This window comes from Candidatus Amarobacter glycogenicus (assembly GCF_016704105.1).
Taxonomy (GTDB): Bacteria; Chloroflexota; Dehalococcoidia; order Tepidiformales; family Tepidiformaceae; genus Amarobacter; species Amarobacter glycogenicus.
Genome location: NZ_JADJAT010000019.1, coordinates 507250 through 618166 on the forward strand (window position 1 = coordinate 507250; position 110917 = coordinate 618166).

General features: G+C 66.1%; 113 protein-coding genes and 4 pseudogenes (1 of these 117 cut by a window edge). 55 read left to right on the forward strand and 62 right to left on the reverse strand.

Annotated elements, in window-relative coordinates:
* A protein-coding gene (locus IPG14_RS13745) for a hypothetical protein (RefSeq protein WP_343392187.1) crosses the window boundary here: on the reverse strand, positions 1 to 89 show its 5' portion. Its footprint begins 712 nt before the window's first position; 89 of the gene's 801 nt are visible here — the first part of the coding sequence; the start codon lies at positions 87 to 89; its stop codon lies off the left edge, out of view.
* Positions 90 to 192: 103 nt separating this feature from the next.
* On the opposite strand from IPG14_RS13745, the gene IPG14_RS13750 reads away from it, so the two are divergent.
* The gene (locus IPG14_RS13750; RefSeq protein ID WP_343386118.1) at positions 193 to 513 is read left to right on the forward strand and encodes a hypothetical protein; all 321 of its coding nucleotides are present in this window, start codon (positions 193 to 195) and stop codon (positions 511 to 513) included.
* 6 nt (positions 514 to 519) lie between these two features.
* The gene (locus tag IPG14_RS13755) at positions 520 to 1686 is read left to right on the forward strand and encodes an acyl-CoA dehydrogenase family protein (protein WP_343386119.1); all 1167 of its coding nucleotides are present in this window, start codon (positions 520 to 522) and stop codon (positions 1684 to 1686) included.
* Between the two features lie 136 nt (positions 1687 to 1822).
* On the opposite strand, the gene IPG14_RS13760 is transcribed toward IPG14_RS13755, so the two are convergent.
* From IPG14_RS13760 to IPG14_RS13775, 4 genes are all read right to left on the reverse strand, one after another.
* On the reverse strand, positions 1823 to 3052 hold the full coding sequence (locus IPG14_RS13760; protein ID WP_343392188.1) for an FAD/NAD(P)-binding oxidoreductase: 1230 nt from the start codon (positions 3050 to 3052) through the stop codon (positions 1823 to 1825).
* 128 nt (positions 3053 to 3180) lie between these two features.
* Entirely contained in the window at positions 3181 to 3777 is a 597-nt protein-coding gene (locus IPG14_RS13765; protein WP_343392189.1) for a response regulator transcription factor, read from the reverse strand.
* Positions 3778 to 3872: 95 nt separating this feature from the next.
* Positions 3873 to 4781, reverse strand: a complete 909-nt coding sequence (locus IPG14_RS13770; RefSeq protein ID WP_343392190.1) for a trypsin-like peptidase domain-containing protein — start codon at positions 4779 to 4781, stop codon at positions 3873 to 3875.
* A gap of 122 nt (positions 4782 to 4903) precedes the next feature.
* On the reverse strand, positions 4904 to 5626 hold the full coding sequence (locus IPG14_RS13775; protein WP_343386123.1) for a glycosyltransferase: 723 nt from the start codon (positions 5624 to 5626) through the stop codon (positions 4904 to 4906).
* Positions 5627 to 5775: 149 nt separating this feature from the next.
* Between IPG14_RS13775 and IPG14_RS13780 the strand changes: the two genes are divergently transcribed.
* Complete coding sequence (locus IPG14_RS13780) at positions 5776 to 6567, forward strand: enoyl-CoA hydratase-related protein (RefSeq protein WP_343386124.1); 792 nt, start codon at positions 5776 to 5778, stop codon at positions 6565 to 6567.
* 16 nt (positions 6568 to 6583) lie between these two features.
* On the opposite strand, the gene IPG14_RS13785 is transcribed toward IPG14_RS13780, so the two are convergent.
* Both IPG14_RS13785 and IPG14_RS13790 read right to left on the reverse strand, forming a co-directional pair.
* The gene (locus tag IPG14_RS13785; RefSeq protein ID WP_343392191.1) at positions 6584 to 7216 is read right to left on the reverse strand and encodes a CDP-alcohol phosphatidyltransferase family protein; all 633 of its coding nucleotides are present in this window, start codon (positions 7214 to 7216) and stop codon (positions 6584 to 6586) included.
* Complete coding sequence (locus IPG14_RS13790; protein ID WP_343386126.1) at positions 7213 to 7980, reverse strand: NTP transferase domain-containing protein; 768 nt, start codon at positions 7978 to 7980, stop codon at positions 7213 to 7215. Before IPG14_RS13790 ends, IPG14_RS13785 begins: the two co-directional genes overlap by 4 nt.
* Positions 7981 to 8093: 113 nt before the next feature.
* Here IPG14_RS13790 and thrB point away from each other — a divergent pair, with 113 nt between their 5' ends.
* The 4 genes from thrB to IPG14_RS13810 all read left to right on the forward strand — a co-directional run bounded on the left by thrB (position 8094) and on the right by IPG14_RS13810 (position 11907).
* On the forward strand, positions 8094 to 8996 hold the full coding sequence (gene thrB, locus IPG14_RS13795) for a homoserine kinase (RefSeq protein ID WP_343392192.1): 903 nt from the start codon (positions 8094 to 8096) through the stop codon (positions 8994 to 8996).
* 5 nt (positions 8997 to 9001) lie between these two features.
* Positions 9002 to 9478 carry a GNAT family N-acetyltransferase gene (locus IPG14_RS13800; RefSeq protein ID WP_343392193.1) on the forward strand — a complete coding sequence of 159 codons (477 nt, stop codon included), beginning with the start codon at positions 9002 to 9004 and terminating at the stop codon, positions 9476 to 9478.
* Positions 9479 to 9655: 177 nt separating this feature from the next.
* Positions 9656 to 10489 (forward strand): universal stress protein, encoded by an 834-nt coding sequence (locus IPG14_RS13805; protein ID WP_343392194.1) that lies wholly within the window; start codon positions 9656 to 9658, stop codon positions 10487 to 10489.
* 143 nt (positions 10490 to 10632) lie between these two features.
* Positions 10633 to 11907: a CoA transferase gene (locus IPG14_RS13810; RefSeq protein WP_343386129.1), complete on the forward strand. Its 1275-nt coding sequence runs from the start codon at positions 10633 to 10635 to the stop codon at positions 11905 to 11907.
* Positions 11908 to 12029: 122 nt separating this feature from the next.
* On the opposite strand, the gene rpsT is transcribed toward IPG14_RS13810, so the two are convergent.
* Complete coding sequence (rpsT, locus tag IPG14_RS13815; RefSeq protein WP_343386130.1) at positions 12030 to 12296, reverse strand: 30S ribosomal protein S20; 267 nt, start codon at positions 12294 to 12296, stop codon at positions 12030 to 12032.
* A gap of 188 nt (positions 12297 to 12484) precedes the next feature.
* Between rpsT and IPG14_RS13820 the strand changes: the two genes are divergently transcribed.
* Positions 12485 to 12811 (forward strand): DUF805 domain-containing protein, encoded by a 327-nt coding sequence (locus IPG14_RS13820; protein WP_343386131.1) that lies wholly within the window; start codon positions 12485 to 12487, stop codon positions 12809 to 12811.
* Positions 12812 to 12889: 78 nt separating this feature from the next.
* Here IPG14_RS13820 and IPG14_RS13825 read toward each other — a convergent pair whose 3' ends face one another.
* Positions 12890 to 13648: a hypothetical protein gene (locus IPG14_RS13825; protein ID WP_343392195.1), complete on the reverse strand. Its 759-nt coding sequence runs from the start codon at positions 13646 to 13648 to the stop codon at positions 12890 to 12892.
* A 77-nt stretch (positions 13649 to 13725) separates the two neighbouring features.
* Entirely contained in the window at positions 13726 to 14835 is a 1110-nt protein-coding gene (gene proB, locus IPG14_RS13830; RefSeq protein WP_343392196.1) for a glutamate 5-kinase, read from the reverse strand.
* Positions 14836 to 14961: 126 nt separating this feature from the next.
* Here proB and IPG14_RS13835 point away from each other — a divergent pair, with 126 nt between their 5' ends.
* Together IPG14_RS13835 and IPG14_RS13840 are read left to right on the forward strand one after the other, a co-directional pair.
* Positions 14962 to 16140 (forward strand): acyl-CoA dehydrogenase family protein, encoded by a 1179-nt coding sequence (locus IPG14_RS13835; RefSeq protein WP_343392197.1) that lies wholly within the window; start codon positions 14962 to 14964, stop codon positions 16138 to 16140.
* 2 nt (positions 16141 to 16142) lie between these two features.
* On the forward strand, positions 16143 to 16886 hold the full coding sequence (locus IPG14_RS13840) for a hypothetical protein (protein ID WP_343392198.1): 744 nt from the start codon (positions 16143 to 16145) through the stop codon (positions 16884 to 16886).
* An 89-nt stretch (positions 16887 to 16975) separates the two neighbouring features.
* Here IPG14_RS13840 and fabF read toward each other — a convergent pair whose 3' ends face one another.
* Genes fabF through IPG14_RS13855 form a run of 3 tightly spaced genes read right to left on the reverse strand, consistent with a single transcriptional unit; the run spans position 16976 to position 19334 of the window.
* Positions 16976 to 18235, reverse strand: a complete 1260-nt coding sequence (gene fabF, locus IPG14_RS13845; protein WP_343392199.1) for a beta-ketoacyl-ACP synthase II — start codon at positions 18233 to 18235, stop codon at positions 16976 to 16978.
* Positions 18236 to 18283: 48 nt separating this feature from the next.
* A complete protein-coding gene (locus IPG14_RS13850) occupies positions 18284 to 18661 on the reverse strand; it encodes a hypothetical protein (RefSeq protein WP_343386137.1) in 378 nt (125 codons plus the stop codon).
* Positions 18662 to 18683: 22 nt separating this feature from the next.
* Positions 18684 to 19334: a hypothetical protein gene (locus tag IPG14_RS13855; RefSeq protein WP_343392200.1), complete on the reverse strand. Its 651-nt coding sequence runs from the start codon at positions 19332 to 19334 to the stop codon at positions 18684 to 18686.
* Between the two features lie 110 nt (positions 19335 to 19444).
* Between IPG14_RS13855 and IPG14_RS13860 the strand changes: the two genes are divergently transcribed.
* Positions 19445 to 20323 (forward strand): 3-keto-5-aminohexanoate cleavage protein, encoded by an 879-nt coding sequence (locus IPG14_RS13860; protein WP_343386139.1) that lies wholly within the window; start codon positions 19445 to 19447, stop codon positions 20321 to 20323.
* Positions 20324 to 20330: 7 nt separating this feature from the next.
* On the opposite strand, the gene IPG14_RS13865 is transcribed toward IPG14_RS13860, so the two are convergent.
* Positions 20331 to 20804: a pyridoxamine 5'-phosphate oxidase family protein gene (locus IPG14_RS13865; protein ID WP_343392201.1), complete on the reverse strand. Its 474-nt coding sequence runs from the start codon at positions 20802 to 20804 to the stop codon at positions 20331 to 20333.
* On the reverse strand, positions 20801 to 21271 hold the full coding sequence (locus IPG14_RS13870; protein WP_343392202.1) for a pyridoxamine 5'-phosphate oxidase: 471 nt from the start codon (positions 21269 to 21271) through the stop codon (positions 20801 to 20803). The genes IPG14_RS13865 and IPG14_RS13870 overlap by 4 nt, the downstream gene beginning before the upstream one ends.
* Before the next feature lie 178 nt (positions 21272 to 21449).
* Between IPG14_RS13870 and IPG14_RS13875 the strand changes: the two genes are divergently transcribed.
* Positions 21450 to 22250 carry an SDR family oxidoreductase gene (locus IPG14_RS13875; protein ID WP_343392203.1) on the forward strand — a complete coding sequence of 267 codons (801 nt, stop codon included), beginning with the start codon at positions 21450 to 21452 and terminating at the stop codon, positions 22248 to 22250.
* Between the two features lie 18 nt (positions 22251 to 22268).
* Here the strand turns inward: IPG14_RS13875 and IPG14_RS13880 are convergent, their stop codons facing one another.
* The 5 genes from IPG14_RS13880 to IPG14_RS13900 form a co-directional block, all read right to left on the reverse strand.
* The gene (locus tag IPG14_RS13880) at positions 22269 to 23471 is read right to left on the reverse strand and encodes a hypothetical protein (protein WP_343392204.1); all 1203 of its coding nucleotides are present in this window, start codon (positions 23469 to 23471) and stop codon (positions 22269 to 22271) included.
* A gap of 79 nt (positions 23472 to 23550) precedes the next feature.
* Positions 23551 to 24018, reverse strand: a complete 468-nt coding sequence (locus IPG14_RS13885; protein ID WP_343392205.1) for a hypothetical protein — start codon at positions 24016 to 24018, stop codon at positions 23551 to 23553.
* Between the two features lie 100 nt (positions 24019 to 24118).
* Positions 24119 to 24679 (reverse strand): hypothetical protein, encoded by a 561-nt coding sequence (locus IPG14_RS13890; protein ID WP_343392206.1) that lies wholly within the window; start codon positions 24677 to 24679, stop codon positions 24119 to 24121.
* 58 nt (positions 24680 to 24737) lie between these two features.
* Positions 24738 to 25889, reverse strand: a complete 1152-nt coding sequence (locus tag IPG14_RS13895; protein ID WP_343386146.1) for a DegT/DnrJ/EryC1/StrS family aminotransferase — start codon at positions 25887 to 25889, stop codon at positions 24738 to 24740.
* Between the two features lie 32 nt (positions 25890 to 25921).
* Positions 25922 to 26938 (reverse strand): hypothetical protein, encoded by a 1017-nt coding sequence (locus IPG14_RS13900; protein ID WP_343392207.1) that lies wholly within the window; start codon positions 26936 to 26938, stop codon positions 25922 to 25924.
* A 105-nt stretch (positions 26939 to 27043) separates the two neighbouring features.
* Here IPG14_RS13900 and IPG14_RS13905 point away from each other — a divergent pair, with 105 nt between their 5' ends.
* The 5 genes from IPG14_RS13905 to IPG14_RS13925 all read left to right on the forward strand — a co-directional run bounded on the left by IPG14_RS13905 (position 27044) and on the right by IPG14_RS13925 (position 35250).
* A complete protein-coding gene (locus IPG14_RS13905) occupies positions 27044 to 27661 on the forward strand; it encodes a histidine phosphatase family protein (protein WP_343387385.1) in 618 nt (205 codons plus the stop codon).
* Positions 27662 to 27667: 6 nt separating this feature from the next.
* Positions 27668 to 28471 (forward strand): rhomboid family intramembrane serine protease, encoded by an 804-nt coding sequence (locus IPG14_RS13910; protein WP_343386149.1) that lies wholly within the window; start codon positions 27668 to 27670, stop codon positions 28469 to 28471.
* A gap of 125 nt (positions 28472 to 28596) precedes the next feature.
* On the forward strand, positions 28597 to 29253 hold the full coding sequence (locus IPG14_RS13915; protein ID WP_343387384.1) for a CAP domain-containing protein: 657 nt from the start codon (positions 28597 to 28599) through the stop codon (positions 29251 to 29253).
* 92 nt (positions 29254 to 29345) lie between these two features.
* Entirely contained in the window at positions 29346 to 29981 is a 636-nt protein-coding gene (locus tag IPG14_RS13920; protein WP_343392208.1) for a CAP domain-containing protein, read from the forward strand.
* A gap of 181 nt (positions 29982 to 30162) precedes the next feature.
* The gene (locus IPG14_RS13925) at positions 30163 to 35250 is read left to right on the forward strand and encodes a GAF domain-containing protein (RefSeq protein ID WP_343392209.1); all 5088 of its coding nucleotides are present in this window, start codon (positions 30163 to 30165) and stop codon (positions 35248 to 35250) included.
* Between the two features lie 135 nt (positions 35251 to 35385).
* Here IPG14_RS13925 and IPG14_RS13930 read toward each other — a convergent pair whose 3' ends face one another.
* The 4 genes from IPG14_RS13930 to IPG14_RS13945 all read right to left on the reverse strand — a co-directional run bounded on the left by IPG14_RS13930 (position 35386) and on the right by IPG14_RS13945 (position 42511).
* Positions 35386 to 35946: a hypothetical protein gene (locus IPG14_RS13930; protein ID WP_343386153.1), complete on the reverse strand. Its 561-nt coding sequence runs from the start codon at positions 35944 to 35946 to the stop codon at positions 35386 to 35388.
* Between the two features lie 100 nt (positions 35947 to 36046).
* Positions 36047 to 40153 carry a hypothetical protein gene (locus tag IPG14_RS13935; RefSeq protein WP_343392210.1) on the reverse strand — a complete coding sequence of 1369 codons (4107 nt, stop codon included), beginning with the start codon at positions 40151 to 40153 and terminating at the stop codon, positions 36047 to 36049.
* 60 nt (positions 40154 to 40213) lie between these two features.
* Positions 40214 to 40387 (reverse strand): hypothetical protein, encoded by a 174-nt coding sequence (locus IPG14_RS13940; RefSeq protein ID WP_343392211.1) that lies wholly within the window; start codon positions 40385 to 40387, stop codon positions 40214 to 40216.
* A gap of 1080 nt (positions 40388 to 41467) precedes the next feature.
* Positions 41468 to 42511, reverse strand: a complete 1044-nt coding sequence (locus tag IPG14_RS13945; protein WP_343392212.1) for a hypothetical protein — start codon at positions 42509 to 42511, stop codon at positions 41468 to 41470.
* A 134-nt stretch (positions 42512 to 42645) separates the two neighbouring features.
* Here IPG14_RS13945 and IPG14_RS13950 point away from each other — a divergent pair, with 134 nt between their 5' ends.
* The 3 genes from IPG14_RS13950 to IPG14_RS13960 all read left to right on the forward strand — a co-directional run bounded on the left by IPG14_RS13950 (position 42646) and on the right by IPG14_RS13960 (position 45489).
* Positions 42646 to 43221: a hypothetical protein gene (locus tag IPG14_RS13950; RefSeq protein ID WP_343392213.1), complete on the forward strand. Its 576-nt coding sequence runs from the start codon at positions 42646 to 42648 to the stop codon at positions 43219 to 43221.
* 235 nt (positions 43222 to 43456) lie between these two features.
* Positions 43457 to 45028, forward strand: coding sequence for an ABC-F family ATP-binding cassette domain-containing protein (locus IPG14_RS13955; protein ID WP_343387377.1), 1572 nt, complete (start codon positions 43457 to 43459; stop codon positions 45026 to 45028).
* Positions 45029 to 45276: 248 nt separating this feature from the next.
* Positions 45277 to 45489, forward strand: a complete 213-nt coding sequence (locus IPG14_RS13960; protein WP_343386158.1) for a DUF2283 domain-containing protein — start codon at positions 45277 to 45279, stop codon at positions 45487 to 45489.
* A 3-nt stretch (positions 45490 to 45492) separates the two neighbouring features.
* Here the strand turns inward: IPG14_RS13960 and IPG14_RS13965 are convergent, their stop codons facing one another.
* The 3 genes from IPG14_RS13965 to IPG14_RS13975 form a co-directional block, all read right to left on the reverse strand.
* Entirely contained in the window at positions 45493 to 45954 is a 462-nt protein-coding gene (locus IPG14_RS13965; protein WP_343392214.1) for a DinB family protein, read from the reverse strand.
* A gap of 120 nt (positions 45955 to 46074) precedes the next feature.
* Positions 46075 to 47421, reverse strand: a complete 1347-nt coding sequence (locus IPG14_RS13970) for an ATP-binding protein (RefSeq protein ID WP_343386160.1) — start codon at positions 47419 to 47421, stop codon at positions 46075 to 46077.
* A gap of 45 nt (positions 47422 to 47466) precedes the next feature.
* On the reverse strand, positions 47467 to 48171 hold the full coding sequence (locus IPG14_RS13975; RefSeq protein WP_343387374.1) for a response regulator transcription factor: 705 nt from the start codon (positions 48169 to 48171) through the stop codon (positions 47467 to 47469).
* A 66-nt stretch (positions 48172 to 48237) separates the two neighbouring features.
* Here IPG14_RS13975 and IPG14_RS13980 point away from each other — a divergent pair, with 66 nt between their 5' ends.
* From IPG14_RS13980 to IPG14_RS13990, 3 genes are all read left to right on the forward strand, one after another.
* A complete protein-coding gene (locus IPG14_RS13980) occupies positions 48238 to 48891 on the forward strand; it encodes a TlpA disulfide reductase family protein (protein ID WP_343392215.1) in 654 nt (217 codons plus the stop codon).
* Between the two features lie 151 nt (positions 48892 to 49042).
* A complete protein-coding gene (locus IPG14_RS13985; protein ID WP_343392216.1) occupies positions 49043 to 49582 on the forward strand; it encodes an adenylate/guanylate cyclase domain-containing protein in 540 nt (179 codons plus the stop codon).
* A gap of 191 nt (positions 49583 to 49773) precedes the next feature.
* The gene (locus IPG14_RS13990; RefSeq protein ID WP_343392217.1) at positions 49774 to 50856 is read left to right on the forward strand and encodes a hypothetical protein; all 1083 of its coding nucleotides are present in this window, start codon (positions 49774 to 49776) and stop codon (positions 50854 to 50856) included.
* Positions 50857 to 50877: 21 nt separating this feature from the next.
* On the opposite strand, the gene IPG14_RS13995 is transcribed toward IPG14_RS13990, so the two are convergent.
* The gene (locus IPG14_RS13995; RefSeq protein ID WP_343386165.1) at positions 50878 to 51366 is read right to left on the reverse strand and encodes an NUDIX domain-containing protein; all 489 of its coding nucleotides are present in this window, start codon (positions 51364 to 51366) and stop codon (positions 50878 to 50880) included.
* A gap of 25 nt (positions 51367 to 51391) precedes the next feature.
* On the reverse strand, positions 51392 to 52159 hold the full coding sequence (locus IPG14_RS14000) for a methyltransferase domain-containing protein (RefSeq protein ID WP_343392218.1): 768 nt from the start codon (positions 52157 to 52159) through the stop codon (positions 51392 to 51394).
* Between the two features lie 143 nt (positions 52160 to 52302).
* Here IPG14_RS14000 and IPG14_RS14005 point away from each other — a divergent pair, with 143 nt between their 5' ends.
* Positions 52303 to 53193, forward strand: coding sequence for a LysR family transcriptional regulator (locus IPG14_RS14005; RefSeq protein ID WP_343392219.1), 891 nt, complete (start codon positions 52303 to 52305; stop codon positions 53191 to 53193).
* Here the strand turns inward: IPG14_RS14005 and IPG14_RS14010 are convergent.
* Genes IPG14_RS14010 through lgt form a run of 4 tightly spaced genes read right to left on the reverse strand, consistent with a single transcriptional unit; the run spans position 53190 to position 56336 of the window.
* Positions 53190 to 54416: a hypothetical protein gene (locus IPG14_RS14010; RefSeq protein WP_343392220.1), complete on the reverse strand. Its 1227-nt coding sequence runs from the start codon at positions 54414 to 54416 to the stop codon at positions 53190 to 53192. The genes IPG14_RS14005 and IPG14_RS14010 overlap by 4 nt on opposite strands.
* The gene (locus IPG14_RS14015; RefSeq protein ID WP_343392221.1) at positions 54416 to 55075 is read right to left on the reverse strand and encodes a zinc ribbon domain-containing protein; all 660 of its coding nucleotides are present in this window, start codon (positions 55073 to 55075) and stop codon (positions 54416 to 54418) included. Before IPG14_RS14015 ends, IPG14_RS14010 begins: the two co-directional genes overlap by 1 nt.
* Positions 55076 to 55134: 59 nt before the next feature.
* The gene (locus tag IPG14_RS14020; RefSeq protein WP_343392222.1) at positions 55135 to 55389 is read right to left on the reverse strand and encodes a glutaredoxin family protein; all 255 of its coding nucleotides are present in this window, start codon (positions 55387 to 55389) and stop codon (positions 55135 to 55137) included.
* 2 nt (positions 55390 to 55391) lie between these two features.
* Complete coding sequence (gene lgt / locus IPG14_RS14025) at positions 55392 to 56336, reverse strand: prolipoprotein diacylglyceryl transferase (RefSeq protein WP_343386171.1); 945 nt, start codon at positions 56334 to 56336, stop codon at positions 55392 to 55394.
* Between the two features lie 111 nt (positions 56337 to 56447).
* Between lgt and IPG14_RS14030 the strand changes: the two genes are divergently transcribed.
* The 4 genes and pseudogenes from IPG14_RS14030 (at position 56448) to IPG14_RS14045 (ending at position 60439) form a co-directional block, all read left to right on the forward strand.
* A complete protein-coding gene (locus IPG14_RS14030) occupies positions 56448 to 56660 on the forward strand; it encodes a hypothetical protein (protein ID WP_343386172.1) in 213 nt (70 codons plus the stop codon).
* A pseudogene (moaC, locus tag IPG14_RS14035) lies at positions 56650 to 57123 on the forward strand (cyclic pyranopterin monophosphate synthase MoaC); the annotation flags it as partial. The gene IPG14_RS14030 and the pseudogene moaC, both read left to right, overlap by 11 nt.
* Before the next feature lie 221 nt (positions 57124 to 57344).
* A complete protein-coding gene (locus IPG14_RS14040) occupies positions 57345 to 59570 on the forward strand; it encodes a CoA transferase (protein WP_343392223.1) in 2226 nt (741 codons plus the stop codon).
* Complete coding sequence (locus IPG14_RS14045) at positions 59567 to 60439, forward strand: alpha/beta fold hydrolase (protein ID WP_343392224.1); 873 nt, start codon at positions 59567 to 59569, stop codon at positions 60437 to 60439. The genes IPG14_RS14040 and IPG14_RS14045 overlap by 4 nt, the downstream gene beginning before the upstream one ends.
* On the opposite strand, the gene IPG14_RS14050 is transcribed toward IPG14_RS14045, so the two are convergent.
* Both IPG14_RS14050 and IPG14_RS14055 read right to left on the reverse strand, forming a co-directional pair.
* Positions 60440 to 61324 carry a hypothetical protein gene (locus tag IPG14_RS14050; RefSeq protein ID WP_343392225.1) on the reverse strand — a complete coding sequence of 295 codons (885 nt, stop codon included), beginning with the start codon at positions 61322 to 61324 and terminating at the stop codon, positions 60440 to 60442.
* Positions 61325 to 61434: 110 nt separating this feature from the next.
* On the reverse strand, positions 61435 to 62259 hold the full coding sequence (locus IPG14_RS14055) for an MBL fold metallo-hydrolase (protein ID WP_343392226.1): 825 nt from the start codon (positions 62257 to 62259) through the stop codon (positions 61435 to 61437).
* Between the two features lie 95 nt (positions 62260 to 62354).
* On the opposite strand from IPG14_RS14055, the gene IPG14_RS14060 reads away from it, so the two are divergent.
* The 5 genes from IPG14_RS14060 to IPG14_RS14080 all read left to right on the forward strand — a co-directional run bounded on the left by IPG14_RS14060 (position 62355) and on the right by IPG14_RS14080 (position 65959).
* On the forward strand, positions 62355 to 62786 hold the full coding sequence (locus IPG14_RS14060) for a PaaI family thioesterase (RefSeq protein ID WP_343392227.1): 432 nt from the start codon (positions 62355 to 62357) through the stop codon (positions 62784 to 62786).
* Between the two features lie 27 nt (positions 62787 to 62813).
* Complete coding sequence (locus tag IPG14_RS14065) at positions 62814 to 64115, forward strand: M20/M25/M40 family metallo-hydrolase (RefSeq protein WP_343392228.1); 1302 nt, start codon at positions 62814 to 62816, stop codon at positions 64113 to 64115.
* Positions 64116 to 64290: 175 nt separating this feature from the next.
* Positions 64291 to 65262: an SDR family NAD(P)-dependent oxidoreductase gene (locus IPG14_RS14070; protein ID WP_343386179.1), complete on the forward strand. Its 972-nt coding sequence runs from the start codon at positions 64291 to 64293 to the stop codon at positions 65260 to 65262.
* A gap of 118 nt (positions 65263 to 65380) precedes the next feature.
* A complete protein-coding gene (locus tag IPG14_RS14075) occupies positions 65381 to 65659 on the forward strand; it encodes a hypothetical protein (protein ID WP_343392229.1) in 279 nt (92 codons plus the stop codon).
* Positions 65660 to 65959, forward strand: coding sequence for a hypothetical protein (locus tag IPG14_RS14080; protein ID WP_343386181.1), 300 nt, complete (start codon positions 65660 to 65662; stop codon positions 65957 to 65959).
* An 885-nt stretch (positions 65960 to 66844) separates the two neighbouring features.
* Here the strand turns inward: IPG14_RS14080 and IPG14_RS14085 are convergent.
* From IPG14_RS14085 to IPG14_RS14100, 4 genes are read right to left on the reverse strand one after another with little or no spacing between them, the layout of a single operon-like run.
* Complete coding sequence (locus tag IPG14_RS14085; protein ID WP_343392230.1) at positions 66845 to 67126, reverse strand: CotH kinase family protein; 282 nt, start codon at positions 67124 to 67126, stop codon at positions 66845 to 66847.
* Positions 67113 to 68435: a CotH kinase family protein gene (locus IPG14_RS14090; protein WP_343392231.1), complete on the reverse strand. Its 1323-nt coding sequence runs from the start codon at positions 68433 to 68435 to the stop codon at positions 67113 to 67115. The genes IPG14_RS14085 and IPG14_RS14090 overlap by 14 nt, the downstream gene beginning before the upstream one ends.
* A gap of 41 nt (positions 68436 to 68476) precedes the next feature.
* Positions 68477 to 69127, reverse strand: coding sequence for a DUF4956 domain-containing protein (locus IPG14_RS14095; RefSeq protein WP_343386183.1), 651 nt, complete (start codon positions 69125 to 69127; stop codon positions 68477 to 68479).
* A complete protein-coding gene (locus IPG14_RS14100) occupies positions 69117 to 69941 on the reverse strand; it encodes a polyphosphate polymerase domain-containing protein (protein WP_343392232.1) in 825 nt (274 codons plus the stop codon). Before IPG14_RS14100 ends, IPG14_RS14095 begins: the two co-directional genes overlap by 11 nt.
* A 409-nt stretch (positions 69942 to 70350) precedes the next feature.
* On the opposite strand from IPG14_RS14100, the gene IPG14_RS14105 reads away from it, so the two are divergent.
* The gene (locus IPG14_RS14105; protein WP_343387359.1) at positions 70351 to 70887 is read left to right on the forward strand and encodes a hypothetical protein; all 537 of its coding nucleotides are present in this window, start codon (positions 70351 to 70353) and stop codon (positions 70885 to 70887) included.
* A 54-nt stretch (positions 70888 to 70941) separates the two neighbouring features.
* On the opposite strand, the gene IPG14_RS14110 is transcribed toward IPG14_RS14105, so the two are convergent.
* The 5 genes from IPG14_RS14110 to IPG14_RS14130 all read right to left on the reverse strand — a co-directional run bounded on the left by IPG14_RS14110 (position 70942) and on the right by IPG14_RS14130 (position 75266).
* Positions 70942 to 71631 carry a methyltransferase domain-containing protein gene (locus IPG14_RS14110; RefSeq protein WP_343386186.1) on the reverse strand — a complete coding sequence of 230 codons (690 nt, stop codon included), beginning with the start codon at positions 71629 to 71631 and terminating at the stop codon, positions 70942 to 70944.
* On the reverse strand, positions 71631 to 72059 hold the full coding sequence (locus IPG14_RS14115; RefSeq protein ID WP_343392233.1) for a hypothetical protein: 429 nt from the start codon (positions 72057 to 72059) through the stop codon (positions 71631 to 71633). Before IPG14_RS14115 ends, IPG14_RS14110 begins: the two co-directional genes overlap by 1 nt.
* Before the next feature lie 3 nt (positions 72060 to 72062).
* Positions 72063 to 72692 carry a hypothetical protein gene (locus IPG14_RS14120; RefSeq protein WP_343386188.1) on the reverse strand — a complete coding sequence of 210 codons (630 nt, stop codon included), beginning with the start codon at positions 72690 to 72692 and terminating at the stop codon, positions 72063 to 72065.
* A gap of 73 nt (positions 72693 to 72765) precedes the next feature.
* Positions 72766 to 73752 (reverse strand): M23 family metallopeptidase, encoded by a 987-nt coding sequence (locus tag IPG14_RS14125; RefSeq protein ID WP_343386189.1) that lies wholly within the window; start codon positions 73750 to 73752, stop codon positions 72766 to 72768.
* Between the two features lie 269 nt (positions 73753 to 74021).
* On the reverse strand, positions 74022 to 75266 hold the full coding sequence (locus IPG14_RS14130) for an AAA family ATPase (protein ID WP_343392234.1): 1245 nt from the start codon (positions 75264 to 75266) through the stop codon (positions 74022 to 74024).
* A gap of 217 nt (positions 75267 to 75483) precedes the next feature.
* On the opposite strand from IPG14_RS14130, the gene IPG14_RS14135 reads away from it, so the two are divergent.
* Together IPG14_RS14135 and IPG14_RS14140 are read left to right on the forward strand one after the other, a co-directional pair.
* Entirely contained in the window at positions 75484 to 76569 is a 1086-nt protein-coding gene (locus IPG14_RS14135) for an acyltransferase (RefSeq protein WP_343392235.1), read from the forward strand.
* 60 nt (positions 76570 to 76629) lie between these two features.
* The gene (locus IPG14_RS14140) at positions 76630 to 77544 is read left to right on the forward strand and encodes an MBL fold metallo-hydrolase (protein ID WP_343392236.1); all 915 of its coding nucleotides are present in this window, start codon (positions 76630 to 76632) and stop codon (positions 77542 to 77544) included.
* Positions 77545 to 77589: 45 nt separating this feature from the next.
* Here the strand turns inward: IPG14_RS14140 and IPG14_RS14145 are convergent, their stop codons facing one another.
* A complete protein-coding gene (locus IPG14_RS14145; RefSeq protein ID WP_343392237.1) occupies positions 77590 to 78543 on the reverse strand; it encodes an LLM class F420-dependent oxidoreductase in 954 nt (317 codons plus the stop codon).
* Positions 78544 to 78887: 344 nt separating this feature from the next.
* On the opposite strand from IPG14_RS14145, the gene IPG14_RS14150 reads away from it, so the two are divergent.
* Positions 78888 to 79595, forward strand: a complete 708-nt coding sequence (locus IPG14_RS14150; protein ID WP_343392238.1) for a hypothetical protein — start codon at positions 78888 to 78890, stop codon at positions 79593 to 79595.
* A gap of 72 nt (positions 79596 to 79667) precedes the next feature.
* On the opposite strand, the gene IPG14_RS14155 is transcribed toward IPG14_RS14150, so the two are convergent.
* Complete coding sequence (locus IPG14_RS14155) at positions 79668 to 80147, reverse strand: glutathione peroxidase (protein ID WP_343392239.1); 480 nt, start codon at positions 80145 to 80147, stop codon at positions 79668 to 79670.
* Between the two features lie 106 nt (positions 80148 to 80253).
* Here IPG14_RS14155 and IPG14_RS14160 point away from each other — a divergent pair, with 106 nt between their 5' ends.
* Both IPG14_RS14160 and IPG14_RS14165 read left to right on the forward strand, forming a co-directional pair.
* The gene (locus tag IPG14_RS14160; protein ID WP_343392240.1) at positions 80254 to 81486 is read left to right on the forward strand and encodes an FAD-dependent monooxygenase; all 1233 of its coding nucleotides are present in this window, start codon (positions 80254 to 80256) and stop codon (positions 81484 to 81486) included.
* A gap of 40 nt (positions 81487 to 81526) precedes the next feature.
* The gene (locus IPG14_RS14165; RefSeq protein WP_343392241.1) at positions 81527 to 82171 is read left to right on the forward strand and encodes a methyltransferase domain-containing protein; all 645 of its coding nucleotides are present in this window, start codon (positions 81527 to 81529) and stop codon (positions 82169 to 82171) included.
* A 96-nt stretch (positions 82172 to 82267) separates the two neighbouring features.
* On the opposite strand, the gene IPG14_RS14170 is transcribed toward IPG14_RS14165, so the two are convergent.
* The gene (locus IPG14_RS14170) at positions 82268 to 82654 is read right to left on the reverse strand and encodes a hypothetical protein (RefSeq protein ID WP_343392242.1); all 387 of its coding nucleotides are present in this window, start codon (positions 82652 to 82654) and stop codon (positions 82268 to 82270) included.
* A gap of 44 nt (positions 82655 to 82698) precedes the next feature.
* Complete coding sequence (locus tag IPG14_RS14175) at positions 82699 to 83085, reverse strand: hypothetical protein (protein ID WP_343392243.1); 387 nt, start codon at positions 83083 to 83085, stop codon at positions 82699 to 82701.
* A gap of 236 nt (positions 83086 to 83321) precedes the next feature.
* Here IPG14_RS14175 and nhaA point away from each other — a divergent pair, with 236 nt between their 5' ends.
* Genes nhaA through IPG14_RS14190 form a run of 3 tightly spaced genes read left to right on the forward strand, consistent with a single transcriptional unit; the run spans position 83322 to position 86392 of the window.
* On the forward strand, positions 83322 to 84674 hold the full coding sequence (gene nhaA / locus IPG14_RS14180; RefSeq protein ID WP_343386200.1) for a Na+/H+ antiporter NhaA: 1353 nt from the start codon (positions 83322 to 83324) through the stop codon (positions 84672 to 84674).
* 55 nt (positions 84675 to 84729) lie between these two features.
* The gene (menA, locus tag IPG14_RS14185; protein ID WP_343392244.1) at positions 84730 to 85626 is read left to right on the forward strand and encodes a 1,4-dihydroxy-2-naphthoate octaprenyltransferase; all 897 of its coding nucleotides are present in this window, start codon (positions 84730 to 84732) and stop codon (positions 85624 to 85626) included.
* Between the two features lie 37 nt (positions 85627 to 85663).
* On the forward strand, positions 85664 to 86392 hold the full coding sequence (locus tag IPG14_RS14190) for a hypothetical protein (RefSeq protein WP_343392245.1): 729 nt from the start codon (positions 85664 to 85666) through the stop codon (positions 86390 to 86392).
* Between the two features lie 36 nt (positions 86393 to 86428).
* Here IPG14_RS14190 and IPG14_RS14195 read toward each other — a convergent pair whose 3' ends face one another.
* The 3 genes from IPG14_RS14195 to IPG14_RS14205 are packed head-to-tail and all read right to left on the reverse strand — an operon-like array spanning position 86429 to position 89763.
* The gene (locus IPG14_RS14195) at positions 86429 to 88792 is read right to left on the reverse strand and encodes a CoA transferase (protein ID WP_343392246.1); all 2364 of its coding nucleotides are present in this window, start codon (positions 88790 to 88792) and stop codon (positions 86429 to 86431) included.
* Between the two features lie 24 nt (positions 88793 to 88816).
* Positions 88817 to 89143: a contact-dependent growth inhibition system immunity protein gene (locus tag IPG14_RS14200; RefSeq protein WP_343392247.1), complete on the reverse strand. Its 327-nt coding sequence runs from the start codon at positions 89141 to 89143 to the stop codon at positions 88817 to 88819.
* Positions 89140 to 89763, reverse strand: coding sequence for an RNase A-like domain-containing protein (locus IPG14_RS14205; protein ID WP_343392248.1), 624 nt, complete (start codon positions 89761 to 89763; stop codon positions 89140 to 89142). Before IPG14_RS14205 ends, IPG14_RS14200 begins: the two co-directional genes overlap by 4 nt.
* A 282-nt stretch (positions 89764 to 90045) precedes the next feature.
* Here IPG14_RS14205 and IPG14_RS14210 point away from each other — a divergent pair, with 282 nt between their 5' ends.
* Both IPG14_RS14210 and IPG14_RS14215 read left to right on the forward strand, forming a co-directional pair.
* Positions 90046 to 90846 carry an electron transfer flavoprotein subunit beta/FixA family protein gene (locus tag IPG14_RS14210; protein WP_343392249.1) on the forward strand — a complete coding sequence of 267 codons (801 nt, stop codon included), beginning with the start codon at positions 90046 to 90048 and terminating at the stop codon, positions 90844 to 90846.
* Positions 90847 to 90858: 12 nt separating this feature from the next.
* Positions 90859 to 91806, forward strand: coding sequence for an electron transfer flavoprotein subunit alpha/FixB family protein (locus IPG14_RS14215; protein WP_343386206.1), 948 nt, complete (start codon positions 90859 to 90861; stop codon positions 91804 to 91806).
* Positions 91807 to 91884: 78 nt separating this feature from the next.
* On the opposite strand, the gene IPG14_RS14220 is transcribed toward IPG14_RS14215, so the two are convergent.
* The 3 genes from IPG14_RS14220 to IPG14_RS14230 form a co-directional block, all read right to left on the reverse strand.
* Positions 91885 to 92685: an alpha/beta hydrolase gene (locus IPG14_RS14220; protein WP_343392250.1), complete on the reverse strand. Its 801-nt coding sequence runs from the start codon at positions 92683 to 92685 to the stop codon at positions 91885 to 91887.
* 87 nt (positions 92686 to 92772) lie between these two features.
* Positions 92773 to 94614 (reverse strand): ABC transporter ATP-binding protein, encoded by a 1842-nt coding sequence (locus tag IPG14_RS14225; protein WP_343392251.1) that lies wholly within the window; start codon positions 94612 to 94614, stop codon positions 92773 to 92775.
* A gap of 51 nt (positions 94615 to 94665) precedes the next feature.
* Positions 94666 to 95277: a molybdenum cofactor guanylyltransferase gene (locus IPG14_RS14230; RefSeq protein ID WP_343392252.1), complete on the reverse strand. Its 612-nt coding sequence runs from the start codon at positions 95275 to 95277 to the stop codon at positions 94666 to 94668.
* Between the two features lie 113 nt (positions 95278 to 95390).
* Between IPG14_RS14230 and IPG14_RS14235 the strand changes: the two genes are divergently transcribed.
* From IPG14_RS14235 to IPG14_RS14245, 3 genes are all read left to right on the forward strand, one after another.
* A complete protein-coding gene (locus IPG14_RS14235; RefSeq protein WP_343386210.1) occupies positions 95391 to 95819 on the forward strand; it encodes a DUF3237 domain-containing protein in 429 nt (142 codons plus the stop codon).
* Positions 95820 to 95910: 91 nt separating this feature from the next.
* Positions 95911 to 97086 (forward strand): thiolase family protein, encoded by a 1176-nt coding sequence (locus IPG14_RS14240; protein WP_343392253.1) that lies wholly within the window; start codon positions 95911 to 95913, stop codon positions 97084 to 97086.
* A gap of 97 nt (positions 97087 to 97183) precedes the next feature.
* Positions 97184 to 98938: an HD domain-containing phosphohydrolase gene (locus IPG14_RS14245; protein ID WP_343392254.1), complete on the forward strand. Its 1755-nt coding sequence runs from the start codon at positions 97184 to 97186 to the stop codon at positions 98936 to 98938.
* 126 nt (positions 98939 to 99064) lie between these two features.
* Here IPG14_RS14245 and IPG14_RS14250 read toward each other — a convergent pair whose 3' ends face one another.
* On the reverse strand, positions 99065 to 99454 hold the full coding sequence (locus IPG14_RS14250) for a hypothetical protein (protein ID WP_343392255.1): 390 nt from the start codon (positions 99452 to 99454) through the stop codon (positions 99065 to 99067).
* Between the two features lie 212 nt (positions 99455 to 99666).
* Complete coding sequence (locus tag IPG14_RS14255; RefSeq protein ID WP_343392256.1) at positions 99667 to 100152, reverse strand: GNAT family N-acetyltransferase; 486 nt, start codon at positions 100150 to 100152, stop codon at positions 99667 to 99669.
* A gap of 156 nt (positions 100153 to 100308) precedes the next feature.
* On the opposite strand from IPG14_RS14255, the pseudogene murJ reads away from it, so the two are divergent.
* A pseudogene (gene murJ / locus IPG14_RS14260) lies at positions 100309 to 101795 on the forward strand (murein biosynthesis integral membrane protein MurJ); the annotation flags it as partial.
* A 103-nt stretch (positions 101796 to 101898) separates the two neighbouring features.
* Here murJ and IPG14_RS14265 read toward each other — a convergent pair.
* Positions 101899 to 102552, reverse strand: coding sequence for a phosphoribosyltransferase family protein (locus IPG14_RS14265; RefSeq protein WP_343392257.1), 654 nt, complete (start codon positions 102550 to 102552; stop codon positions 101899 to 101901).
* A gap of 107 nt (positions 102553 to 102659) precedes the next feature.
* Between IPG14_RS14265 and IPG14_RS14270 the strand changes: the two genes are divergently transcribed.
* Together IPG14_RS14270 and IPG14_RS14275 are read left to right on the forward strand one after the other, a co-directional pair.
* The gene (locus IPG14_RS14270) at positions 102660 to 102791 is read left to right on the forward strand and encodes a hypothetical protein (protein WP_343386216.1); all 132 of its coding nucleotides are present in this window, start codon (positions 102660 to 102662) and stop codon (positions 102789 to 102791) included.
* Position 102792: 1 nt separating this feature from the next.
* Entirely contained in the window at positions 102793 to 103335 is a 543-nt protein-coding gene (locus IPG14_RS14275) for a hypothetical protein (protein ID WP_343392258.1), read from the forward strand.
* Here the strand turns inward: IPG14_RS14275 and IPG14_RS14280 are convergent.
* A complete protein-coding gene (locus IPG14_RS14280) occupies positions 103332 to 104492 on the reverse strand; it encodes an MFS transporter (protein ID WP_343392259.1) in 1161 nt (386 codons plus the stop codon). The genes IPG14_RS14275 and IPG14_RS14280 overlap by 4 nt on opposite strands.
* A 7-nt stretch (positions 104493 to 104499) precedes the next feature.
* Positions 104500 to 105858 carry a serine hydrolase domain-containing protein gene (locus tag IPG14_RS14285; protein WP_343392260.1) on the reverse strand — a complete coding sequence of 453 codons (1359 nt, stop codon included), beginning with the start codon at positions 105856 to 105858 and terminating at the stop codon, positions 104500 to 104502.
* A gap of 186 nt (positions 105859 to 106044) precedes the next feature.
* Here IPG14_RS14285 and IPG14_RS14290 point away from each other — a divergent pair, with 186 nt between their 5' ends.
* The 5 genes and pseudogenes from IPG14_RS14290 (at position 106045) to IPG14_RS14310 (ending at position 108458) form a co-directional block, all read left to right on the forward strand.
* On the forward strand, positions 106045 to 106431 hold the full coding sequence (locus IPG14_RS14290) for an enoyl-CoA hydratase-related protein (RefSeq protein ID WP_343392261.1): 387 nt from the start codon (positions 106045 to 106047) through the stop codon (positions 106429 to 106431).
* Between the two features lie 40 nt (positions 106432 to 106471).
* Positions 106472 to 106612, forward strand: a pseudogene (locus tag IPG14_RS14295) (SDR family NAD(P)-dependent oxidoreductase); the annotation flags it as partial.
* A gap of 28 nt (positions 106613 to 106640) precedes the next feature.
* Entirely contained in the window at positions 106641 to 107294 is a 654-nt protein-coding gene (locus IPG14_RS14300; RefSeq protein WP_343392262.1) for an SDR family oxidoreductase, read from the forward strand.
* A gap of 85 nt (positions 107295 to 107379) precedes the next feature.
* The gene (locus tag IPG14_RS14305; protein WP_343392263.1) at positions 107380 to 108069 is read left to right on the forward strand and encodes a methyltransferase domain-containing protein; all 690 of its coding nucleotides are present in this window, start codon (positions 107380 to 107382) and stop codon (positions 108067 to 108069) included.
* Between the two features lie 26 nt (positions 108070 to 108095).
* Entirely contained in the window at positions 108096 to 108458 is a 363-nt protein-coding gene (locus IPG14_RS14310) for a hypothetical protein (protein ID WP_343392264.1), read from the forward strand.
* A 17-nt stretch (positions 108459 to 108475) separates the two neighbouring features.
* Here IPG14_RS14310 and IPG14_RS14315 read toward each other — a convergent pair whose 3' ends face one another.
* The 3 genes and pseudogenes from IPG14_RS14315 to IPG14_RS14325 all read right to left on the reverse strand — a co-directional run bounded on the left by IPG14_RS14315 (position 108476) and on the right by IPG14_RS14325 (position 110850).
* Positions 108476 to 108673 (reverse strand): hypothetical protein, encoded by a 198-nt coding sequence (locus IPG14_RS14315; protein ID WP_343392265.1) that lies wholly within the window; start codon positions 108671 to 108673, stop codon positions 108476 to 108478.
* Positions 108670 to 109796, reverse strand: a pseudogene (locus IPG14_RS14320) (MFS transporter). The gene IPG14_RS14315 and the pseudogene IPG14_RS14320 overlap by 4 nt, the downstream one beginning before the upstream one ends.
* The gene (locus IPG14_RS14325; RefSeq protein ID WP_343392266.1) at positions 109774 to 110850 is read right to left on the reverse strand and encodes a PrsW family glutamic-type intramembrane protease; all 1077 of its coding nucleotides are present in this window, start codon (positions 110848 to 110850) and stop codon (positions 109774 to 109776) included. The pseudogene IPG14_RS14320 and the gene IPG14_RS14325 overlap by 23 nt, the downstream one beginning before the upstream one ends.
* Positions 110851 to 110917 lie beyond the last annotated feature (67 nt).

The window sequence follows — 110917 nt, forward strand, 5'->3', positions numbered from 1 at the left end:
AGGATTCGCCCCGCCAGACTGGCGGCTCGCTCCTCGGAGGGGGTCTCTCCTTCCGAGTCGATACTGCTGCCCAGGCGAAGGATGCGCATCGGTGAAACGATACGTTGTCCCCGCCCCCTGCGCCGCTGGCGAGGTGACCGCGAGGCCGTGGATTTCCCTTCGGAAGGGTGCGGAAGCGTAGACTGCGACCCGATGAAGTTGCACCTGGAAAAGCCGTGGTTGGAGTTTTCCGCCGAACGCGTGGCGAGGTTGCCGGGCCAGATGGGCGTGTTTCAACTCGCCGACGACGCGGGACGAGTGGTCTACATCGGGTTCGCAGGCGGTAAGAGCCTCTTCGGCCTTCGCAGCGAGCTCGAGAAGCGGCTCGGATCGGCGCCGCAGTTCCGGTACGAGGTGAACAACCAGTACCAGACGCGCTGGCGGGAACTCCTGATGTTGCACGTGGGCGCGCATGGCGCTGTCCCAGAGATGAACGGGCACGAAGCGGTGCCGAAGCTCGGAAGGTTGGGGTAGATCGCGATGGACCTGGAACTCTCTGATGAGCAGAAGCTCATCGTCGATACCGTGCGCAAGTTCGTGCGCAATGAAATCGTCCCGCTCGAGGCCGACCTGGACCCCGACGGCAGTGAACTCGACCCGGCCGACCACGACCGTCTCGTCGCCCAGGTCAAGAAGATGGGCTTCTACGGCCTCGATATCCCGGTCGCCTACGGTGGACCGGATGTCGACATCGTCACGCGCACGCTCATGGCGATCGAAATGGCCCAGCACCGGGCCGGGCTCTACACGCCCTGCTACGGAGTGTTCGGCGGCGCTGGCCTGGCACAGCTCTTCGAGGCAAACGAAGACCAGAAACAGCGATACCTCTATCCGACCCTGCGGGGCGAGAAGCACGGCTTCTTCGGGCTAACCGAGCCCTCGGGTGGGAGCGACCCCGCCCGGGCGATCAAGACCTCTGCCGTGAAGGACGGGGACGACTGGGTGATCAACGGCGGCAAGATCTTCATCAGCGGCGCCGACAAGGCTGACTACGGGATCGTGTTCGCGCGGACGGACAGCTCCAAAGGCCGCGAAGGCATCACCTGCTTCCTCGTCGATGCCGATGCACCCGGATTCCATGTGCGCCGCGTGGTGCACACCCTGCGCTCAACGAGTTACGCGACTGAGCTGCAATTCGACAACCTGCGCGTCTCGGCGGCGAACGTGCTCGGCGAGGTGAACCGCGGGTTCGGCATCGCCAACGACCGGCTGAGCCGCCAGCGCATTCCCTACGCGGCCGGCTGCATCGGAGTCGCGGTGAAGGCCCAGGAGATGGCGATCAGTTACGCCAACCAGCGCGAGACCTTCGGCGACATCCTGGCTTCCCGCCAGGCGATCCAGTGGATGATCGTGGACAACGAAATCGACATCCGCACGAGCACCTGGCTCACGCTGGCCGCGGCGCACAAGGCGAACCGCAACGAGTCGTTCCGGACCGAGGCGGCGATGGCGAAGCTCGTCGCCAGCGAAGCCGGGGGCCGCGTCGTCGACCGGGCGATGCAGATCCACGGCGGCTACGGGATGACGAAGGACCTTCCGCTGGAACGCTGGTACCGCGAGATCCGCATCCGGCGTGTCGGCGAAGGGCCGAGCGAAGTGCAGCGGCTCATCATGGCAAGGGACCTGCTTGGGGGAAGCTTCCACTAGTACCGGCTGTCACTCGCCGCTGATCCGCAGCGAGTTCCACCGGCACAGCAGCGAAGGTCTCCTTCGGCAGGCGGAGGCGTGGAGCGATGGGCCCGGCTCCCAACGGCCGGGCTGCGAGCGATTCGCTGCGGAGACCCTACGCCCGGCCTTTGAGGATGCCCCACCAGTAGAGCTTCGGAAGGAGGCGGGCCTTCACCTGGTACATCGTCCAGCGTTCCTTCGATTGGTCGAATGGGAAGGTTTCCCGGGGCTCGTTGTTGTAGTCGAATTCCGCCATGACGAGTTTGCCGTAACCGGTAACGAGCGGGCAGGCGGTGTAGCCGTCGTACTTGCCTTCGAGCGGGCGCCCGAGGATCGCAGCGACCAGGTTCTTCACCAGCACCGGCGCCTGCTTACGGATGGCGGCGCCAGTCTTGCTCGTCGGCAGGCTGCTGGCATCGCCGAGTGAAAAGACATTGGGGTAGCGGACATGCTGCAGGGTGTCACGGTCGACATCCACCCAGCCGTCGGCGTTGGCGAGGGGCCCGCTGCGGATGAAGTCGGGTGCGCTCATCGGCGGGACCACGTGGAGCAGGTCGTAGTGGATAACAGTGCGCTCCTTCGTATCCAGGTTCTCGAAGGTCGCTTCTTGCGCCTCGCCGTCCACGGCGACCAGGCTTTCGCGGAACTTCGCATCGATGCCCTTGCGCTCAACCACAGCACGAAGCGTCTTCGCGTACTTTTCGACCGCGAAGATGCTGGGCTGCCCCGAACGGAAGAGGATTGTGGCCTTGTCGCGCAGGCCCTTCTTCCGGAACGTGTCATCGGCGAGGTAGGCGATTTTCTGTGGTGCGCCGCCGCACTTGATCGGCGTCGCCGGGTGGGTGAACAGGGCTGTGCCGCCCTGGAAGCCATTGATGAACTCCCACGTCTTGTCGACCAGGTCGTAGCTGTAGTTGCTGCAGACGCCGTTCTTGCCGAGCGCCTGTTCCAGACCCTCAACCTTGCCCCAGTTCACCTGGATGCCGGGCGCGACGACGAGGTAGTCGTAGCCGATACGCTTGCGGCTACCCGTCAGGACCGCGTTCTCTTCGGGGCAGATTTCGGCGACGGAATCGCGGATCCAGGCCACGCCTTTGGGAATGACCGAGGCCTCGGACCTTTCGGTCGCTTGCTTCTTGACCACGCCGCCGCCGACCAGCGTCCAGAGCGGCTGATAGTAGTGCTTGTCGGAAGGATCGATGACCGCGACATCGAGCCCCTTGAGCTTGCGCATGAGCCTGGCGGCGACGCTGATGCCGGCGTTCCCGCCTCCGATGATGACCACCTTGTGGTGCTCATCCGTGCCTTCTTGGGCCGGACTGGCCATCGCTTGTGCTGCAGTCATGACGGAAACCCCCGGGGTCAGCTGATAAAGTTGACCGAATTAGTCAAGTTAACCGCCACCGTACCCACAGATCAAGCAATGGAACTATGACAAAAGTCATATTTCCCCCGTTCGTGGAAGCGGGGCGCCTAGAGCGGCAGGATGCCGCCGCGGACCGCCAGCGTGACCGCTTCCGTCCGCGATGCCGCGCCGAGCTTGCCGAGGATTGTGCCGACGTGGAACTTGACGGTGTGCTCGCTGATGCTCAGTTCGCGGGCAATCCCTTTGTTTGGCAGGCCGGCGGCCACATGCCGCAGGACCTCGATCTCCCGGTCGGAGAGGTTCGCGCCTTCGAGCAGGAGTGGAGCCTCATGGGGACGGTTCGATATCAAAGCGGCGATCGCCGGGTCGAACACGACCAGCCCCTGCGCCACGGCGTTGACGGCGGCGGCAAGCTCGGAAGCGGTCGCCTCTTTGAGGAGGTACGCGCGTGGGGTGTCACCGGAGATCACTGCGGTGGCGAGCTCGCCGGGGGAGGCCGCGAGGAGCACGGCCGGGCCATGTGGCCAGTCCTCGTTCGAGCTGTCTTCTTCAAGGTCCGCCACGGTGACATCGGCAGCTTCGTTCGCCAGCTCGAATGCCGGGTTCGCGGCGAGCATCGCGCGGAGCCCGGCACGGACCGAAGGGTAGGCCGCCTGGACGGCTACGCGAAGAATGGCGAATGGTTCTGGGGCCGGTTCGTTCATCGATACCTGTTCACTGAGCTTAGCATTCCGGGGCCGGGGCTTCGTGCTCCTTTCGGAGGAGGGCCCGCGATGCCGCAAGCCCTCCCGCAGGAGCGTCAAGAACGTTCGCCGATGGTAACGGTGAGGTCCTTCCGTTCTCCGCCCCGCAAGACCGAAGCCGGGGTCGCCTGGCCAATGTGCGATGGGCCGAGCTGAGCCTGCAGCGAATCCGTGTCGTCGACGGGTTGACCGCCGAGTTCGATGAGGATATCGCCGATGAGGACGCCTGCGGCGTCGGCCGGGCTGTCGGGCTCCACGGAGATGATCAGGAGGCCGGTCTCGCGGCCGCCGGCCAGGGCGGCGAGTGCCACGGGGAGCCTGGCCACCTGGCTGCTGATGCCCAGGTAGGCACGGCGGACTTGTCCGCCGGCGAGCAAGTCCGCCGCGATGCGCTCGACTGCCGCAACGGGGACTGTTAGCCCGGCGCCGCGGCCGAGGCGTGCGCTGTTGATGCCGACGACCCGGCCCTCGGCATCGACCAGCGGTCCGCCGGAGAAGCCGGGAAAGAAAGTGGTGTCCGTGCGGATGTAGCCTTCGACCTCGCCTCCGCGGAAGGTACGCCATGGACCGCCGATCGCCCCCACGACGCCGAGCGACGCCATCGGGCCTTCCAGGGACGGCCGGCCGACGGCGAGAACCAGGTTGCCGACTTTCGCGGAGCCGGCGGGCGCCCGAAGTGCCGGGGTGAGCCCCGCCGGCCCTATCTTCAGGACGGCGATATCGGAGCCTGGGTCACGGCCGGCAACCGTGGCCTGGTGCTTCGAGCCATCGGCCAGGACGACCTCGACTTCATCACGTTCGATGACGTGATGGGCAGTGACGATCGTGCCGTCCGCCGACCAGACGACGCCGCTGGCGGGAATGCGCCGCCGGGCATTGACCAGGACCGTGGACGCGCCGGCAGTTTCGACGGCCGCCGCAAAGCCCGCGGAGACCTGGACGAGGGTGGTGGATTCGGTGGACATGGGGCTAAACCTCCAGCGAGCCGGTCCCGGCTCGGTGTGCTGGGACGAGATTCGCACCCGTAGGCGGCGGCGTGACCGCCCGGGAGAGCGGTTCCAGCGCTAGTCAAATGGGGAGGGCAGCGTCAGGAGGGCCGGGTCTTCCGCCGGAACCGCATGCGCAGCAGGCCGCGGATGTCTTCCGTGGCGGTGCTGATGATCTTGACCTTCGTGTCTGTATCTTCCACCCAGCGGACTGGCAACTCGCAGATCTTGAGCCCAGCCTGGTGCGCAAGGATGAGGAGCTCCGTATCGAAGAACCACATTCGGTTTTCGATTTGGGGCACGACTGCGAGGACAGCCTTGCGGTTGAGCGCCTTAAAGCCGCACTGGGCATCGGAGATCTTGAGCCTCGGGAACGTCATCCGGATGAGCGCCACATATCCGCGGGACGTGATCTCTCGCTTGAGCTGCCGGTCGGTCTTCGAGCCCTTTGCCAACCGGGAGCCGATAGCGACATCGCAACCCCGTTCGGCGACCATGGTGACAAGTTCCGGCAGATGGTTGATGTCGGTGCTGAGGTCGACATCCATATAGCTGACGATATCCGCGTCACTCGTGAGCCAGGCTTCGCGGAGGGCGAGGCCGCGCCCTTTCACGGTCAGGACCAGGGCCTTCACCCGTTCGAACCGCGCATCGAGGTCGCGAGCGAGTTCCGATGTGCCGTCGTTCGACCCGTTGTCGGCGATGACCAGGCGCCAGTCGTACTGGGTGTTCTGCTCAAACAGTGCGAGCGTGGTGAGGACGCTCTGTTCGAGGACCGTCACCTCGTTGTAGCAGGGGATGACAACATCGACTCGGGTGGCCATTCGCCAGATTGTCGGGCTGAGGCGGTAAAGGCGCCATCAGGGAGGTTGTGCGATCACACGCGGGCGAGGCCCCACTACCGGCGCTTTCGTTTCCTTGCGCGAGACGCCACAATCGCGGCACCAAAACTCGCCTCGAAGGAGCCACACCAATGGGCGACTGTATCGTCGACACCACCGATGGCGTCATGGTCATCAGATTCAACCGCCCCGAACGCATGAACTCGCTCGGCGGAACCTTGCTCGCCGAATTCAACGCCGCGCTCCTCGAAGGCCGCGCGGATGACCGGGTCCGCGCCTTCGTGGTGACCGGCGAAGGCCGCGCGTGGAATGCCGGCGCCGACCTCCAGGCCGTCGGCAGCGGAGGGGCCAACGAAAACAGCAAGCGTTGGAACGCCGTCGACCCTATCGGCGAGGTGGGCCGCACTATCCTGAACCTGCGCGGCTGCGATAAACCGACGATCGCAGCCGTCAACGGCGTTGCCGTCGGAGGCGGTCTGGGTTTCTGCTCCGCTTTCGACATCCGTATCGCGAGCGAGCAGGCGCGCTTCAGCACCGTATTCATCAAGCGTGCGCTCGCGCCCGATTGCGGGCTCTCGTGGTTCCTCCCGCGCCTCATCGGCCCGGAGCGCGCCTCCGAGATGTTCTTCACGGGGCGAATGGTCGATGCCACGGAAGCACTCAACATGGGGCTCGTCTCCAGGGTGGTGCCTCACGAAGAACTGATGGACGCGGCCCTCTCCCTGGCACGTGGCATCGCGAACTCGCCGCCTTCGGCCATGATCTACACCCGCCGGGCGCTCCACAATTCTCAGACGGCGACGCTCGAGCAACAGCTGGAATTCGAATGGGTGAACCAGAAGGCCTGCCTGCGGGCGCCGGAATTCCAGGAGGGTGTCCGCTCATTCCTGGAGAAGCGCGACCCGGACTGGTCACAGTTCTAGGCGCGACCCCGCCGACCTAGGTTTCCGTGGGGAACCGGCGACTACCGACCGTGACACGCAGGTAGACCAGCCGCCAGGCGACAGTCAGGGCGGAGACGGCTGCCAACACGATGAGCGTCCAGTAGCACTGCCCCATGACGGTGCCGATGGCCGCGATCAGCGACCGCACGTCGCGGCTGGCGAGGCCAAAGACCGAATCGAGTCGGCCGGATTCGATGACGTCGGGCAGATCGGCTTCTATTCGCGCACGGCTGTAACTGACTATGAGCGCCGCCGAAAGCGCGAGCATGCCCACGAATTCCGGGTGGGGGTGGCCTTCGAAGCGGACGGCGAACACGGTCATTCCGGCGAGGATGGCGGCATCGGCGTAGCGGTCCGTCACAGCGTCGAAAACGCCGCCGAACCGCGTCGCCATGTTCTTCAAACGCGCCAGTTCGCCGTCCACGCCATCGATCACGCTGACGGCCTGGATGGCAATCCCACCGGCGATGTTCCATCCGGCAGCCATCGCCCCGCCGCTGGCCAGGGCAAGCAGGAGGGTGAATGAAGTCACGGTGTTCGGGGTGAGCGGAGTCCGCCTGAGCGCCCGCGCCAGGGGCCGGCTCAAGGGGCGGTTGAGGTACCGCGAGACGATGCCGTCATAGGTCATCGGCTGGCGCCAGCCGCGATCAACCTGCTCGCGGCCTCCAGGTCCTCGACCGTGTCTACGTCGTACCAGCTGGCCCCGGAAACATCCACGGCGTGAAGCATATCCCGCTTCGCGAGCTCGCCGAAGATCACGGATAGTTCGCAGTCCTCCGGGGAGTCCTCGACTGCGGACCAGGCCTCCGGGGCGAGGAGGAAGGCGCCGGTGTCGAGCGCGTCCCAGGGGGACACGTGTTTGCCGATGGCGGCAACGGTCATTCCATCGGCGCCGAACCTCAGCCGCGTGGCTTCGTCGACGTAGTCGTGGGGCCAGGGCTCCGCGTCAGCCGCGACGAGCGACACGCCCGGGGGGCGTGGAGCAGCGATGAGCGGCTCCACGATGGCAGCGGATAGCAGATGGTCGGCCATCAGGAGCAGGAACGGTTCCTCTCCGCACGATTCGCGTGCCGCGCGGAGGGAGAGCGAAGCTCCGGAATGGAACCGGGCATTCGTCACGAACGTGAGGCGGAGGCGCCCTCGACCGATTGCCTCCACGCCGTCGCGGAGCTGTGCCTCCCGGTACCCGGTAACCACTACGACCTCCGAAACCCCGGTTTCCGCCAGGGCATCGAGGGTGAACTCGATCAAGGGGCGGCCGCAGATCGGGATGAGCGGTTTCGGGAGTGCTGAGGTGTGAGGTTCGAGCCTTCCGCCATCACCGGCGGCGAGGATCACGGCACGCATCGAGCGGCGGAGGGAGTCAGCTTCACGCGCCCATAGTAGCGCCACCGGCCGGCGCCGAGTCACCGGTGTTGGCGCGATGCCGGCCGGGCGAACCGGTGGCTCGTTCCCGGTTGGGCAGGGGCAGGTATCATGGCGGCTTCGAAACCTGGGAGCGCTCCATGGAATCTACCGCCATCACTGTCCGTGTCCCGGCCACCAGCGCCAACCTCGGCGCCGGATTCGACTGCCTCGGTCTGGCACTGGACATGTTCGCATCGATCACCGTCACTTTCGGAGATGCCGAGGAGCCGCCGACCGACGATGTCGGCGAGAAGATGGTGCTCACGGCGATCCGGCAGACGTACCAGCACATCGGCCGTGCAGCGCCGAACGGCGTCCGAGCGCGGTATCACGTTTCGATCCCGCTCGGGCGAGGACTCGGCGCGAGTGCGGTCGCGCGGGTGGCCGGAGTTGTTGCAGTGAACGAGTTTGAGCGCGGGGCGATGGACGAGGGACAGATGCTGGACATCGCCAGCGAACTCGAAGGCCATGGCGACAATGCCTGTCCGGCGCTGTTCGGCGGCATGCAGGTGTGCGTCCAGGCAGCCGACGGACACTACCTGCGAGCCGACTGCAAGTACCCCCAGGATGCGGCGATGGCCATCCTGATCCCGGACCACTCCATGCCCACGAAAGAAGCACGGAAGGCCCTGCCGGAGCAATACTCGAAGGCCGACACCGTGCATAACACCGGGCGCGCCGCGCTCTTCGTCGCTGCGATGGCATCTGGCCGAATGGAACTGCTGGCGGAAGCGACAGACGACCGCATCCACCAGCGGCAGCGCGCGGGCCTCTTCCCGCCGCTGTTCGATGTCTTCGCTGCGGCGCGTGGCGCCGGCGCGCACGCGGCCTGGCTGAGTGGAGCAGGGAGCTCGGTGGCGGCCATCTGCCCCGAAGGCCAGTCCCGCGAGATCGCTGCCGCGATGCTCGCCACAGCCGAAGCACAGGGGTACTCGGGACGTTCACTGGTGACAAGGGTCGCGCGCGAAGGCGCCACCATTTCGAAAGTCGAGCTCGTCTGAGAGCGATGGCACTCCGCCCGGCGACCGAGGCAGACCTGGATACCATCATCGAGCTGATCCACGGCCTCGCGGAGTACGAGCGGGAACCCGAGGCCGTCCGGCTGGACCGGGAGACCCTGGGCGGGCACCTCTTCGGCCCAAGGCCCTACGCCGAAGTGATCCTCGCGGAGACCGACTCCGGCGCCAGTGCCGGTTTCGCGCTGTTCTTCCACAACTTCAGCACGTGGGAGGGCAAACCGGGCATCTACCTGGAGGACCTGTTCGTCCGGCCGGAGTTGCGCGGCCAGGGGTACGGGAAAGCGCTCCTTTCGGCGCTCGCCCGGCTAGCGGTCGAACGCGACTGCGCCCGCCTCGAATGGGCGGTACTGGATTGGAACGAGCCCTCGATTGCCTTCTACCGGGCGCTCGGCGCCGTCTCGATGGACGAGTGGACTACCTACCGGGTGACGGGGGAGGCCCTCTCGAACCTCGCCAGGGAGTGACAGGCGGAGCCGGAACCCGGGGCCACCGGCTCACGCCCGCCACGTTCGTGGCCTGCCGGTGGCCATTGGTACACCACTGAACGCCCGATAGGCCGGGGGGCAGGGGCCTGGTGGCGCTCGCCTGCGGCGCTCGAATGATTCATGCTTGCGCAACCAGCAAAGATGCGAGGTGCCCCCGTGCCCGATCCCAAGCCTATCCTTGTCCCGCTCGACGGTTCGAAAGTTGCCGAGCATGCGCTTCCAGCCGCGACCTGGTACTCAAAGTTGACCGGTGCGCCTCTGAAGTTCGTCCACGTCATCGACTCCGAAACCAGGCCGGAAGCGCGGGCGAAGGCAGCGGAGTTGTTCCAGAGCTACGCCGCTGAACTGGCCGCGCGGCACGGGCTCGGCAAGGTTGATTGCCAGGTCCTCGCGGGTCCCGCTGCCGAAGAAGTGCTTTCGGCTTCGGTTACGGCGGCCGGGATCGTCATCGGCTCCCACGGCCGCGGAGGCTTCCGGGCGATGATCATCGGCAGCGTCGCGGACAAGATCGTGCGTGGCGCCGGCGTCCCAGTCCTCATCGAGCCCGGGGCCGACGAGCCCCACGCACCGCGTGCCGGCCAGCCCATCCTCGTCGGCCTTGATGGCTCTGAAGAGGCGGAACGGGGGCTTGCCGCGGCGCGGGCACTCGCAGCGAAGGAAGGCCGCCCCCTCGTGATGCTGCGCACTTACAGCATTCCTCCCGCGGTCGGCGTCGAGTTCGCGACGTACCCGGCGGACCTCGCCACCACGATGGAAGAGGCAGCCAAGAGCTACCTGGCCAGCGTGGCGAAGGCGGGAGAGAAGACGCTCCTGCGCATGGGAGATGCGACAAACGCGTTGCTCGAAGCAAGCGAAGAGATCGACGCCGCGCTCATCGTGCTCACGTCTTCCGGGAAGGGGCTTGGTAAACGCCTCGCCCTCGGGAGCACCACGGACCGCGTGGTGCACGGCGCGAAGCGGCCCGTTCTGGTGGTCCCGCGGGCGAGTTGACACTCGCGAACACTCTCAAACGAAGGAAGAGGGCGCCCCTTCGGGCGCCCTCTTCGGCTCTGCGCACGATGCGAACTGGCGCACCCTCACGTTCACGTTAGAATACGGCGGCTTACTACTCTGCAGTTGGGAGGGGGTTGTTCATGGCTTCTGGTCCACTCTCGGGCGTCAAGGTGCTCGAGTTCTCTCAGGTCATCGCCGGGCCGTTCTGCGGCATGCATCTCGCCGATATGGGCGCCGAGGTCACGAAGTTCGAACCGATCGCTGGCGAACCGTGGCGCCTGATGGTCGAACTCGTGCCGAAGGAATCGCGCGTTTTCGCGAGCCTGAACCGGGGAAAACGGGGCGTGGCCATGGACATGGCGCAACCCGAGGCCCAGGCCGTCATCCACTCGCTGGTGAAGGACAGCGACGTGGTCATCATCAACTATCGTCCGGGGGTTGCCGAACAACTCGGCATTGACTACCCGACGCTGAGCGCGATCAACCCGAACATCGTCTACTGCGAGAACACGGCCTTCGGTAAGAAGGGTCCGCTCGCCAAGCGCGGCGGCTACGACATCGTCGTCCAGGCGCTGACCGGCCTGATGGCAGGAGAGGCGAAGCTCGATGGGGACGTCCCCACGTACGTGTACCCGGCGATTGGCGACTACGCCACCGGAATCCAGATGTCCAACGCCATTTGCGCGGCGCTCTACCACCGGGAGAAGACCGGCAAGGGCCAGCGGATCGACTGCACCCTGATGGGGACGGCCATGGCGATGCAGACGAGCCAGTTCACCTGGCTCGAGATGTTCGATGACGAGGTCATCCCGCCGATGCTCGAGAGCCTGAAGCAGGCACGCAGCGAGATGAAGACCTTTACCCAGCAGGTAGGGGTACACAAGATGTTCAGGCCCGCGGCCGCGGGGAACATCTACTACCGCGTCTACCAGACGAAGGACGGATTCATCGCCGTTGGCGCGCTGAGCATGGCGCTGCGGATCAAGGTGATGGCGGCAACGGGGATAAAGGACCCGCGGTTCCAGCCGGACGGCACCTTTGTGATGGCCCCGGAGGGCTGGGAGACCCGCGGGCCGGAGCTGGTAGCCGAAGCCGAAGCGCTCTTCCGGACGAAGACCACGGACGAGTGGGGCCAGCGGTTCGAGCAGCACGGAGTCCCGGCCGGTCCGGTCTTCTTCATCGAAGAACTCTTCGACCATCCACAAACGATCGCCAATGGCCTCCAGGTCCACGTGGAGCACCCGATGCTGGGCGGGATGAAGATGGTCGGCCCGCCATTCCAGATGTCGGAAACGCCGCTTGAAGCCCAGTCGCCGAGTCCGATGCTCGGCGAGCACACCGATGAGGTCCTCGCCGAAGCGGGCCTTTCCAGCGCGAGGATCGAACAACTCCGGGCGGCCGGAATCGTCCTTTAGCAGGGGCCCACGACGTGTGCCCGCCGACCGCCTGGCGGGTGTCGGAAACGAACCACCCAAAACGAAACGCCCATTGCGATCGCAATGGGCGTCTTGGTCCTGAGAGCCCGGACGGGGAGTGCCTAGGCAGCGCCCTTGCTGATGAAGGCAGCGAGGCGCGCCTTGGTGCGGTCGGCCTTGCCGGTGTGGATGGCGCCCATCTTGGCGGCGCGGTCGAGCGCGCTGTAGGCGGCGCTGAGGGCTTCCCGGGTAGCGGTGTCATCGCCCGCGGCGACGGCTTCGCGGACGCGGCGGACGGTACCGCGAGCAATGGTGCGGCGTGTGCGGTTGCGCTCACGTTCGCGAAGAGACTGGTGCCAGCGCTTAATAGCGGACTTATGGTGTGCCATGTGTTTCGGTATCCGGGCCTAGTGTTGAGAGTGTCGAACGAAAAGAGTACCGCGACGCAGGTCTCCCGGCAACGCGACACTCCCTGCTGTCGGCCCGCAGCAGGGTTCCGCCCGAAAGAATGACGCTATTCAGGTCATGAGACTCGCTGTATGCTCCGCCTGATCACCGGGGAGAAGGATCACCTGCTATGACATATCAACAGTTATTGTTCTCGTTCGAGGGACGGATCACGCGCCAGATCTTCTGGGCGGCGTGGGGAGTCGGCGTTGCACTCTCGTTCCTCATCGTGTTTGTTCACCCACTGTTCGGCATCCTGAGCCTTGCGCTCATCTGGCCGCAGATCGCCATTGGCTGCAAGCGCTTTCACGACTTCGGGAAGACGGGCTGGCTCCAGCTCATCGGTCTCATCCCGATCGTCGGCGGACTCATCGTCCTCGTCTGGGCCGGAATCACGCCGAGCGACCCCGGGGACAACGCCTACGGGCCGCCTTTCGCGGGGCTGAAGAGCGAGTAAGCACGGCTCCGGTTCGGGGCACAACGAGGCCGTGAGCGCGTTTGGGAGACGCGCCCATGGCCTGCGATTTGCCGTCGCTTAGTCTGCGCGGACCGAGCCGCCAGACGCCTTCCAGGCGTCGATGAGGGCGAGGCCCTCCTGGCGGCCCATCCAGTAGTGCCCCGTGGCGCCGGGATGGATGCGATCTCCCTTCGCCAGGTCCCGCTGCTCCTCCGGCTTCCGGAGGCCGGTGCCGACATAGGGGACGTGAAGTTCGTCGCAGAGCTTTTCGACGTTTCCTTCAACGTAGGCCCGGCGCTTCGCGAAGCGTTCGAACTGCCCCTTCAGCGGGCCCTCGTTGCGGCGCCCGCCGCCGGTACCCTTCACCAGTAACGCGACGTTCTCGCGCGCGACAACCTTCCGGATAGTGGCCTCCATGGTTTCCAGGACGGCATCCGAGTGCCACTGCGTATCCCCACCGATCACGCGGTGGGCGGCGCGGCGTCCCGTCCTGAACCACCATGTGTGTGCGAGCCTCGGACGCTTCGCCGCCCTCAACCCCGCCCGCGCCACGGGCTTGCCCGCCCGGCCGAAGATTCGCTCGATACGCCGCGGAACGGACTCGTAGCCGTACCACACCCATGTCACCTTCAGGAACACCATGTCTGGCCGGTACTCGTCGATCCACTCCGAGACCTTGCGAGGCAGTTCCTCGCCCGGCCAGATCGCCTTGACCACCGTCTCGACTGGCTCGCCGATGGCTTCCTCCAGCACTTTGCCCGCGACGTACCAATTCTTCTGGTCGTCGGGCACAGACGGATCGATGTCGTCGCTGTTGCCGAGCCGAAGGAGTTTCACGGCGCGATTCTGGATCATCGGTCTCGCCAGAAACAGCGCGAGCCTGTGTCCGGCGAGCGTGCGCGCACTCTGACCTGTTAGAACAGCACCATATTGTCGCGGTGAATCACTTCGTCGCCGTAGCTGTAACCGAGCGTCTCGGCGATCCGATCGCTCTTCATCCCGCGGATCTTCGCGAGTTCGTCACTGGCGTAGTTGGTGGTCCCGGCTGCAACCCGGTTTCCTTCGGAGTCGCGGATCTCGACAGCGTCGCCGCGGGCGAACGGGCCGACAACCAGGGCCACTCCCGCAGGCAGGAGGCTTCGGCCCTGCGCCCGAAGGGCGGCCGCCGCCCCGGCATCCACTACGACATGACCTTCGCGGGAGATGTGGGAGATGATCCAGCGTTTGCGGCTCTCGATGCGGTCTCCCGGAGCCGGGAAGTAGGTGCCATGGGCTTCGCCGTGGACGACCGCAACGAGGACATCCGGCTGACGGCCGCTCGCGACGACGACATCCACGCCCGCCTGTGTCGCGATCTGGGCGGCGCGGAGCTTCGTCGCCATGCCGCCGGTGCCGGCCCCGTGTGAGCCGCCGCCGAGCGCCTCGATGGTCCCGTCGATGCGTTCGACACGGTCGAGCAGTTTCGCGCCCGGGTTGAGCCGGGGGTCGCCGTCGTACAGACCTTCCACGTCCGTGAGCATCACGAGGAGGTCGGCATCGATGAGATTGGCCACGTAGGCGGAAAGGCTATCGTTTTCGCCGATGCGGGTGGCGAGCACCTGGTCCAGGGCGACGGCATCGTTTTCGTTCACGATCGGGACTGCGCCGGCTTCGATGAGGTCGCGCAGCGTGTTTCGCGCGTTCAGGTAGCCGAGACGGTCGGTCAGGTCCCGGCGGGTAAGGAGCACCTGGGCAACGACGGTGTCGTGCCAATCGAAGAGTTCGTCCCAGCTTTGCATGAGGTGGCTCTGCCCCACGGAGGCGACAGCCTGGCGGCTCGGAGTATGTCCGGCCTGGAGCCTTCCGCGCAGGCGGTGGCGGCCCGCGGCCTGTGCTCCACTGGAGACGACGACCACCTCGCAGCCCTGGGCACGCAGGCGGACGACCTGCCCGACGAGCTGTGCCATCGCCTCCAGGTTGAGCCGATCGGAGCCGGCCGTGAGCAGGCTTGTGCCGAATTTGGCGACCACCCGCCGGTACTTCATGCGTTAAGTAGAAAGAGGAAAGTCGAAACGGGAAAGTCGGCCTCCTCCTGGGGAGTGAGGCTGCCCGATAGCCGCGCCGGAATTGGGCGGATGTGGTTCAATCATCCGGCACCCTGGAGGCTGGCCATGGAGTTCAAATTCCCCGCCGAGACTGAACAGTGGCGCAGCGAACTGCGCGCGTTCCTGAAGCAGGAGATCCCTCCCGGGTTCGAAGGCGACGACGACTTTTTCGATAACGAAGACCAGATGGCGTTCGCCCGCCAGTTCACGAAGAAACTCGGCGCCAGGGGCTGGTTCGCGCCCGCCTGGCCGGAGAAGTACGGCGGGCTGGGGAAGTCCCAGATTGAACAAATGATCCTGAACGAAGAGCTCGCCTATCACCGCGCACCCTCCGGTGGGCGGCTCTTCACGATCGGTATCACCGGGCCGACGATGCTTGTCCACGCCAACGACGAGCAGAAGGGGCGCTATCTGCCGGGGATGGCGGCCGGCGACACCTGGTACTGCCAGGGCTTCAGCGAGCCCGGGTCCGGCTCGGACCTCGCGAGCATGGAGACCAAGGCGGTCCGCGACGGCGACGACTACGTCATCAACGGACAGAAGATCTGGACGTCGAACGGCCACGTTGCCGACAAGATGCTGCTCCTGGCCCGGACGAACCAGGAGGTCCCGAAACACAAGGGCATCAGCGCTTTCATCCTGGACATGAAGACACCGGGCATTTCGGTCCAGGGGATCCCGAACATCGCCTACCGGCACGACTTCAACCAGGTGTTCTTCGAAGACGTTCGCGTGCCTGCCAAGGACCTCATGGGCGGTCTCGACAACGGCTGGTATGTGGCGACGACGACACTGGACTTCGAGCGCTCGAACATTGCGGCGATCAGCGGGGCACGCCGGACCATCCACGACCTGATCCGCTGGGCGAAGGAGACGCATGCGGGTGGGCGTCCGTGGGACAAGGACAGCGTGCGGACGAAGCTCGCCGACCTGGCCGTGGAGGTGGAGGTTGGGCGTCTATGCGCCTACCGGACGGCCTGGCTGCAAGCCAAAGGCGATGTGCCGAACTACGAGGCGAGCATCGGAAAGGTCTGGATGGCGCTCCTCGGCATCAAAGTGGGGAACGCCGGCGTGAACCTGATGGGCGCCTACGGTCAGCTCCAGCCGGGGAGCAAGTGGGCGCAACTCCATGGCCGCGTGCTGACCGGCTACCTGCTTTCGATGTCCGGCCCGATTGGCGGCGGGACGAGCGAGATCCAGCGGAACATCATTGCCCAGCGCGGGCTTGGGCTTCCCCGGGGGTAGAGATGCTGGTGCTCCGAATCGGGACGAGCAACGACGTCGCCGGCGGCTTGCCAGAGGAGCAGCGAGCCTGGCACATCGCTTCCCGGATGCTCGGGGAGGCGTCGGGCGAGCCCGTCGAAACGATCCTCAAGCGAGCATGGCCGACCGCGGAGATCCCGGAACACGTTGGGCGCTGGATGGACGAATACCATCCGGATGTCGTCGTGCTGCAGGTCAGCAACTTCTGGTACGGGCACGAGTCCGTGCCGTTGTGGCTGGAGCGGAAGTTCGGACGCGCCGGCAGCTATCTTGCGGATGCGGGACTCAAGCTTGGGAAGCATCGATGGTTCGCGGACAACCGGCTGGCGATCACGACGAGCCGCGCTCTGGTTCGCGTGCTGCCTTCGGCAACCCACTTCACCGTGGAGCAAGTCGCGGTTGCCATGGAAGCGACGATGCAGAAGGTTCTCTCCCGCGAAGGCCCGCTCCTTGTCGTCCGCGGAAACGACCACTGGGCGAAGCTCCCGTTGTCGACCAGGCGCTCGAATAATCGGAACATCGCGCGGAACGCCGCCATGTCCCGGACGATGCGCGTGATCTGCGAACGCCACCACACACCCTACGTGGAGCGCCCGGTCGTTTCGGAGGCCGAGATGCGGTCGATGCTGAACGGGGCGCGCTGGCACAACAGCACTGCGGGCGAGCGGATTTCGGGGGAGGTCGACGGTCGCGCGATGGTGGCGGCCTGGAACGCGGCACGAGGGTAGGTGATCCACCGATTCGGCGCGCAGCCCGCGGGACGTTCCGAGTATGCGCGGCACGCGAGGCATAACTGCCTCGCCTCGATGGTGGGGACCTACTTCTCGTACTTCACGATGACGAGGCAGCTGTTCTGGCCGCCAAAGCCAAAACTGTTCTTGAGCGCGACCTTCACGTCGGCTCGGCGGGCGACGTTGGGGACGTAGTCGAGGTCGCAGGACGGATCCGGGGTGTGGAGGTTGATGGTGGGGTGAATTATGCCGGTCTCGATGGTCTTCACCGTCGCGACCGTTTCCATGCCTCCACTGGCGCCGAGACCGTGGCCAATGAGCGACTTGGTCGCGCTGATCGCCACTTTGTAGGCATGCTCGCCGAGCGCACGCTTGACGGCGTTGGTCTCTGCGGTGTCGCCCAGGGGGGTGCTTGTGGCGTGGGCGTTCACGTAGTCGACCTGTTCCGCGGTAATGCCGGCGTCCTTCATGGCGAGGGCCATCGCTCGGCCGGCGCCTTCTCCGTCTTCCGGGGGGGCCGCGACGTGGTAGGCGTCGTTCGTGCACCCGAATCCGGCGACCTCGGCATAGATCCGGGCGCCCCGGGCAAGCGCGTGCTCTTCACTTTCGAGGAGCAAGGCGCCTGCGCCCTCGCAGGGCACGAACCCGTCGCGAGTGAGGTCGAAGGGACGGCTGGCGGCGCCGGGGGGTTCGTTGTTGCTGGTAAGGGCGCGCATGACCGAGAAGCCGGCCAGGCCAAGTTCGCTGATGCCGGCTTCGCAACCACCGGTGAGGACGATCTCGGCGCGGCCGCTGCGGATGATCATCGACGCTTCGCCGATGCCCTGGGTGCCCGCCGCGCAAGCGGTGACGATCGTGCCGTTGTAGCCGCGCAGGTTGTACTGCAGCGCAACCTGCGCCGCGGCCATGTTGCCGAGGCTCTTCGCCAGGTACAGGGGGTCGAGTTTCATCCCGCCGCGGTTGAAGAGCGTTTCGGCGCCTTCCTGGATGTCGGGGTAGCCGCCGCCGCCGTTGCCGATGAGGACGCCAACGCGGTCGCGGTCCTCCTTGTCGAAGTCGATGCCCGCGTCTTCGAAAGCCTGTCCGGCGGCGGCGACCATGAACTGGGAGAAGCGGGCCATGCGCCGAGCAGCCTTGTGCTCGATGAACTTTTTCGGTTCCCATGCTTTGACCTCGCCCGCGACCTTGCAGGCGAAGTCGACCGGGTCGATGAGTTGCATGTAGTCGATGCCGGAACGGCCGTTGACCAGGTTGTCCCAGAATTCAGCGACGGTCTGACCGGCCGGGGTGATAGCACCGAGACCGGTGACGACAACACGCGTCCGCGCGCGAAGCGTTTCGTTCATGAGGGGTAGCGTAGCCCGAACGGGCAGACGGGAACAGTGAACCCGGCACTACGTCGAAGCCGAGGTGTCGCGGCGGCCATCCGACGCAACGCCAAGGAAGAGCGCGACGCCGAGAGGGACCAGGGGGACGAGCGCCAGGGCCCATGCGTCCACGCGTGCGAACGCCCACACCATCCCGGCGATGTCGAACGCCAGGAGGATGACGGCGGGCTTCTTGGAGGGGAGGAAGAACAGCACCGCGATGAGGACGGCGCCGAGCCCAAACAGGATGGCGAGCACGCCGCTCACCCCGGCGGAGTTGCCGTTCGTGCCATAGACAGCCTCGAGCGCACCGCCGACAAGTGCGAGCAACAGCCCGAGCACAAGGGCTATGGCCCCTCCGACGATGGTCAGGACTCCCGCGCCGAGGCGCGCACCTGGCGACATGCCCGGATTGTACCGCACGCCCCTACCGGGCGAAGTCGATCACCAGCCGCGGCGGGTTTGCCAGGGTGCTGACTGTGAATGGTTTCATCCCGCTTACGGCGACGGCGTAGGTGACCACGCCTTCAAAATCGCAAGTACCGAAGACGTTCTTGAGCGAGGAGAGCGCCGGCCGAAGCGTGCGCACGGCGGTCAACTGCCCCGCTTCGTTGTGGGCGGACGCCGGGCGCATCGTGATGAGCAGCAGGCCCGCCGGGACTGTGCCTTCGCCAACGAACGCCGTCACATCCTGGCCGCTGCCGCAGGCCACCGCTTTCGTTTCGTAGCTCACCCTGTAGCCCGGCAGCTGGGCGCCGGCGACCTCGAAGACCAGGCGGTCGTAGCCTTCGTGTGCCGCGGCCCGAACTTCGACGAGGGAGGCTTGCTGGAGGCCGGCAGGCGGGGCGACTTCGACCGCCGTCGTGCTCCCCTGGAAGGCCCCGGGGGCCGTAGGCGAGGCCGGCGCAGGAGTGCCAGAAGGTGCGGTGACGGTCGGGGCAGCGGTCTGGGAAGCCGCGGAAGTGGCGGCCGGAGCCGTGGCGGTCGCCGAAGCGGTGTTGTCGTCATCGTCGCCACAGGCTGATAGCAGGAGCGCCGGGACAAAGGCGGCGAGGGGAAGGAAGTTCTTGATGCGCATGCCTCTAGGATGGACTAACCCACCGTCCAGGTGACGAAACAGAAAGAAATACGACTTCTTTCGCGCCGGCAGTCGTCACGGCGCCGGGGATTCTGCTTAACTACGGCGCCATGAGTGCTGCCGTCATCATCGAAGCCGCCATCAATGGGGGGACGCCGAAGGCCCGCAATCCAAACGTCCCCCGGACACCCGCCGAGGTCGCCGAAGACGGACTGCGCTGTTTCGCCGCGGGCGCCGCTATCGTCCACAACCACAACGATGAGCCGGTTGTCGGCGGGGCGAGCGGCGTCCACCGGCCCGAGCCGTACATCGAGGCGTGGAGGGCCATCCTCCGGGAGAAGCCGGATGCACTGCTCTACCCAACCATGGCCAGTGGCGGCCCCCACACGACGATCGAGGAGCGGTATGCACACATCCCGGCGCTCGCGCGGGCCGCGGTTTGCCGCATCGGACTCGTCGATCCCGGATCGGTGAACGTCGGCCCGATGGACGCGGCGGGGCTTCCGGCGGGGGCAGGCACGTACCTCAACACCTTCTCCGATGCGAACCACATGTTCGAAACCTGCGCCGAACTCGGTCTCGCCCCGAGCGTCTCCATCTTCGAACCGGGCTTCCTGCGAGTGGCGCTCGCCTACGAGCGCGCCGGGCGCATGCCGGAAGGAGCACTCATCAAGCTCTATTTTGGAGCGTACAACTGGGGACTACCGCCGACCCGGCCCTCGCTCGACGCCTACGTCGCCATGCTGGAAGGCACCCACCTCCCGTGGTCCGTGGCGGTCCTCGGCGGGGACCTGCTCGCCACGCCGCTGGCGGAGTACGCCCTCGAACTCGGTGGCCACCTGCGCGTCGGCCTGGAAGACTACGGCGGGCCGATGCAGCCCTCGAACGTCGAGCTGATCGAACGGGCGGTGGCGCTGTGCCAGCGGAAGGGCCGGACTGTGGCGACGGCAGCCGAGGCAGCCGTCCTTCTCGCCATGCCGGGAGCATGATGGGATCTCAGCCGGAGAGGTCGCCCGGCCACTTCAGGTAGTGCGGCCAGGCATCCCTGGTGCCCCAGTTGGCCCAACGTGTGTGCAGCACGCGATCCACTCCGAGCTCGAATAACGCCTCAAAGTCGTGGGCACCGAGCTGCTGGTCACAGGCGGCGCGCACCATCTCGCGGGTCTCGCTCACGGCCACCTGGCGGGCTGGTCCGGTGATGTAGAACTCTTCGGCGTCGCCGATCGACGGTGAGGAATGGAGGGCGTACCTTCCGTCGCGCAGGAGATCCTGGTACTTCCACGACATCGTTACCACGAAGACGTACAGGTTGCCGGCTGCGACCACGGGCATCACGGGGTGGACGCGGGGGCCACCGTCGTTGCGGACCGTCGCCAGGTAGGCGGTGGTGGCGCCATCTCCCCGCAAGAGGCGCAGGCACGCATCCGCGAGCTCAGGCGCCTGTTCAGCCACTTCGCCCCAACTGGTCATCGTCGCCTCCACGACAGGTACCTCGGCGGCCAGAGCGGCAGCCCGCTGTCCCGAGGGTTGTACACCGAAAGCAGTGCTCGTTCGATCGAGAATTCGAACGTCCACTCATCCTCACCGGAGGTTGCTCCCGCTTCGTCGTAGGCTTTCTTCACGGCGATGACTTCGGCGGGGTCAGTCACTCGCTTCGCGATCCCGGCGAGCATGAACTCGTCGTCCCGGTCTTCAAGCGGGAACGAGTGGATGGCATAGCGGCCGTTGGCGGTGAGGTCACGGCGCTTCGGTGAGTTATTGATGAGCCCGTAGATGCCGCCCCCGGTGATGACGGGGCAGAACGGGTGGATGCGCAGGCCGTCATCGGCGCGCACGGTGGCGAGGTAGGCCAGACCCGGCCCGTGCTGGTAGATGATCTTCCGGCCGCCTCCTGCAATCTCCGGTGCGGCCGCTTCGAGGTCTGCCCATCGTGCCATTCTCTGCAATCCTCCGGACACGCGGATGTTCTGCGAAATTCGCGACACGGCGTGTCGCGACGCCAGTGGATTGTCGCGGTTCCGGGGCGTTCTTCACGACACTGATACCACTTCATGACAACGGTGGCGGTGACCGGCCAGTAACAGGACTTCGCTGGGCCGACGTAGAATCCCGCGCATGGACCTCCAACTCGCGAACAAGACCGCCATCGTGACCGGCGGCAGCAAGGGCATTGGCAAGGCCATCGCCAGGGTGCTCGCCAATGAAGGCGTACATCTCGCCATCCTCGCCCGCAACCCCGAGACACTGGCTGCAGCGGCAACTGAGATCGCCGCGGCGAGCGGCCGGCGGGTGATCGCCATCCCGGCCGATACGGGCAACACACCATCGGTCGACGCGGCGGTTGCCCGGGCGGCGGCGGAACTCGGGCGGATCGACATCCTCGTGAACTGCGCGGCTCAACCGGGCGGCGCCCCTGCGCGCCCGGGCATCGAGCACCTGCCGGACGAGAACTTCCTCGAACAGATGAACGTCAAAGTGCTCGGCTACACCCGATGTGCCCGGGCAGTGGTCCCGCACATGAAGGCGAACGGGTGGGGCCGGATCATCAATATCAGCGGTCTCGCCGCTCGCCAGACGGGCAATCCGATCGGCTCAATGCGGAACGTCGCCGTCCAGGCGCTCACCAAGAACCTTGCCGACGAGCTCGGCCCGTTCGGGATCAATGTCACCTGCGTCCATCCAGGGCTGACGTGGACGGAGTTCATGGAAGAAACCATGACGCGCCAGGCCGCCAGCCGTGGGGAGACATTGGAGCACGCGCGGGAGCGGATGGCCCAGGGAAACGCTGTCCACCGGATCATCGAAGCGGAAGACATCGCCAACATCACGGCGTTCCTGGCGTCTCCGCTTTCGGTTGCCATCACCGGCGAATCGATCGCGGCCGGAGGCGGCGCCCCGCGCGCGATCTACTACTAAGGCCCGGGGGGCGTGCCCTTAGAACCCGGAGCACTCCGGGCGGCTGCTGAAGATCGACTCGATCTGGGGGGCGTTGAAGTCGTCGAGCTTATCAAAGCCCGCGCTTGCTTCGTCAAATGCATCGGCGATGCCCGCCGAGAGGCGTTCGACATCGGCCAGCGTCTGTGACGGGTTCGTTGTGCTGATCTTGTTGGCATCGGCGACAAGCGTGTCGAACACCTTCACGAGTTCAGTCGAGACATCGACGAAAACCTTGTGGATCTTCGCGCCATCGGTGACGTCTGGGGCCTTCAGCGCCGACACCTCCTTCTGGAGGTTCTTGGTTTCGGTTTGCCCTGTCTTCAGGAAGTCGACGAGCAGCCGTTTAATCGAAGCACCGTCGCCTGTGGACTTGTCGAGGGCCGTTTGGAACTCACCGTTCGCCTTGTCGATGTCGTTCACCCAGCCGGTGAATGAGACACAGATCCCGCTCACCCATTTTTCGTTGGTGGTGGTGGCCGGGGCGACGGTCTTCGTCGCGGCGGGGGTCTTGCTGGTGGTAGTGGCGGTGCGGCCGGCCTGGGTCGACTTCGTGGGCGTCGGTGTCGCAGTGTTGCTGGTGCTGTCGGCGGAGTCGTCGTCGAAGATGGCTTCGGAGCATGCCTCGTCGTCGTCTATCTCGTCGATCAGGTCCTGGACGTCGTCGCTGTCCTCTGCGAGGTCATCCAGCTTCTCGCGGAAGTCCGGGGTATCGAACTCGTCCGCGACTTTGAGGAACTCCTCGAGGAAGTCGTCGTCGTCGTCGATGGCCTTGATGGCCTTTTCGATGTCCTTGGTGAGCTTGTCGTTCTCGTCGAACTGCTCCTTGAAAGCAGCGATCACCTTGTCGCCGTCTTCGATGTCCGGCTGGCCGATCTTGCCGAACGCACTGCGGAAGTCGCTCTGCGCTTCCTTCTGGTCCTTCAGGCTTTCGGCGAACGCTTCTTTCGCCTTCTTGGTGTCTTCGAAGTCTGCCTCGAGGAAGCCCTCACCGGCCTTGTCGCTTGCCTCCTGGTAGTCGGCTGCTGCATCACAGAGGTCAGCCACCCAGTCGTCGAGGGCGACCTTCTTGTCGCCTCCGCCGCAGGCGAAGAGCAGCGAGCCAAGCGGCAGCAGAGCAACGAGGAGCGTAAGGCGACTGAACTGTCCGGGACGCATCAAGGCGAGGACCTCCGAAGGTGTGGCGTCATTCTGGGGGCGCATCGAGTACCGAGACAGTGCGGGGATTCACGGAGTTCGGGGCGGTGAACCCCTCGGTGAGGCCCATCTACGCCGTGGCGCCTCACTCGTCGAAGAGGAAATCCGAACAGCCTTCGTCGTACAACAAGTCGATGATGTCTTCGGCATCGCGGCTGTCCGTGTCGTCGATCAACTCGGAGAGATCGGTGAACTCGACATCCCAGACGACTGCGTCAACTGCCTCGGTCAGGTCATCGCCGGTCTGCTTGAGCGCCTTCACTTCACGCGAGACGCGTTCGAAGGCACGCTGTTCCTTCTTTACGTAGTCCTGGACGGCGGCGGCTATCTCTTCGCCACCTTCGACGTCCGGCTCCCCGGCGTCCTCGGCATCGCGGGCGAAGCGGTCAAGGGCCTTGCCGTAGTCCCGCGTGTACTTGATGACGGCATCGCGGTAGAGGTCTCCGTCTTCCTCGTAGTAGGTAGGCCTCCTCGAGGTCTGCCATGCCGGCGTTTTCGACCTCGTTAAGGTCGTCGACGGCGTCGCAGATGTCTGCGACCCAGTCGTCGGCATCCACCTTTTCGACGTCCTCGCCGCCGCCGCAGGCGGACGCTGTGAGGATGACGACGGCCACGATCGACACGGACAGGCGGCGCAGCATGGGAGCTACCTCTCAGGAGCTGAAGAGCACGGACGCGCAGTCCTCATCCTCATCGATCAGGTCGATGAGGTCGTCTACATCGTTCTCGTCGATGTCTTCGAGGCGATCCCGGAGGTCGTGCTCTTCGACATCCTGGAGGATATCGAAGAGCTGATCGGCGAAGTCGTCATCGTCCTCGTCCAGCTTGTCGACGTCGGCCTTGAAGTCCTTGAGGGCTTTCTTTTCGTCCTTGGCGTGGTCGCGGATCGCGGCGATGACCTTGTCGCCACCGTCGATATCCGGCTGGCCGACATCCTCGATGTCTTCGACGAAGACATCGATCGCCTTGGTCATGTCTTTCACGAGGTCGTCAATGGCATCCTTGAGTTCGCCGGCATCATCTTCGTCGGCTTCCGCGAGGGGCTGGATGGCATCGGACGAGGCTTCATCGAAGTCGATAGCCTTATCGCAGACGTCCGCCACCCAGTCTTCGGCGTCAACCTTTTCGAGGCTGCCCCCGCCTCCGCAGGCGAAGCCCAGGGCAGAGACAGCGGCAATCGCGACGAACGCGCCGGAACGGACGGTAAAGAGCACGGTGATTCCCCACGGAGCCCTTCGTTCGGGAAAGGCCAGCGGGATTATGCCACAGCATCTATGTGCCGTGGAGGGTTTCCCGCAGGGCCTGGCACACTTCGTCTACTTCGGCGTTGGTGAGCCCGGGATACATCGGCAACGTCACTTCGCCCGCGAAGAATCGCTCGGCAACCGGGAAGTCGCCCTCCTGCCAACGGCCGAGCTTCTTGTAGGCCGTGTGGTAGTGGAGGGGAATGAAGTGGACGGATGTTCCGATGCCCCGCTCCGTCAGGCCAGCAATAACGTCGTCACGCGAGGCTTGCGCGCCATCGCGGACGCGGATCATGAAGATGTGCCAGGGGTGACGGTTCTCTTCGCTGAACGAAGGGAGGAGGATATCCGGCTCATCGCGCAGGTTGGCGATGTAGCGCTGGGCGACGCGCGTCCGGTCTTCGATGAACTGTTCCAGCCGCGCGAGCTGGCTGCGTCCAAGGGCCGCAGCGATGTCGGTGAGGTTGTCCTTGAAGCCGAACTCCTCGATGTCGTACCGCCAGGTCCCGCCGGCTCCGTAGCGGTTGTACGCATCCTTCGACATTCCGTGTAGCGTCAGCTTGCGGACCCGTGTTGAGAGTCCTTCGTCGGCAGTCGCGAGGGCGCCGCCTTCGCCTGTGGTCATCGTCTTGTTCGCGTAGAAGCTGAAGGCGGCGGCATCGCCAAGGCTGCCGCAGGGCCGCCCGCGGTAGATCGTCCCGATCGCGTGGGCCGCATCTTCGAGCACTTTCAGGCCGTGCCGCCGGGCGATATCCATGATCGCGTCCATGTCGCACGGCTCACCGGAGATGTGGACCGGGAGGATCACTTTCGTGTTCGGGGTAATTGCCTGCTCTATGAGTTCCGGGTCGATGTTGGCGTCGGACTCGCGCACATCGACGAGCACGGGGCTGGCACCGGTGTGGACGATGACGTTGGCGGTCGCGGTGAACGTGTAGGGCGTCGTGATGACTTCGTCGCCGGGGCCCAGGTCCCAGGCTGCGAGACAGAGGTGCATGGCAGCGGTCGCCGAGTTCACCGCGTTGACGTAGGGGGCGCCGGTGTAAGCCGCGAGCTCCGCTTCGAGCGCTTTCACCTGGCTGGCGGTAGTCAGCCAGCCGCTGCGCAGCACACGCTCGACAGCGGCGATGTCGGCTTCATCGAGTTCGACCTTGACGAAAGGGATCCGTTGTTCAACCACGCGGAAAGCGTAAACCGAGGGACGGCCACGGGTCACTCCGGCCGGGCGAGGGGGGCAAGCGGGAGGCCTTCGGCCCGGGGGACCGGGAAGAACGTGTGGTGGTGCGCACCGGTCACTTCATAGGCGGCGGCGCCCTCACGTCCATCGCCGGTGCGGACGCGCATGTTCACCTGGCCGCCGCCGAGCTGGCCGTAACGCGCATGCCAGCGGCCCGTGCCTTCCACGCGCAGGACCCGGCCATCGGCGAGCGAAGCCGAAACGACGCCTTCCAGGCCGGCGACATCCTCGCCGTCCTTGCCGTAGTCCACGCGCCGGCCGCCGCCGTCGATCCAGTAGAGGTCATGCTCAAAGTTCAGCACCTGGACCGGATCGCTCATGTCGGCAGGGGCCCAGTATCCGTCGGTGTAGATGTGGCGGCCGTCGGCGTATTCCCAGTGCCAAACGCCAAGCATCCCATCGGGCAGCTGGATCGCCAGCCACATCCACATGGGGCAGCGATGGTGATCGCGGACTCCCCACGAGTGGTCTCGCTGGCCCCACCAGTCCCGCACCTCGAAGGTCTTCCCCTCATGGGTGTAGGTCCCGTTGTACCAGCCGGACTGGAGCATGTGGCTCTGGTCCCAGAAGGTCTCGGCCCCGGCCTTCAACGTCCCGCGCCGGAGGACGCACTCCTGCGTGCGGGCGGTGAACGTGATGTCCATACCGATGGGCGAGGCCGCCGGGTCGACGAAGAGGCGCACGCGCCGGTAGGGCTCGAGGATTTCGACTCGCATCGGCCCTACGGCCATGGTGTGCGGGTCGCCGGCGTAGGGCCGAGTGTGGCGGGCGAACACCGTCTGTCCGGCGATCCTTCCGAACTGGAGTGACTCCATTTCCTGCCGCACCGGGTAGTGGGCGAGCGTCAGGACGAGCGCGTCGCCATCACCGGCGCGGGGGTGGAGGACAAAGAAGAGGCTTTCCCGCCAATGCTCGCTGGGGGCGAGGACGGCCGGCAGCGGCTCGGGGATCTGGTGGTAGAAGTACTCGTCGGCGGGCGTAAGCCTGGACATCAGTCTCTCTCGCGGGAATCAGTGGGTGGCCCATATTCCTCCCGCGGCGCCCGGAGTGCAAAAGAGAACGGGAACAACCCGGAAGGCTCCGGTAGGATGTCCCACATGAAGGTGACGCGGCTGTTCCTTACCCGCCACGGCCAGACGGTGACGAACACCGAGGGACGCTTCTGCGGACACTCGGAAACCGACCTGACAGCGAAGGGCGAAGACCAGGCGCGCGCGCTGGGGAAGCGCCTGGCGAAGGAGAAGTTCGAGGCGATCTACACCAGCGACTTCTCGCGGGCGATCAAGACAGCGGCTTTCATCGCCGGAAACCGGGAACTGACGCCTCGCGCGGAACCCGCGCTGCGTGAACTGCACTACGGCGAATGGGAACTGGAGAAGGGCGGCGATGTGGCACGCAAGTGGCGCACCCAGTACCGGTTGATGCGGCACGAAGACCCCGCTTGGAGGCCCCCGGGGGGCGAGACAGTCGCCGAGGTGCGGGCGCGCACGCGGCAGGCCTTCGACCACATTGTCGAGGCCCATACGGGCAAGCGGGTGCTGGTCGTCTCGCACGGCACCGCCCTCAACTGCCTCATCTCGACGCTCCTCGAGATGCCGGAGACGCACGTTTTCCGGATCGACATCGCCAACTGTGGCCTTACCGAAGTCGAAGTGCGGGAAGGCCGCCCCTATGTGGTCCGCCTGAACGACACTGCCCACCTGGCCGGGATCTGACCACCGGTGATACCGATCGGGGATAGCAACCGGAGGTACACCACACCCTGGGTTACCTACGCACTGATCGTCCTCAACTTCGTTGCCTTCCTCTACACGGTCAGCCTGCCATCGACCCCTGAGGTCGTCGGACAGAACCGGCGCGGCGAGGACCTGGTCGAGGTGCATACCGACCTGCCGGATTGCTACGGGCTGGAGACGGTCGACACCGAGGCTGACCGCTTCCTCTGCAGGTGGGCATTTCAGCCGGCCGAGTTCTTCGACAGCGTGACGGGGGCGACACCGGCCACCGGCAGCGAACGGTGGTTCGCGGTTGCCGCCATAGTCACCGCCATCTTCCTGCACGGAGGGTGGCTCCACATCCTCGGGAACATGCTGTTTCTCTGGGTATTCGGCGACAACATCGAGGACCGGCTGGGGCATGCCACCTACCTGCTCTTCTTCCTGATGGCGGGGGTGGTGGCCTCGTTCATCCAGGGCGCGCTCGCCCCGGACAGCGTCGTCCCGGTGCTCGGCGCCAGCGGAGCCGTGGCAGGCGTCCTGGGGGCCTACCTGGTCTGGTTCCCCGGAGCGACCGTCCGGGTGGTCATCCCAATCTTCGTCCTGATCTTCATTCCCATCCCGATCCCGGCCTGGATCATGATCGGCCTGTGGTTCGCACAGAACCTCCTTTCGGGATACGCGACCGTCGCTTCCACGGCGGCGGAGGCGGAACAAGGAGTCGCCTGGTTCGCCCACATCGGCGGGTTCCTCTTCGGCATGGCGGCGGCATGGCTCGTCGGCCGGCGGCCCCGCCGGGGCTATCGGTAAGGCTGCAGTCACCGGGCGGTAACTTCTCCGTAAATCCTCCTCTGAAGCCCCGCGGCGCGGTTCCGGTAACGAAGACGCGACAGTAGCGTGACGGGGATGCCCCCATTCGAGGCATCCGGAGAACTATGTATCGACGATTCGTGCTGGCCGGACTGGGGACGTTCGCACTGGCAGCCACGCTGGCCCTGGGTGTCAACGCATCCCGGTGGGAGACTGCGGCAGCACTGACGAACTGCACGACGACGACCGCAGGGCTCGACGGCGAGGAAACCACCGTCATCCAGCTGATCAACCAGGAACGAGCAAACGCCGGCCTCCAGGCCCTCCTTGTCGCGCCGAGCCTCGCGCGCGCCGCAGCGTGGAAATCAGCGGACCCCAGCAACACCGGCAGTGGCGGTATTCCTTTCAGCCACACCGATTCGCTCGGGCGCGGACCATCCCAACGCGCCGCCGATTGCGGCTATCCGGGACAGGCCGCGGAGAACATCGCTTACGGCTACTCTGCGAGTGGAGTCGTCGTCGCCTGGATGAACTCCGCCGGACACCGGGCGAACATCCTCAGCCCCTACTACACGGTCATCGGAGCCGGGCACACGGGTTCGTCCTGGGTTGTCGATTTCGGCATCGTGGTCGAGCCGGGCTCCTATTCGCTCGGCGGCGTCCAGAGCGCTACCGCGACTCCGACAATGGCTAGCCCGACGGCGACGCCGATCCCACAGAAGACGCTGCCGACGAACTACCTGATCCCGCGCGCGATGATGCAGATGATCGCGTCTGAGTGACGCCGTCATCTCTTCGCCTCTGAACCTGCGACTTTCCGTAACGAGCGCCGCGGGGTACGTTGGCTGGCGGTGGGGTAAAGCGGGCGAAGCATATGGCTCGACGAACGATCCTGGCCGGCTCGGGGGCCGCCCTTCTTGTGGGCGCCATGCTCATGGTCTTCGCCGGGGCACGCTGGCAGACGGCCCACGCGCTCGCGAATTGCGAAACCAGCACCGCGGCGTTCAGCACTCCTGAACAGAACGTCTTCGATCAACTGAATGCCTACCGGCAGCAGAACGGGCAGCCGGCGCTCAAGGTCTCGCCGAACCTTTCGCGGGCGGCGGCGTTCATGGCCGAGGACCTGCTGGCCAAGGGCTACTGGTCGCATTACGAACCGAGCGGCAGGTCGCCATTCCAGCGCGCCCTGGAATGCGGCTACCCGTCGCAGAACATCGGCGAGAACCTGGCGATCTCGGGGAGCGCGGCAGGGGCAATGACGCTCTGGAAGAGTTCTCCTACGCACAACGCGAACATGCTCAACAGCCGCTGGGTCGTCGTCGGGATCGGCTACGCAGGGGGTTACTGGGCGATGGACCTCGGCGCCGTCGACGACTCCGGCACGGCCGCGACAACGACGGTGACAGCCACAGCCAGTCCGACCCCAACTCCGACTCCGACTCCCGGGCCGGGGCAGCCCTCACAAATACCGATCAAACGCGCCACGCTCCAGATGATCGCCGCGGAATAGCGCCGATTTCACGGGTATCCGCAGGAATGCCACGGATACTCCTCTGGGGCATTTCTTGGGGAACTCCCTGATACTTCACGGGTAAAGACCGGATTAGGATGCGGGGAACTTCCGGATCCCGGCGGGGAGGACGTCACCCGCGACGCTGCCAGGATCCCAGGGGGATTGCATGGGGGATGGTGTGCCAGGCGGCAGACAGGCCGCCGGCGTACTCGATACCGAGGCTGCGAGAGCGGCCCTGGTAGAGGTCAGCGCGTCTCGCGACTTAGAAGCCACCCTGGCCCGCAGCGCAGAGATCCTCCTCCAGCGTTTCGGCGCCGACATGGCGATCACCTATGTATCGCGGAGTGGTCGGCGAATGTTCTGGGCGCCGGCGACGGGGCCCCTCTCAGCCGATTCGATCTTCCCTTCGCCCCAGACCTTTCGCGACTTCGCCTTCGCTGAGCGAGTCAACGCCAAAGGATCGAGCCTCGTGCCAGACCTTGGCCAGATCGAGGCGCGCGACAAGTCACGGGAAGCCGTTTACGCGCGTGGCATCCGCAGCACCATGTGGACGCAGTTGAAGGATGAACGCGGCGCAGACCTGGGGTTCGTCTTCGCCGGCTCACTCGCCGCCAGCGCGTTTTCGCCGCACGACCTGGTGGAGCTGGAAGCATTCGCCGCGGAGCTGGCACTGTTCGCCAGGCCGTCGATCCTCCTGGAAGAACGGGAGGCGGAGCGCGGAATCCTCGAAGAAGAGGCCAATCTGCTGGCAGTTATGGCCGAGGCAGAAACCGAAGAGGAGCTCATGGCACGCGCCGCCGACGGGGTGCGACGGGCTGTAGGGGCCGACCTGGCGATCCTGATGGTCGAGGACCGGCCCAACCGTGAACCCGCCATGCGCTGCTCCCCGCCGGAAGCGCTCGACGCCGCCCAGTGGAAGGCGGCCCAGGCCGCTCTCTCTTCCAGCGAAAACGCATCGATGTCGGAACGCTCCCGTGAATTCGGCGCGTTCACGGTCCGGGACCTCGCGGAAGAGGCCCGGACGCCGATCGAGCGGTTCATGCGGGAGAACCTGCGAATGCGGTCCTTACTCGCTGCCAACCGGTCGCACAATTGGGGCGGGCTCGGCCTCGGTGTCGCTGCGTTGCGGGAGGGCCCCGGCTCCTGGACAGAGAGCGAGAGAACCTTCATCGCCCGCACCGCTCGTGTACTTGAGATCAGCATCGAACGGCTCAGGCGCGGAGTGATTGCCGTCGATCACGCCGTCAAGCTCGAACGGCAGGCGGACCTCGTCGCGACCGGTGCGGAGCTAGTGGAGGCGCTCTCGGCGGCGGGAAACCTCGAACAGGCGTGCGACGTCATCAGCGCCCGCCTCAGGGAGTTTTTCCGTGCCGACCACGTCGCCCTCGGTATCGTCGACCTGAGGCTCAGGACGCGGACCGTCCTCGGGTGCAGTTCGAGCGTCCTCACCAGGGACGAGTTCTCGCCGCGGATCTCCGAAAGCGACGCTGCGAGCTACGCCAGGATGGATTCGGAAGGAGTCGCCGAATGCATCGGCGATCTCGCGGAGCGACCTGAGCTGAACGATGCCTCTGCCAGGGTGTTCCAGCGCGGGATTCGCAGCCTGATGCGTACGCCTTTCCGACTCAGCGACGGGACGCTGAGCACAGTCACCGTGGGCAGCACGGGTGCCGGCCAGTACGGGCCCACAGACGCCGAGGCGTTGCTGGACCTGTGCCGGCCTGTCGGTGTGGCGATCGACCGGGTCCGGCTGCTGTCCACGATCACGTCCACATCCGCGGTGCTGGATTCCAAGACTCGCGTGCTCGCCGCACTCGTCCCGGGAGCGACGGTCGAATCGGTTGGCGCAGTGTTTGTTGAAGAGGCCCTGCATCTCCTGGGCGCGGTACACGCGGTGGCGGTGCTGTTCGACGGAGCTTCGAGCCGGATTGCGGGGATGGCGAGCCACCTCCTCGACGGCGAACGCGCGCCGATGTTCTTCGCGGAAGGCCCCGACGGCGCCGGATGGCCCAAGGGAATGGCCGATGTGCAGGCGCAGGTCATCCCGGACCTCGCGCTGGCCGAACGTTCGCCCGCGGAAGATTACATGCTCGCGGCAGGCGTCCGCAGTGTGATGCGTGCGCCAATCGTCGACTCCGGCGGAAAGGTGCGCGGCATGGTCGCCGCAGGCGCCCTGGCGGCGTTCGCGTGGGACGAGGGTCACCTCGCGACCTTCACCGAACTCGCGCAGTCGCTGGGCCTCGTGTTCGAGCGGACGCAACTGTACGAGGCTGCCGAAGAGCGGGCCGCCAAAGTCCAATCCCTGACCAGGCTGCTCAGCACGCTGAACCTTCAATCGCCGCCGGAAGAGGTTGCGCGACTCTTCGCCAGGCGGGTGCGGGAATACCTGGGCGCCGACGGCGTCATGGTGCATAGCTTCGACAGCGCCGCCGGTCAACGGGTTCGCGTCGCATTCGATGCCCGGGCGGGCCAGCCGCAGACACCGGACCGCATTCCCCTCCAGGATTCGACCGGGTTTCCCGGGACGCTGGAGCAACCACACTCCCGGTTCAGCGCGGTGGAGCCCCAGCACGGCCCCGCCTGGCTCCGCGACGCCGCGACGGCGATGGGATATGGAAGCGCCGTGTGCGTGCGGCTGGATGCCGCGGGCGAGTCGATCGGCATGATCGCTGCGGCGAGCGTCGACCCCGCCGGCATGGGCGAAGACGAACTGGAAATCCTCGCGGCAGTCGCACCCCCTCTCGGGATGGTGCTCGAACGCGCGAGGGCGGTCACGAGCCTTCGCCTCCAAACCCAGCGCACCCAGGCCGTGCTTGATATTCTCGCCGCGCTTGGTCCTGCGGAATCGACCGACCTCATCGCCGGACCTGTCGCCAACGCCCTCCGCGTGATGTACGGCGCGGATCACTGCGCGATCGGCACGATCGAAGCCGGTGCGGTGACCCTGGCCGCGATGGACTCGAACGTCATGAGCACCGCTCCGGGACAGGTCACATCCTTCGAAGCGCTCTGGGGAAAGCTCGAAGCGGGCCCGCCAGACATCCAGGTCGTCACGGATCTCGCGGACATGGACCCGGCGCCGGAGAACTGCGGCGACGACTGCGAGGACCGGATGCGCTCGTCCATGCGGGTCCTCATCGGGACGGAGAGCGACCCTCTCGGTGTCGTCACGGTAGGCTCGCGACAGCCCGGCCGTTTCAGTGAGGTCGACGCCCGCCAGCTCGCCCAGATTGTCCAACCGCTCGCAGTCACTGCCCGCTACTTCCGGAGCCGGCGCGAAACCGCCCAACGGACGGAACGCCTGGAAACCACCAACCGGATCCTCACGCGGCTGAGCGCCGGTGGCACGCCCGAGCACCTTGCCCGCGGCTTCCTGGCCGAATGCCGCCAGCTCTTCGGTTCTCGCCACGCGCTCGCAGTCCAGTTCGATGAGGAAGTCAACACCGGGCGGCTGCTTGCCATCGATACCGACTTTCCTGCCTCGGAAGCGCTCCCCAGCGAATTCGCGCTGGAGGAGATGCACACGGCCCGAATGCTTCGCCAGCCGACCCCACAACTCGTCATCGACTCTCGCAACGAGCCTGCGCCAAACGTCCGCCACTTGCACCTCATCGATGCGGGCGTGTACTCAGCCGTCCGGGCGCCCCTCGTGGTTCACGACCGGGTCCGCGGAGCTGTCTCGCTCTGGGGCGAAGGCGCCGGTCGCTTCACGGATGAGGACGCCGAACTGCTCGGCACGCTCACCAAACCCCTCGCGCTGGCGCTGGAAAAAGCCTCCGCGCTCGAATCGCTCGGCGAAAGCGAGCTGAAGTACCGGTCGCTCGTCGCCCAGGCAGACGAGATGATCTTCGTGTTCGACCCGGTCTCGCTGCGCATCCTCGATGCGAATTCGTTCACGTCGCGCGCGTTGCGTTACGAACCGGCGGAACTCGCCCTCCTCACGCTGGACCGGATCATCCACGCAAGCGTGGAAGGAATCGCCAGGAGCATCGCGACGGCCGTCGCCGACGGCCAGTATCACCTGACCGATGCGAAATTCCTGCGAAACGATGGCTCGACTTTCGACGTCGATGCCGTGGCTTCGATGGTCGCGTTCGGTGGACGCCAGGCGGTCCTCGTCCTCGCCCGCGACATTTCGGAACGAAAAGCGCTCCTCCAGCAGCTGATGCAGAGCCAGAAAATGGATTCGCTCGGGGCGATGGCGGGCGCCGTCTCGCACGACTTCAACAACCTCCTCACGACGATCCTCGGGTTCGCCGGGCTGCTGAAGCGCTCGCGAAACATGGACGCGGAAGAGCGCGAGAACCTGGCGCTCATCGAAGACGCGGCCCGGCGCGCCGCCGACCTCACCGGCCGGCTCCTTTCCTTCTCGCGCGGCGGACTTGTCCGCTTCGGGCGGGTGGACCTCCGCACGGTCGCGGAAGACACGCTCCAACTTGCCGAGCCGACCCTGCACGCAAAACTGGTCGTCACGCGCTCGCTGCCGGACGTTCCAGTGCTCGTGGAAGGCGACGCCGGACAGCTTCAGCAGGCCCTGACGAACATCGTCCTCAACGCGCGCGATGCGATGCCCGAAGGCGGAAGCATTGAGCTCTCGCTCGAGGTCGAAGGGCCGCTCGCTGTGCTCCGCATCACTGATTCGGGCCCGGGCATGGACGCCGAGACGCGCATGCGCATCTTCGAACCCTTCTACACGACCAAGCCGTCCGGTTCCGGCACCGGGCTCGGGATGGCTATCACGTACGGCATCATCCAGGGGCACCACGGCGACATCGCCGTCCAGAGCGCGCCCGGTGAAGGCACCCAGTTCACCATCAGTCTGCCGCTCCTGGAAAACGCCGGAGAGCTGCCGCCCGCCGACGCCTTCAACGCCGGAGAAGGAAACCTCGTCCTCGTCGTCGATGACGACGCGATGGTCCGGCGGGCGACAACCGCGACCCTGACCGAGCTCGGCTACAACGTCGTCGAAGCCCCCGGGGGAACCACCGCTGTCGAGATCCTTCGCGCCCGGCCTGACCGCTTCTCGGCGGTCTTGCTCGACCTGGTGATGCCGGGAATGACCGGCAGCGAGACCTTCCGAGTGCTCACGGCAATCCGGCCGGACCTCCCGGTAGTCGTCTGCACGGGCTACGCCGCGGAGTCGCACATCGATACGGACGTGAAGCGCCGCATCGCCGGCCTCGTCCAGAAGCCCTTCACCGCCGACCGCCTGGCACGCGCGCTGACCGCCGCCGGGGCCATGCCCACACGCGAATCCCGAATTTAGCCCCTAAACCACGCGGACCACGATGTCTCGCGCCGTGGTGTCTCTCCCAACCCGATCCCCACCAGCATCCGAACGGGACAACAAAAAGCCCCGCCGAAGCGGGGCTCTTTGCTTTTCGTTTTGCCGGGTGCCGGGTTAGCGGCTGCGGCGAGCGACGGTCGCGCCACCCACGCCGAAGGCGAGGGCGCCGAGGCCGAGCGCTGCATACAGCCAGCTGGCCGAGCTGCTGCCGGTTGAGGCAACGTTGTTACCGGTAGTCGGCGGCTTCGGAGTCGCGGTCTGCGTCGGCGTGGTGTAGGTCAAATTGACGGTATTGAGCTGATAGTTCGCCCAGGTACCGGTCTCATTGGCCTTCTTGCCACCGATGTAGAACGAGACGACGGCGCCATCGACACCGCAGTTCGGGCTGGCGCCGGGATCCAGGGCCGGGGAGTCGACCGCGTAGCGGGCCTCACCACCAGCCATGAACACCGTCGTCGCGCCACAGGTGGCGCTCCCGATGCGAGCCTCGATAAGCGTCCCGGCTGCCGGGGCGGCTCCATCGACTTTTACCGAGCCGACGAAGCGGGCCGGCGGGTTGGGCGGCGATTCTGCCGAGACGGTGGTAGCGCCAAGCGCACCACTCGCCGCGAACAGGACAACGCCCAAAACCGCAGCAAGCCAACCGCCACCGAGCAACTTGAGAACTTTCGTCATTGTTTGCTCCATTCCTGTCTCACGGCCAATTCAGCTAGCCAACCCCCTCCCACTTCCCCCTCCCCGATGAAGGGGAGGGAGAAGCGAAGAGAGAGCGGTGCTAGTTGACGTTGGACGCGATAGTCCAGGTGACGGACGACGGTCCGGTGATGGCGATCCAGAAGGCGGAGCCGGTCTTCAGCGAGACCAGGTCGTTCGCGCCAGGGACGTTAACCCCGGACGGGAAGTACCCGAGCCACTGCTGCGCCGCGGCGTCCCAGCCATAGATGGCCGTCACGCTCGCCGAGATGTCGTTTCCACCAGGGTTCTTCCCGGAGGTTCCGGTGCCCTTGATGGCGTCGCTGACGCTGATGGCGTCCGCTCCGGCCCAGGTCACCAGGCTCCAGCGGAAGTTCAGCGTGTAGGACGTCGTGTTCGTCAGATCGATGATCTTGTCGAACCCGATGTTGCCTTCGTCGTCGTTCGCGATCGCAAGGACGTTGAGGATGCCGAGGAGGCTGTTCGAGACCTTGATCCAGGCCTGGCATTCATCCGTAGCACCAGTGGCCGCCAGCGAGCTGAGCGGGAATTCCTTGATGCCGGTGGTTGCCGGGTCGTTCTGGAGGGTCGAGAACGTCCAGACATCTGTAGCGAACTGCTTGCCGTCGCTGATGATGGCGTACGGGTCGCTGCTGCCGATGATGATCCCTTCGCCGCTGTCGATCAGGAAGTCGACATTCTCGACGGGGTCGTTGTTGTGGCGGGCGTTGCTCGGAGCAGAACCCGTCATGTTGGCGATGGTGAACGCCGTGCTCTGGTCAGTCATGCCCAGGTAGTTGGTGAAGTTCGCTGCGAGGACGCTGTGCAGGAGCACTGCGTCGAGGCCGGTCGTGTCCGCGCAGAAGCCGTCGCGGTCCATGGCATGGAACACGATGTACTTGTACTGGTCGGTCTCGCCGTTCTCAACGGTGACGTCCTTGTAGCCGCCCCACAGCCAGGTGACCGTGGCAGCGTTGGAGAGGACCGGGAAGTGCTTGCCGCGGAAGTCAGGGTAGTCAACGGTCGCCGTGATGGTGCCCGTGCCGACCTTGTCACCGGTCTTGCAGTGCTTCCCACCCGCAAGCACGTTGGTCGTGCAGGCGGTCAGGTCCGTCTTGAAGTCGCCGTTGGCGCTGACCATGAACTCGCCATGGTTGTCGCTGAAGACGACGAGGTCGCGGGCGATGCTGGGATCGCCGTAGTAGCTGCGGATGAGGCCAAGTTCCTTGACGTCAGTCGAGCCCAGGGACTCGCCGATGCCTTCGGAGTTGGTGCCGATGTAGACGGCATCCCAGTACCAGTAGACACCCTGGCCATCTCCGCCAGGACCGTCGTTTGCCCACGAGTTCCACAGGTAACCGCCACCAGCCACGACGGCCGGGATGAACGGGCTACCAGGGATGTTCTCGATGTAGTACGGGTTCGGGTACACCTGCGAAGAGGTGTTCGCTACGCCGTTGTAGTAGACGTCGGCCTTGTAGACTTCCTTGATGAAGCCGGTGCCGCGGATGGCAACGCTGACCGGTGCCGGCGGCATCGGGGCGTCCCACATGTCGACATCGCCGTCGTCATTCGCGGTGTCGCGGATGAACGGCGGGTTGAGGTTGCTGAGGGCCGCACCGCCCCTACCCTCGGCCGCGAGACCGACGATGTCGAGGAGGCTGAACGGGCCTTCGAACGGCACGTAGCCGGTCGCGTAGAAGATCGGCGTACCGACCGCCGGGGCGGCAGGCAGGCCAGCGGCCGTCGCCGAAGGCGAGCTGCTCGTGTGGACGAACAGGAAGCCGCTGGCGCAGGCCCAGACGTAGTACGGCGTCGTCGAGGCGCCGAAGAAGATCTGCCGGCCGGCCGGGAGGTCGGAGCAGGATGCGACACGGATCGGCGAGTTCACCGTGCTGTTCAGGTACGAGCCCTTGCCCGTGCTGCCCGTGATGACAACCGTGACTTCGATGCCGCCGAGACCAGTCGGGGTGGCAAGCGCGAGGCCGCGGGTGTTGTTCGGGGCGAAGAAGATGTCGTAGTACGGGCGGAACTGCTCAGCGGTACCCGTCGCGTCCGTGCCATCGGCAGGGTCGCCAGGGCCACCGGCCAGCAGCGGCCAGTCCTGCGGCATCACCCAGCGGTTGGCGGGAAGGACGTTGAGCGGGTTGCTCGTGTCGGCCGCGCGGCCCGAAGGGTTGCTGTTCGTGAACCAACCGGTCACGCGGCCGCGGACCAGGAGGTCCTTGGAAACGTTCCAGTCGGTTGCGTTGTCGGCGTCGTCCTTGCTGGCGTCCCACGGGTTACCCGGGGCGTAGTCAGCGTAGTACGAGCTGTTGTGCGAAGGCTTCGAGACCTGCGTCACCAGCGACACGTTGATCGTGTTGATCTTCATGTAGTAGACGACGAAGGCGACCTTCGTGTAGTTCTCGGCGCCGCAGCTGCCCGGGCCTTCGACGACGCAAGAGTAGGCGAAGGCTTCGATGTCGACCTCGCCCGGGTCTTCCGACTCGTAGAGGACGCGGCTGATGCAGTTGTCCTGCGGGTCGTTGTTGATGTCGTCGTCATCGGCGACGCCAATCGACTCGAGCGACTGGCTGTTGTCGCTGGTGCCAACGAGGACGCGAGCCTCATCGTTGCCGTAAATGGCAGCACTCAGGCCGGCGACGAAGTTGCCGGGGCCGGTGCCCTTGATGTACTGGACGCCGAACGTGCCCTGGCCGGTGAACGGGCAGGTGCCGTTCGGTGTCGGGTAGTCGGAGCCGACGGACTGGCCGGTGCTGCCACCGTCGCCGGCGGCGATGCGCCAGTCGTGCTCGAGGATGATGCGCTGGCCAGCCCACGCCAGGAAGACTTGCTTCTCGGCAATGTTCTGGGTCCAGGTGATGCGGACGGTCTCGGTGACCACGACACCACTGCCGCTACCGAGCGGGCCCGGCTCCCAGCCCTGGATCGTGATCAGGACCGACTGGCCGGGAAGGCAGTCGCCAGGCATGACCGCGACGGCCGGCGTGTTACCGACGGATCCGTCAGGGAGGAGCGTGGTGATGCCCGTGTAGGCGGACAGGTTCCAGGTGCCGTTGGAAGTCACGGCCGCGTCGCAGCCGGACTCGCTAACGGTCCAGACGACGCCGGCGAGCGACATCGGTCCCTCTTTGACGCCTGCGCTGTTGATGTGGCTGCCGAGGAAGGCATCGAGGATGTCGACGTCGCCATCGGAGCTGACGTACCGGTACAGGCCGGTGGCCGGGTCGAGGACGACGCCGTAGGACTTCGAAACGTCCTGGAGTGCGCCCTGGCTCACGCCTTCGATCGTCAGGAGGCTGCTCTCGAGACGGTTCCATTCCTTGATGAGGGACGTGTTCGGGAGGTCGTTGTCGTTGATGAACCCGTCGTTGTCGTTCTCATCGCGGTCGGTGTCCCAGCTCGCGTTGTACTGGACGCCGTTGAGGCCAACGTAGACAACGTTGATCTGCTGGTCGCCAGCGTCGGTGCTCACCCAGCTAATGCAGGTGGCATTGAGGAGGCCGGCGGTCGCCGTCGGGTAGGTGGTGAGGCCGTAGCCGCCGGACGAAGTCGCGGTGCTGTCACCGGTGAAGATGCGGACGTCGGTGAAATCCGGGTCCGTATCAATGGTGCTGGCATAGCCGCCGCCGTTGGTGACGACGATGTTCGCGAGCGTGATGCCCGGGAGCAGGACCGCCACAGGGGCGACTTCCAGAGCGTCGGTGTAGTCGCCGTCGCCGTTGAAGTCGAGGCCCGTGTTCTGGGCGACCATGCAGACGGTGTGGCGCGAGCCACGCACGTTGTTGTTGACTTCCTGCTTGGTCACGACGATGTTCGCGGTATCCGACATGTGGCGGAGTTCCGGAACGGCGAAGACAGAGGCCGCAACGGTGATGACCTGCGCGGTGCAGTCGTTGGTCACGGTGGAGTCCGCGAGGTGCGTGTACACCGTGACGGAGCCGCCGGCGGTCGCGTCATCGCTAACGACAACCGTGTGGGTTCCGTTGGCAGTGTCGAGGGCCGTCGTCGGGGTGTTGGTAACCACGGTCAGGCCGCTAACAGCGAAGTCCGTCGCAGTGGTGCCACCCGTGCGGGCGTTGCCGCTGCCGGCGCTAACGTCGGTGCAGTAGGTGAGGCCGGCCGGGATCGTGATGGTCACGGTCGCGTTCTGGCCGGCAGCCACCGTCGGGGTGGTGGCCGTCACGCCGTTAACCGCGAAGGTCGCGGCAGTGGTCTGGCCGGTCTCGGCGCGCTGTGCGGGCCGTTAGCGTCGTTGAAGGCAATGGTGACCTGGAAGGTGCCAGTCGATGTAGCCAGGAATGACGCGCTGGTCGGGACCGGTCCCGGCGGTCGTGGCAACGCCGTCGCCGGTGACCGTCACGGTCGCGGTGCCGGTGGTGCCCCAGTCGATGCCACCGGTGACAGGATCGACTGTCACGGCCTAGCAGTAAACCGCATCGCCGACGGGGAATCAGCCTCCGGATGGCCACCAGATGCGGGTCTGCGTTAACGATACCGCAGGATGAGCCGCGTCTGCACGCGCCTCGTTGCTCCTGCAGGGAAACCGTCGCAAAGACCGCGAAGGCGGCGACAATCGCGATGAGCCACGCGATGCGCTTTCCGCCTACCGTCTGAGCAATTTCCTTACTCAAAATTGTTTACCTCTCCAGTCATTTTGGCCTTAGGCAACGATGCCGTAGCCGTTGTGCTGGTCTGGGGCTTTCGGCCCCTCGCTAATGGGTGTACCGGTGCTTCCGAAGAAGTGGCCGGTTCCGGACTCGCCCGGAGTTGCGGGCAAACGCTTTGTGGGAGCGCCAGGGAGACGCGGAGACGCGGAGTCTCGCGAGTGCTCGGTGGAGCGATTCCACGTTTGGCGAGGTTGCCCACTCGTCTGCCGCCTTGGCCCTGGCGCTATGCCGGGCGGGTCCGGGCTTTCCCTCTAGTTCGTCGAATCGGGTATCAGGTCGTTCTTCGTGGGATGTCTGCCCCTGTCCTTCGCTGGGAAGGACGCGCCGGGCGTCAGGCCACGATGGCACGCCCTCCTTTCGTGGAATGAAGATTCGATTCGAAAGCCCGCTCAACATAAAGCGGGTTCCTCCCGAACGAGGGGAGGAACCCGGTTGAACGGGCGGTTTCGCCGTTTGCATCCTTCACAAGGAAGGAGGGGCCGGAATGGCTACAGGCCAATTCGCCTCCAGAGATGACGCGTACGCCATGCTCCCGCCCGGGCCAGAAGCCCCGGCGTTGGTAAAGTCTTGCGAAAGGTACCGATCGATCCGGCAAGGGTCAATCTCCGCAAACGCGTAGATCGAGACGTCAAACCCCGAGGGGCAGACTCCCGTACGAGGTTTAGAACGCGTGAAGGTGGGCTGGGGTTAACGGGGAATTTCGCGAGATCGATCACGGCGCCGGGAGTGTCTGGGTCGGGGCGGACGTGCGCCCTCATCCCCCGGCCCCTTCTCCCAGGCTTGGGAGAAGGGGAGTGTTGTGCGGCGGTGGGAGATTGTGTGGACTTGGGTCAGGAGACGATGTAGAGGCTCGCCGAGCCGTCTGTCGGCAGTCCGGGGCAGTTGGGTTGGACGCGGGCCTTGCCGATCGCCGTGGTCGGGGGGAGGGCGACCTGCCAGCTGACCTGGCCATCGGCGCCCGTCGCCTTCAGCGGAGCCGAGGCGACGGTGACGTACGCGGCGTCGGTGATGCTGAAACCACAGAGCTTTCCGGCGACGGCGGGGACGGTGTAGATCGTCACGGTCACGGTCGTCCCCGGCTGCGTTGTCTGGGGAAGGACGCCGGTCAGGATCTCCTGGACGACGGGCGTCGGTGTGCTGGTGGGGTACGGGGTCTTCGAGGCATCCGCATCGCAGGAGGTGGCGGGGTTGAAGACGAAGGAGAGCGCGGGCCCGAGTTCGACCCCGGAGGCGGCGCCCGTGGTGTTCGTATGCTGCCGGCCCCAGAAGGGGACACCGGAGATCGTGGCGCTACCGCCGAGCGGCTTGAACAGCCCCGAATCGGGGGGGTTTCCGCAGGCGAGCTGCAAGGCGGTGCGCGCCGACCCGGCCGCGGCGAGGCTCTCGACAGGGGTCTTCGAAAGGCAACTGCTCGATGGGAAGTAGGCGAGCATCGCTTCGCCGTTGGGGGCCTGCGAGATCGCCAGCTCGATCCCGCCGCTCGCCGTGCGCTGGAAGCCGAGCAGGTAGACGGTCATCTCGACGACCCGGTCCTCGAAGGGGCTCAGGCGAGCGGTCGCGTCGGTGACGCCGGCGGGCCGTGACGCGAGGAGGAGCTGGTTAACGGAAGAGGCTTCAGGGGTGCGATCGAAGCCGGCGAGTGCATCGGCAAGCACGCGGACCTCGGTGCGGAGCCCGGCGCATCCGGTGGGAGGCTGGGGTGTCGACGTCGCCTGCCCGGGAGTCGAAGCCCCGCTGTCTCCGGCGATGGCCGGCATGAAGGCGCGCCGGACCAGGGTGGGCGCGGGCGAATCGGCCGCGGCGGCGAAGCCAAACGAACCGGCGGCGAGGATGAGGCCCAGCAACGCCAGCCCGAAAGTGTGAATTTTTCGCATGAAGGCCAGTGTCGGCGTGCCAGGCGAAACAGGGAACCGGGTTTTCCCCGAGTTACGTAAAACACAGCCGTTCCGGAAAGGCCCGTGAACGATGTGTTTTGCCGGTAGCGCACGCCTCCCCGGAAACTGGGGAGATGCATGGCGTTGGGCTGAGGGAACTGGTCGCACTCGGGATCCTCGGCCTCGCGCTTGGCTTCGGCTTCATGTTCTTCGACCCAACCTCGACCGGGAACGACGGAAAGTGGCCGGCGACCGTCTCGCTGGGCGAACCCGTGCCCACGCGAGACCCCTCGACGCCGGCCGCGACCGCGACCCCTGTCCCGGTGCGGGAGCTCAAGGAACCGGGCGGGAGCTGGTTCCTCAGCTATTACGCGCGTTCCTCGACCGGGAGCGAGTTTCGGGCCGCGCAGGGATTCGTCGAACGGCTCGCGATCGATGAAGCGGGCAAACCGTTCCCTGATTTCACGGACGATGCGTGGCGCGTGGAAGCGAGCCAGCAACTGACACTCGAACCGGGCCGCTACCGCTTCGGCCTGGAGACAGACGGGGTCGTGACCGTGATGGCCGGCGACAAAGTGGTGCTGGAGGCACAGGACAGTGCGACTGCCCAACGGCGCGAAGTTATCTTCGATCACGCCGGTGGAAGTGTTGTCGTCCTTATTAATGCAAGGGACATGGGCGGGCCTCTGCGCCTCAAGTGGGCCGAGTGAAGGACCCTGCCCGGCTCCTGCGGCGAGGTTCTGGTACGCTTGTTGTTATGGATACCCAGCGCACGAAGGTCCGGACCGAGAGACCACAGCCGGCGTGAGCCGGCCCGGCGGCGCGTAAGCCCTGGGGCCTCGAACCTCGCACCGCGGCGGACGTATGCCAGGCGCACCGACACATCCGGATTCGTCCTCCTCGCGCCATCGAGCCGAGGCCACGCTGGGAAGTAGCTACTGTTTCATGCTGTACGCCGAAAACGTCACCAAGTCTTTTGGTCCCGTCGATGTCATTCGCGACCTGAACTTCATCGTTGGAGACGGCGAGCACGCGGGGCTCGTTGGCCCGAACGGTGGTGGAAAGTCCACCATCCTCCGGTTGATCGCCGGCGAGCACAAGGCGGATTCCGGGGCGGCCGGATACCGTGGGGCCTCGCTCGGCTACCTGCGCCAGGAAGCGGGCCTGAAGGACGAGAACACGCTGTTGCAGGAGCTCTGGGAGGCGTTCCCCGAGGCGCGCGCGATTGAACTCCAGCTGGAGGACATCGCCGCGAAGATCGAGCGGGGGGACGACGGCCTGGACACGCTGATCGAGCAGCAGGCGCGTCTCTTCGAGCAGTTCGACGCGATGGATGGATACCGCATCGAGGCGCGCATCGGCCGCGTCATCAGCGGCCTCGGCTTCAAGCCATCGGACCGGGACAAGCGTTGCGGCGACTTTTCCGGAGGGTGGCAGATGCGCATCGCGCTCGCGAAGGTGCTCGTCCGCCGACCGGAGAACGCCCTCCTGGACGAGCCGACGAACCACCTGGACGCGAAGACCCGCGACTGGCTCGCCGAAGAGCTGCAGGACTGGGATGCGGCCCTGCTCATCGTCACGCATGACGGCGCGTTCCTGGACAAGGTAGCGACGCGTATCTTCGACCTGCGCGACGGCAAGGTGGACCCTTACCCGGGCAACTACACGGCCTATCAGAAGCAGAAGGCCGCGAGGCTCCAGGCGCAGGACCAGGCGGCGGCCCGCCAGGAACGCGAGATGGGGAAGCAGGAGCGCTTCATCGAACGGTTCCGCGCGAAGGCGACGAAGACGACGCAGGTGCAATCCCGCGAGAAGCTGATCGCGAAGGTGGACCGCATCGAGCGGACCCGCAAGGACGCCGAGGTGAACTTCGTGCTCACCTCCCACGGGCGCACCGAACGGGATGTGCTGATGGTGAAGCACCTGGGCCACGCGTATGGCGACCACCTTGTGCTTGTCGACGTGAACATGCACATCGAACGCGGCCAGAAAGTCGTCTTCATCGGGCCGAATGGGAGCGGCAAGAGCACCTTGCTGCGGATCGCTGCCGGGCTCATCGCACCGACCGAGGGAGCGATCGAGTGGGCCGAACGTGCCCGCCCCGGTTACTACGACCAGCACCAGGACGAAGCCCTCGATTACGACCGGACCGTACTCGAGGAAGTGCGCTCAGTCGCCGGCGGCGCTCCCGATGTGAAACTGCGGACGGTGCTTGGCCAGTTCCTTTTCACCGGCGACGACGCTTTCAAGCCAGTCCGCGTGCTTTCGGGTGGCGAACGCAGCCGGGTCGCGCTGGCGAAATTCCTCATCCAGCCGACAAACGTCCTCCTCCTGGACGAGCCGACGAACCACCTTGACAAAACCACGCGGCGAAAGCTGATCGAGGCCCTCCAGGGCTACGACGGGACGATCATTTGCGCGAGCCACGACCCGGGCATCGTCGATGGCATCGCGACTCACGTTTACGAAGTGAAGGATCTCGGCGTCCGGGAGCTGCTGCAGATGCGAAAGGGGTAGATGTGGAGACCACTCGCTACTTCGAGGAGCAGGTGCTGCCCCCCAGACCTTACCTTCCCCAGAAAAGGGGGAAAAAAAAAGTTGGGGGGGCCCCCCAATTTTTGGGGGGAAAGGGGGGGGGGGGGGGGCTGGAGGCGAATAGAGGAGCTTGGGGGCCGATGGTTGCGGGTCGTGACGCTGGAAGACGGAAAGACGATCCACAACGCGTTTCCGGACCGGGGGTTCAAACTCGACCGCGGTGAGTCCAAATGAAGCTGCACTACTATCCAGAAACGAAGTCACTCTATATCGAACTCGCGCCCGGCGCGGCAGTTGACGCAGTCGAGCTGGGGGAGGGCCTTGTGGCGGATATCGACTCAAAGGGCCGAGTCGTAGGCCTCGATATAGACAACTCATCTAGCTACGTCGACCTGTCCAGCTTGGAAACAGTCGAGATTCCGGTGCTGCCCACCGCCTCCTGACACCTACGCCCGCGCCTGCCGAATCTGGGCAGCGTGTTCGTGCCCGTGGGCAGCGTAAATCTCCAGCCAACGGTCGATCGAATAGCGGCCGCTTTCCGTGTGCCAGCCCTCTCTCGCCCAATCCGCCTCGCTCAGCCGATCGAGGATGTTCGCGGTGGTTTCGCGAGCGGCCCGGAAGGCCAGGAGCGAGGGCTCGATTGGCCGCTCCCCGTACCACAGCGTTTTCGCGTACCGGTCTTCGTCGTATCCCCAGATCACCGGGTTGGACTCGGCGACGAGCTTGCGCAGGCGAAGGGCCGAAGTCATCTCGCTGTCGGCAAGGTGGTGGACGACCTGTCGCGGCGTCCAGCCATCGGCGTCGGCATGGTCGAGTGCTTCGGGGGCGATGCCGGAGAGCGCCTCTTCGACGGCCGAGTAACCGAGGCGGTAGCGGGCGATGAGTTCGAGCCGGGCTTGCGTTTCCATCGCCAGACGATACCCGGCCGGCAGGCGCCTGTGGCGCGCCACTCCGAGACGTTCCGCACCTCCATGTGGCTGCGGCGAAGGCTGCCGGTATCGCACCGGTCCCACCCGGGCACGCGCGGGTCAGCGCTTGCCCACGAAGACCTTCGGCAGGCGGACCGTGAAGAGGGCGCCTTCGCCCGGGGGGCTTTCGACTGTGGCCGTGCCACCGTGGGCGCGCACCAGGTGCTTCACGATGGCGAGCCCGAGCCCGACGCCCGCGGCGGAACGCGACGCCTCCCCCTTGTAGAACCGTTCGAAAACGCGTGCCAGGTCCTGGTCGGGGATGCCGGGGCCTTCGTCCTGCACGCAGAGAGCCACGACCTCGCCCTCATCCCGCATCCAGACGCGCACCGTCGAACCGCGCGGACTCCACTTGGTCGCATTGTCCAGCAGATTGCTGACGACCCGGAGCAATGACGCGCGGTCTGCCTCCACGGCGATGGGATCGCTTTCGCAAGCGATACGAACCTCTGCTGGCTCAGTGCGGGTGCGCAGGAGAGAAGCCGATTCGGCCACGAGGGCAGAAAGCTCGACCATCTCCGGGTTGAGGGTGATCGCACCGGATTCGATGCGCGAAAGGTCGAGCAGTTCATTCACCAGTGACGTGAGCCGCTCCACCTGCTGCCGTATGCGGCGCAGGAACTCCGGGGCGTCTTCGGCGTCGACACCATCCTCCATCGTCTCGACGAGGGCGCGGATCGCGGCCAGGGGCGTGCGAAGCTCATGCGAAACGTTGCTAAGGAAGTCCCGACGGACCTGGTCGACGCGCTGCACTTCGGTGAGATCGGTGAGCATGAGCAAGACCGACCAGTCGCCGCCGTCGGGAATCGGAAGGGCGGCGGCGCGCAGGGAGACCCGGTCCGGCCCAAAGGCCACAACCGAAGCCTCACCCGTCCGGCTCGCGATAACGCGCCGGACGAGTTCGTCAAGTTCGTAGTCCCGGGCAGACTCGATGAACGGGCGTCCGACGGTTTCGGCCATTCCACTGCGGAACAACTCGACCGCCGCGGTGTTGAGGAAGCGCACGGACGTGTCGGGGGCGAGCGCGACCATCGCGTCGCTCGATGCATCGAAGACCGCCTCGAGCCGGGCATGTTCGGCGGCGACGCTCTCGAAGAGTTGCTCGATACGGCCGGCCATCAGGTTGAAGGCACGCGTCAGCTGTCCGGGGGAGCCGTTCGCGTCGGGAACCCGCAGTGCGAGCTCACCCTCGCCAATATGCCCGGCCGCTTCGGCGACGTTTCGGACCGCCTGGGCGGGGCCACGAAACGCGAAGTAGCCGGTCAGGGCGCCAGCCAGGGCCAGGCCGGCGACGGTGGCAGCAGCGAACGAAAGGCTTCCGTTGTCTTCGATGAACCCGGCGACGCCGGCTATGGCCGCAGCGAGCAGTCCCACGGCGGCGCCGCGAAGGGCGAGGTCACGCCTCACGAAGGAACTCCAGGAGATGCAGACCGGGCGCCGCCGGCCGTTGGGCTAGCCTTCGAAGAGGTACCCGCTACCGCGGACCGTCTTGAGGCGAGTTGGATTAGCCGGATCGGCCTCAATCTTTTGCCGTAGCCAGCGAATGTGGACGTCCACCGTCCGGGGACCGCCAAAGAAATCGTAGCCCCAGACTTCATCGAGGATTTGCTCCCGGGAAAAGACCCGCCCCGGATGTTGGAGAAAGAATAGCAGGAGTTCGAACTCCTTCGGCTTCAACCGCAGTATGGCTCCGCGATAGGTGACCTCGTGGCGCTCGCGGTCGACCTGGATGTCGCCTGAGACGAGGAGAGAGGGCCCTGTGTCCGGAGCTGCGCGCGGCCCGGAGCGGCGAAGTAGCGCCCGCACCCGCGCCATCAACTCGCGCATGCCGAAAGGTTTCGGCATGTAGTCATCCGCGCCCGTATCGAGTCCGGCGACACGGTCGCCTTCGCCACCGAGGGCTGTGAGCATGATGATCGGGACATCGGAATCGCGCCGCAGGAGGCGGCAAACCTGGATCCCGTCGAGCCCTGGGAGCATCACATCCAGGAGGATGAGGTCGGGGTGCTGTTCGCGGGCGACTTTCAAGCCGTCGTCACCGCGGTTGGCGGTGATGACCGTGTAGCCCTCGCGCTTGAGGCTGTGAGCGAGCGTGAACAGCAGGGACTCTTCATCTTCGACTACGAGCACTCGCGACTTCGCCGGGGCAGTAACCATCACACCCTATGGTAGCGCCCGCCGTTAACAGTGAATGAACGCAACGTCCTGCTACCATCGAAGACAGTGGAACCAGATACCGAAACGAGCCCATCGCCCCCCAGGCCGGCTGCGCCGGCGCGCACGCTGCTCGGGTATTTTGCCCTGGTGCTGGCCGTCGCGCTGGCGGTCGGCGCGGCGACCTACCTGTTCGCGTCCGGCGGCGAAGACGACGACTCGGGCACGGGCGGGCTGGGGCTGGAGAACCCCTATCCCAACACCGGCCCTATCGACCCGAACCGGCCCAGGGAAGGTGAGAAAGCGCCCGATTTCGCCCTCGCGGACGCGCGGGACACCTCGAAGGTGATCAAGCTTTCGGACTTCCGCGGCAAGGCCGTGATCGTGAACTGGTACGCGAGCTGGTGCGGCCCTTGCAAGAACGAAATCCCGGCCCTGATCAGAGCCCAGGAGGCACTCGAGGGGCAACTCGTGGTTCTCGGTGTGGACTTCCTCGAGTCGAGCGGCCCGGCGACTTCGATCCTCGATTCGTTCGGAGCGACGTACCCGGCCGTGCTCGATGCCTCTGGCTCGGTGGCGGAGCACTACCGCACCAGCGGCGGGGTGCCCGTGAGCTTCTTCATCGACAAGGATGGAGTGCTGCGCGCGACGCGTCGGGGCGAGCTGTATGAGAAGGACCTGCCCGGCTTCCTCGCCCAGGTCGGCCTCGAGTATTCCCCCTAGCGCCCAGGCGGGCTCGATCGAATTCCCAGGATGACCGGCAGCCGGCCGCACTGTGAAAGCGATCACTGTGCAGCGTGGCGTTTCTGCCTAGATTGGGTGTGCAGTCCGTCCGGGAGACTCTCCCGAGGACCGGCACGGGAGACGAACCGCCTTGAACACACCAACCCTCGCTGCGGAAGGGTCCTGGGAACTCCGGCCGACCGGCTGTGCGATCCTGTTCATCGACATCGCCGGGTCGCTTCGCATCACCCGCCAGCTGGGCGACGCGCGTGCCTACCATGTCCTGAAGTTCCTCTCCAACGCCATCCGCCCCGCCGAAACCAACACGGGCCGGGTCGTCCGGTCGCTCGGCGACGGGGTCCTGCTCACCTTCCGGACCGTCGATGAAGCCCTGGTGCATGCGGCGACGGCCCAGAGAGAGGTGGCCCGGTGCAGCCCATCGGATATCACACTGAAGATCCGCTGCGGAATCCACTGGGGGAATGTCATCCAGGCCGACGGGGATATCTTCGGCGTCGCGGTCTACCTCGCCAGCCGCGTGACCAATCATGCCAACGGCGGCGAGATCCTGCTCACGGATGCGGCCCATGAGGCGAGCGGGCGGGGGCCAGACGTCTTCATTGACTTCGGGCCGACGCTGCTGCCCGGCTTCGATGAGCCGGTCCGGGTGTTCGAATACCTCTGGGACTAGGCTGTGGCGGGGCCGAAGGGGTGCGCCGCGCCCAATTGACATGCTTCGGACACGAAGCATAATGCCGCCCACTACAGCGTGAGGCGTGCGCGAAGTGCCATCGTCCCGGAATCCCTTCCGGCGGCAGTTCGAGGCGGGACGCGTCCACGCGCGAGCCAGAATGTCCAGTACACCAGGCCCGGGTGGTGCGAATGAGCGGTGAACGCTTCTGTACGCAGTGCGGTGCGGCTGCAGGTGAAGGCCTGAGGTACTGCACACAGTGCGGCAACGCCATCGACCAGGCGGCCCCCGTCACCGCCGATGAACATCGTCTCGCCGCTCCCGCCTCTCCAAGTCCTGGCCCGCCCGGCACAGAGCAGGCCTCGCCCCTCCCATGGAAACGGCTTCTCTGGTTCGGGGTGTTGCCGCTGGCCGCGCTCGCGGGCTCACTTGTCATCGTGCTCTGGTTGACTGGTTCGAACGACAACACGGAGGAGCCGGCCGGCTCCCGACCTGCCGGTGCGAACGTGCAGCAACGGACGCCGACCCGAAGCTCCGCGAGCGCCGCGCCATCCGCGGGGGCAACGCTACCCCCGGCGACATCGCAAGCGGGATCGGCCAGCCCGACATCGCCCGCCGGAGCGACGGTCATCGGCGCAAGCCCGACTTCCGGCGCGACGGCGGCGGCGGGGTCAAACCCTACCCAGGCCCCGGCGGCTGCGACAGCCACGCCAGCGCCCACGAACACCCCGCCACCCACTGCGACGAACACGGCCGTGCCGCCCCCAAACCTCATCACGGGAGGGGGATTTGAATCGGGCGCCCTCGGAGCGCCATGGGGCACCGGAATCTATGAGCCGAACGCAGGTGGCATCTTCTGGGGTTCGGCGGATGCCACCGCTGAGGTGGTCCAGGGCGACACTCGAGGCGCATATTCGCTCCGCATCACCAACCGCACGGCCGCGGCCCCGCACGTCTACCGTACGCTCGCCCGCAAAGTGGGTGTGAGCGGAGGTCAGCAGCACTGCTTCACCGCCTGGGTGAGGACGGAAAACGGCACCTCCGGGATGCTCTCCTTCCGGTTCAACGACTCGTGGTCCCAGGCCCTGGGTATCGGGACCGGGTCGGCCGCGTGGCGGCAGCACGCCTACACGTTCGTCGCCGAGGACAGCAACATCGATGTCCGCATTGTCTCTGAGAACACCGGAATCGCGTGGGTTGATGACCTGGAACTGACGCTAGGGGCCTGCAAGGTCTCGAACGGCGCCGTCGCTCCGGGGGCGAATCCCCGGTAGCCCGGCCCGGATCGCGAGCGGTCAGATCCCAACGGTGACGGGGTTCGCCGGGTACTCGCCGCGCAGAAGCGGCGCGAGAAGTTCGGCGAAATTCCCTGGTACGAGCGTCTCGTCATGAGACCGCAACTCTTCGAGCGTGAACCAGCGATGCGTATCGAGGAACTCACGTTCCGCCTCTTCGTGGTTCTCGGTCGAAATCTCGAACACGGCCGTGTGGACGACGAAGTACGACTCGACCTGGCGAAGCATGCCGGTTCCCCAGCGAAAGGTATGGTCCCGCTGCCAGACGCAGGGGCCCACCTCCGGATCCAACAGTCCTGTCTCTTCAAACAGCTCCCGGCGGACGCAGGCGAGTTCGTCCTCACCCTCCTGGATACCGCCACCCGGCGCGATCCAGATGAACCGGCCAACACGGCCCGGTACCTTCGCACGGAACAACAGCGTCCGGCGAGCATCGTCGATGACGACAGCCCGGGCGGCATAGCGTGCGGCGGGAACGGGTTCGCTCACGGTCGCAGCATAACCTCGGCTGGTTTTAGGCGGGCTTCACCGCCCGCATCACGCCTATCGGGATAGTGAAGCCCCACGGGTCCGTCCGGACCTCGAAGGCGGCGCGGATAGCAGGGTTCGCTTCTGCGAAAAGCATCTTCAGCATTGCGACTTTCTCCGGCGGCGTCTGCATCCGCTTCACCCAGTCGGCTCCATCGAGCACGAGCGGGAAGCGTTCAAGCATTTCGGGAGCGAAGCCCGCGGCCGCCAACATGCGCATCCACTCGGAACCCTTGTAGTCACGCACGTGGGAGGAGTCACGAAGGAACTCGACGGCGTTGAAGAATGTGTCGAAGGCGGGGTCCTCGGGAGCGACGGTGTCGGAGATGAGCATCAACCCGCCTGGCTTCAGCACGCGAAATGCCTCGGAGAGGGCGCGGCCCGGGTCGCTGTAGTGGTGGGCACTGACACGGCTCGTGACGACATCGACGCTCGCCGACGCGAACGGCAGTTGTTCTACATTGCCGACCCGGAACTCCGCGTTGGAAAGCGACCGTTGAGCCGCGAGCGCGCTGGCGGCCGCGACCATTTCGGGGGTGACATCGATGCCGATGACCTGTGCGGCGTGGCGGGCGCAGGCGAGTGCGGTGTGTCCCGGCCCACAGCCCAGGTCGACCACCAGTTCCGTCCCTTCGAACCCGCAAGAACTCACGAGGAGGGCGAGATCCGGCCCGGAGGCATGGAAGGAACTGTTGATGTAGGCCTCGGCTGTCGGGCCGAATTGCTGCTTCACCCGTTCGGTCACACTCGACATTTCGATCTCCGGTCTCCGAGCGCGCGGCTCGCTGACAAATCTTTCACCACTGCGGCGTTTGGTTGCCAGCCAGCGGCGCCGTCACTGGTGCATGCCAGCATCACTGTTGCCGCCGCCGCGATCCAAGATATGCTTCTCATCGATTGGATAGCCAGAAGGCATACGTGGAACTGCACCATCTCCGCTACCTTCGTGCCGTGGTCCGCACCGGCTCGGTGACGGCCGCCGCGGAAGCCGAATTCGTCGCCCAACCGTCGGTGTCAAAACAGCTCCGGGCCCTGGAACAGGAGCTTGGCGTCCCGCTCTTCCACCGGGTTGGCCGGAGAGTCGTGCCCACCGGGGCGGCGCTCGCATTGGCCGATTGCGCGGACCGCGTCTTCGACGAGATAGCGACGACGATCGCGGCAGTTTCCGGGCCTGAGTCACCCCTCGGGGAGTCGCTCCGCATGTGTGCGACGGAGACGGTGAGCGACAACCTCCTGCCGCGAGCGCTGGCCGAACTGGGGCGACGCCACAGCCGCTGCCACATCCTCGTCGAGATGCTGGGCACCGACGACGCCATCGAGCGCGTGCTGGCCGACGAATTCGACCTGGCGATCGTGGTCCTCCCGCTGGCCGATTCGCGGCTGGACATCCACTCTCTGCTGACCGAAGAGGTGCTCCTGGCGGTTGGCCCGGGACACCGCTGGGCCTCCTTCGCCAGTATCGCCTTGCGGGAGGTCCTGGAGGAGCCGGACTTGCTGCTCTCGATGCCCGGCCTCGGGTTACGCTCGATGGTCGACGAGGCGGCGCGCGACGCGGGTGTGGAGCTTCGGACAACGTTCGAACTCCGTTCCCAGCAGGCCATCCTCGCGCTCGTAGCCTCGGGCGGCGGGATCGCGCTCTCGCCCCGCATGAGCGTAGCTGGCCGGGACGACGTTACCGCGCTCAGGATCGTGCCCGAGCTAAACCGGCAAATCGGGTGGATTCGCCGCAAGGGGCGCCACCTGCCCCGCATCGCGGAGGAGCTACTGGGACTTCTCGTCTCGCCTTAGCGAGCAGCAGCCCCATTGGCCACGACACCGTTCGGGACCTTGCACCTCCCAGGCGTGAGGACGAGGTCGTCAATGTGGGCGGTCCCGGTGTTCTCTGAAACGATGCGGACATCGATGTTGTTGTCTTCGGTGACGAAGCTGTGCGCGTACTGGCGCCACTCCGGCGAACCTGCCTGCGTCCCCAACACCTCTCCCCAGGAGTCGTTCAGGCGGAATGTGAGCATGCCGCCGGTCCCGTTCTCCGTCCGAACCCAGACCGTGAAGCAATGGTCGGCTTTCCCCGCGACCGGCACTTTCTGCGAGAGCGTCCGGTAGATGTTTCCTTTGACCGGCGAGCGGTTGACGATCTGGAGGTGACGCCCACCGGAGTGTCCCCCGCCGACGACGGCAGCTTCCGCCTCGGCGGCGCCCCAGAAAATCCCTTGCGGGCGAGGTTCGTAAATGCCGGTCCCCCATGGTGCACTCAATCCATCTTCGAACCCGCCGTTGACGACCAGGTTCGTAAAGACGGTGACGGTCGCCGTTGCACTCCCGGACTTCGCCTTCAGCGAAGCCACGCCGTTCTCGCTCATCGTCAGCGTGATGCCGCAGACCGCCTCACGCCCGTTCACGTCGCACTCGGCAGTCGACCTCCCGCCCTGGACCTGGAGCTCCTGAAGGGAGATGTTCGCCGGGCCAGACACCTCGAACACCACACCGAACGCCCCCGACTCGATGCCTCGCACAACCAGCGTCAAAGGAAACGGCCGGCCGGCGACGGCGAAACCCTCGACCGGTTCGAACGCGACCGAAGGGTCCGAACTCCCTGCCGGCTCGATGCCCGGCGTCGTCCACGGGACCGTGAGTGTGTCGATCGGGTCCGTGATGACATCCCGGTCTTCCATGGCTGTCCCGGACGCTCCACCTGCGCGCCGGGAAATGTCCGTGATCCCGCTGACCAGCTGGGGGACCTGCTTCACGGCGTCGGCGATGCCTTTGTGCTGGTTGAGTTGTCCCTCGGTGTGCTGGCGTTGCAGCTCTTCGAGTTCCGCGGGTGATGCGTCTTCAACGGTCCGCGCAGCCCGCGATGCGTCCCTGGCGCCGCCTGCGGCATCGGCAATCCCTTTGCCGACGGCTACTCCTGCGTAGATCGTGAGTCCGACCCCCAGCACGAGGGGACCGTAAACCAGTATCCCACCGGCCGCGATCATCGCCTTTCCAATCAGCCATCCGATGACCGGCATCAGTTTGTCTCCCCCGGGTGGTACATCTGAGCGGTGAAGAACCTGTCCCCGAGGTACGTGACCAGGAGGGCAGACTTGCGATAGAAGAACGCGGAAGAATCGGCATAGTCCGAATCCATATCCAGGGCGACGCCGGCCTCACCGAGGAGTGCCTCGGTCTCGGTTCGCGAGAGGTCACGGTGAAGCTGCCCGGGCGACACCGAGAGCCGGCGCCCGGGAACAAACCCGATTTCGCCGCTCACGTGGCCGGTCTCCACACCGTCAACGAACCTGAGCCCGATCGCCTCATCCGGGTAGTACCAGAGCTCAACCCGGTGGACCTCCTCGCCGGGACTGATGGGGCCATCGGCCAGCACCCAGAACGCGGGCTCGCCGCGACTCGCGATTGCCGACGCCTGCGCGGCCGAGGTGAATCCGTCTGTCTCGTCGCCGGCAGTGAAGAACCCGAAGGCGATGCTCAGCAACGCGGCCGCACCGGCGAGGGCGACCAGCACCCACGGGCGAAGCGGAAGGCGGGCCAGCTTGAGGCTCGCGCGGGAGGCGACCACAGGCGCGGGCGCGGGCGCGGCGGCGGGCGTCCCGCCGACGCGGTTCCCACACTGGCCACAGAAGACGGCTGCAGCCGCCAACCGGGCACCACAGAACACGCAGAACGCCATCGTCAGAATCCCTCGCCGATTCTACGCGCCGATTTTACGCATCGGGGAGCAAGAACACGCTACTGGCGGCAGGCCTCGAGGGCATCCTGGAGCCGCCGTTCGGAAATCGGCGCCCGCGCTATCTCCTCGCCGTCGACGGCAACAACCGGTATCTCCATGAAGTACCGCTCTTCCAGTCGCGGGTCCGAGGCGATGTCGACGAGCGCCACACTGAGCGGAAGGCGCTTTCCGATCCGGGCGAGGTAGTACTCGGCCTGATCGCAGAGCCCACAGCCGGCCTTCCGGTAGAGCGTCACCTGGATCGGGCCGGGCACGGTCAGGCCGGCGTCGGGGCGGGCTCGGAATTCTCGTCTTCGCCCGGGAGTGGGAGGTCGCCCCAGACACGTTCGGCGTATTCGCGGGTAATCGGCCCCGGCTTCCGGTAGAGGATGCCGGCCGCGATGACTGCGACGCCGAGGAGGATGCCGCTGGTGAGCTGTGGCACCGGCACTCCACCGAGGGTCTGTTCATCGAACCGGAAGTAACTGAGGCAGAAGCGGAGGATGCCGTACATCGCCACATAGCTGCAGAAGACCCAGCCGGGCACCCGGATGAAGCGCCGCGAGACGAAAAGCAGGATTGCCAGGATGACGAAGTCTCCGAGGAGTTCGTAACCGCCTGCGACGGGGTGGACGGCGTAAGTATCAAGCGGTTTCAGAGGATGGTCCGGGTCCGGGTGGTTCACCCACCAGACGTACTGCGGGCTATCCGGATGGAGGTACTTCACGCCCCAGGGGAGGCTGGTCTTGTCGGCGAGGTGTTCGCCATTGATGAGGTCGCCGATGCGGCCGAGTCCCTGGCCGAGGATGAGCCCCGGGGCTGCCGCATCGAGGCCGATGCCGATGGGCCAGCGGTGCCAGAGCGAGTAGATCAATCCGCCCAACACGCCCCCCAGCAGACCGCCGTAGAGGGTGATGCCCCCTTCGGTGATGCCGGTGACGATCTTCAGCGGGTCATCGCCGAAACGGTCCCAGTGTTCGAAGACAAAGAACAAGCGGGCGCCGACGATCGCGGAGGGCACGCCGACGAGGGCGATTTCCTGGGCCACCTCGGCAGGGATGCCGTCCTTCTTCGCGAGCCAGACGGAGAGCGAAACACCGCCGAGGATGCCGACGGCCGTGAAGAGGCCGTGCCAGGTGAGCGTGAAGGGGCCGAATTCGGCCATCACGGGGTCGAGCGTGATCTTGATGACGAGCAGGGGGATGAAGGTGAAGGCGCCCATTACGAGGCATGGTAGTGGGGCGAAGGAAGAGGGAGAAGCGAGAATCGGGAAGAGACCTGAAAGACGCGCTTCCGCTCGCACCACGGGGGCAGGCCCGGCCATACTGAGAGCATGCGCCATCCACTGCGCGAAAAGTTCGAAAGCGAACGGCGAAGGGCTGCCTTCCTCACGTTCCTCCCGGCCGCGGGGATCGGGATCATCGCGAGTGACACGTGGGTCGCGCCGTGGGCGGGCGTGCCCGGCGGGCTCGCGATCGGCGCGGCCGCATACGGACTCGTCTGGACGTACGAAACGGTCATGTGGCGGAGGCACCATGGACAATAGCCAACACCCCGGCGGGCTCTCTCATCTCGATGCAAGCGGCGCTGCCCGCATGGTCGACGTTTCGGAGAAGACCGAGACCGCCCGCGTGGCGACCGCCGAAGCAACCGTGCGGATGGCTCCCGAGACCCTTGCCCTCATCCAGTCGGGTGGTGTACCGAAGGGCGACGTGATCGCCACGGCACGGCTCGCCGGCATTATGGCGGCGAAGCGCACCCCGGACCTGATCCCGCTCTGTCACCCACTCGCGATCACTGGTGTGACCGTGGACCTGACCGCTTCCGGCGACGACGCATTGCGCATCGAAGCGACTGTGAAGACCACCGGCAAGACCGGCGTCGAGATGGAGGCGCTGACCGCGGCGGCAGTGGCGGCGCTCACGGTCTACGACATGTGCAAAGCAGTGGAGAAGGGCATGCGGATCGAAAACATCCAGCTCCTGGAAAAGCGCGGCGGTAAGTCCGGGGACTGGATGGCGCGTGTGCGCGAAATCCGCGACGACGTGCAGCAACGTTCCGAACAAACGGAAGACCTGCCATCGGGCGCCGCCAAACCGGCGGGACCGCGATCCGGCGGCGGGTGGTCGCTGGACCGCCCACAATAGGGACCAGGTCAGGCCGGTCGACACCCCCGGCTCCCGCCGAATACACTCCTGTCCGCCCCTCACCCCTCATTTTCGGAGGTCCCATGGCGGGAGCGCTCGCGGGTATCCGCGTCATCGACTTTGGTCAGTACGTCTCAGGCCCGATGGCGGCGATGCTCCTGGCGGACCAGGGCGCGGACGTCATTCGCATTGATCCGCCCGGCGGACCGCGCTTGGAAGGCCCGGCGAACGCAACGTATAACCGGGGCAAGCGGAGCATCGTCCTCGACTTGAAGTCGCCGGGCGACTTCGAAACGGCGCGGAAGCTCGTCGCTTCGGCGGACGTGGTCATCGAGAACTTCCGGCCGGGTACGATGGACCGCCTTGGCCTCGGCGCCGAGGCGATGACGCGCGAGCACGCACGCCTGATCTATTGTTCGATGCCCGGCTTCGCGGCGACCGACCCACGCGCCGGTATCGCGGCATGGGAAGGCACGATCGCCGCGGCCACCGTCACCTACCCGGCAAACGCCCAGACCGGGCGACCGACGTTCACGCCGCTGCCATTCTCGTCGTCGTATGCCGCGTTCCTCGCGGCGGTTTCAGTGGCGATGGCGTTGAACGCGCGGGAACGCGACGGCCTCGGCCAGAGCGTGGAAATCGCACTCTTCGATGCGACCTTCGCCGCCATCGGCTATCGCGCTCAGCGCATCCACAACCAGTCCGCAGAACAGGATCTGCGGAACCTTACGCGTCTCATGGGCGGCACGCGCCAGTTCGAATGCAAGGACGGCCGCTGGTTCATGTACCACGCCGGCAACAAGCACGCCTCGGACTTCGCCAACCAGACGGGGGTGAGTTCACTCCTCTCCCAGGGCTCCACCGCCTCCCTCGAGGAGTTGAGCCGGGGACTTGAGGCACTCTTCAAGACGAGGACCGCGGCCGAGTGGGAAGCCTTTTGCGAACAGGTCGAAACCGAGGGCGCGATCTGCCGGACGAGCGCCGAATGGCTCGAAAACGAGCAGGCGCTGGGTTCGAAGATCGTCGTCGACTCGACCGACCCGGTGCTGGGCGCGTTCCGCGGGCCTGGAATCAACGTCCGGATGTCCGAGACTCCGGGCGAGGTTCGTCGCCCTCGTGTCCTTCCGGATGCCGACCGTGCCAGCATCCTCGCTGACGCGGCGAAAGCCACCGCACCCTCCACGGCGGCCGCGCCGGAAGCGATCCGGACGGCCCTGGATGGGGTGAAGGTCATCGATCTCTGCATCGTCCTCGCCGGACCGACGTGCGGGCGCACACTCGCCGAGTTCGGAGCCGACGTCGTCCGGATCGACAGCCCTCATCGCGCGGCCGTGGCCTTCCACGTCGATATCAACCGCGGCAAGCGGAGCCTCCTCCTGGACCTCAAGAAGCCCGCAGGCCTCGATGTCTTCTGGAGACTCTTGGAAGATGCCGATGTCGTCGTCCAGAACTTCCGCAAGGGCGTCGCGGAGCGGCTGGGCATCGGCTACGAGGCCGTCCGGGCCCGCAAACCGGACATCGTCTATGCATCGCTCAACACCTACGGGCGAGTCGGCCCGTGGGCGGACCGCCCCGGCCACGAACAGATCGCCCAGGCCGCGACCGGGATGCAAGAGCGCTACGGCGGTAACGGCCGCCCAACCCTCGCGCCGTTCGCCGTGAACGACTACGGCACGGGGTTCATGGGGGCGTACGGCGTGGCGTTGGCCCTGCTTCACCGGAGGAACACCGGAAAGGGGCAGCATGTCGACACATCGCTCGCGTACACCGCGACGATGCTGCAATCGCTCTATCTCCAGGACTACGCCGGGAAGCGGTGGGACGAGCCTCGGGGCCTCGACCTGACCGGGACAGGGCCGCTCTACCGGGCCTACAAGGCGAGCGACGGGTGGTTCTTCCTCGCTGCCCGGCCGGAAGACCTGAAGGGAGAGCTCTCCGAGCTGGCATCGAAGTCTGAAGCCGAGCTCGAAGCGGCATTTGCCGGCGGCACGGTAGTCGATTGGGTGGCGAGACTCCAGGCGGCCGGCGCCGGCGCCCACGCCGTCGTCCAGGACTTCCGGGCGCTCATGGAAGACCCCTGGGCGGTGGCACGCGGTCTCAGCATCACGCGGGAACACGACGGCCTCGGACCTGTCACCCACATCGCCCCATCGCCGAAGCTTTCACGCACCCCGGCCGTCCCCGGCCGGCCAACGCCGCAGCCGGGCGCCGACGCAGCCAGCATCCTGGCCGGCATCGGCATGCTCGGCGACCTCGACCGGCTCGTCGAAGCCGGTGTAATCGTTACGGAAGGAATGGCAGCACGATGAATCTCGGGTATATCGAAGCGGACCGGACGCCGTCTTTCACCTCTGACGTCGATGGGTTCACGATCCAGGGTTACGTCTGGGAAACCCCGGCGCCGAAGGCCGTAGTCGTCATCGCCCACGGAGCCGCGGAGCACTCACTGCGGTACGGCCGTTTCGCCCGCGCGCTGAATGCGGCGGGCTACGAAGTCTGGTCGCTGGACCATCGGGGCCATGGACGCTCGCCCGGCGCCGAGGGCCTGGGCGACTTCGGCGAAGGCGGCTGGGACGCCCTCGTAGCGGATATCGGGCAGTTCATCGCGCTTGCGAAGGCGGCACGGCCGAGTCTGCCGGCGGTGCTCTTCGGACACAGCATGGGTTCGGCCGCCGCGCAGCAGTTCGCCCCTGATGGGTCCGATACGATCGATGGGCTCGTGCTTTCAGGTTCGAGTTCGCGCATGGGCCGGCGCGAGGGCGAGGAAGCACCCGCCGCGTTTTCGCCGAACTCCGCGTTTGAGCCTGCGCGGACTCCCTACGAGTGGCTCAGCCGCGACCCGGACGAGGTCGACAAGTACATTGCCGACCCGATGTGCGGGTTCGAAACCCAGACTTCGCAGCGCCGTGGCCGGGCGAGCGCGCGCCGCCTGACTGACCCGGGTGTCCTGGCGCGGATCCGCTACGACTTGCCGTGCCTGTTCGTAGCCGGGACGAAAGACCCCGTGAACCGGAACATGGAAGGCCTCTACGAACTGCAGCGCCTCTGGAACGAGGCCGGCCTGAAACGCATCGACACGCTCTACTACAAGGACGGGCGGCACGAGATGCTGAACGAGACGAACCGTGACGAAGTGACGGCGGATATCATCGGCTGGCTCGACTCCGTGGCTGGCTGATCAGGTCACGAGGTAGGCGACCACACCGCCGATCGGGATAACGATCCAGACCACGGCGGAGAGGAGGATGGCGATGGCGGCGAAGAGCCGCGAGTCATCCTCGGGGGGGTTTCCGCAGTTCCCGACTGTCTCCCAGAGGGCGGCGAGCGGCTGGCGCATGATCAGCTTGCTGCGTCGGTGCGCCACAGCGGCGCCGCTCAGCAGGACGGAGCTGAGCAGCCCGAAAAGGACGAACAGCCCCGCGAACAGCCCCACCAGGACCGGCTTCGTGAGGAAATCGACGGCGCCGAGGTACTGCGAGGCTGAAGCCAGGAGCGGCACGGCGGCGCCGCCGGCGACCAGTGCCGGCACGCCGATGCCACCACCTCTGAACCCGGGAGCGACACGCTCGATTTCGACCCTGGCCTGCGAGAGATGCGCGCGTTCGGTTGAACCACGCGGCGCCTGGGGCTCCCGGCGCGTGTAAAGGCGCTGCATCGCCGAAACCACGTTCTCGGCGTATGTCTTCACGATGTATTCGGCGACGAACTCCACGCCGCGCCGCACCAGCCCGCGGAGCGGACCAAACCGGCGCGACACCGTAGGGTCACGGGAACCGTCGCGGTCGAGGACTTCGAGGGCGCGGATTGCGAGCCGGTGGGCTTCGAGGAAGCGGCCCGGGTTCGCCAGCGGTCCAGCGGCGGCGAAATCCGCCGCGATCCGGGCTTCCACCTCCGCTTCGCCGGCGAAACGGGAAAGCGCCTCATCGGCGGCGGTTTCCGGGTTGCTGGTGAGCAGCCTGCGGGTGCGGTCGAGCTGCTCCGTCAGGTCATCGAGAATGGATTCGCCCGGGAGGCGGTCCTTGAGGGCTTCGATGGGTGAGGGGCGCTCGGGCTTGGCGGCCATGGGCGGAGTGTACATTGGCGGCACTGACCGTTCCTGCCGCCGCGAAGCCGGGTCGGGAGACCACGGATTCACACCATCCCTCGACCGGCGCGGTGACCGGCCAAAAGCGGTTAGATCCTCTCCCAGCGCTGCTTCCCTCCTGCCCGAACGAACCGGCCGAGGCCCGGCGCCGGTAGATGGCTGGCGGCGACCAGCGCACGGTCTGCGATCAGCCGCTCGATTGTCGCCTTGCGAGTCCGCACCGCCAGCTTCCTGTCCCAGTCGAACATCGACTCCAGATCGGGCTCCTCAGCGTCCACACACGTGATCACCACATCGCCGAGGACGAACCCGTTCGCCCCGCCCGAAGTGACCGCCACACTCGTGTGCCCCGGCGTGTGCCCAGGCGTCGGGATTGCGGTCAGCCCCGGCGAGATGGTCCGTTCGCCGGAAACCAGGTCGAGCAGCCCGAAGCCTTCAAGCGGCTGAACGTCCCGGTCGAACGAGCCCAGCCAGGGCCTGTTGCCGGTTGCCTTCTTGCGTGCCTCCTCCGCCTCCCTGGCGTAGTGCTCCCAGTCCGCCTGCGGCACGAGGTGGCGGGCATTGGCGAAGATCGGCAGTCCGGACTGGCGGTCGATGTTCCAGCCGGTGTGGTCGCCGTGGAGGTGGGTGAACAGCACGTGCGTCACCTGCGCGGGCTTCACTCCGGCCTCGGCGAGTTCGACCAGCAGCTTCCCGTCGTGTTCGGGGCCCCAGCCCGTATCCACCAGCAGCAAGGTAGCGCCGTCGCGCACGAGGTACGAGGCGAACCCGAGCGCGACCTTGCCCTCCGCGTCGAGATAGCCGGAGAAGCGGGCCCCATCCCCGAGTTCGAGATACACCGTGGCGGCGGGATACGCCTGTACGAGGTCCACGAGGGCGGTAATTTCGATGGATCCGACCGTTGTCTTTTGCATGCATGGCAGTCTACCGGGGCCTGCGGCGAGGCGCAGTCAGTTGTATTCTGCAACGCACTCGGGATAGCCTTCTCTCATAGGACGGGAGGTACCGAATGTTCAACGCCAACGCGGATCGTGCGCAGCCGGAGTGGTGGCTGGAGCGCCAGAAGGACCGCCTTCCGGGGCTCATCGGCGTGACGCCAACGGAGTTCGGAGAAGGGTTCGCGGTTGGGCGGCTCGAGTTACGCCCCGAACTGCGTGCACCAAACGGGTTTCTCCACGCGGCGACGGTCATCGCGTTGGCCGATACGCTTTGCGGCTACGGTTGCGTCGCGAACCTGCCCGATGGGGCCACCGGCTTTACGACAGTCGAAGTGAAGAGCAACTTCCTCGGCACGGCGACGGAGGGCACGCTGGTCGCCCGGGCGACGATGGTCCACAGTGGCCGCAACACGCAAGTGTGGGACGCGCCGGTTGTCCATGAGCAAACCGGCAAGACCATCGCCCTGTTCCGCTGCACGCAGATGGTGCTCTGGCCGCGGTAGGCGCCGTTCGCCGTTAGGATATCGGCCATGCTTAACTGGCCCGCCGTCCACCGCGAAGCGCTCGACATCTTCGTCCGCTACCTCCAGATCGATACCTCGAACCCGCCCGGGAACGAAAAGCCCGCGGCCCGCTTCCTCGGCGCCCTCTGCGAGGCCGAAGGAATCGAGACCGAGTACATCGAGACGGCCCCCAACCGCGAGATCCTCGTCGCCCGTCTCCGCGGCGATGGCTCCAAGCGGCCCCTGATGCTCTGTAACCATACCGACGTCGTGCCCGTAGAGGCGCAGTACTGGGACATGCCCGCGTTCGAGGGCATCGTCCAGGACGGCAAGGTCTACGGACGCGGGGCGGTGGACATGAAGGGCTGCGGCGTGATGCAGCTGATCGCCTTCCTCCTCCTGAAACGCGAGGGCGCCCCCTTCAAGCGGGACATCGTCTTCTGCGCCGTCCCGGATGAAGAGGCCGGCAGCGATTGGGGCATGGTCTGGCTCTGCGAACACCGGCCCGATGTCGTCGACGTGGAGTTCGAGCTGAGCGAGGGCGGCGGGGGGACGACCCGGTTCGGCCGCGAGGAAGCGAAGCTCTTCAGCGTCGCGACGAACGAGAAGGACATCTGCTGGCTGCGGCTGACTGCCGTCGGGCGGCCCGGCCACGGCAGCGTCCCGCACGCGGAGAACTCGGCCGTCTACCTCGTCCAGGCGCTCAACCGCCTCATCGATTGGGAACGCGGCCTGACTTTCACGCCGGACACGGAGGCATACATCACGCGCCTGGCGGAGGCGGGATTGATGCCGCCGCTGAGCGACCGGGCAGCCGTCGAAGAGCGGGTCAAGAACTCGCCCGAGCTGCTGGCGATGTTCATCAACACGCTCAACCTGACCATGCTCGATGCGGGCATCAAGGCCAACGTGATTCCCGCGAAGAGCGAGGCAGTGATCGACTGCCGTTTGCTCCCGGGCCAGAGCAAGGCGGACTGGATGGAACGTGTGCGCGAACGGATCGCGGATGACCGTATCAGCGTCGAATTGTACTCGCCCGACCAGGGTGAACCGGCCCGCGTCGATTGGGACACCGAGCTCTTTCGCACCATCAGCGCGGTCGTCAAAGAAGCGATGGAGGATGCCATCGTGGTGCCCGGCATGACGATCGGTGGGACCGACAACCGGTTCCTGCGGGAACTCGGCATCCCCGCTTACGGATTCATCCCCTGCCTGCTCAGCCCGGAGGAGCGCCGCGGCTTCCACGGGAACAACGAGTTCCTCACGATCGAGAACCTCAACATGGGTTGCGAGTTGATGTACGAAATCGTGAGACGAATGGTGGTGTAGACATCCGGCCTCGGGGGCCTGCGCGTCCCCGAGGCGTCGCGCGTCCTGCGCGCGGGTAGGAGTTGGAGGCGCCCCGGTGTTCCGGGGGTGCACCGAGCAAGGCATCCCGCTACCATTCCGTCGCTATACGTCGCCACGCTCCTATAATGCGGGCCAATACCTCCCGGAGTTTCTCATGGCATTCACCGTCGACTCTTCCAAGTTCAAGTTCTCGTCTGACCTCGCCGCGGGGGTGAAGGGCAAGCGCGTCCTCATCTCCGGAGCCGGCAAGGATGGGGGCCTCGGCCAGTCATTCGCCCTGGCTGCCGGCCTCAATGGCGCCGAAAGCGTCGCCGTCCACTTCCACAGCTCCTACGACGACGGCCTCGACCTCGTCGACTTCCTCAAGGGCCAGGGAGTGAACGCCTTCCCGCTCCAGGCCGACGTCACCAACATGGGCGACCTCTGGGCCACGCGCACCTACGTCATCGACAAGATGGGCGGTATCCCGAACCTCGTCATCTGCAACTCCGGCCTCTCGGAGAAGGGTTACTCCTTCGGCCGCTCGCTTCGCGAAGTCGAGGGTGAATCGGTTGCGATGCGCCGGGCCCGTGTGCGCCAGGCATTCATCGGCAACCTGGCCGAAACCCGTGCGGTGCTGGACACGAAGATCGACGGGTTCATGGCCATGACCCACCTCTGGTCCGGCGAGGCCGTTTACGCGAACGAGCCGCTGCAGATCGTCTACATCTCATCCCGCCAGTCGATCGACCCGGGAGCGAGCGTACCGGGCTACGCCGTGGCCAACTGGGCCGTGCTCCAGCTCCCCCAGGTGCTCGCGGTGAACCTCGGAAAGGCCGCCAGCCTGGTGACGGCCTATTCGGTCATGTATCCCTTCGTCCGGACGGGGATGACGAATGAGTACGCCGAGAACCCGAAGGTGTTCGGCCGCTGGCAGCCGCGCATGCTCGAAACCTTCGAGGCGGCGGAAGCCTTCATGCAACTCCTCGCCCAGCCCCACGATGTGACCAGCGGCGGGATGTTCGAAGTCATGGTCGAATCCGAGCCGGCGAAGGGCGAGAAGGGCGTCAAGGTCACCTGGCAGCAGGTGAAGATGAACGTATCCGAAGAGCCCCTTGGCACCGTTTCTCCGCTGACGTTCGGCTAGACGCCGCCAGAATACTCCTGAGAGGCCCGCATTACTGCGGGCCTTTTTCGTTGTCCCGGAGGACCGACAGGAGCGGCTTTCCCATCTGCCCACTTGTTGCAAGTGGTACACTGTGGCAATGAAATCGTTCAAACACGTCGCTGAGATCGTCGTCGATTCCCGCCGCCGCGTGAGCCTGGTGAAAGTCGGTGTCGCGGAGGACTCGCGTTACGAAGTGAGCGTATCGGAGGACGGAGACATCCTTCTCACCCCCGTCGTGAGCATTCCTGCGCGGGAGCGGATAATCTGGGAGCGCCCGGAGATCATGGCTTCACTCGATCGGGGCATCGCTGATGTCGAAGCCGGCCGTGTGGTCCGCCGTTCGTACACTCACCTGCTCGATCTGGGTGATGAGTAGGTGCCGTTCGACCTCGACCTTTCGTTCGAGGCGGAGTCGCTGCTCGCCACACTCGCCGGAGAAACCGGCGACGCAGTTCGGCTGCGGAAGATCGAACACGCGCTCGCCCGGCTACAATCGAATCCGCGGCACCCAGGGCTGAACACGCATCGCTACCGGACCAAAGCTGGCCCAAATGGAGAGGCCGTTTGGGAAGCCTACGTCGAGAATCGTGCGCCTGGAGCGTGGCGAATCTGGTTTTGCTACGGTCCCGGGCGCAACGTCATCTCCGTCCTGGCCATCGGGCCACATCCGGATTGAGCGAGTTTCAGCCCGCCGGTATCTCCGAGATGCTGTACCAGACAGGCTTTCCCGCAGCGCGAAGCACCGCCACCTCCTCATCCCCCGGGAGCCTGGTCGCGTCGCACCGCTCCGGGGCGAGCCCCACAGATCTCGGCGGGCGGGCGTGCACGGGGGTTCGCAGCCTTCTCTTCCTCGCTGCGTGTTCCAAGGCCCCAGGGCCCGGCAACCATGATCCACATGGGCCGGATGATAGCCTCCCGACGCCTCATGGCGGGCTGAGCTGAACGGTCTTTACCGAGCGCGCCACATAAGCCCAAGAGCCGGGCCATCGACGTTCTGTCACTCTCGAATTCGGTTCGAGACGATAATCACACCCCTTCTTCAAGGGTTCGTGAAGCCCGTCGCCAGACGTCATAAGTCACTTGGAAGTGGCCATCAGGACCACTACATTTCGCGGCGTTGGAGGCGGGGTGGTCGAGGGCCACACCGCAGGCGGGGAAAGGCCTACCGGCCTGGAATCGCCGAAGGTCTTCCGACTTCCGGGGTCACGGCTTCGGAGAGAGGAAGGCCACCACCAGCGGGGCCGAAGGCGGGTAACCGTCCCGAGGCAGGGTGGTACTGGTTGTGAGGCGCCGCAAGGCAGCCCGGCCGGGAAGCCCCCGGTGCTGAGAAGCCCGGCAGCGCGCAGTGGTGCGAGCCTGCAGGTTTGTTCCCGGTGTAGGGCGCAAGTCCGAACCGGGGGCCGCTCCCGGGGAACGAAGCGCAAGCTGAGCCCCCGGTGACAAGGATGGGCAGGCAGGGTTCATCGATAGACGACCTCCACACGCCAAAAGGGCCGTTTCCCACCCTCCAGGGGGCAGGAACGGCCCTTCGGCATTTCCCGGGATCTTCGGGGGCCGTGATTCAGAGCGCGTCCACGTATGTCTTCAGTGCAGCTGCGCGATCCCTCGTAATTGCGGTCAGCGCCTGGACTGCGGAAGCGAAGGCTGCTTCGGTCACTTCCGAGCCGAGGTGGGGCCGCCGGACGGCCGCCAGCGACTGGTACTTCGCCGCCAGCTTCGTGGAATCGAAGAGCGACAGCGTCTGCTTCAGCATTCCGTTGTATCGCGCCAGGTACTCCGGCTGGTCGAGGACATACCGGATCAGGGGCCAGGCAGTGCCGATGCTCGACTTATCGAAGCTCACGCTGCGGTTCATCCCGCCGCCCGCCCGGCTGGTTCCCGGCGGGCGCACCCTGAGCGACGCCGCCGGGCGCCACCTGCCCCACCCCGCCCGCACCGGCGAGACCGTTTGCGAGGACCTCGTTGTGGTCCCACGAGATCCAGGTGAGCCGGCCATCCGCCGGGTTGTTGTAGAGGAAGTAGTTGTGGGACATCTGCCCGTAGGTGTCCCAGTGCTGGAGAGTCGCGGCGATAGCCAGCCACTCCAGGAAGCCGTCGATATCGAAGACCTTTTCGAGGCCCTTCCGCCATGCCGCCGCATCCGAGGTCCGGGTCGTCGCATGGATGGCGTCGTAGAGCGCGCGGATGTCGGACCAATCAGGATTCTCTCCGCCCTCCGCCTGGAAGCTCGCCTCGATCTGTGACTGGGTGCCGGCCGCGAAGCTGGCGGCGCGGCCGTCCCCTTCGTAGATGTTGCCGCTTCCATCGCTGAAGCAGCGCGAGACCACCGTATCGTCGACGACCTCAACAGCGGTGTAGATCCCGAGCACTTTGGCGCCGTCGCCATGGTCGAAGGTGATCTGCCAGGGTGCGGTCTTCGAAGCCGGCAAGCCCGCCTCTTCGAGAAGGCTGTAGGCGACAGTCTCTCGCATGAAGGTCTGGTCGTTCTGGTTGTTCGAAAGGGAAAACTGCTTGAAGCCGTAGAACCGCTGGCCATCGATCTCGGGGTAGTCCTCTTCAAACTCGTCGAAGTCGAGCTTGAGCGGGAGCTTGTCGGTGCCATTGCGCCAGCCATTCGAAAGCGTCGAGTTGCCTTTGAAGCGGACGCCGACATTCGTCCACGTCCGGCCGTTGAACGCCACAGTGGCGGGCACCCAGATCGGGTTGGTGGAGGTGAAGTCGCCGCCGCCGCCGGCCACCGGTCCACCCTGTTGGCCGCCTCCGGGAGGGACATCGCCCTGGCCCCCGGGGACGCGGCCGCCGCCCCGGGTCCCGCCGGTTCCGCGAGCGCCGAAGAGGCCCGTCATGTCGTCCAGCATCTTCTGCCAGTTCTCCGCGGAGACCGTGATGGCGACCTGATTGACCTTGTCCGTGGGGAAGACCATGCCGTAATCCGGGTCCGCCTCGGCCCCATGGGAGTCGTCGTGCCAACCGGCGGGGCGGACCGGCGCCGGTGTCGCAGGAGCCTGGGAGGCCCCGCTGTCAGCGGAGGTCGAGCTCTTGCCGCCGCAGCCCGCGAGGATGGCCGCCGCGCCTGCGCCCCCCGCAAAGATGAGCATTTGCCGGCGGGCGAACCGCCGCTGGAGAAAACGGAAGTAGACCGGGTCGTTCATTGGAGGACTCCTCTTGAGCACCGGGCCGGAGCGAGACGGGATCAGTCTTCGGTGCGGCCAACGAGCGGGTGGTATTCGGCGGCAAGTCCCGCCTTGCGGGCCGCCCGGCCGTTAATCGCCCGCTCGTCGTAGTAGATGGTGACTTCGGCCGTGTCCCTCAGGAAGTCAATCCGGCCGACCTCGGCACGAGTGACGGGCAGGCCTGTACGTTCGGTGAGGTCGGCGATGAGCTCGCCGCGCCGTGCTGGAGTGATGAGTTCGATCTTCTCGTAGGTGACCTTCTTGTGGTGCTCGAACTTGAAGCCCCACTCGTGTTCGAGGATGAACAGCAAGGCGATAATCACGATGTTGGCGACGATGATCTTGTCGGCCTCATCACCATCACCGATTACGGAGTTCATCACCGGCAAGGCGATGATGATGAAGAGGTAGGTCATCTCGCGGATCGGCATCTCTTCGGTTCGATAGCGGATGACCGAGAAGATGGCGAACAGCCCGAAGCCGACACCGACGCTCAGTTCGATGCTCGTAAGCAGAGCCATGACGAAGTAAATCGTTGGGTTGAACGCCAGGAACGTGAAGACGTAGCTGCGGTTCTGCGTCCACGGGTAGTAGATGAACCGGACGATGATGATAGCGCTGAGAAGGTTCAGCCCTGCACCGATCGCGAAGTCAGAGAAGTCAGCGGACATCGGTCGCTCCAGTGATGCGCCGGGCGAGGCGGAGTTCGGGGTTGAAGGCGTTGTGTTTGATACCGGGATAGAGCAAGGACACGCCAATGCAGTACTTGCTGAAACCGGACGGGTGGAGGTTCGTCTCGCGGGCGAGCGCCAGGAATGGTGAATCATGGGCCGCGCGGGGCTGCTTGAGTTCGGCCACGACGAGCCCGGGCAGACCGGCGACCTCTCCGTTGGCGGCGAACGTCAGCCCGAGGTCCAGCGTCAGCCGCTCTCCGCGCTCCATGTCCACCAGGGTGATACGGGAAAACGAATTCAGCAGGCGTGGTGCCAGCTCGCCCAACGGGTAAGGCGCGTGCGTTTCGATGAACGTCGACTCAACGGGAGAGACGGCCGTGACCATCCGCTGCGTACGGGTGCGCGACTTAACCGTGTTCTCGCGGCCGTCTTTCGCTTTAATCTCGAAGTACGACGCGTGGGAGTCCACGTACATCCGGCTGCGGACCTTGAAGCGCCGTGCACGGGCGTTGTGATGGTCATAGAACAGGCCGAGACCGGGAGTATCGAAGTACACGGTACGGTAGCCGTGGACCCGAGTGTCGTCGATCTCGAGCACGCGGTATCTGCCGGCGAGCGCCTCCAGAAACGCTGCGAGGCGAGTTTCGCTGAGGACGAACTTGGTGTCGCGTCGTTCGAACAGCGCGACCGAATCCATTTCGGCAAGCGAGACCGGCTCAAACGGCGCGAGTTGCCCGCCCAAATCGTCCCGAAGGGGAGCCTGGGGCAATGCCTCCAGGAGGGCGGGCCCTGGCGCGAATTGGGGGAGCATCGGGATACCTCCGAACCTGGGAGCCCCGGGGAGCGCCCTGCGTATGGTAGATGGTGTTATCAGATGATTAGGTGACGGTGAGAGAAAGCTGGGAATCGGCTGTGAAGGTTAAGCCTCTTGTTCAACCGCTCGCCCCCATCCCGAGTTCGAATTGCCAGAAAAACCGACCGATAAGGGATTTCGGGGGTTGTCACGGCTGACTTCTCCCACAACAATCCGCTACAGAAGTTCGAAGGCTTCTTCCCTGGCGCCCTCCGGCGCCCAAGGGCCGAACGGTCCCGCGACGTTCACCGAAGGGGGCGGGCGTACTGGAAGACCAGAAGCAGCGCTAGCCCGTTGACCTGACCAGTCCTGGCGGACCAAGCCTTCCGAGGAGGACACAGTGAGCAGAGTAGGTCGAGCAATACGAATGGCGACGGCGGCGGCCATGGCGGCCGCCCTCGCAGGAGCACTGGTGGCGGGTACGGCACTCGGTCAATCGCCACCCAATCCACCTTCGCGGTTCGTCGGCAACGTCACGGTGAACGGAACGCAGCCGCCTCCCGGCACACTCATCGAGGCGCGCATCGGGAGTTCAACCTGCGGCGTCTCGACCGTGTTCTATGCCAACGGTGAAGCGCGCTACGCGCTCGATTCCCCCGCGCTCGACCCCAATTCCAGTCCCGGCTGCGGCGCCGACGGTTCGGCTGTCTCCTTCTTCATCGGCGGCCAGAAGGCGAACGAGACCGGCAGCTGGGCGAACTACCGCCTGAATACCATCAACCTCACGGTGACGCAGGCGGTGCCAACCGCGGCGCCCCCGGCCAAGACACCGGCCGCGCCCGTGGCTGGTTCCACCGTTAGTTCCGGTCCCGGGACTTCGTTGCCGCTGATCGAGTTCATGCTCGTCGCCGCCGCCCTGGGGCTTGCGGGCGTGGGCGTGGCCTCGCGGGTACGAAACTCCTAATTCCCGGGCACCCCATCGTCCAAGAGGCCCGTCTTGCCGGCGGGCCTCTTTCGTTTATCCGGGGTCGCCGGAGTCCCGGATGGGTTCCTGGTTTCCGGCGGGGGGCGCTTCGGCTTTACGCACCAGCACTCCCACTCGCGGGAGCGGGGGCACGAGAAACGGCCCGACGTTCACGAGGTTGATCGCATCGAATCCCACCTCGGTATAGAGCGCGGCCAGCCGCCCCCAGCCGCGGAGGTCGACTTCGGCGCAGCCGAAGCCGAGAAGACGCGTGTGCAGGCGGTTGAGGAGGTCGCTCCGGACCGGCGCGAATTCGAGGAACAACGCCGACCCGCCAGGAGCGAGGACCCGGCTGATCTCCTCGGCGAATGCCCGGCAGACGTCGTCATCGAATCGCCGAAGGAAGTAGAAACTGGTGATGCAGTCGAACGACTCATCGCGGAACGGCAGCTTCTCGGGCCACCCGGTGATATCCACCGGCCCCGAACCACCGTTGATGTCGAGCGTGATCGGCGGCTCGTCCATGCCCGCCTTGCTGGCGATGAGGTCCGCGAACGCGCCCGTACCACAGCCAATGTCCAGGTAGCGACGACCGGGGCGCAGTTCCAGCAGGTCGATGATTCGCCCGACTCGCGGTGTCGCAAGGGCCATGAAGCCCTGCGAGTTGAGGGCATCGGCGCAGTAGGCGGAAAGCCCGGAGGTCCAGCGTTCGCGGGCGCTGATGGCTGCCCGGCGGCGCCGCATCACAGGGCGTACACCAGGCGGACGCGTTGGCCATCGGCCGCGGGACCGGCGAGCAGACCGGCGAGCGCGCGGGCTTCGAGAGGGATCGATTCCCCGTCCCCACGCCGTGCCAGGGTGGCACACATGCCGTCGGACTCGATGGCTGCGGCCAACTTCTCCAGATCCCGGGCGAGCGGCGCCGGATCCTGCCAGGCGAGTTCCAGCTTCTCGCGATCCTCGGCGTCTTCAGCCTCGGCTTCGTAGAAAGTCGTCAGGGGGCCGAACCGGAGCCGGTGCTCATCGTGCAGGCGGTCGGCCAGCGCGATGAGCGGGTGGGTGGCGCCAAACCCGCGCGAGACTGCAAAGGACATGAACGCAACCAGGGCGGAGCCTCCCCCGGGCAGCTCAAGACGGGCGGGGATGCCTTCGACTTCGAGCCAGAGCTGCACGAGTTACGAGGGTACCGGCAACGGCGAACAGGGAGAAGCGAAGTACCGAATGGAAGCTAGCGGTGCGGGCGCGGGCGCCCATTCGGGGAGGAAGCGGAGCTGTGCCCCTCCTTCGGGACAGAGCACTCGCCACGGCAGATCGTCGAACGCCAGATGGGGCGTGTAGGGAGTCAGGCGCGGCGGAGTTCGATCCCGCCAATCGCGAAGGACGGAAGTCCCCCAGCGTGTTCGGCGAATGGGGCTGGCGAAGTTCGTGTGGAGCCAGCTCCAGACCGCGAACCGCTCGGGCCCGACGCGGAGCTCATCCTCCCAGAAACACGGCGGGTGGCCCGGCGCCGGGTGGAGGACGTGCGTGAGCTCGTGCTTGGCGATGAAGCGGACGACCTCGATCGGCATATCGGGCCGGTTCAGGATTGGGTGAAAGACGATGACATGGTTGTCCCGCCCCATCCGGTGGAACCAGATGGACGCGAGCGCGCTGGTGACCGCGAAGCGGACTTCGATATAGACATCCATCCCGGGAAACCAGACCGCGCGAGTCTCATCGACGATTCGGGCAAAGGAGAACGGCGTGGCGGCCTCCACCGGCTGGAAGAGCAAGGGCTGGCGCGGGGGTACGGGGTCGCTGCGCATTGGCGGAGCATGGTAGCGGTTGTAGGACGACAGCTGGTGTCGAGCTCCGGTCCCTGCGCACCCACTTTCGAACTCAGAACCCGTTCGTACCGTCGGTGAAGCGGAGCGCATCGAGAAGGATGCCCTGTGACGCCATCTCCCAGTGCAGGTGCGCGCCAGTCGAGAGTCCGGTGTTCCCCACTTCGGCGATGGGGTCGCCGCTGGCCACGAGCTGGCCCTCGGTCACGAGCGTCTTGCTCAGGTGGGCATATCCGGAGAAGAGCCCCCCGCCGTGGTCAATGATGACCATCGTGCCGCGTACCTTCAGCTGCCGGGCAAGCACGACGCGTCCGCTGTTGGTTGCCACGACCGGAGTCCCCTCCGCGGCGCCGAAGTCGGTCCCGCCGTGATGGCCGGATGGGACGCTGCCATTGATCGACCGTTGTTCGCCGTAGCGAGCGGTGAGGGCTCCCATCACCGGGACCTGCCAGGCTCCCGTCCAGAGCTTTTCGGGGGTGACCCCCCCGTAAATGGTCTTCAGCATCGCCAGCTCGTCGGCCACCACTTTCGGGTCCAGCAACGCCTGCGTCTGTTCGTCCGTGAACTCGAGAGAGTCGACGGTCCAGTCGGTGCGGACGACGTGGACGGTGTCCTGGAGCGTGACCTTCGACGAATTCTTCAGGGTCACGTCGACCCGGAGGGGCTGCGGTCCAACCGGGTCTTCGGTATCAACCGCGACGAAGGCGAACATGCTCTGCGAACCTTTCGCGAGCTTGTAGTTGCGGCCAAGGAAGCTCGCTGTCCCGCCCGTGATGTCGCCGGTGACCGAGACGAGCACTGCACCGGCCTGGTGCACCTCGAAGGTCGAGATGACGAGTTCCGGCGGGACGATGGGGGTGGGCGTGGTGCCCGGGATCACTGTGGGCGTGGGATTCGAAACGATCGGGGTCACGAGCGTCACCCGGATCCCATCGTCGGAGTCGGCGCTGGCTCCCCCGCAGGCGGTGAGAAGCAGCGACAGCCCGGCGGCGAAGCCAGGCAGGAACCACCACCGGACTCCAGGAACTCGCGCCGGCGACATGGGCCTAGGGTGCCGGATCCGGCGGTAAGGCGTAAGCAGGTTCCGCTCAACGGTGTTGGTGTTCAGGAAAAACACCGGGGCGCAGTGTTCCGTGCTCTGCCGGTCGATGGGGAGATGGACTGAAGTTGAACAAGCAAGCGGCGAGTGGGCACGGCGTTGGCGCAGCGGGCTGCGTACGGCCCGCCCCGGACGGGAGACCCAACGAGGCCCCCGGTGCTCAGTTCCGGGGGCCTTGCTGGAGAGGTAACCAGGAGAGGAGAGTCCCTCGCTTAGACCGCCACGTCTTCGCGAGTGGAATTTGCGACTGCAGGCTTACGCGAGCCGAACACCTTGAAGAAACGGCCGCGGACCGGGTCCATCTGGACGGGGGCGAAGGTGAACCCGCCAAGGTCGCCGGCGAGTTGGCCGAGGGCCAGCGCCGCCGGCGTCCGCGGTGTGTACCGCACGACCGGGATGCCGGCCTGGGAAGCCTTGCGAACATTCCGGTCAAACGGGACCTCGTAATCGACCGGGTGGCTGATGGCGTACTCGACGTCGGCCTTGGAGGGAGCACCTGCGACATCGTGGCCGTGAATCAGCGTGACCACGACCTCACTGGCGGAGCGCCCTTTCAGGCCGAGGTGCTCGATCAGGAGCGAAGTGTTTTTCAGGCTGGTCAGGTCGGTACTGGTGACCACCACGACGCGGTCGGCGAGTTCGGTGGCAGCACCAACGACATCATTGAAAGTGCCCGGCGTATCCAGGATCACGACATCGAACATACCCGCGGCGAAGCGGACCATCTCCTGCAGTTGCTCGGTCGAGCAGTTCAGCCAGCTCCGGTAGTCCCGCGGCGCGGGCAGGACGAAGGCGCCTGATTCGTGCCGAAGAAGGATGGAGCGGAAGGCATCCCGGTCCAGGTAGGTCGCGTCGCGCGCAATCTCCGAAACGGTGTAGTCGGGCTTAACGTCCATCATCACGGCGACATCGCCGAAGCGCGTGTCGAGGTCGATGAGCAGTACGGTGTTGCTCCCCTCGGCGGCGATGGCGGCGGCGAGGTTCGTGCTCGTCGTGGTCTTGCCGATCCCGCCCTTCTGGCCGACGACGGCGATGACGCGGCCGCTATCTTGGGCGTCGGATGCGGGCGCATACACGACCGCCCCCTTGCGCCGGGCGCGTTCGGCGATGTTGTTCATCTGTTCGCGGCTGATCTTGCCGTGGAGAAAGTCGTTTACGCCCGACTGCATGAGGCGGCGCTCTACGGTTGGCGACCACGAACCGGAGTAGGCGACGATCATCGCACCCGGCACCTGGGCCCGGGCGAAATCGACGACCTGCATCGCGCGCTGTATCGGCTGTTCGATGGCGACGAAGATCAGTTGGGGTTGCATTTCCTGGATCGCCTGCTGGGCAGCGATGCCGTGAGGCCGCTCCGCGGTCACCGAAATCCCGGAAGCAGCGAGTTTCGCCCGCATCAGATCACGTACGTGAGAGTCACTCTCGATAAGCATTGCAGAGGGTGCTGCGGCACTCATTGGTCACCTTCCGTATCCCGTTGTTCACCCGCTCGTCCATCGCATGTTCACCGCCGGTACACGGCTTGGGAACCCCTTTTGGGCCCCGTGAATGAGTTCTGATGAAGTTCCAATCGGGCGGTCACCGGGTGTCCACGTGATGTCCACCAGCCCCCTGGCAAGTGCGAGCCAGCCTCGGCCCGCGACGCAGAACACCGCCCCGGCCATACTCGAATCAGTGGAACGAGCACGCGGGCGGGCCTACCTCGCCGAATTCGACCTGCTGAGGGGCGCCGCGATCACCGCGGTGGTGTACCTGCACGCCTACTTCACACCGTGGCCGGAAGCCTCCGGCGGCGGAATCGCTGGCCTCCGGGCCGCTCACCTGGTGGCACATGGCGCCGTCCCGCTCTTCCTCTTCATTGCCGCATACCTCCAGGGAACGGGGCCTCGCGAAGGGGTCTCCGGGCACCTTCGCCATCGCTGGCGGACGATATGGCTCCCGGTGATCGCCTGGTCCGGAGCGACTTTTGCGTACCGGGTCGTGGACGAGGGGCTCAGCGCGGCGCTCTGGCGCGACCTTGCACTCGCCGACATCTCTGGCCAGTTCTATTTCGCCTGGCTGCTCCTGGCCTTCGGCGTGCTGCTCAGCCAGGGCTGGCGAGTCCCTGACCGCTGGTTATGGCCGCTCGCCGGGATCGCCTTCGCCGTCAACTTCGCAACCATCGGCTGGTACGAACAGCACGGCGCCATCTCCGGGCTCTTCGCTACACTCGCCTACCGCAACCCACTGGCGTGGGCCTTCTTCCCGGTGGTTGGCTACGCCCTGGGCCGAAAACGCATGCCCGAACCCCCCGTTACGTGGACCATCGCGGCGCTCGCCGTCATGAGCGGGGCGGCTGCGGTCCATCTGATTCGCGGCGTCGCGGCGGGGACCTGGCCCGTGAGCTACTTCGGCGTCACGGTGTTCCTCTTCTCGGCAGCCTCGCTCTTTGTCTACCCGCGGGCGGCCAGAGCCCTACTCAGCCTGCGCCCGATCGCCAATCCACTCGTGTGGCTCTCTGCCTATGCGTTCCCCATCTACCTGGTCCACCTTCCGTTCGTGATCGGCTTCGGGACGCGCGAGGTGCTGGGGAAGGGCGAGGACTGGACCAATTACTGGCTCCTCCTCCACGCCAACGCGGCCGTCGGCCTATTCGGCTCGCTGGCGTTCGTCCTCGCGGTCGAGCGGACAAGTCCGTGGCTCGCGAGGCGCGTCCTCGGGCTGCGCCGCCTGCGCCCCGCCAGGCCCGAGGCGACCGGCGAGCGACTCGCACCGCGGTAGCTCAGCGCGCGTGCGGGCCGCGACAGGTTGCCGTACCATCCCGCCGGCGGGGGTGCCGGTATGGAAATCAGGCTCGATTGGCTCGGTTGCGCAACGTTCAGGCTGACCCTGGGCGAGACGGTGGTCTTCCTCGACGCCTACATGGACCGCGTACCGACGGCGCCGAAGATCGGGCTCTCCGCGAAGGACGTGAGACGGGCGGACTTCGTCCTGGTGGGCCACGCGCACTTTGACCACATCGCAGGGGCCGAGCTCATTGCGAAGAACACGGGCGCACGGATCATCGGTTCCCACGAAAGCTGCCGTGTCATGCGGGAGCAAGACGTGGCGGCCAATCAGCTCCTCCCCTCACAAGGAGGCGAGCGCCACCGCCTCGCAGCGGATGTGACCGTCCGGGTGTTCCCTTCCCTGCATTCCTGTACGTGGACTACGGGTTCGCTTTCCGCCATGGAAGCCTCGACCGGTGACCTCGGCCTCTGCGAGGACGAACGGGCCGGAGTGGCGGCCCGCCAGGGACTCGGCTCGACCATCGGCCGCCGCGCCGAAACGGGCGACAGCGCCGCGAACGACCTGAGGGCCCACCTGGCAACGGCTGTCGGGAGCGGCCAGACGGGTGGACCCCTGGCTTACCTGATCGAGACGCCGCAGGGTTCGATCTTCTGGCAGGACACCTCTGGCTGCTGGACCGGCGTGCTGCGAGAACTCCGGCCCGACGTGGCGATCCTGGCGGCGGCCGGCCGGGGGAACCTCGACGGCGAACCGATCCAGGGTTCCCTTGCCGATTTCATCCGGATCGAAGCGGAACTGCTGCAGCCACGGACGATCGTGCTGGGCCACCACGACAACTGGATGCCCCCGGTTACACCCGAGGGTGGCACGGACGTTTCGCCCATTCGGACCGCGCTGGCCGGGTCTTTGCCGGCGGCGAAGCTGCTCGAGCCGGGCTACATGGACGGGACGCTGCTCCTCGGCTGAAGTCAGCAGTCCGAACGCCACGCCTGCCCGCCTCGGTCCTGGTTCTTACAGGTTCGCGACTGCCGGAACAACCTCCGCCGCCAGGAACTCCGGCACCGCGTCGTCATCGAAGTTGAAGTGTTGGAACTGGATTTCCTGCATACCGAGCGCGGCGTACCTGGCGCAGGCGTCGACCACTTCCGCCTTCCCGCCGACGATCATGCCGCGCCTCTTGAGTGTCTCGCGGTAGTCCGCGGGGGCCGTCCCCGCGGGCGCGCCCCACATGCCCATCATCCGCTCGGTGGCGCGGTCCAGTGCCGCCGGGTCTGGACCGATGACGGCGAAGGTCATCATCGAGCGGGCGATGGTCGCGGGGTCCCGCCCAACGGCCGCGCAATGCCCCTCAAGCACCTTCACTTTGGCGCCGTACGCTTCGGGCGGGACGTTCACTGCGTTCCACTCATCCGCGTACTTCGCCACCAACCGCAACGTGCGCTTTTCTCCGCTACCCCCGATCAGGATCGGCGGCCTGCCGCTGGCCGGCTTCGGGATGCAGTCGGCGCCGTTCAGCTGGTAGTGCTTCCCCGAGAAAGTCGCGGGACCGGGCGCCCAGAGCGCCTTGATGACCTGGATCGCCTCATCCAGCCGGTCAAAACGTTCTCTTACGGCGGGGAACGGAATGCCATAGGCCAGGTGTTCGGCCTCGTTCCAGCCTGCACCCAGGCCCATCACGAAGCGTCCGCCGCTGAGATGGTCGAGCTGCGCCGCCATCCGTCCGACATCGACCGGGGAACGAAAGGTCACCGGCGAAACCAGCGGACCAAACCGAATCCGTGAGGTCTCCCGAGCGGCAACGGCGAACGACAGGTATGCCTCGAGTGAATCTTGCTGGGGGCCGATGAAGTAATGATCCGAGCGCATGACCGTGGGAAAGCCAAGTCGCTCGGCCAGCTTCAGGATGTGGATCCAACGCTCCCAGGTCAGCCCGTTCTGGCCTTCTACCATCAGTCCGATACGCATGGCATCCCTCCGGCGCGCAATTGCGCGGTCGTGGAGTGTACCGAATCATGCGCCGTGCCGCAGTGAATAACGACATCGAAGCCGTCGATTCAATCCGGCCGAAATTGCCCGTCCGGACGCCGATGACAGGCCCACATGGGCCGTTGCGGAGTGCTCCGGATGCCCTTTACTGCGGAAGACACAACGAAAGAGTCCGGAGGAGAATCTCTATTGCAGGTAACGACTCACCTCTGAAGCGGACCACCCTTTCGACCACCGTGCTGTCCAAGACGATCAGCCTTTCCGGCAGACATGCCGGACAAAAAAACAGCACCACACAAAGAGCTCATTTCGAGGGAAACAGAATGACTCGCAAGCAACTCGATCTCGTATTTTCCGGCGGAGCGGCAGTCCTCGCCGTCATCATGCTGATTCTCGGGTTCGTTCTCGCCGACCAGAACGCCTTCGCGAAAGACTATGTGAAAGGCGAACTCGCGGCTCAGAGGATCACCTTCGCAACGGAGGAAGACCTCGCCGCGGATGCGAAGGCCAACCCGGACAACCCGGTCGGAACCTGGAAGGAAGGCTCCAAATGCCTGACTGAATACGCGGGCAAGGCCCTGGAGACGGGCAAGCAGGCCGAGTGCTACGGCAAGTACTACATCGGCATGCACATGGCTCGCTCGGCCAAGAACCAGAAGTTCAGCGCTCCGATTGAGGTCACCCTCGCCGGGACCAAGCAGACGCTCACCACCATGGAGGGCCAGACCTACGCCACCATCGGCACGATCCGGACGGCCCTCGCCGCCGACCAGAAGGCCCTTGCCGACAAGGGCGACAAGACTGCAGCCGACGCCCGCCAGAAGGACGTGGATGCAGCGGCCAGCCTCCGCACCACGATGCAGACCGGGGAAACCCTCAAGGGCCTGCTTCTGACCACCTACGGGTTCAGCATCTTCGGAGAGAAGGCCGGCCTGGCGGCGGGCGTCGCCTACGCTGCTGCCGCAGTCGTCTTCGTCGTCGCCGCTGCTGGCTTCGTCCACGCATTCGCCTGGTCGAAGAAGACCGCCTGACCACCGCCCCAGCTCAATCACATCGAAGGGCCGGCCCGAAAGGACCGGCCCTTCTCTTTCTCTTCGCCGCTTCTATTCCTCGAGAAGAGCCTCGATGGCGGCGCTGACCTCCGGATCTTCTGGCTTCGTCTGCGGGCCGATCTTCCTCACCACATCGCCGCTCTTGTTCAGCAGGTACTTCTGGAAGTTCCAGAGCACGTCGCCGCCGATCGGCTCGGGCATGGTGGTGATCTCCCGGTAGAGCGGGTGCATCGCCTCGCCCTTGACCGAGATCTTGGAGAAGAGCGGGAACGTCACGCCGAAGTTCAGTTCGCAGAACTGGCCGATCTCTTCGTCGGTGCCCGGTTCCTGGCCCATGAAGTCGTTCGCGGGAAAGCCGAGGATCACGAGGCCCTTCTGTCCGTACCGGTCGTAGAGGGCCTGGAGGCCCTTGTACTGCGGCGTCAGGCCGCACTTGCTCGCCACGTTCACGAGCATGACGACTTTCCCCTTGTAGAGGGATAGGTCCTCTTCTGAACCGTCCAGCCGAGTCATCGTTCGTTCCAGGACCATCCCATCACCCCTGAGGTTTCGCCGGATCCTAAAGCATTGGGGGCGGGCCCCGCCGGTTGCACCGCATGTGTTCCGTCTGCGTTGCCCTGCCGCTACCATCCGCGCCATGGCCGAACAGTACGACGCAGTCATCGTTGGCGGCGGTATCGCCGGGAGCGGGCTGGGAACCGTCCTCGCCCGTGCCGGCAAGTCCGTCCTGACACTCGAAAAGACACTCGCTTTCGAGGACATCGTCCGGGGCGAATGGATCGCCCCCTGGGGAGTGGTCGAGGCGATGCGCACAGGGCTCTACGACGTGCTCCGCGGCGCGAACGACTACCACATTCCCCGCCACATCGAGTACGGGGACGGCCTGGACCCTGCTACCGGTGAATCGCGGGCACTCCTGCTCGCGCTCCTCCCCGGAGTGGCCGGCCCGCTCTCGGTCGGCCACCCGCAGGCCTGCCAGGCCCTTTTCGACGCTGCGACCGCCGCAGGCGTCTCCGCACGGCGGGGCGTCTCCGGCATCACCGTCGCGGGCGGGCCGGCGCCAAGCGTCCGGTACACGATGGACGGGACCACGCACGAAGCTCAGGCCAGGCTCATTATCGGCGCGGACGGCCGCGGGTCAGTCGTCCGCAGGCAGGCCGGCATCGCACTTCACCAGGAGAAGACTCACCACTACTTCGCCGGCATGCTCGTCGAAGGCGCCGACGGCTGGCCCATCGATGTCGAGACGATGGGGACGGAAGGCGATGTCCAGTTCTTCGTGTTCCCCCAGGCGCCCGGGCGGTTGCGGCTCTATCTCAGCTTCGCGCTCGAACAGAAGAGCCGCTTCGCCGGACACGACAAAGAGCAGCGATTCCTCGATTCCTTCCGGCTCTCGACGGTGCCAAACAGCGAGGCGATCGCCGGGGCGCGTATCGCCGGACCGTGCCACGCAGTCCCGAACCAGAGCAGCTGGACCGATTCGCCAACCGCCCCGGGGATCGTCCTCCTCGGCGACGCTGCCGGATACAACGACCCGATTACCGGGCAGGGCCTCGCCGTCACGCTGCGCGACGTCCGGATCGTCAGCGAGCTGCTCCTCGGGGCCGCGGAGTGGAACGCGGAGCTGTTCGCACCGTACGCCGAAGAGCGAAGAGAACGCATGCGCCGCCTCCGGATGGCCGCAGCGATGGACTCCATTGTCCATGCGGAGTTCGGCCCGGAGGCGACGGCCCGCAAGATGCGCGTCATCACCCAGGCCGCGGGCGATCCCGCCATCGGCATGGCGAGGGTGTCGGCCATGGTCGGGCCTGAGCTGCTTCCCGCCGAAGCCTTCAGTGATGATGCCCTCGAGGCGGTACGAAACGCCTGACCTGTGCCGCCCCGCCCAACCGGGAGATAATGGCCGGACGATGCAGGACAGCTCGATGCGGCCCGCAAGCCTCACCCATGTCGTTGTCGACCTCGGCTGCGGCCTGCGCAAGCGACCCGGGGCCATCGGTCTCGACATCGCACGCGTGCCGGGAGTCGATGTCATCGCCAACGTCATGCGGCCGCTTCCGCTGCGCGACAACTCTGCCGACGAGGTCCAGGCCTCGCACATCGTCGAGCACGTGGATGACCTGATGGCCTTCATGGGCGAAATCTGGCGCATCTGCAAGCCGGGCGCACTCGTCTACCTGCGATTTCCCCATGGCACTTCGAAGTACGTCACGTGGAAGGACCCGACCCACAAGCGCGGCGTCTTCCTTGGGACGTTCGAGTATTTCGACCCCAACACCTTCGATGGCGCGTTCTGGGGTTACTACCACCCGGCGAGGTTCGAGACCGTGAAACGCCGGATCAACTTCAACATGAACGCCGATACCTGGCAGCCGAAGCGCGGCCGCCGCATCCTCGGCTCCATCTTCGACCGGATCGCGAACCGGAATGAGCGCTGGCAGTACTACTGCGAGCGCTTTTGGGGCCACTGGGTGGGCATGGAGGAAGGCCACCTCTGGCTGCGTGCGCTGAAGCCAGGACCGGCATCCGCCGCCGACCAGAAGGGGACCGCATAGGCTTCCGCCGACCGGGTCTCTGCGCCAGTGCGACCTCACTTACGACGCGCCCGACCTCGCAGTTCTCACGCCGCTTCCGTACCAACTACCCGGCGACTACCCGGCGACCGCGAGGCCCAGGAAGAGCAACGAAAACCCTGCCGCGAGCATGGTGAGGCCCGTGCGCAGCGTCCTGCGTGAGTCTCGCGCGAAGTGCTCGTCGCCAAGCGACTGGCGCAGCAGCATCTCCTGGTGACGGGTGTGGATGTAAGTCAGGCCCGTGTCGCCGCCGAACCCGTGTCCTGTGATTGGCAGCACCCCGATGAGGATGGGGCCGGCAACCATGCAGATTGCCCCGGCGATGAGCGTGAGCATTGCGACTGCCGTCCGCGTGAATTCGCCAAGAAGCGCCGCGAGAAGGACGGCCGCCAACAGAGCTGCCGCATCGACCAGGAGGACGGTGACAAAAAAACGCCGGATTGCTGCGATGGAGCTTCCGCCCATGGGATCGAGTATAGGGCGCGTTGGAACTGCAAGGTGGCGACAGGTCAGGCCGCGCGCGTGAACCAGCCCCATGTCGAGGAGGCGTCGCCGCCGCTGCCCGTGTCGCGGAGGGGGAGCCAGAGAGGCGAGAGCACGTTGTCGAGCCGGGTTGGCGCTTTGGCATCCGGGCGGGTCGTCTGCCACGTCGCCTCGGCCGGCGCGGCTGCGGGTGCTTCGGTCACTACCGGGAGTGTCGCCGGCGCGGGCGCCGGGCTGTCTGCCCTTTCGGCGCGGACGCGCAGGCCCCAGGCCTTGAGCGCCTCGGTGATGATTTCGAGTGATGCCGGCTGGTCCAGGTACACCACATTGCGCGAATCGCGGGACACAAAGGTCACCGCCCGCTGGGACGGTTCCAGGTCGCTCGAACGTGGGACGGCTTTCAAATGGCTCATCTTCGTACTTGGGAATTCGTCGGCCTTTGGCGCCGGAACAGCGGGCAATCCCTCGAATTTGGTAACCGCTCCGTAAACTCTGCGGCAGACGACGCTCCAGATTCGAATTCGCAGGCCTGCGATGGCAAAGACGCCGCAATCGAGTACCAGTTTGGGGCCTGAAAGTGGACAAGTGGGACAGGCCCGCGCGAGGAGGGAATGACGCACACTCTGGCCCCGCGTGGTTGAATAGGCGGGTGAGTTCCAACGCTCGCCGGCCCGTGGCCGAAGCCGGCCGCAAATTCGTCCGCGAACGCTTCATCCGGCCGGTCGCCGTGTTCGTCGATACCGAGGCGTCGGGCGGCATCGTCTTGCTTGCCGCTGCCTTTGCCGCGCTCATCTGGGCCAACTCCCCCTGGGATGAGCGCTATTTCGATCTCTGGCACGCCCACCTTTCGCTGGACCTCAACCTGGTTCGGTTCGATCAGAGCCTTGGCCATGCGGTGAACGACGGCCTGATGGCCGTTTTCTTCTTCGTGGTCGGGCTCGAGATCAAGCGCGAACTCGTGCACGGCGAACTCGCCACGGTCCGCAAGGCCGCGCTCCCGGCGGCCGCGGCCTTCGGCGGAATGCTCGTGCCTGCCCTCTTCTATACCGCCTTCAACTTTGGCGGGGATGGGGCGAAGGGTTGGGGAATCCCGGTGGCGACGGACATCGCGTTTGCCATGGGTGTCCTGGCCCTCCTCGGCCGGCGGGCGCCATTCTCCCTGAAGGTCTTCCTCCTCGCCCTCGCGATCGTCGATGACCTCGGCGCGATCGTGGTTATCGCCCTCTTCTACACGGAGAGCATCTCTTTCGAAGCCGTCGCCTGGGCGATCGCAATCGGCGGACTCATTTTCGCGCTGGGCAAGGCCGGCGTGCGTTCGGTCGATGTCTATGTCGCGCTGGGTATCGTCTTCTGGGCGGCCGTCTTCAAGACCGGCGTCCACGCGACGATCGCGGGTGTCCTCCTCGCAATGATGACGCCCTCGCGGCCGTACCTGACCCCCGAAGCGTTCGATGCCAGCGCCGAGGAGTTGCTCACGGCCTACCGCCAGGCGCGGGCGCACGGTGACACCGAGGCGCAGCAACAGATCCTTCGGCAGGTCGAGGCGCTGAGCCGTGACACCGAGTCGCCGCTCGACCGGCTCGAGCACACCCTTCACCCATGGGTCAGCTACCTCATCGTCCCGGTGTTCGCCCTGGCGAACGCGGGAGTCGCCCTCTCCGGCGACCTCCTTGGCGATGCAGCCGCAAGCTCCGTTAGCCTGGGGATCCTCCTCGGGCTCGTGGTCGGGAAACCGATCGGGATCCTCATCGCTTGCTTCCTCGCCATCCGCTTCGGTATCGCCGAACTCCCATCGAACACCGGCTACCGGCATATGGCCGGGGCCGGTCTGCTGGCCGGCATCGGCTTCACCGTTTCGCTCTTCATCACCGGGCTGGCTTTCGATTCTCCGGTACTCGTCGACGAAGCGAAGGTCGGCATCCTGGCCGCCTCGACCGTTGCGGGTATCATCGGCTTCGTCTACCTCTGGGTCCTCCCGGGGGAACCGCCCGAACGCGCTTAATCGCGCCTGCGGCGCTCACTTCCGCAGCGCGCCGGCACGCTCTACGCTTCGGCGCGTGACTTCCGCGAAGACGTGGTTCCAGGCTTCACGGCCTTTCTCATTTACCGCTGCCGTCGTCCCATCGCTCGTGGGGTCGTTGCTCAGCGCCGACCAGACGTTTTCATTATGGAAAGCAGTCCTGGCGATCCTCGGCTCGGTCTTCTTCCTCGCAGGCACGAACTTCGTCAACGACTTCTATGACCACCGGAAAGGCGCCGATGGCCCCGAGTCTCTTGGTATGGCCGGGTTCATCCAACGGGGACTGCTTTCGCCGAAGTCGGTCCTGGTGGCCGGGTTCGCCTGTTTCGCTGCAGGCGCCGGGATCGGCATTGTCCTTTGCCTTGCCTCAGGATGGGAGTTGTTCTTCATCGGCGTGGCCAGTGCCCTCGCAGGCTTCCTCTACACCGGCTGGCCGCTGCACCTGGCCTACATCGGCCTGGGCGAGATCGTGGTCTTCTTTTTCATGGGGCCGATCATCGTGATGGGCGCTTCCTTCGTCCAGGTCGAGGAGTTCACGTGGCAGGCTTTCGCGGCCTCGCTGCCGATCGCCTTCCTCGTCGCAGCGATCCTCCATGCCAACAACCTGCGGGATATCGAGGTCGACCGGAAAGCGCAGAAGCGGACGGTCGCTACCGTCATCGGCCGAAAGTGGGCGAACCGCGAGATGTACCTCCTTCTCGGGCTGACGTACGTTGCGCTGGTCGGCGCGTGGGCCGTGGGGGCGCTCCCCTGGCCTGCGCTCGTCGCTCTCGCGAGTCTGCCCCTGGTGCGGCCCATAGCGGCCATCGTGCACGCCGGCGGAAACCCGAAGAAGCTCAACCTCGTCCTCTACAAGACGGCCCAACTCCACATGCGCTTTGGGGCCCTCATGGCCGCCGGCCTCGGGCTCAACTGGCTCATCGAGAGTCTCTGAGTCTCCGTGGTTGGTGTTTCCTGCCGATGATCACGGTGTGATTAGCAAAGGCCTCTGGGCGCTCGTACTGGTGGCCTTCCTCGGGACGGCGCGTTGCTACAACGCCGACCTCGCCGGGGCGGTGGGCGGCCTGCCGATCGTCGGGGCAATCGTGCAACCACCGCAGGCGCCGCCCGAATACGTGAAGGCGATCGGCACCCCCGCGCCGGCGGTCCTGCCTGAAACCGACTACGCGACGTGGTTCCCGGCCGAAGCGCCCACCGATCCCTACAGCACTACCGTCTGGAAAGCCGTCCTGCAGTTCGTCAGCGCGACCGGGACACGTGCCGGCTGGGCCGAGGCCTGCAAGGCGGTCTCGACTGTCGCCGGGACTGACCGCGCGGCGAATCCCCGCCTCGGCGCCATCGCCTGCAGCGGCGACGCCACCGTAACCGAGATGCAGCAGTTCGCACTCCATCTCCTGGGCGCGCAGGCCAGTGTGGCGCTCTGGATCGAAGGCGAACCGAACGGCAGCACCGGTGCTATCCAGGCACGCCAGGCCGAGGTCCGCGTCCTCTGTGCCACCGGCGTCGTTTCCCGCCAGGGCGCTGCCACGCCGTGGGCAGAGGCCTGCGCGAAAGCGATGGACGCCGCCTACCTGGCCGGTGACGGCCCGGCGACCTTCGACGCACTGGCCAGCGCATACCTGCTCGCTGCCAGCGAGATCGCCCGGCTCGACCCCGAGATCGACGCCGAACCCGGGACGTTCGTCACCCCGGCGCCGTAATTCGTCGCACCGCCGGATGCCGGACCCTGGTCGCGACTACAGCCCCACGCCGCCGGCGGCGAGTAACTCTCCCGCCTCGCCCTCTTCGATCCCCAGGAGTTCGGTGAGCACCTCCCAGGTGTGCTCGCCGAGGCAGGGAGCCGCGAACCGCGGGCCGTTGTCGTACCCGGCGATGCGGAACTGGTGGCCTTCGTAAGGGACCATCCCCATCTCCGGGTGTTCGAGCATGCGGAAGTACCTGCGGTGGGCGAGTTGCGGGTCGGCCAGCAGGTCGCTCGACCGCTGGACCGGTCCTGCCGGCACGCCAGCGGACTGCAAGCGGGCCATGAGTTGGTAGCGATCCTGGGCCGCGGACCACGCCGCAACAGCCGCATGGATCTCGTCCTTCCGCCGTTGCCTGCCCGCAAACGTCGCGAGGTCGGCGCCTGCAGGCGCCGCCGACGCCATCTCGCGCGCCAGGGCCGCCCACTGCGCATCGGTCTCGCAGGCGATGGCAATCCACTGATCCTCCCCGGCGGAGGGGAAGATCGCATGCGGGCACATCGTAGGGTCGTCGTTGCCGGCGCGCCGGGGGATGGCGCCCGAAAGCTGGTACTCGACGAGTTCCGGCGCGAGGAAGTGGAGGGCAGCCTCCATTTGCGATTGCTCGATGTACTGGCCCTCTCCTGTCCGCCGATGGTGGTCGAGAGCAGCGGCGACGGTCGCCACGAGGAAGTGCGGGGCGATGACGTCGGTGTAGGCCGTGAACGGCCCGGCAGGTGACCTGTCCGGCCAGCCGGTGATCTCGTAGAAACCGGCGATGGCGGCCGCGTGGTAACCGAAACCGGCGAGGCTCCGCGCCGGACCCGTCTGGCCCATCAGGCAGGTGCTCACCATGATGATCTCCGGGTTCAGCGCTTTCGCGACGTCGTAGCCGAGGCCGAGGTCGGCCATGGTCCCGGGTGTGAACGACTCGAATGCGACATCGCACCACGCCAGGAGCTGTTTCGCGACCTTCTTTCCGGCCGCGCTCTTCAGGTCCAGCACAACGCCCTTCTTCGAAGAGTTCGCCATCCCGAAGAACTGCGACCGGTTCACTCCCGCCACTCCGTCCTTGAAAGGGCCTGCGTTGCGCAGGCGGTCAGGCGGATTTGTGGTCTCTACCCGCACCACCGTCGCGCCGTGGTCCGCGAAGTACTTCGCCGAGATCGGGCCCACACCGATCCACGAAAAGTCAGCGACCTTCAATCCTTCGAACGGGAGCCGCCCCGGCTTCGCCCCGGGCAACGGGCCGACGGCCGGCCGCGCGGCTGGAGCGGGGTCAGCATCCATCGGGGCGGGGCCGGGAGCATGCAGGGGAGTGCGCCCGGGCCGGGCGAACACCCCCGGAATGCGCACTTTCCGGCCACCCGGCAGTTCGTAGTCGTACCAGTAGTTCCGCGCTTCGAGGTGATCAAACCCGAGTACGTCTTCCAGCGTCGCAACGGGGGCGATGGTTACCCCGTCTCGCAGCCCGCGGTTGAAGAGCTCCTGCTTCGGGTACTTGGCGAAGAACTCCGCAGCCTTCGCCAGGAGCTCTTCCATCGGGTGCTTCACCGGCGCGCCGGTCAGCACCATGATGTCGTACTGCGCCCAGTTGTCGTCGTCGATCCAGGATCCGGGAACGGTCCCGTCGGCGATCATCCAGTTGATGATGCTGGCGACCGCGCCGCCGAAGGCCGCGAACACGACCTCGCCATCGCGCGCCGGGTAGACCAGCGGCATCGTCAGCACCCCGAGTTGGAGAAGCGTGCCGGCTCGCTCCATGTTCTTGCCCTGGACGCCGTAGGAAGTCATCGCCTGGATGGCTGTCCACGTCACAGCCGCCTGTACCGAGACATCCACGAATTGCGGTTCGCCCGTCTGGAGGCGCCGGTGATGGGCGACGAGCGCGGCAGCGGCGGACTCGGCTGCGCCGTGGTGCCAGCATTGCGGCACCGTCACGCGGACGGGCGGACGGTCACCCTCACCGTTCAGCGCCGCCATTCCGCCCATCGCCGCCAGTGTGAGGTCGGTGTTCGCATGGTTCGCGTAGGGCCCATCCTGGCCGAACGGCGAGATGCCCACGTACACGAGGGTTGGGTTCGCCTGAATGAGGTCGGCGTAGCCAAGGCCCCTGGCAGCCATGGCCCCCGGACCGGCATCCTCGAACAGGAAGTCCGCGCTTTTCACGAGCTCGAGTAGCTGAGCCTTGCCCTCCGGGGTGTCGATGTCGCACTGGGTGAGCTTCTTCCCGCGGTTGTAGACGTGGTAGAGCCCACTGTGGCGGTCGCTACCCCGTGGTTCGATGCGGATCACTTCCGCGCCGAGATCGGCGAGGATCATCGGCCCGAGCTGGGCATGGCTATCGGTGAGGTCCAGGACGCGGTAGGGGCTCAACATGCGCCGCAGTTTAGCGGGCCAAGTTCAAGAATGATCAGGATCTCTCGCGAGTGTTTCGAACACTTCCCTCAGCGGTCCGAGCGAACGTGGCCGCCAACTTCCGCCGGCGCGACGCAGGGCGCGCTGCCAGACGTCGCGCGAGACCCCCGCGGCCCAGGAAAGGAACGCTTCCAGCGCCAGCTTCGCGGCTTCCCGTTCCGCGGCGCTTGCCTCCTGGACAAACGCCCTGGCAGCGGCCTCGTGCCCGCCGTGTTCGGCCCGGAAGTCCTCGTGGAAGTACCCGTCGAGGAGCACGGCCATGGCATCGAGCGGAGGCGGCTCACTCACGCTGCTATCGTCGCTCCCGGTCATCGCTCCTCCGGGTAACTGGTGAGGACGTACCAGCCGGTCCCCGTCCAGCGGAGGACGACGACCGCGTCCCTGACCTCTACCGCTCTCGTTTCGCCCTGTTCGATCGAGCGGCCGATTACGACGCCGAGGGCGAGGCGCAGGGCGAGGTTGGGCCGGCTCCCGTCGCGCGCTTCCCATTTCTCGATCTCGGCCCGTTTCTTCGTGATGACCTGCGCCACCACGCGTTCGGCAGTTGCACGATCGGTATAGGTCGACGCCGCGGAGATGTCCGGCTCCGCCTTCAGCCGGGCGAGCAACTCGGCATCGCTCTTGCCGACATGCCGCGCGAGTGTGTGTCCGCCCCGGGCCTCATCGATCGAGAGGTCGCGGGATTGGGCCGTTGTCGCGGCAGTGGGGGTCGGCGGCGTCACGGCGGAGGGGGCCGTGGCTGTACCGGCGCCAGCGGTGGGCGAAGGCCCCGGAAGACCGAAGCTCCCGGCAGTCGCGGCAGGCGTCAGCTCCGAATCGGGCACATCGGGCGGGGAGGCGCCCCCGTCTCCGGCGAACTGCTGCAGGACCAGTCCGGCCACGAGCAGGCCGACAGCGACCGCAAGGAGGACCCAGGAACGGCGCGGGAACATGGGACTGATGGTTGCCCCGGAGGCCCGACTCGCGCAACCGTCCGGCCGGGGGTGACCAACAAGCGGCGGCGGCAAGGTTCATGGGTGTTTACCGATCGGAAGGTTTTGTCCTTCCGGACAGCACAACGATCCCGAAGGGCCGCGACAGGTATCGTGTGAGAGATTTCACAGACCCTTCATTTGTGGTAGTCTGCTGCGGGTTAACCCCACCGACCCACGGAACTTCCCCGGACTCTCTCCAGACTCAAAGTCCGGGTTACGCGCAGGAGGCCGAATAGCCGCGTGAACATCATTGTTTGTGTGAAGCAAATCCCCGACCCGGAGACCCCGTCCGCTTCGTTCAAAGTGGATGAAGCCGCCAAGAAGGTAATCCCGGCCCAGGGCATCGCCCCCGTGGTGAACCCTTACGACCCCCAGGCCACGGAAGCCGCCCTGCGCCTGAACGAAGCCGATGGCGGCGGGAAAGTCACCGTCATCTCCCTCGGGCCCGAAACAGCCCGCGACGCCATCAAGCATGCGCTCGCTATGGGCGCCGATGAAGGCGTCCTCATCACCGGCGCCGAATTCGAAGGCATCGATAACTTCCAGACCGCGAAGGCACTCGCCGCCGCGGTCCAGAAGCTCGGCGGAGCTGACCTCATCCTCATGGGCCGCGCTGCAGCGGACTGGGACATGGGCGTGGTTCCGACCGGTGTCGGCAGCATCCTCGACATCCCGGTCGTCACGCTGGCGAAAGCGATCGAAAAGGGCGGCAGCGGCATCAAGGTGGAACGCGTCCTCGATGACGGCTTCCAGACTGTCGAAGTGAACACTCCCGCCGTCGTCTCGATTTCGAACGAGTTCGGCGAACCCCGCTACCCGCAGTTGCGCCAGATCATGCTCGCCGCCAAGAAGACGGTGCAGATCTGGGGCGCCGGCGACCTCGGGATCGGCGACCAGCTCGGCGCCGCGAACCGGGACCTCACCCTGGAGGCGCTCTACGTGCCGAAAGTGGAAAGCAACGTCGAGATCATCGAGGGCGATTCGCCCGAAGAGAAAGCTCGCAACCTGGCGCAGAAACTCCGCGCCGCGAAGCTGATCTAAGGGAGGCACGCAATGGCTGGAATTCTCGTAATCGCAGAAGCAGTTGATGGCGCCCTCGCGCCGATTTCGGGCGAACTCATCGGCGCGGCGAAGAAGCTCGGTGGCACCGTCACCGCACTTGTCGCCGGCAACGAAGCGCTCGCCCAGCAGCTCATCTCGGCGGGCGCCGATAACGCCATAGCCGCGACGAACAGCGCCCTCGCCGATGGCACCGCCGACGCATACGTGCCGGCTGTCCAGGCCGCCCTGGCCCAGACGGGTGCGGATGTCGTCCTCCTGGGCCAGACCAGCCTCGGCCGCGACCTCGGCCCGGCGCTCGCCTTCAAGCTCGGCACCGCCGTCGCCATGGACTGCGTGGAACTGAAGCTCGATGGTGGCAAGCTCCGCGCTACGCGCTCGGCCTACGGCGGCAACGCCCGCGCCGAAGTCGGTTTCCGGAACTCGCCGGCCATCGCCACGGTGAAGGCCAAGTCGTTCGATGCCCCGGAAGGCGCCGCAGGCAGCGGTAGCGTCAGCAGCATCGATGCGGCGGGCACGCCGCGCGTAAGAGTCACCGGCACGAGCAAGGCCGAAACCACCGGCATCCGCATCGAAGATGCTCCTGTCGTCGTTTCTGGCGGCCGGGGTCTTGGCGACGCAGACGCCTTCAAGCAGCTCGAAGCACTCGCGGACCTGCTGAAGGGCGCCACCGGCGCCAGCCGCGCCGCCTGCGACCTGGGCTGGTATCCCCCGTCTCAGCAGGTCGGCCTGACCGGCAAGACCGTGTCGCCGAACCTCTACATCGCCGTCGCAATCTCCGGCGCCAGCCAGCACATGGCGGGCATGGCCGGTTCGAAGAACATCGTCGCCATCAACAAGGACGCCGATGCCAACATGGTGAAGGTGAGCAAGTTCGCCATCATCGAGGACTACAAGAAAATCGTCCCGGCCCTGATCGAAGAGATCAAGAAGCTGGCGTAGCGGTTTCGTCGGTCTCAGGCACCAAACAGAAGGCCGGGCAATTCGCCCGGCCTTCTTCTTTGGCCCGAGGATGCGGCCCTACCGACCCAGCACGAACCGGTCCATGAACGAGAGCATGATCTCCGCGCACTGGCGGCCCAGTTTCGGGTCCGCATCGAAGCCATGGGGCTGCCCGGCGAACATGTGCAGCTCGACCGGGACGCCAGCGGCGTTCAGTGCCTCGTACATGCGCGTGGCCTCGGCCTCAGGCACTACTTCGTCTTTGTTTCCGTGGATGAGGAGCGTCGGCGGGAACGAGCTGGTGGCATAGGTGAGCGGGCTGGCGCCGCGCAGCGTCGCCTCCGGGGCTCCTTTTCCGAAGAGGGCCGGCAGCCCACCCCAGGAGCGGCGCTCGAGCCCGGTAGGAGGATAGAACGAGATAACCGCGGCAACATTGGAGCTCGTGTCCGCGTGGCCGCCGCTCCCTTCGAAGCCGTCGACGCCACCGGCGCCGCCTGCCATCAATGACAGGTGTCCGCCGGCGGAGTTCCCGGAGACGACGAGCCGGTCCGGGTCGATGCCGAATTCCGCCGCGTTCGCGCGGACGTACCGGATGGCGCACTTCACATCCTCGATCTGCGCTGGCCAGAGAGCTTCGCCGGTGAGGCGGTACTCGCTCGCGATGCAGGTGTAACCGCGCCGCCCGAGCAGCACGCCGTAGCCCTTCAATTGCGAACGATCGCCCTGTGACCAGCCCCCACCGTGGATGAGCAGGATGCCGATGCCGTTCTTGACCGCGGCAGGCGGTTCGTAGATATCGCAGCGCAATTCGCGGCCGCCGCCGGTGCCGAAGACTACCCCTTCCCGTGTCGTCACGCGGTCCTGGACGATAGCTGTCATGTTCGATGCCCCCCGAGAGTAGTGGGCGAAGTCTACGCGACGGGCGGCAGCCCCGGGGGCACGCAGGAGGAGGCACCTCACGGGGACTCAGGCGCCGCCCACAGCAGCGACATCCGTCTCGCGGAACTGCTGACGGTAGAGGCGCGCATACACCCCGTCGTGCGCGAGTAACTCGGCGTGCTTGCCCTTCTCGGCGATGCGCCCGTCTTCGAGCACCACGATCAGGTCTGCCGCGACGATAGTCGAGAGTCGATGGGCGATTGCCAGGACGGTCCGGCCCTTTGTCAGGTGTTCGAGCGCCTCCTGAATTGCGCGCTCAGTCTCGCTGTCCACGCTCGAAGTCGCCTCATCCAGGATGAGGATGGCCGGGTCCTTCAGGAGCGCGCGGGCGATCGCCACCCGCTGTTTCTCGCCACCGGAGAGACGATAGCCGCGCTCGCCGACAACCGTGCCGTAACCGAAGGGCAGCTTCGCGATCAGGTCGTGGATATTGGCGGCACGGGCCGCCTGCTCGATCTCCGCGTCTGTTGCATCAGGCCGGCCGTAGCGCAGGTTCTCGCGGATCGATTCGTGGAAGAGGTACGGCTCCTGGTTCACCATGCCGATGCACGCCCCGAGCGACTCCAGGGTGACATCGCGGATGTCATGCCCGTCGATCGTGATCCGGCCGGAGTGCACGTCATACAGGCGCGGGACGAGGTACGCGACCGTTGTCTTCCCGGCGCCGGAGTGTCCCACGAGCGCGGCGAACTGCCCGGGTGGCACCTCGAAGGTGATGTCCTGCAGTGTCGGCCTGTCCTTGATGTAGCTGAAGCTCACACCCTCGAAGCGCAAGTCGCCTTTTGGATGTTCCAGCGGGTGAGCACCGGGCCGGTCGGCGATCTCCTGTTCCAGGTCCAGGTAGTCGAAGATGCGCTCGAATAACGCGAGCGAACTCAGCACGGTCACGTTGACGTTGAGCAACTGAGAGACGGGCTGGAACAGGCGGGTGAGCAGGCCGCCAAAAGCGACGACGGTGCCCAGCGACGAGTCGCCACCGATGATCGCGTGGCCGCCATACCAGTAGACGACCGCGGGGGCGAGGGCGCTGAACATCCCCATCGCCATGAAGAAGCCGCGTCCAACCATCGCCCGGCGGATGTTGAGGCTCCGGATGCGGCGGGCGCTGGCCTCGAAGCGGTCGATTTCGGCTTCCTGGCGCCCGAACGTTTTCACCAGCAAGGCGCCGCTCACCGAAAGCGTCTCCTGCATCTGGGAAGTCATCGTCGCCAGCTCTTCCTGCGAATCGGTCACCAGCACTCGCTGCATCTGTCCTACTCGCCTGGCCGGGTAAACGAAGAGGGGTAGGAATGCACAGGAGAAGAGCGTCAGCTTCCAATCGAGCGCGAGCATCAGCGCCAGCGTCGTCGCTGCCGTGATGACGTTGCCAACGACTCCGGAGAGCGTGTCGCTGACGACGTTCTGGATCGCGCCGACATCGTTGTTCACGCGAGAGAGCACCTCGCCGGTGCGCATGGAAGTGAACCAGCGCAACGACATCCCGGTGAGATGCCGGTAGAGCCCCCGGCGCAGGTCGAACATCACGCTCTGGCCGATGCTCTGGCTGAGGTAGGACTGGGCGACGCCTGCAAGGGAGTTGAAGCCCACAAAGATCAGCATCAAGAAGATGAGGAAGTTGAGCTCACTGCCGTCGGAGTCTGCGAGAGCATCATCGATGATGCGCTGGATGATGATCGACGGCCCGAGCCCGACGAGGGCGGCGAAGATGATGACCGCGATGAGCGCCGCGACTGCCTTACCGTGCGCCCGGTGCAGGCCAAGCGCCCGCTTCAGTGTCGGCCAGGCGGGCCGCATCGGGCGGGCTTCGAGGCGTTTCTGCCGGGCGGCTCGTTCGTCCAACCGCATCATCGTCGCCAGCCTAGCGCCCACCGCGACTCCGGTCGCCTGACCGGAAGGTTAGCCGGGAGCCTGTCCAGGAGGTTAGCCCGGGGCCCGCTCTTCGAGTAGCGACGCCGCTCGGGCAAGCTCCTCGGGCGTGTTCACACCGGAGAAACTGCGCAGCCCGGGGTCGAAACGGCGCACCTCGTCTTCGGGCAGCAGCTTCACCGTCCCCAGGCTCGACATCGCGCGGAGCACTCTTCGCTCGCCTCCCTCGACGGCCTCACGGAACGCGGGGAGACAGTCGGCCGCGCGGTAGACGGCGACAAGTGGCTGCGCGCGGCCACCGGCCTCAGGGCAGACAGCCATGGCGCCCTCCGCGACCTCGCCGAGATAACGAAGGAGACGTGGTTCGATGAGCGGGGCATCGCAGGAGACAACGAGGCAGAGGGCTTCGGGAGCCGCTTCGAAGGCGGTGACCATCCCCGCGAGAGGCCCGGACTCGAGGTAGCGATCCCGGACGACTCGTAGTGGGACATCGCACGACACCGCGGGCAACGACTGGCCACGGGCAGCGATGATGAGCACCTCAACGCAAACCTGCTGGACTGCGTCGATCACCCACTGGAGCAGTGGCTGGCCGGCGAGAATGGCCGACGCCTTGTCTGATCCGAAACGGCTGCTCTTCCCTCCGGCGAGGATCACGCCTATCACCAGTGCGGCTCCATGGGGATCGAGTCTACCGGTCGACCGGCCCGCGCGCCCGACTCGCGCCGCCCGCCGGCAAGGCGTAGATTCGGCGCACTCCAACCCAGGAGGGCCCACCGATGGCCCAGGCGCCCACCCTCGAATACCTGATGACCATGACCGCCAACCTCCGGGCGAACACACCGGTGATCGCCAATGGGCCGCAGGGCACCCGCGCCATCGCGATCGTCACCGGCGGCACATTCGAAGGGCCGAAGCTACGCGGCACTCTTGACGATTCCGGCGGCGACTGGGTGACCGTCCGTGCCGACGGAAGCATCAAGCTCGACGTGCGCGTCCTCCTGCATACCCACGACGGAGCGGACATCTTCATGCGGTACGAGGGCGTTGGCCTCCGCCAGGACGACGGTTCCCTCAATCTCGCGACCGCGCCCCTCTTCGAGACAGGCGACGAACGCTACGCCTGGCTCAACCACGTGCAGGCCATCACCTCCGGGAAGAGCAAGGGTGGGGTGGTCACCTACGAAGTCTTCGGCGTCCAGCTGTAGGTCTCCCGCTGCCGCTGCGCAGTCCAGCCAACCCGCCGTGGACGCCCGCCGTTTTCTGCTAACCGGCGCCGTTGGTGTACGCTCGTTTGCGATGGAAGGTGTCTACATCGTCGATGCGACGCGAACCCCGTGGGGGAAGTTCGGCGGCGCGCTGAAGGAACATTCCGCCGCCGACCTCGGCGCGCTGCTCATTCGCACGCTGGTGGACCGGAACGCCTTCGACGGCGGTGAAATCGAGAATGTGATCCTTGGCCAGGTCCTGCAGGCCGGGGCCGGCCAACTGCCCAGCCGCCAGGCGCTGATCGAGGGCGGCCTGGCGGATACCACGCCGAGCACCCTCGTCAACAAGGTCTGCGGAAGCGGGATGCGCGCCGTCGTGATGGCTTCGCAGCAGATCCGCCTGGGCGAGAACGAGCTCGTCCTCGCGGGCGGCATGGAATCGATGAGCAACGTCCCCTACTACGACACGCACACCCGCTGGGGCGCCCGGATGGGCAACAAGACGTTGATCGACGGCATGGTCTACGACGGCCTCTGGTGCGCATTCGACGACGTCCATATGGCGACCCAGGCCGACGACATGTCGGCCAACCGAGAAGTCTCCCGCCTCGCCATGGACGAGTGGAGCGTACGCAGCCAGAAGCGCTGGGGCGCCGCCTTCGATGCCGGGCACTTCGTCCAGGAGATCACCGCAGTCCCAAACAAGCGCGACCCCAACCACATCGCCCTCGCGAAAGACGAGAGCCCGCGGCCCAACTCGACTGTCGAGCGGCTGGGACGCATCAACCCGGTCTGGGGCACCCAGGCGATCACCGCCGGGAACGCACCGGGAGTCAACGACGGTGCCGCAGTCCTCGCCCTTGCCAGCCAAGCGCGCGCGGCACGACTCGGCACGAAGCCACTCGCGCGGGTGGCCGGCTGGGCCGAAGCAGCGACACGCCCCGGCGATTTCCCGGTGGCCTCAGCCCACGCGATCAAGATGCTGCTGGCGAAAGCCGGGCTGAGGATCGACGAGGTGTCGGTCATCGAGGTGAACGAGGCCTTCGCCTGCGTCCCGCTCATCTGCAGCCAGGAGCTGAACTGGGACCCCGACCGGGTGAACCGATGGGGCGGCTCGGTTGCCATGGGACACCCGATCGGGGCCAGCGGCGCGCGCCTCGTGATGACGGCCGCCTACCAGTTGAAGGAAACCGGCGGCCAATACGCCGTCGCCGCCATTTGCTCGGGCACCGGCCAGGGCGACGCGATCCTGCTAGAACGGGCGTAGCGGGCGGCGCGGTAGACGGGCCGATTCTTCGGGTTTCCCCGAATTCAATTCGGAATTCCTACTGAGCCCGGGGCCCCGGCAAGCCGATAAGTTCCATATGAGCCTGCGCCACTCCGTGGCCTTCCTTCGCCTGCGCCGCGTCAAGTGGAAGATCATGCTGCCCTTCGTGATCCTCACGGCGATGTTCGCCCTTTTCGCGACGAAGAACGTGACTGAACTCGTGACATCCTCGTTGCAGGACCGGCTCGAAAAGCAACTCGTTTCGGCTTCGCAGTACACCGCCGATTCGATCGCCAAGCAGGAACGCGACCAGTTGGAGCTGGTCCGCGTCGTCGCTTTCACGGAGGGTGTGTCCGAAGCGGTCGCGACCGGCAACTCGTCGCGGCTCGAAGCGCTCGTCCTGCCCTCTGCGGCGAACGTCGGTGCCGAGCGAGTCGAGATCTTCGGCAGCTCGGGAATGCGCGTATACGGAGTGCGGACGGATGAGGCCTCGGGCCAGCTGACGCCCATCGCCAACGGCATAGCGCCAGCCGAGTGGACCGCCATCTCCTACGTCCTCGAAGGCAAGAGCGACGAGCGCGGAGACAAGTGGGCACAGCTCGCGAACACACCGGAAGGGCCGGTACTGCTCACTGTTGGGCCGATCCGGGACGCCTCCGGACGGGTTGTTGGCGCGGCCGCCGTTTCGAGCCCGCTCTCTTCACTGCTGCTCGCGGTGAAGAAGAATGCTTTCAGTGACGTGACGATGTTCACCCCTTCGGGAGAAGCGTTGGGCTCGACGTTCGACCTCGCTGACGCGAATGAGGCCAACGGCCAGCTCCGCGGGACAGCGGACCAATCGTCGCAGCCGGGCAGCGGAGCCTCCGGGGATGTGCTTGGCCGGGGATACCAGTTCCTGACGAACGACCTCGTCGTGCGCGGCGAACGCATCGGCACCTTTTCGGTCGCAATCCCGGCCGACTCCGTTTCCAATACGGAACAGGCCACCCGCCTGCGCATGAGCCTCATCTTCGGGGCGATCACCCTCGGTGTGATTGCCGTGGGCTGGGCGGTATCGCGGAACCTCACGTCCCCGCTGAACCGGCTGGTTACCGCCGCCCTGGCGGTTTCCCGGGGCGACCTCAGCGCGCGCTCCAACGTGCGCACGGGCGACGAGATCGGCCTCCTGGGCGCGAGCTTCGATTCCATGGCCGAACGGCTCGAGGAACAGCACGTCGCGACCATCGGGGCGCTCGCCTCGGCCATCGATGCGCGAGACCCGTACACCGCCGGCCACTCGGTCCGCGTCGGCGACCTCTCTGCCGAGCTGGGCACCGACCTTGGCATGCCACGGCCAGCCATCCACCACCTGCGCGTCGGCGGGCTCCTGCACGACATCGGCAAGATCGGTGTGCGGGATACGATCCTCCTGAAGCCCGGCGCCCTCTCGCCCGAGGAGCGGCGCCTCATCGAACAACACCCGACGATCGGACTTCGCATCCTTGAAGGTGCGCGGCTCCCGAGCCAGGTCCTCGAGATCGTTGGCGGTCACCACGAACGCCTGGATGGCAGCGGATACCCGCTCGGCCTCTCCGCCGAGGAGATCTCGGTCTTCCCCCGTATCACGGCGGTCGCCGATATGTACGACGCGCTCACCACCGACCGCCCGTACCGTCTCGGACTGAGCCCGCAGGAGGCCATCCGGATTCTCTGGCGCGACGCGGAGACGGGCCTCGTCGACCCGGAAGTCGTGGCAGCCCTCCGGCGCATCGTCCGGGTCTGGGAAGAGCGCCGCGCGGCGACCGTCGTCCAGACGACGGCCTGGCTCGAGAGCTTGCAGGCGATCAAGGGGTTCAAGCCGAATGCTGCGTAGGACGTCCGCCGTCACCGCTATCGGCGCCACCATCGCGACGACGCTGGGCGGCGCCTACTTCGGCGGCGCCACGGACCAGGCTTTCCGCGGCACATCGGCCGACCTGCGAAGCCACGTCCAGGTCGACTATTCGGCGGCCGACCCCACACTTCGGCTGCCGCCCCTGTCGCAGGCCGTCATCGCCGACGCCGCGACGGACAATGCGGGAGCCTCATCCGAAGTGACGCCTGGCGGCACGGCCGCGCCACGCGCCACCACGAATCCCACCGCAACGCCAACGCCATCGGCAACCGAGGCGTCGCGGAGCCCATCGCCAACTCCGGCACCGGTCCGGTCGAGCACGCCGGTGCCAGGGAAGACACCGAGTTCGACTCCGACCCCGGCCCCGACCGCTACGACGGCGGCGCCCACCGTGAACGTGCCTGTGCCCAGTTCAACCGCGGCTCCTGCCACGAAGACGACCGCACCCGCTTCGCCCACCGCAGTCGCGACGACGGCCACCCAACCCCCTGCCACCCAGCCCCCTACCACCCCCGCCGGCAACTCGGGGAACGGCGGGAGCAACGGCAACGGCGACCCGGGGAGCGGGAGCAACGGGAACGGTGGGAACAACGGGAACGGCGGGAGCAACGGCAACGGCGACCCGGGGAGCGGGAACAACGGGAACGGTGGGCAACGGCGGCAACGGCAACGGCAACGCGAAGACAAAATGAGCGGCGGCGGCGGGGCTACTCCGGGGCGAGCGGCTTCGCCATGTCGACGATGATTTCATCGCCGCGCGGGTGCTGGTAGCGGTTGGTGACCACGTACCCGAGGCGTTCATAAAGGGCGATGTTTCGCGGCAGGAGCGTCCGGACGCCGATGCGGGCCTCCCGGAAACCGGCAGCTGCGGCGCGCTGTTCCATCGCCAGCATCATCGCGGCGGCAACCCCGCGGCCCCGGTGCGGCGGCAACACGGAGAGGCGGCCGATGTACACGTGGTCGTCCCGTAGCTCGAATCGCCCTGAGCCGACGGTCTCGCTGCCCAGCCGTGCCAGCACGGCTCCCCCGAGAGCAATGTGCCCGGCGACATCCTCGATGGTCTCCCACATCGCGCTCGACGGGACGGTCAGGACACTCTCGTACTCGGCGAAGGCGGCAAGCATCAGCTCGCGCACGATCTCCGCCTGTTCGGGGCCAACGAACGCGAGGGTGAGGGCGGGTTCGGGAGTCACGCGGAGCCCGGAGCAGAGGCCGCCAGCGTGCGGTCTGTAGCGGGGGCTTTCAAGTTGGGAGAGATGAGGGCACTCCTCGGCGCGACCATGATGCGAGCGTAGCAGATCCACTCTGCGGCCAGCGCCCGTAGTGGAACGCCCGGCTAGCATGCCCACATGGCGGAACCCGGCCCCGCCGCAGCAGGCGAATCGCCAATCCGGCGCGCGTCCGGCGGGCTCGCCATCGCCGCCGCCATCGTCGCGTTTGGGTTCATTGGCTCACGGCTGCTCGGCATCGTCCGCACGATCGTCATCGCCGGGGCGTTCGGGACGAGCCCGGAGCTCGACGCCTACAACATCGCTTTCCGCATCCCTGACCTCATCTTCCAGGTGCTGGCGGGCGCCACCCTCGGGAGCGCCTTCATCCCGGTCTTCGCGCGGCTCTACCGGCGGGAGGGCGAAGAAGAGGCCTGGAAGCTCGCCAGCCACGTCCTGAACCTCATCACCGCGGCAACGGCGGCGCTCTGCGCCCTCGCCTTCCTCCTCGCGCCCTGGCTGGTGCCGCTGCTCGCCCCGGGCCTGGGAGAAGACATCGGCCGTCACGATGAACTCACGGACAAAGCGGTCGAGCTCACGCGCCTGATGCTGCTTTCGACGCTCTTCTTCGCCGTCAGCGGGATGGTCACGGGCATCCTCAACGGCCGCCAGCGATTTCTCCTCCCGGCCCTCGCACCGATGCTCTACAACCTGGCGATCATCTTCGGCGCAGTCTTCTTCGCCGACCGCTGGGGCATCAACGGGCTGGCGGCCGGCGTCGTCCTGGGTGCAGGTCTCCACCTCGCCGTCCAGGTGCCCGGGCTGGTCCGCGAGGGCATGAAGTGGCAGCCGGGCTTCGGGCGGGCCGACCCGGCGGTGCGGGAAGTCGCGCGGCTGATGGGGCCGCGCGTCATCGGGCTCGCGGCCGCCCAGTTCAACTTCGTGGTCACCGGGTTCTTCGCTTCGAAGGTGGGGGCAAGCGCCATCTCCCAGCTCACCTATGCGTGGCTCCTTGCCGGCCTGCCGCTCGCGCTCTTCGGCATGGCGCTTTCGACCGCGGTCTTCCCGGTGTTGGCCGGGCACGTGGCAGATGAGGACATGGATGCGCTGCGGACGACGGTTTCGCGGGTGCTCCGGGTGATCATGTTCCTGACGGTGCCGGCCGCATCGGCCTGGCGATGCTGCGCGACCCGGCGACCATCGTCCTCCTCGAACACGCCGAGTTCACGCGGATCGACTCGGTCTTCACCGCGTCCGCCCTGGGCTGGTACTGCCTGGGCATCGTCCCCCAGGCCGGGATCGAGATTCACAGCCGCGGTTTCTATGCCCTCGGCGATACGCGGACCCCGGTTGCCCTCGCTGTCGCGGCGGTGGTCGTGAACCTGGTCCTCAGCGGGCTACTCTGGGGTCGATACGGGCACGAAGGGCTCGCTTTCTCGGTTTCGGCAGCGTCCTGGCTCGAGTGGGCGGTGCTCTACCGGCTCTACGCGCAGCGCACGGGGGCGAGTGTCGCAGCCGACCTGCGGGCGATGGCGACGGTCGCAGTCTGCGGCGCGGGGATGGCGCTCTTCCTCGCGGTGGGACTCGCGCCAATGGAACAGGGAAGCTGGGACGAGAACCTCGTCGTCGCGGTTGCCGGCGCGGCCGCTGGAGCAGCCGTCTATGCCGGGCTGGCGAATCTCTTGCATGTGGAAGAAATCGGCGAGGCCGTACGAAGGGTCAGTGCCCGCTTCAGCCGGCCTGCCGCTTGAACGCCGCGGCAAGTGCGGCCCGGACGTCGGCATCCGACACCGGGCGGAAGTCCCGGTAGTACTGACCGGTCGCCATGAAGTCCGGGTCGACGACCAGGACCACGACCTCGTCCGCCTCATCGCGCAGATCTTCGACGGCTGACGGCGGGGCGCACGGCGCCGCAAGGATCAGGCGGGCGGGACTTTCTTTGCGAAGTGCTCGACACGCGGCTCGAGCCGTCACGCCGGTGGCGATGCCGTCATCGACGACGATCACGGAACGGCCGGCTGCGACGTGGTGGTACAGACCGTCAAACGCTTTGAGGCGCCTGCGGGCCTCTTCCACCTGGGCCGCAATCTCGCGTTCCAGGTACGCGGGGCTGGCCCCGGTCGCGGAGACGAGGCGTTCGTCGAGGAAGACCGTGCCATCGGCGGCGACGGCTCCGACGCCGAGTTCGGGGTTCGCGGGCGCGCCGAGTTTGCGGGCGACTGTGACCCCGGCTTCGCCATGGATGAGCGCCGCGACCTCGGCGGCGATGATCACACCGCCACGCGCGATGCCGAGCACCAGCGGGTGATCGAGCCCTCGGGAGGCAAGAGCGGCGCCGAGCCGGCGGCCCGCATCCCGGCGGTCGGCGAATGGCGGGTTGGACATCGTCCCACCGTAGCACCGGTGGATCCGCGAGAGTACGGCCGCTCGGCCCGCAAATCGTAGCCTTCAGGACCGGGGTGCATCTCCGCAGATTCGGGTACTGTTCGCCGGTGATACGCAGATACTTCGATTGCGGGCCGCGCGAACGGGTCCGGCGCGCACTCGTGTTCCTCATGATCTTCGCGGTCGCTTACGTGCCGGGCGCCGTCACGCTTGCCATGCTCCTCTCGGGGGCGGAGTGACGTGGACAAGGACCTCTTCGTCCTGTTGCTCATCGTTGTCATCCGGGGCTGCGCGCCGCTCCTGATCCTGCGCTGGCAGTTCGCGGGAGGGCTCCTCTGCATCCTCGCCGACACCAGTGACTCCATCCTGCAGGACGCCCTCGGGGCGGAACCCCTCGCGGGACACTACCACCTCGTCGACAAGTCGTTCGATATCTACTACCTCGCCTTCGAGTGTGGTGTGGCCCTCTGGCGTTGGACCGATCCGCTGGCGCGCGGGGCGGCCGCGGCGCTCTTCGCACTCCGTGCCGCGGGCGTCGTGTTCTTCGAACTGACCGGGTTCCGGGGTACGTTCCTGTTCGCGCCGAACGTGTTCGAGAACTTCTACCTGTTCGTCTCGGGCATGCGCTCGGTCGACCCGGGGTTCCGCATCCCCTCCTGGCGCTGGCTCGTGGTGACGATTGTCGCGGTTGGAGCGCCGAAGTTGCTCCAGGAATACGTGATGCACTACCGCGAATCGGCCACCTGGCACTTCGTGAAGGAGAACATCCTGATGTGGCGCTAGCGTCGCATCGCGGCGGGTTGGGCTGGGCGCCGCAGTGCCCACCACGCGACGCCGAGCATCAGCAGGCACAGCGCAGCGCTGAGCGCGATACCGGTCGTCGCGCCCGCCGAGACGAGCAACCGGCCCTGGAACCAGGGAAACACGAACCCGCCGGAGTTCCCGATCGTGACCATCGCGGCTGGTGCGCTGCTTGAACGCCCTTGGGCGGCGATCGCCATCGCAGCCGGCCAGATCGGTCCGAAGGCGAGGCCGGTGGCAAACGCGGCAACTACAGCCAGGGCGAGGTGTTCGTTCGCGGCCGCTATCCCGCCGCTGGCGACCATACCGGCCGCGATGCTCCCCAGGAGGACCGTCCTTGCCGGGACGCCGTTCGAAAAGAGCGCACCGGAGACCAAGCGTCCGGCCATCAGCGCGCCCCAGTAGCCCGCCGTGATGGCGCCACCGGCGAGGATCCCGGCGTCGAACTCCTGCTCGGTGTAGGAGGCGACCCAGGAGCCGAGCCCGAATTCGGCGCCGACATAGAGGAAGAGGACCCCGCCCATCATCCAGGCGAGGCGACTCATACCGGGATGTGCCGCTCCCGGGTGGCTTCCGGCACCACGCAACGCACCCGGCTCGATCGGGCCCGCGGTCAACATGAGTGCCGCGGAAGACGCCGCAAGCGCGGCAATCACCAGGTAGACCAGCGGCCGGCCTCCGCCATCGATGGCGAGTACACCGCCGGAGAGGAGCGGCCCCGCGACCGCACCAGCGGCGAAGCACACATTTAGCCGGTTGATCCCGCGGGCGACATCGAGGCTCACGCGGGCGACGATCGTGTGAGCCCCGGCATCCATCAGCCCGCCGCCCAGCCCGGTCACCGCGACGCTGGCGAGCGCAGCCTGCCAATCCGGGGCGAGCGCGATTCCCGCCGTGCCTGCGGCCACGAGCAGGAGGCCCGCGCCAGTGAACAACCGGGGATCGAACCGGTGTAGCCGGACTGCGACGCCCGCGGACGCGACGATGGAGCCGAGGAACAGCACGGTCAGCAGGAGGCCCGCCCGGTCGAGCGAGACGCCGAAGTCCCGGGCAAGGATGCTCATCGCCGGGCCGAAGGAAGTTGAGTAGACCCCGATGACTCCGAGCGCCACGCAGGCGGCCAGTTCGAGCCTGGTCACGCGCCGGCTAGTTTTCGAGGCGGCGGGCGATGCGGCCGTCCCAGCGCATCCACGCGATCCGCCCGTCGGGGCCCCGCAGGAACTCGGCCCGCTCTCCCTTGCGCGGACCATCGAGGACGGCCGTGGCGTCGCTGGCGGTGAAGACGAGCTGCGCAGGCGGCAACGGGATCGGCCGGTGGCGCCGTTCGGCGAACCCCCGCTCCGGCGAGGTATCGCTCACGCTGAGGCTCCGGCCTTCCGCCACAACTTCCAGCCGGGCGAGCACGGATTGGTAGGTCCCTGCGTATTCCGCCAGGTCACGGGGCGGGGCAATGGCTACCGGGTCGGGTTTGCCGAAACCGAGGAAGTGCTCCTGGCAACGGTCGGCGATAGTCTGGCGGGTCTCGCGTCCCGTGTCGGAGTTGGTGAGGACCGTGACGGCGAATGCCCGGCCGGGGATCATCTCGAACGAAGAGAGATGGCCGTTGGTGGCGCCCCCATGCTTGACCAGCCGCTCCGTCGGGGCGGCCCAGTCGAGCATCCAGGAGATGCCGATCGCTTCGCACATGCTCCCAGCGGGCCGCTGGACGAGCTGCATCGCCGAAATCGTCTCCGGCATGAGTACGCCGGAGCCGCCGGCGAGGCCCAGGTGGAGCGCGGCGTAGCGCAGTTGGTCGACAACATTCGAGGTGACGCCGCCGCCGGGGGCGATGCTGCGGGGTGTGTTCCAGGGGCGGGCGACCTTTGGGCCTTCGGTGGTGACGATATGGCCGGCTGCGACCCGGTGAGTGATCGCTTCCTCGGGGAAGTAGAACGAACGGTCCATGCCCAGTGGCTCGAAGATCGTGTCGTGGACCACCTGTTCGAACGGCCGGCCGTGGACCGTCTCGATGATGTGGCCGAGGACGTAGAAGGCGGCGTTGCTGTAGGAGAAGGTGTACCCCGCCGGCACGAGCTGTGGGGAGTTCGCCATCTTCCGGACGATCGTGCCGATGGCGTCGTCGCCGCGGCCGGTATCCTTGAAGTAGTCGCCAACATAGCCGGCATGATGAGTGGCCAGGTTGCGCAGGGTGATACGCGCGGCATCTTCCTCCGACTGGAGCGCGAACCACGGCAGGTAAGTCCGCACCGGCGCGTCCAGGTCCACCCTGCCGGCTTCGACCAGGCTCATGAGCGCAGTTGCCGTGAACGTCTTCGAAGTGGAACCGATCTGAAAGAGTGTCTCGGCCGTCACGGGAAGCGGATGCTCGACGTTGGTGAGGCCGACCCCACCGGCGTACGCAACCCCGTGGTGGAGGACGCCAATCGCTGCGCCTGGAGTCTGGAGCCGCGCGATTTCGGCTTCGGCGTATTGGATGAGCGTTTCGGGGAGGGGCCGGATCTCCATGGCGGCGGAGTATACGGGCAGGCCGAACGGTCGTGGCTTGCGTTCCTGCTAGAATCCCGCAACTCCATCGCAGGATTCGCCCATGCCCGACGACGTGCTCTTCGAGAAACGCCCCGACGGAGTCCGGGCCCCGGCACCCTAACCATGGGCGGGAGCTCACCACCCCCCGACAAGCGAAACGGGAGCGTGTATCACAGGCGCGCGGAGACGCCGCAGCAACCCCCAAGAAAGCCCGTTTCGAAACCGGCCGCGACACCCACACCGCACGCGCAGCGCAGACGACAACCCGGCGCGCCCGAAACCCCAGCCTTCGAACTTGGGATCGCGAACCGTGTCGTCGCCCACGACGACCTGCTGCCGGCAGGGCTCGAATTCTGCGCGAAGCTTGCGGCAGGACCGACGGCAACCTACGGGAGGATGAAAAAGAACCTCAATCTCGGAGAGACCGCCACCTTCGCCGAGGTGCTCGACCATGAGGCGTTGATGATGCGCTTGAGTGGCCTGAGCGCCGACAGCCGCGAGGCCGTACGGGCCTTCGTCGAGAAGCGCGAGCCGAGGTTCATCGGCGAGTAGCCTCGAAAACGCAGGCAAGTGTGATAGACAGGAGATCGAAATGGGACAGCTTGATGGTTTGGTAGCGATTGTCACCGGGGGTGCACGGGGGATTGGCGCAGGCATCGCCACCGTGATGGCCCAGCAGGGCGCCAGGGTCGGCATCCTCGACCTGGACGGCGCAACAGCGGCCGAGACCGCGGCGGGACTGGCAGTGCCGGGGAATCGGGATGGCCTGCGATGTGATCATCGAAGACGAGCTGCAGGCGGCAGTCAGAGAGACTGTTGCGAAACTGGGCGGGCTGGACATCTTTGTGAACAACGCCGGCGCCGGGCGGATGCCGCTCGACCCGGCGATCAACCCGGCCACTGGTGGCGCGCGGGTCGAAAACATGAGTGTGGACGTCTGGGACGAGCAGCTGGCACAGAACCTGCGCAGCACCTTCCTCGGGACGAAGGTGGCCGTCCCGTACCTGAAGGCTCGCGGGGGCGGTTCGATCGTGAACATCGCCAGCATTGCCGGGTTAAGCGCCTCGCCGACGCTGCCTGCTTATGCGGCAGCGAAAGCGGGTGTCATCTCGCTTTCACGCAGCTCCGCCCTGGAGTACGCCCCTGCAAACATCCGTGTGAACGCCATTTGCCCGGGATTCCTCTGGACCCGCGCGTGGCAGGGCCTGGCGGCCGGGATGAAGATGAACGTCCCGCAGTTCCGGGATGCCGACCCGCGCGACATCTTCCTCGAGGTCGTGAAGAATGGCGTCCCTCTCCGCCGGGAACAAACGCCCGAGGACATCGGCCAACTCGCCGCGTTTCTGAGCAGTCCGGCAGCCTGGAACATCACCGGCCAGGCGATCTCGGTGGATGGCGGGATAACGTTGAAGTAGCCGCGATGGCGCAAGGACACGAATGCCTGCCCGTTCGGCCGTTCCCGGCATCCGCGTAATCGGTAGGCTTTGTATCGTGGTGACGATGACCGCTCCGGATGCGCTCGCGCGCCTCGCCGATGACTACCACGCCTGGTGGATCGACCTGCTTGGCGAGCACAACCATATCGGTGGGGCCGATGCGACCAGGTGGCTCCTCGAACGGGCCCAGCTTGGTCCCGGCAAGCGCATGCTCGATACCGGCGCCTTCGTCGGCGCGTCAGCACGTTCTGCTGCTGAGGCCACGGGATGCGATGCTTTCGCCAGCGATCTGAACCTCGATTTCCTTGCCGCCGGTCGCGAGATGCCCGGCGGCGCAGGCGTTCGCTGGGTGGCTGCGGATTCCGGGCGGCTTCCGTTTCCCGACGGGCAGTTCCAGAGCGTTTGGGCGATGGACACGTACATCTCGGTAAGGGAACTGAGCAGGGTGGCGGCGCCCGCCGAAGCAACGCTCTGTCTGAACTGTGAAGTGCCTACTGACGCACGAGGCGGCGCCGAAGCGTTCATCGACGAGTGGGCCGAGTACGGCTGGCAACTGGCCGGGCACAAGGACATGAGCAACGACGCAACGGTGACCTGGCGCACGGCCGAGGCAGAGATGGTGCGCCGCCGTCCGTTCTTCGAAGACCGCGACGAGCCCCGCCCCTACCCCCGCCAGCTGGACAGGCTCATGAGCATGCTCCTGCGCTACGAACGCCACGAGCAGGGGCACGGGCTCTTCGTCTTCCGGCGGTAGTCACGCCGAGGAGGTGTGCAGTGCGAATGGCTCGAACCATCGCGGCGGGTCTGGTGTCGGTCACCGCGGTGGGGCTGTTGGTACTCGTCGCCCGGTCGGCCACGTTCGCCATGGGCCTGGCCGGAGACGAGGAAGACCACGACTGGGGAGTCGTGGGTGTGGTCTTCTACGGCGTCCTTCTCGTGGCTCTGCTTGTAGTGACTTGGTTCGCCCTTAGGACTCCGAAGGCTGGCGGGCTTGCCCTCCTTGTCGGGGGCATGGTCATCTTCACGAACACGGCGATGAACGACATCGGGACGCCCCTACTGCTGGCAGCTGCGCTCCCTCCGCTGGCGGGCGCGCTGTTGTTCATGGCCGCTCTGCGCTCCCAACGCCCGGAGGCGACGTAGGCCCGCCGGCGGCAGGATCAGCGCGGCGCCGGCGCTGGCCGTTTCGTGAGGCCCGGCATCGGCGCCTCTTCAGCTTCCATCGCCGCCAGGTGGGTCGCATCGATCCCGCGGAGCGCGCGACTCGCGAGGAAGATGAGGAGAGCCAGGAGCGCCGTGGCAACGGAGGCGCTTGCCACTGCCGCCCGCACGCCAAAGGCCTCGGCGACAGCGCTCACCGGGAGCGTGCCCAGGGAGTCAGGCCGAACGTCATCATCATCAGGCTCATCACCCGGCCACGCACCTCGTTCGGTATCAGCATCTGGATGATCGTGCCGTTGGTGGTCGTAAACACGCTGGCGAAGATGTCGGCGATAAGTACGAGCGGCAGTGCGAGCAGGAACCAGGGACTGAGGGCAAAGAGGAACAGCGTACCCGCGAAAGCAAAAAGGCTGGACATCATCAACCGCAACTTGCGGGGCGTTTGTCCGGCCCATGCGACGTAGAAGGAGCCCATGATGCCGCCGACCCCGGCGACCGCCTGGAGGACCCCGAGACCACCCTCGCCGACCTTCCAGATGTCTTCGGCGAACACGACGAGCAGCGACTGGAACGGCATCGCCAGCAAGATCGGGACGATCGAGAGGACCATCAGTGCACGCACCGGTGGGTCGCCGGCAACGTACTTCATCCCCGCGACGAGTTCGCGCATGACCGGCTTCTTGCCGGCGCCCTCTTCCGGCGGAGACTTCGAGATGCGCGACATCGAGAGCAGGGCCACCACGTACAGGATGACAGCCATCACATAGACCCACTTCACGCTGGTGAGAGCGACGATGCCCCGGCAACCACCGGTCCGTCGACGCGTGCGGCATTCATGCCGCCCATCTGCAAAGCCATGGCATTGCCCAGTCCTTGGCGGCCAACGATGTTTGCGACGCTCGCCTGGCGCGCCGGCATGATGAACGGGAAAAGACAGCCCATGAAGAAAACGACGACCAGCATGTGCCAGAACTCGAGCCGCCCTGTCAGAAGCAGCGCGAGCACGATCAGCTCATTGACGAGGAGCAGGAATTGGCCAAGAAGGATGAGCCAGCGCTTTTCCACCCGGTCCGCGATGACGCCCCCAAACGGCGAGACCACGAGCATCGGTATCGCGACCATGAGGTTGATCGTCCCGAGCGCGAGCTTACTGCCGGTGAGGTCGTAGGCCAGGATCGAACGGACCAGGAACTGGCCGTTCATCGCGAAGAAGAAAGCGATGTTCGAGGCGTAGAGCCAGCGGAATTGTTCGTGCCGGAGCGAAGCGAACGCGCCACCGTGGCTCTCCGTCGGCATCTCAAAGTAGGGCGGCGGAGGCATCCGGTGAGTCTAGCACTGCGGCCCTATGTGCCCGCTCATACGGGGTAGTTGGGCACCCAGCGCTCGCCGCCTCCGGCGGGCGGGTCGGCCGGTCCATCGCGAGGACCATCCCGAGCACAAGGTAGATGGCCGCGGGACGTCCGTCACGCAGCCTTCTCGGCATCTCCCAGAGAAGTGCGATGCAGGCGAAGAAGAGCGCGAAGAGGCCGAGGATGCTGAGGATGTCGAGCAGTTGCGAATCAGGGCCGGCCTGGCTGAGGAAAGCGTCGCCGGCAAGCGTGAAGTTCAGGAAGTTCCATGCGCCGTGGATCGCCACACCGGCCGGGTATCCCAACAGGTACTTCCCCTGGCGGCGGAAGAGCCCGTAGAACCCCAGCGCCGACATGCCGGTCGCTGCCGCGTGGACTGCCCCCGTGCCCGCTCGCGCGCCGGCGAACTTCCACCAGTCGGCGCTCAACTGTTGCTGGGTGATCTCCGAAGGGTTCACTATCGAGAGGCTGTTTTCGAAAGTCTCCAGGATGTTGAAGCCTGTGCCTGCGAGGACGCCCCAGACGAAACACGCGCGGGCGCCTCTTCGGAAGAAGAAGAACGCGACCAGCATGCCCTTCCAGAACTCCTCGTTCAGGGGCGCGACGACCGACAGGACGCTCACGTCGAAGAAGACACCCCAACCTCGCGGTAGTGACGGGAGTCCTTCCGCGAGGTTTCCGGTATCGCCGTTTCCAAGCTGGCTCACGAGGAGGATGGCCATCAACACGAGGTAGAGCGTGTTGATGATCCCGGCGACGGTCGTCGCGCCGATGGCACCGTAAATCACGCCCGACGACCATTCGCGCCGCTGACCGGCCACGCCCAGCGGTTGAACGCGGCATAGCGCCGGGAAACAACGAGCGCGATCACCAGCGAAGGCACGCTGACGATGAAGACATTCGTGACCGGGGAAGAGAGCCAGCAAGCGCTCGGGGTTGTTGACTTCGAGCTGGCCGATCACCACGAACAACGGGAAGACGGCGATGGCAGCCGGTGCCAGGAACTTCCACCTTGGCACGCGCATCGCCGTGGACCTCGACGCCCGAGCGATGAAGCGGCCTGGTAGACGAGCACGCCACCGAGCGACAGCG

What these genes read in the sequence shown, in the direction of transcription:
- IPG14_RS14155 (WP_343392239.1), bottom strand. Translation starts at nt 80,147, where the DNA reads ATGGTCCTGGAACGAACGATGACTCGGCTGGACGGTTCAGAAGAGGAC.
- IPG14_RS14030 (WP_343386172.1), top strand. Translation starts at nt 56,448, where the DNA reads ATGCGCCATCCACTGCGCGAAAAGTTCGAAAGCGAACGGCGAAGGGCT.
- IPG14_RS14160 (WP_343392240.1), top strand. Translation starts at nt 80,254, where the DNA reads ATGGCCGAACAGTACGACGCAGTCATCGTTGGCGGCGGTATCGCCGGG.
- rpsT (WP_343386130.1), bottom strand. Translation starts at nt 12,296, where the DNA reads ATGGCACACCATAAGTCCGCTATTAAGCGCTGGCACCAGTCTCTTCGC.
- IPG14_RS14195 (WP_343392246.1), bottom strand. Translation starts at nt 88,792, where the DNA reads ATGTTGAGCCCCTACCGCGTCCTGGACCTCACCGATAGCCATGCCCAG.
- IPG14_RS13765 (WP_343392189.1), bottom strand. Translation starts at nt 3,777, where the DNA reads ATGAACGAACCGGCCCCAGAACCATTCGCCATTCTTCGCGTAGCCGTC.
- IPG14_RS13990 (WP_343392217.1), top strand. Translation starts at nt 49,774, where the DNA reads ATGAGCGGTGAACGCTTCTGTACGCAGTGCGGTGCGGCTGCAGGTGAA.
- IPG14_RS13800 (WP_343392193.1), top strand. Translation starts at nt 9,002, where the DNA reads ATGGCACTCCGCCCGGCGACCGAGGCAGACCTGGATACCATCATCGAG.
- IPG14_RS13945 (WP_343392212.1), bottom strand. Translation starts at nt 42,511, where the DNA reads ATGCGAAAAATTCACACTTTCGGGCTGGCGTTGCTGGGCCTCATCCTC.
- IPG14_RS13780 (WP_343386124.1), top strand. Translation starts at nt 5,776, where the DNA reads ATGGGCGACTGTATCGTCGACACCACCGATGGCGTCATGGTCATCAGA.
- IPG14_RS13850 (WP_343386137.1), bottom strand. Translation starts at nt 18,661, where the DNA reads ATGTCGCCAGGTGCGCGCCTCGGCGCGGGAGTCCTGACCATCGTCGGA.
- IPG14_RS14060 (WP_343392227.1), top strand. Translation starts at nt 62,355, where the DNA reads ATGTTCAACGCCAACGCGGATCGTGCGCAGCCGGAGTGGTGGCTGGAG.
- IPG14_RS13960 (WP_343386158.1), top strand. Translation starts at nt 45,277, where the DNA reads ATGAAGCTGCACTACTATCCAGAAACGAAGTCACTCTATATCGAACTC.
- IPG14_RS13760 (WP_343392188.1), bottom strand. Translation starts at nt 3,052, where the DNA reads ATGACTGCAGCACAAGCGATGGCCAGTCCGGCCCAAGAAGGCACGGAT.
- thrB (WP_343392192.1), top strand. Translation starts at nt 8,094, where the DNA reads ATGGAATCTACCGCCATCACTGTCCGTGTCCCGGCCACCAGCGCCAAC.
- IPG14_RS14120 (WP_343386188.1), bottom strand. Translation starts at nt 72,692, where the DNA reads ATGCGCAGCGACCCCGTACCCCCGCGCCAGCCCTTGCTCTTCCAGCCG.
- IPG14_RS14145 (WP_343392237.1), bottom strand. Translation starts at nt 78,543, where the DNA reads ATGCGTATCGGACTGATGGTAGAAGGCCAGAACGGGCTGACCTGGGAG.
- IPG14_RS13775 (WP_343386123.1), bottom strand. Translation starts at nt 5,626, where the DNA reads ATGGCCACCCGAGTCGATGTTGTCATCCCCTGCTACAACGAGGTGACG.
- IPG14_RS14070 (WP_343386179.1), top strand. Translation starts at nt 64,291, where the DNA reads ATGGCATTCACCGTCGACTCTTCCAAGTTCAAGTTCTCGTCTGACCTC.
- IPG14_RS14095 (WP_343386183.1), bottom strand. Translation starts at nt 69,127, where the DNA reads ATGTCCGCTGACTTCTCTGACTTCGCGATCGGTGCAGGGCTGAACCTT.
- IPG14_RS14100 (WP_343392232.1), bottom strand. Translation starts at nt 69,941, where the DNA reads ATGCTCCCCCAATTCGCGCCAGGGCCCGCCCTCCTGGAGGCATTGCCC.
- IPG14_RS13820 (WP_343386131.1), top strand. Translation starts at nt 12,485, where the DNA reads ATGACATATCAACAGTTATTGTTCTCGTTCGAGGGACGGATCACGCGC.
- IPG14_RS13755 (WP_343386119.1), top strand. Translation starts at nt 520, where the DNA reads ATGGACCTGGAACTCTCTGATGAGCAGAAGCTCATCGTCGATACCGTG.
- IPG14_RS14050 (WP_343392225.1), bottom strand. Translation starts at nt 61,324, where the DNA reads ATGGCCGCCAAGCCCGAGCGCCCCTCACCCATCGAAGCCCTCAAGGAC.
- IPG14_RS14055 (WP_343392226.1), bottom strand. Translation starts at nt 62,259, where the DNA reads ATGCAAAAGACAACGGTCGGATCCATCGAAATTACCGCCCTCGTGGAC.
- proB (WP_343392196.1), bottom strand. Translation starts at nt 14,835, where the DNA reads ATGAAGTACCGGCGGGTGGTCGCCAAATTCGGCACAAGCCTGCTCACG.
- IPG14_RS14125 (WP_343386189.1), bottom strand. Translation starts at nt 73,752, where the DNA reads ATGTCGCCGGCGCGAGTTCCTGGAGTCCGGTGGTGGTTCCTGCCTGGC.
- IPG14_RS13900 (WP_343392207.1), bottom strand. Translation starts at nt 26,938, where the DNA reads ATGTCCAGGCTTACGCCCGCCGACGAGTACTTCTACCACCAGATCCCC.
- IPG14_RS14200 (WP_343392247.1), bottom strand. Translation starts at nt 89,143, where the DNA reads ATGACCGGGAGCGACGATAGCAGCGTGAGTGAGCCGCCTCCGCTCGAT.
- IPG14_RS13860 (WP_343386139.1), top strand. Translation starts at nt 19,445, where the DNA reads ATGAGTGCTGCCGTCATCATCGAAGCCGCCATCAATGGGGGGACGCCG.
- IPG14_RS13975 (WP_343387374.1), bottom strand. Translation starts at nt 48,171, where the DNA reads ATGGTTACTGCCCCGGCGAAGTCGCGAGTGCTCGTAGTCGAAGATGAA.
- IPG14_RS14105 (WP_343387359.1), top strand. Translation starts at nt 70,351, where the DNA reads ATGGCGACGGCGGCGGCCATGGCGGCCGCCCTCGCAGGAGCACTGGTG.
- IPG14_RS14140 (WP_343392236.1), top strand. Translation starts at nt 76,630, where the DNA reads ATGGAAATCAGGCTCGATTGGCTCGGTTGCGCAACGTTCAGGCTGACC.
- IPG14_RS13875 (WP_343392203.1), top strand. Translation starts at nt 21,450, where the DNA reads ATGGACCTCCAACTCGCGAACAAGACCGCCATCGTGACCGGCGGCAGC.
- IPG14_RS13810 (WP_343386129.1), top strand. Translation starts at nt 10,633, where the DNA reads ATGGCTTCTGGTCCACTCTCGGGCGTCAAGGTGCTCGAGTTCTCTCAG.
- IPG14_RS13930 (WP_343386153.1), bottom strand. Translation starts at nt 35,946, where the DNA reads ATGACGAAAGTTCTCAAGTTGCTCGGTGGCGGTTGGCTTGCTGCGGTT.
- fabF (WP_343392199.1), bottom strand. Translation starts at nt 18,235, where the DNA reads ATGAACGAAACGCTTCGCGCGCGGACGCGTGTTGTCGTCACCGGTCTC.
- IPG14_RS14040 (WP_343392223.1), top strand. Translation starts at nt 57,345, where the DNA reads ATGGCGGGAGCGCTCGCGGGTATCCGCGTCATCGACTTTGGTCAGTAC.
- IPG14_RS14175 (WP_343392243.1), bottom strand. Translation starts at nt 83,085, where the DNA reads ATGAGCCATTTGAAAGCCGTCCCACGTTCGAGCGACCTGGAACCGTCC.
- IPG14_RS13785 (WP_343392191.1), bottom strand. Translation starts at nt 7,216, where the DNA reads ATGACCTATGACGGCATCGTCTCGCGGTACCTCAACCGCCCCTTGAGC.
- IPG14_RS14305 (WP_343392263.1), top strand. Translation starts at nt 107,380, where the DNA reads ATGACCGCTCCGGATGCGCTCGCGCGCCTCGCCGATGACTACCACGCC.
- IPG14_RS13880 (WP_343392204.1), bottom strand. Translation starts at nt 23,471, where the DNA reads ATGCGCCCCCAGAATGACGCCACACCTTCGGAGGTCCTCGCCTTGATG.
- IPG14_RS14300 (WP_343392262.1), top strand. Translation starts at nt 106,641, where the DNA reads ATGGCCTGCGATGTGATCATCGAAGACGAGCTGCAGGCGGCAGTCAGA.
- IPG14_RS14010 (WP_343392220.1), bottom strand. Translation starts at nt 54,416, where the DNA reads ATGCCGGTCATCGGATGGCTGATTGGAAAGGCGATGATCGCGGCCGGT.
- IPG14_RS13885 (WP_343392205.1), bottom strand. Translation starts at nt 24,018, where the DNA reads ATGCCGACGACTGGGTCGCAGACATCTGCGACGCCGTCGACGACCTTA.
- IPG14_RS14110 (WP_343386186.1), bottom strand. Translation starts at nt 71,631, where the DNA reads ATGCGGCGCCGCCGGGCAGCCATCAGCGCCCGCGAACGCTGGACCTCC.
- lgt (WP_343386171.1), bottom strand. Translation starts at nt 56,336, where the DNA reads ATGGGCGCCTTCACCTTCATCCCCCTGCTCGTCATCAAGATCACGCTC.
- IPG14_RS14205 (WP_343392248.1), bottom strand. Translation starts at nt 89,763, where the DNA reads ATGTTCCCGCGCCGTTCCTGGGTCCTCCTTGCGGTCGCTGTCGGCCTG.
- IPG14_RS13840 (WP_343392198.1), top strand. Translation starts at nt 16,143, where the DNA reads ATGCTGGTGCTCCGAATCGGGACGAGCAACGACGTCGCCGGCGGCTTG.
- IPG14_RS14000 (WP_343392218.1), bottom strand. Translation starts at nt 52,159, where the DNA reads ATGTCGAGTGTGACCGAACGGGTGAAGCAGCAATTCGGCCCGACAGCC.
- IPG14_RS13870 (WP_343392202.1), bottom strand. Translation starts at nt 21,271, where the DNA reads ATGGCACGATGGGCAGACCTCGAAGCGGCCGCACCGGAGATTGCAGGA.
- IPG14_RS14285 (WP_343392260.1), bottom strand. Translation starts at nt 105,858, where the DNA reads ATGGAGATCCGGCCCCTCCCCGAAACGCTCATCCAATACGCCGAAGCC.
- IPG14_RS14240 (WP_343392253.1), top strand. Translation starts at nt 95,911, where the DNA reads ATGGAAGGTGTCTACATCGTCGATGCGACGCGAACCCCGTGGGGGAAG.
- IPG14_RS14310 (WP_343392264.1), top strand. Translation starts at nt 108,096, where the DNA reads ATGGCTCGAACCATCGCGGCGGGTCTGGTGTCGGTCACCGCGGTGGGG.
- IPG14_RS13955 (WP_343387377.1), top strand. Translation starts at nt 43,457, where the DNA reads ATGCTGTACGCCGAAAACGTCACCAAGTCTTTTGGTCCCGTCGATGTC.
- IPG14_RS14235 (WP_343386210.1), top strand. Translation starts at nt 95,391, where the DNA reads ATGGCCCAGGCGCCCACCCTCGAATACCTGATGACCATGACCGCCAAC.
- IPG14_RS14325 (WP_343392266.1), bottom strand. Translation starts at nt 110,850, where the DNA reads ATGCGCGTGCCAAGGTGGAAGTTCCTGGCACCGGCTGCCATCGCCGTC.
- IPG14_RS13915 (WP_343387384.1), top strand. Translation starts at nt 28,597, where the DNA reads ATGTATCGACGATTCGTGCTGGCCGGACTGGGGACGTTCGCACTGGCA.
- IPG14_RS14130 (WP_343392234.1), bottom strand. Translation starts at nt 75,266, where the DNA reads ATGAGTGCCGCAGCACCCTCTGCAATGCTTATCGAGAGTGACTCTCAC.
- IPG14_RS14065 (WP_343392228.1), top strand. Translation starts at nt 62,814, where the DNA reads ATGCTTAACTGGCCCGCCGTCCACCGCGAAGCGCTCGACATCTTCGTC.
- IPG14_RS14170 (WP_343392242.1), bottom strand. Translation starts at nt 82,654, where the DNA reads ATGGGCGGAAGCTCCATCGCAGCAATCCGGCGTTTTTTTGTCACCGTC.
- IPG14_RS13865 (WP_343392201.1), bottom strand. Translation starts at nt 20,804, where the DNA reads ATGACCAGTTGGGGCGAAGTGGCTGAACAGGCGCCTGAGCTCGCGGAT.
- IPG14_RS13965 (WP_343392214.1), bottom strand. Translation starts at nt 45,954, where the DNA reads ATGGAAACGCAAGCCCGGCTCGAACTCATCGCCCGCTACCGCCTCGGT.
- IPG14_RS14045 (WP_343392224.1), top strand. Translation starts at nt 59,567, where the DNA reads ATGAATCTCGGGTATATCGAAGCGGACCGGACGCCGTCTTTCACCTCT.
- IPG14_RS14090 (WP_343392231.1), bottom strand. Translation starts at nt 68,435, where the DNA reads ATGAACGACCCGGTCTACTTCCGTTTTCTCCAGCGGCGGTTCGCCCGC.
- IPG14_RS14245 (WP_343392254.1), top strand. Translation starts at nt 97,184, where the DNA reads ATGAGCCTGCGCCACTCCGTGGCCTTCCTTCGCCTGCGCCGCGTCAAG.
- IPG14_RS14265 (WP_343392257.1), bottom strand. Translation starts at nt 102,552, where the DNA reads ATGTCCAACCCGCCATTCGCCGACCGCCGGGATGCGGGCCGCCGGCTC.
- IPG14_RS13950 (WP_343392213.1), top strand. Translation starts at nt 42,646, where the DNA reads ATGCATGGCGTTGGGCTGAGGGAACTGGTCGCACTCGGGATCCTCGGC.
- IPG14_RS13905 (WP_343387385.1), top strand. Translation starts at nt 27,044, where the DNA reads ATGAAGGTGACGCGGCTGTTCCTTACCCGCCACGGCCAGACGGTGACG.
- IPG14_RS13920 (WP_343392208.1), top strand. Translation starts at nt 29,346, where the DNA reads ATGGCTCGACGAACGATCCTGGCCGGCTCGGGGGCCGCCCTTCTTGTG.
- IPG14_RS14075 (WP_343392229.1), top strand. Translation starts at nt 65,381, where the DNA reads ATGAAATCGTTCAAACACGTCGCTGAGATCGTCGTCGATTCCCGCCGC.
- IPG14_RS13835 (WP_343392197.1), top strand. Translation starts at nt 14,962, where the DNA reads ATGGAGTTCAAATTCCCCGCCGAGACTGAACAGTGGCGCAGCGAACTG.
- IPG14_RS13770 (WP_343392190.1), bottom strand. Translation starts at nt 4,781, where the DNA reads ATGTCCACCGAATCCACCACCCTCGTCCAGGTCTCCGCGGGCTTTGCG.
- IPG14_RS14220 (WP_343392250.1), bottom strand. Translation starts at nt 92,685, where the DNA reads ATGACAGCTATCGTCCAGGACCGCGTGACGACACGGGAAGGGGTAGTC.
- IPG14_RS13855 (WP_343392200.1), bottom strand. Translation starts at nt 19,334, where the DNA reads ATGCGCATCAAGAACTTCCTTCCCCTCGCCGCCTTTGTCCCGGCGCTC.
- IPG14_RS13750 (WP_343386118.1), top strand. Translation starts at nt 193, where the DNA reads ATGAAGTTGCACCTGGAAAAGCCGTGGTTGGAGTTTTCCGCCGAACGC.
- IPG14_RS14015 (WP_343392221.1), bottom strand. Translation starts at nt 55,075, where the DNA reads ATGGCGTTCTGCGTGTTCTGTGGTGCCCGGTTGGCGGCTGCAGCCGTC.
- IPG14_RS14150 (WP_343392238.1), top strand. Translation starts at nt 78,888, where the DNA reads ATGACTCGCAAGCAACTCGATCTCGTATTTTCCGGCGGAGCGGCAGTC.
- IPG14_RS14165 (WP_343392241.1), top strand. Translation starts at nt 81,527, where the DNA reads ATGCAGGACAGCTCGATGCGGCCCGCAAGCCTCACCCATGTCGTTGTC.
- IPG14_RS14215 (WP_343386206.1), top strand. Translation starts at nt 90,859, where the DNA reads ATGGCTGGAATTCTCGTAATCGCAGAAGCAGTTGATGGCGCCCTCGCG.